Source organism: Bradyrhizobium denitrificans (genome assembly GCF_013179005.1).
Lineage (GTDB): Bacteria > Pseudomonadota > Alphaproteobacteria > Rhizobiales > Xanthobacteraceae > Bradyrhizobium > Bradyrhizobium denitrificans.
In genome coordinates, this window is sequence record NZ_JABFDP010000002.1 from 228,186 (window position 1) to 315,187 (window position 87,002).

At 65.5% G+C, this 87,002-nt stretch carries 77 protein-coding genes and 1 pseudogene (1 of these 78 only partly in view); 39 read left to right on the forward strand and 39 right to left on the reverse strand.

Going from position 1 to position 87,002, the window contains the following annotated elements:
- Together HL671_RS03090 and upp are read left to right on the forward strand one after the other, a co-directional pair.
- Nucleotides 1-1,067, forward strand: the 3' portion of a protein-coding gene (locus HL671_RS03090; protein ID WP_172235550.1) for a URC4/urg3 family protein. The gene continues 157 nt to the left of window position 1, outside the view; 1,067 of the gene's 1,224 nt are visible here — the last part of the coding sequence; its start codon lies off the left edge, out of view; it ends in the stop codon at nt 1,065-1,067.
- Nucleotides 1,068-1,206: 139 nt separating this feature from the next.
- Entirely contained in the window at nt 1,207-1,836 is a 630-nt protein-coding gene (upp, locus tag HL671_RS03095; protein WP_012042319.1) for a uracil phosphoribosyltransferase, read from the forward strand.
- Nucleotides 1,837-1,842: 6 nt separating this feature from the next.
- On the opposite strand, the gene HL671_RS03100 is transcribed toward upp, so the two are convergent.
- The 7 genes from HL671_RS03100 to HL671_RS03130 are packed head-to-tail and all read right to left on the reverse strand — an operon-like array spanning nt 1,843 to nt 8,336.
- A complete protein-coding gene (locus HL671_RS03100; RefSeq protein ID WP_172235551.1) occupies nt 1,843-3,216 on the reverse strand; it encodes an amidohydrolase family protein in 1,374 nt (457 codons plus the stop codon).
- Nucleotides 3,213-4,106 carry a polysaccharide deacetylase family protein gene (locus HL671_RS03105; protein WP_172235552.1) on the reverse strand — a complete coding sequence of 298 codons (894 nt, stop codon included), beginning with the start codon at nt 4,104-4,106 and terminating at the stop codon, nt 3,213-3,215. The genes HL671_RS03100 and HL671_RS03105 overlap by 4 nt, the downstream gene beginning before the upstream one ends.
- On the reverse strand, nt 4,093-4,893 hold the full coding sequence (locus HL671_RS03110; RefSeq protein ID WP_172235553.1) for an ABC transporter substrate-binding protein: 801 nt from the start codon (nt 4,891-4,893) through the stop codon (nt 4,093-4,095). Before HL671_RS03110 ends, HL671_RS03105 begins: the two co-directional genes overlap by 14 nt.
- 22 nt (nt 4,894-4,915) lie before the next feature.
- Nucleotides 4,916-5,683, reverse strand: coding sequence for an amino acid ABC transporter ATP-binding protein (locus HL671_RS03115; RefSeq protein WP_085972594.1), 768 nt, complete (start codon nt 5,681-5,683; stop codon nt 4,916-4,918).
- Complete coding sequence (locus tag HL671_RS03120; protein ID WP_172235554.1) at nt 5,680-6,537, reverse strand: amino acid ABC transporter permease; 858 nt, start codon at nt 6,535-6,537, stop codon at nt 5,680-5,682. The genes HL671_RS03115 and HL671_RS03120 overlap by 4 nt, the downstream gene beginning before the upstream one ends.
- Nucleotides 6,534-7,355 (reverse strand): ABC transporter substrate-binding protein, encoded by an 822-nt coding sequence (locus tag HL671_RS03125; RefSeq protein ID WP_172235555.1) that lies wholly within the window; start codon nt 7,353-7,355, stop codon nt 6,534-6,536. The genes HL671_RS03120 and HL671_RS03125 overlap by 4 nt, the downstream gene beginning before the upstream one ends.
- A gap of 27 nt (nt 7,356-7,382) precedes the next feature.
- Nucleotides 7,383-8,336 carry an N-carbamoyl-D-amino-acid hydrolase gene (locus HL671_RS03130; RefSeq protein ID WP_172235556.1) on the reverse strand — a complete coding sequence of 318 codons (954 nt, stop codon included), beginning with the start codon at nt 8,334-8,336 and terminating at the stop codon, nt 7,383-7,385.
- Between the two features lie 171 nt (nt 8,337-8,507).
- On the opposite strand from HL671_RS03130, the gene HL671_RS03135 reads away from it, so the two are divergent.
- A complete protein-coding gene (locus tag HL671_RS03135) occupies nt 8,508-9,497 on the forward strand; it encodes a LysR family transcriptional regulator (protein ID WP_012042311.1) in 990 nt (329 codons plus the stop codon).
- 221 nt (nt 9,498-9,718) lie between these two features.
- On the opposite strand, the gene HL671_RS03140 is transcribed toward HL671_RS03135, so the two are convergent.
- On the reverse strand, nt 9,719-9,961 hold the full coding sequence (locus HL671_RS03140; RefSeq protein ID WP_012042310.1) for a hypothetical protein: 243 nt from the start codon (nt 9,959-9,961) through the stop codon (nt 9,719-9,721).
- A gap of 515 nt (nt 9,962-10,476) precedes the next feature.
- Here HL671_RS03140 and HL671_RS03145 point away from each other — a divergent pair.
- Nucleotides 10,477-10,911, forward strand: a complete 435-nt coding sequence (locus tag HL671_RS03145; protein WP_172235557.1) for a DUF2267 domain-containing protein — start codon at nt 10,477-10,479, stop codon at nt 10,909-10,911.
- A 120-nt stretch (nt 10,912-11,031) separates the two neighbouring features.
- Here HL671_RS03145 and HL671_RS03150 read toward each other — a convergent pair whose 3' ends face one another.
- The 6 genes from HL671_RS03150 to HL671_RS03175 form a co-directional block, all read right to left on the reverse strand.
- Nucleotides 11,032-12,945 (reverse strand): nitric oxide reductase activation protein NorD, encoded by a 1,914-nt coding sequence (locus HL671_RS03150; RefSeq protein ID WP_172235558.1) that lies wholly within the window; start codon nt 12,943-12,945, stop codon nt 11,032-11,034.
- Nucleotides 12,946-12,948: 3 nt separating this feature from the next.
- Complete coding sequence (locus tag HL671_RS03155; protein WP_172235559.1) at nt 12,949-13,758, reverse strand: CbbQ/NirQ/NorQ/GpvN family protein; 810 nt, start codon at nt 13,756-13,758, stop codon at nt 12,949-12,951.
- A gap of 63 nt (nt 13,759-13,821) precedes the next feature.
- Nucleotides 13,822-15,168, reverse strand: coding sequence for a cbb3-type cytochrome c oxidase subunit I (locus HL671_RS03160; protein ID WP_012042306.1), 1,347 nt, complete (start codon nt 15,166-15,168; stop codon nt 13,822-13,824).
- A gap of 37 nt (nt 15,169-15,205) precedes the next feature.
- On the reverse strand, nt 15,206-15,658 hold the full coding sequence (locus tag HL671_RS03165; protein WP_172235560.1) for a c-type cytochrome: 453 nt from the start codon (nt 15,656-15,658) through the stop codon (nt 15,206-15,208).
- Between the two features lie 102 nt (nt 15,659-15,760).
- Complete coding sequence (locus HL671_RS03170; protein ID WP_172235561.1) at nt 15,761-16,024, reverse strand: cytochrome C oxidase subunit IV family protein; 264 nt, start codon at nt 16,022-16,024, stop codon at nt 15,761-15,763.
- Between the two features lie 3 nt (nt 16,025-16,027).
- Complete coding sequence (locus HL671_RS03175) at nt 16,028-16,606, reverse strand: cytochrome c oxidase subunit 3 family protein (protein ID WP_172235562.1); 579 nt, start codon at nt 16,604-16,606, stop codon at nt 16,028-16,030.
- Nucleotides 16,607-16,724: 118 nt separating this feature from the next.
- Between HL671_RS03175 and HL671_RS03180 the strand changes: the two genes are divergently transcribed.
- Both HL671_RS03180 and HL671_RS03185 read left to right on the forward strand, forming a co-directional pair.
- Nucleotides 16,725-16,880 (forward strand): hypothetical protein, encoded by a 156-nt coding sequence (locus HL671_RS03180; RefSeq protein ID WP_012042302.1) that lies wholly within the window; start codon nt 16,725-16,727, stop codon nt 16,878-16,880.
- A gap of 51 nt (nt 16,881-16,931) precedes the next feature.
- Entirely contained in the window at nt 16,932-17,120 is a 189-nt protein-coding gene (locus tag HL671_RS03185; protein WP_012042301.1) for a hypothetical protein, read from the forward strand.
- A 6-nt stretch (nt 17,121-17,126) separates the two neighbouring features.
- Here the strand turns inward: HL671_RS03185 and HL671_RS03190 are convergent, their stop codons facing one another.
- Entirely contained in the window at nt 17,127-17,255 is a 129-nt protein-coding gene (locus HL671_RS03190; protein ID WP_371260188.1) for a hypothetical protein, read from the reverse strand.
- Nucleotides 17,256-17,610: 355 nt separating this feature from the next.
- On the opposite strand from HL671_RS03190, the gene HL671_RS03195 reads away from it, so the two are divergent.
- From HL671_RS03195 to HL671_RS03230, 8 genes are all read left to right on the forward strand, one after another.
- Nucleotides 17,611-19,029 (forward strand): M20 family metallopeptidase, encoded by a 1,419-nt coding sequence (locus HL671_RS03195; protein ID WP_012042299.1) that lies wholly within the window; start codon nt 17,611-17,613, stop codon nt 19,027-19,029.
- Between the two features lie 22 nt (nt 19,030-19,051).
- Nucleotides 19,052-20,626 carry an amidase family protein gene (locus HL671_RS03200; RefSeq protein WP_172235563.1) on the forward strand — a complete coding sequence of 525 codons (1,575 nt, stop codon included), beginning with the start codon at nt 19,052-19,054 and terminating at the stop codon, nt 20,624-20,626.
- Between the two features lie 277 nt (nt 20,627-20,903).
- Nucleotides 20,904-21,671 (forward strand): molybdate ABC transporter substrate-binding protein, encoded by a 768-nt coding sequence (gene modA / locus HL671_RS03205; RefSeq protein WP_172235564.1) that lies wholly within the window; start codon nt 20,904-20,906, stop codon nt 21,669-21,671.
- A 26-nt stretch (nt 21,672-21,697) separates the two neighbouring features.
- Nucleotides 21,698-22,387 (forward strand): molybdate ABC transporter permease subunit, encoded by a 690-nt coding sequence (modB, locus tag HL671_RS03210; protein WP_172235565.1) that lies wholly within the window; start codon nt 21,698-21,700, stop codon nt 22,385-22,387.
- Complete coding sequence (modC, locus tag HL671_RS03215; RefSeq protein ID WP_172235566.1) at nt 22,384-23,481, forward strand: molybdenum ABC transporter ATP-binding protein; 1,098 nt, start codon at nt 22,384-22,386, stop codon at nt 23,479-23,481. Before modB ends, modC begins: the two co-directional genes overlap by 4 nt.
- A gap of 203 nt (nt 23,482-23,684) precedes the next feature.
- The gene (locus tag HL671_RS03220) at nt 23,685-24,548 is read left to right on the forward strand and encodes a xanthine dehydrogenase (RefSeq protein WP_172235567.1); all 864 of its coding nucleotides are present in this window, start codon (nt 23,685-23,687) and stop codon (nt 24,546-24,548) included.
- Between the two features lie 11 nt (nt 24,549-24,559).
- On the forward strand, nt 24,560-25,150 hold the full coding sequence (locus tag HL671_RS03225) for a DUF2478 domain-containing protein (RefSeq protein WP_172235568.1): 591 nt from the start codon (nt 24,560-24,562) through the stop codon (nt 25,148-25,150).
- The gene (locus HL671_RS03230; RefSeq protein ID WP_172235569.1) at nt 25,147-25,569 is read left to right on the forward strand and encodes a winged helix-turn-helix domain-containing protein; all 423 of its coding nucleotides are present in this window, start codon (nt 25,147-25,149) and stop codon (nt 25,567-25,569) included. Before HL671_RS03225 ends, HL671_RS03230 begins: the two co-directional genes overlap by 4 nt.
- On the opposite strand, the gene HL671_RS03235 is transcribed toward HL671_RS03230, so the two are convergent.
- Entirely contained in the window at nt 25,478-25,957 is a 480-nt protein-coding gene (locus HL671_RS03235) for a TOBE domain-containing protein (protein WP_172235570.1), read from the reverse strand. The genes HL671_RS03230 and HL671_RS03235 overlap by 92 nt on opposite strands.
- Before the next feature lie 21 nt (nt 25,958-25,978).
- Nucleotides 25,979-27,226 carry a phosphoglycerate dehydrogenase gene (gene serA, locus HL671_RS03240; RefSeq protein ID WP_172235571.1) on the reverse strand — a complete coding sequence of 416 codons (1,248 nt, stop codon included), beginning with the start codon at nt 27,224-27,226 and terminating at the stop codon, nt 25,979-25,981.
- Between the two features lie 287 nt (nt 27,227-27,513).
- Between serA and HL671_RS03245 the strand changes: the two genes are divergently transcribed.
- Nucleotides 27,514-30,168 carry a flavin-containing monooxygenase gene (locus HL671_RS03245; RefSeq protein ID WP_172235572.1) on the forward strand — a complete coding sequence of 885 codons (2,655 nt, stop codon included), beginning with the start codon at nt 27,514-27,516 and terminating at the stop codon, nt 30,166-30,168.
- Here HL671_RS03245 and HL671_RS03250 read toward each other — a convergent pair.
- From HL671_RS03250 to HL671_RS03265, 4 genes are all read right to left on the reverse strand, one after another.
- Nucleotides 30,149-32,065 (reverse strand): FUSC family protein, encoded by a 1,917-nt coding sequence (locus tag HL671_RS03250; protein ID WP_172235573.1) that lies wholly within the window; start codon nt 32,063-32,065, stop codon nt 30,149-30,151. The genes HL671_RS03245 and HL671_RS03250 overlap by 20 nt on opposite strands.
- Nucleotides 32,062-32,517 (reverse strand): MarR family winged helix-turn-helix transcriptional regulator, encoded by a 456-nt coding sequence (locus HL671_RS03255; RefSeq protein WP_172235574.1) that lies wholly within the window; start codon nt 32,515-32,517, stop codon nt 32,062-32,064. The genes HL671_RS03250 and HL671_RS03255 overlap by 4 nt, the downstream gene beginning before the upstream one ends.
- A gap of 113 nt (nt 32,518-32,630) precedes the next feature.
- Nucleotides 32,631-33,272: a 2-dehydro-3-deoxy-6-phosphogalactonate aldolase gene (locus HL671_RS03260; RefSeq protein ID WP_172235575.1), complete on the reverse strand. Its 642-nt coding sequence runs from the start codon at nt 33,270-33,272 to the stop codon at nt 32,631-32,633.
- Between the two features lies 1 nt (nt 33,273).
- Nucleotides 33,274-34,203, reverse strand: a complete 930-nt coding sequence (locus HL671_RS03265; RefSeq protein ID WP_012042285.1) for a 2-dehydro-3-deoxygalactonokinase — start codon at nt 34,201-34,203, stop codon at nt 33,274-33,276.
- Nucleotides 34,204-34,422: 219 nt separating this feature from the next.
- Between HL671_RS03265 and HL671_RS03270 the strand changes: the two genes are divergently transcribed.
- The 3 genes from HL671_RS03270 (at nt 34,423) to HL671_RS03280 (ending at nt 36,589) form a co-directional block, all read left to right on the forward strand.
- A complete protein-coding gene (locus HL671_RS03270; RefSeq protein WP_012042284.1) occupies nt 34,423-35,562 on the forward strand; it encodes an MFS transporter in 1,140 nt (379 codons plus the stop codon).
- A 60-nt stretch (nt 35,563-35,622) separates the two neighbouring features.
- Nucleotides 35,623-35,862 carry a DUF378 domain-containing protein gene (locus HL671_RS03275; protein WP_012042283.1) on the forward strand — a complete coding sequence of 80 codons (240 nt, stop codon included), beginning with the start codon at nt 35,623-35,625 and terminating at the stop codon, nt 35,860-35,862.
- Nucleotides 35,863-36,070: 208 nt separating this feature from the next.
- Nucleotides 36,071-36,589, forward strand: a complete 519-nt coding sequence (locus tag HL671_RS03280; protein WP_172235611.1) for a nucleoside deaminase — start codon at nt 36,071-36,073, stop codon at nt 36,587-36,589.
- Between the two features lie 73 nt (nt 36,590-36,662).
- Here the strand turns inward: HL671_RS03280 and HL671_RS03285 are convergent, their stop codons facing one another.
- Together HL671_RS03285 and HL671_RS03290 are read right to left on the reverse strand one after the other, a co-directional pair.
- On the reverse strand, nt 36,663-37,757 hold the full coding sequence (locus tag HL671_RS03285; protein ID WP_012042281.1) for a hypothetical protein: 1,095 nt from the start codon (nt 37,755-37,757) through the stop codon (nt 36,663-36,665).
- 847 nt (nt 37,758-38,604) lie between these two features.
- On the reverse strand, nt 38,605-39,699 hold the full coding sequence (locus HL671_RS03290; RefSeq protein WP_012042279.1) for a hypothetical protein: 1,095 nt from the start codon (nt 39,697-39,699) through the stop codon (nt 38,605-38,607).
- A gap of 575 nt (nt 39,700-40,274) precedes the next feature.
- Here HL671_RS03290 and HL671_RS39070 point away from each other — a divergent pair.
- A pseudogene (locus HL671_RS39070) lies at nt 40,275-40,474 on the forward strand (nucleoside deaminase); the annotation flags it as partial.
- A 73-nt stretch (nt 40,475-40,547) separates the two neighbouring features.
- Here the strand turns inward: HL671_RS39070 and HL671_RS03295 are convergent.
- Nucleotides 40,548-41,642 carry a hypothetical protein gene (locus HL671_RS03295; protein ID WP_172235576.1) on the reverse strand — a complete coding sequence of 365 codons (1,095 nt, stop codon included), beginning with the start codon at nt 41,640-41,642 and terminating at the stop codon, nt 40,548-40,550.
- A 575-nt stretch (nt 41,643-42,217) separates the two neighbouring features.
- On the opposite strand from HL671_RS03295, the gene HL671_RS03300 reads away from it, so the two are divergent.
- From HL671_RS03300 to HL671_RS03340, 9 genes are all read left to right on the forward strand, one after another.
- Nucleotides 42,218-43,786, forward strand: coding sequence for an ABC transporter ATP-binding protein (locus tag HL671_RS03300; RefSeq protein ID WP_172235577.1), 1,569 nt, complete (start codon nt 42,218-42,220; stop codon nt 43,784-43,786).
- Complete coding sequence (locus HL671_RS03305) at nt 43,770-44,861, forward strand: ABC transporter permease (protein WP_012042276.1); 1,092 nt, start codon at nt 43,770-43,772, stop codon at nt 44,859-44,861. The genes HL671_RS03300 and HL671_RS03305 overlap by 17 nt, the downstream gene beginning before the upstream one ends.
- Nucleotides 44,848-45,765 (forward strand): ABC transporter permease, encoded by a 918-nt coding sequence (locus tag HL671_RS03310; RefSeq protein WP_172235578.1) that lies wholly within the window; start codon nt 44,848-44,850, stop codon nt 45,763-45,765. Before HL671_RS03305 ends, HL671_RS03310 begins: the two co-directional genes overlap by 14 nt.
- A gap of 79 nt (nt 45,766-45,844) precedes the next feature.
- Nucleotides 45,845-46,924, forward strand: a complete 1,080-nt coding sequence (locus tag HL671_RS03315) for a BMP family ABC transporter substrate-binding protein (protein ID WP_012042274.1) — start codon at nt 45,845-45,847, stop codon at nt 46,922-46,924.
- Nucleotides 46,925-47,209: 285 nt separating this feature from the next.
- The gene (locus tag HL671_RS03320) at nt 47,210-48,808 is read left to right on the forward strand and encodes an ABC transporter substrate-binding protein (RefSeq protein WP_172235579.1); all 1,599 of its coding nucleotides are present in this window, start codon (nt 47,210-47,212) and stop codon (nt 48,806-48,808) included.
- A 207-nt stretch (nt 48,809-49,015) separates the two neighbouring features.
- Nucleotides 49,016-50,026, forward strand: a complete 1,011-nt coding sequence (locus HL671_RS03325) for an ABC transporter permease subunit (protein WP_012042272.1) — start codon at nt 49,016-49,018, stop codon at nt 50,024-50,026.
- The gene (locus tag HL671_RS03330) at nt 50,023-50,934 is read left to right on the forward strand and encodes an ABC transporter permease subunit (protein WP_012042271.1); all 912 of its coding nucleotides are present in this window, start codon (nt 50,023-50,025) and stop codon (nt 50,932-50,934) included. The genes HL671_RS03325 and HL671_RS03330 overlap by 4 nt, the downstream gene beginning before the upstream one ends.
- A gap of 27 nt (nt 50,935-50,961) precedes the next feature.
- Nucleotides 50,962-51,993, forward strand: coding sequence for an ABC transporter ATP-binding protein (locus HL671_RS03335; RefSeq protein ID WP_012042270.1), 1,032 nt, complete (start codon nt 50,962-50,964; stop codon nt 51,991-51,993).
- A complete protein-coding gene (locus HL671_RS03340; protein WP_172235580.1) occupies nt 51,990-52,967 on the forward strand; it encodes a peptide ABC transporter ATP-binding protein in 978 nt (325 codons plus the stop codon). The genes HL671_RS03335 and HL671_RS03340 overlap by 4 nt, the downstream gene beginning before the upstream one ends.
- A gap of 9 nt (nt 52,968-52,976) precedes the next feature.
- Here HL671_RS03340 and HL671_RS03345 read toward each other — a convergent pair whose 3' ends face one another.
- Complete coding sequence (locus tag HL671_RS03345; protein WP_012042268.1) at nt 52,977-54,323, reverse strand: 8-oxoguanine deaminase; 1,347 nt, start codon at nt 54,321-54,323, stop codon at nt 52,977-52,979.
- 140 nt (nt 54,324-54,463) lie between these two features.
- On the opposite strand from HL671_RS03345, the gene HL671_RS03350 reads away from it, so the two are divergent.
- From HL671_RS03350 to HL671_RS03360, 3 genes are read left to right on the forward strand one after another with little or no spacing between them, the layout of a single operon-like run.
- A complete protein-coding gene (locus tag HL671_RS03350) occupies nt 54,464-55,291 on the forward strand; it encodes an FAD binding domain-containing protein (protein ID WP_172235581.1) in 828 nt (275 codons plus the stop codon).
- Nucleotides 55,288-58,002 (forward strand): molybdopterin-dependent oxidoreductase, encoded by a 2,715-nt coding sequence (locus HL671_RS03355; protein WP_172235582.1) that lies wholly within the window; start codon nt 55,288-55,290, stop codon nt 58,000-58,002. Before HL671_RS03350 ends, HL671_RS03355 begins: the two co-directional genes overlap by 4 nt.
- 30 nt (nt 58,003-58,032) lie before the next feature.
- Nucleotides 58,033-59,430, forward strand: a complete 1,398-nt coding sequence (locus tag HL671_RS03360) for a nucleobase:cation symporter-2 family protein (protein WP_172235583.1) — start codon at nt 58,033-58,035, stop codon at nt 59,428-59,430.
- A 17-nt stretch (nt 59,431-59,447) separates the two neighbouring features.
- Here HL671_RS03360 and HL671_RS03365 read toward each other — a convergent pair whose 3' ends face one another.
- Complete coding sequence (locus tag HL671_RS03365; RefSeq protein WP_172235584.1) at nt 59,448-59,753, reverse strand: hypothetical protein; 306 nt, start codon at nt 59,751-59,753, stop codon at nt 59,448-59,450.
- Nucleotides 59,754-59,952: 199 nt separating this feature from the next.
- On the opposite strand from HL671_RS03365, the gene HL671_RS03370 reads away from it, so the two are divergent.
- Both HL671_RS03370 and HL671_RS03375 read left to right on the forward strand, forming a co-directional pair.
- The gene (locus HL671_RS03370) at nt 59,953-61,137 is read left to right on the forward strand and encodes a urate hydroxylase PuuD (protein ID WP_172235585.1); all 1,185 of its coding nucleotides are present in this window, start codon (nt 59,953-59,955) and stop codon (nt 61,135-61,137) included.
- An 899-nt stretch (nt 61,138-62,036) separates the two neighbouring features.
- The gene (locus tag HL671_RS03375) at nt 62,037-62,327 is read left to right on the forward strand and encodes a hypothetical protein (RefSeq protein WP_012042262.1); all 291 of its coding nucleotides are present in this window, start codon (nt 62,037-62,039) and stop codon (nt 62,325-62,327) included.
- 60 nt (nt 62,328-62,387) lie between these two features.
- On the opposite strand, the gene HL671_RS03380 is transcribed toward HL671_RS03375, so the two are convergent.
- Nucleotides 62,388-63,044 carry a TetR/AcrR family transcriptional regulator gene (locus HL671_RS03380; RefSeq protein WP_085972592.1) on the reverse strand — a complete coding sequence of 219 codons (657 nt, stop codon included), beginning with the start codon at nt 63,042-63,044 and terminating at the stop codon, nt 62,388-62,390.
- A gap of 301 nt (nt 63,045-63,345) precedes the next feature.
- Here HL671_RS03380 and HL671_RS03385 point away from each other — a divergent pair, with 301 nt between their 5' ends.
- The 5 genes from HL671_RS03385 (at nt 63,346) to HL671_RS03405 (ending at nt 70,361) form a co-directional block, all read left to right on the forward strand.
- Nucleotides 63,346-64,470, forward strand: coding sequence for an efflux RND transporter periplasmic adaptor subunit (locus tag HL671_RS03385; RefSeq protein WP_012042260.1), 1,125 nt, complete (start codon nt 63,346-63,348; stop codon nt 64,468-64,470).
- Complete coding sequence (locus HL671_RS03390) at nt 64,467-65,543, forward strand: efflux RND transporter periplasmic adaptor subunit (RefSeq protein WP_012042259.1); 1,077 nt, start codon at nt 64,467-64,469, stop codon at nt 65,541-65,543. Before HL671_RS03385 ends, HL671_RS03390 begins: the two co-directional genes overlap by 4 nt.
- The gene (locus HL671_RS03395) at nt 65,540-68,617 is read left to right on the forward strand and encodes an efflux RND transporter permease subunit (RefSeq protein ID WP_172235586.1); all 3,078 of its coding nucleotides are present in this window, start codon (nt 65,540-65,542) and stop codon (nt 68,615-68,617) included. Before HL671_RS03390 ends, HL671_RS03395 begins: the two co-directional genes overlap by 4 nt.
- A 107-nt stretch (nt 68,618-68,724) precedes the next feature.
- A complete protein-coding gene (locus HL671_RS03400) occupies nt 68,725-69,999 on the forward strand; it encodes a DUF2130 domain-containing protein (RefSeq protein ID WP_172235587.1) in 1,275 nt (424 codons plus the stop codon).
- A gap of 164 nt (nt 70,000-70,163) precedes the next feature.
- Nucleotides 70,164-70,361: a hypothetical protein gene (locus HL671_RS03405; protein ID WP_148221423.1), complete on the forward strand. Its 198-nt coding sequence runs from the start codon at nt 70,164-70,166 to the stop codon at nt 70,359-70,361.
- 192 nt (nt 70,362-70,553) lie between these two features.
- Here HL671_RS03405 and HL671_RS03410 read toward each other — a convergent pair whose 3' ends face one another.
- The 7 genes from HL671_RS03410 to cyoA are packed head-to-tail and all read right to left on the reverse strand — an operon-like array spanning nt 70,554 to nt 77,518.
- Complete coding sequence (locus tag HL671_RS03410) at nt 70,554-71,087, reverse strand: response regulator transcription factor (RefSeq protein WP_012042256.1); 534 nt, start codon at nt 71,085-71,087, stop codon at nt 70,554-70,556.
- Complete coding sequence (locus HL671_RS03415; protein ID WP_012042255.1) at nt 71,077-72,429, reverse strand: ATP-binding protein; 1,353 nt, start codon at nt 72,427-72,429, stop codon at nt 71,077-71,079. The genes HL671_RS03410 and HL671_RS03415 overlap by 11 nt, the downstream gene beginning before the upstream one ends.
- A 46-nt stretch (nt 72,430-72,475) precedes the next feature.
- Nucleotides 72,476-73,321: an SURF1 family protein gene (locus tag HL671_RS03420; RefSeq protein WP_172235588.1), complete on the reverse strand. Its 846-nt coding sequence runs from the start codon at nt 73,319-73,321 to the stop codon at nt 72,476-72,478.
- The gene (cyoD, locus tag HL671_RS03425; RefSeq protein WP_012042253.1) at nt 73,321-73,686 is read right to left on the reverse strand and encodes a cytochrome o ubiquinol oxidase subunit IV; all 366 of its coding nucleotides are present in this window, start codon (nt 73,684-73,686) and stop codon (nt 73,321-73,323) included. Before cyoD ends, HL671_RS03420 begins: the two co-directional genes overlap by 1 nt.
- The gene (gene cyoC / locus HL671_RS03430; protein WP_172235589.1) at nt 73,683-74,312 is read right to left on the reverse strand and encodes a cytochrome o ubiquinol oxidase subunit III; all 630 of its coding nucleotides are present in this window, start codon (nt 74,310-74,312) and stop codon (nt 73,683-73,685) included. The genes cyoD and cyoC overlap by 4 nt, the downstream gene beginning before the upstream one ends.
- On the reverse strand, nt 74,309-76,318 hold the full coding sequence (cyoB, locus tag HL671_RS03435; RefSeq protein WP_012042251.1) for a cytochrome o ubiquinol oxidase subunit I: 2,010 nt from the start codon (nt 76,316-76,318) through the stop codon (nt 74,309-74,311). Before cyoB ends, cyoC begins: the two co-directional genes overlap by 4 nt.
- A gap of 24 nt (nt 76,319-76,342) precedes the next feature.
- The gene (gene cyoA / locus HL671_RS03440; protein WP_172235590.1) at nt 76,343-77,518 is read right to left on the reverse strand and encodes a ubiquinol oxidase subunit II; all 1,176 of its coding nucleotides are present in this window, start codon (nt 77,516-77,518) and stop codon (nt 76,343-76,345) included.
- Nucleotides 77,519-77,669: 151 nt separating this feature from the next.
- Here cyoA and HL671_RS03445 point away from each other — a divergent pair, with 151 nt between their 5' ends.
- On the forward strand, nt 77,670-78,980 hold the full coding sequence (locus HL671_RS03445; protein WP_172235591.1) for an MFS transporter: 1,311 nt from the start codon (nt 77,670-77,672) through the stop codon (nt 78,978-78,980).
- 182 nt (nt 78,981-79,162) lie between these two features.
- On the opposite strand, the gene HL671_RS03450 is transcribed toward HL671_RS03445, so the two are convergent.
- Genes HL671_RS03450 through HL671_RS03470 form a run of 5 tightly spaced genes read right to left on the reverse strand, consistent with a single transcriptional unit; the run spans nt 79,163 to nt 86,404 of the window.
- The gene (locus HL671_RS03450) at nt 79,163-80,875 is read right to left on the reverse strand and encodes a thiamine pyrophosphate-binding protein (protein ID WP_012042248.1); all 1,713 of its coding nucleotides are present in this window, start codon (nt 80,873-80,875) and stop codon (nt 79,163-79,165) included.
- A gap of 28 nt (nt 80,876-80,903) precedes the next feature.
- Nucleotides 80,904-81,842 (reverse strand): AEC family transporter, encoded by a 939-nt coding sequence (locus HL671_RS03455; protein ID WP_012042247.1) that lies wholly within the window; start codon nt 81,840-81,842, stop codon nt 80,904-80,906.
- A gap of 38 nt (nt 81,843-81,880) precedes the next feature.
- Complete coding sequence (locus HL671_RS03460; protein WP_172235592.1) at nt 81,881-83,434, reverse strand: AMP-binding protein; 1,554 nt, start codon at nt 83,432-83,434, stop codon at nt 81,881-81,883.
- Between the two features lie 39 nt (nt 83,435-83,473).
- Nucleotides 83,474-85,357: a TRAP transporter large permease gene (locus HL671_RS03465; RefSeq protein WP_172235593.1), complete on the reverse strand. Its 1,884-nt coding sequence runs from the start codon at nt 85,355-85,357 to the stop codon at nt 83,474-83,476.
- Between the two features lie 27 nt (nt 85,358-85,384).
- Nucleotides 85,385-86,404, reverse strand: coding sequence for a TRAP transporter substrate-binding protein (locus HL671_RS03470; protein ID WP_172235594.1), 1,020 nt, complete (start codon nt 86,402-86,404; stop codon nt 85,385-85,387).
- Between the last annotated feature and the right edge of the window lie 598 nt (nt 86,405-87,002).

Consider the following 87,002-nt stretch of genomic DNA (forward strand, 5'->3'; position numbering starts at 1 on the left):
CCTATCCCGGCGGCACGGTGCCGTTTCATTCGCGCTGGCGGCACTTCGTGGTCGGCGGCGTCGATCGCTGGACCGACATGGCCGGCAGAGTGAGCTGGCCGGATGCCGCCGCGCGCGCGCGCGCCGAGTTCGATCTCGCCATCACCAGCGTCCTGCTGGACGCCGGCGCCGGCGCGGCCTGGCGCTATCAGGATGCCGTGACCGGCACTCAGATCGGTCGCTCCGAGGGGCTGGCGCTGGCGAGCCTCGACATGTTCGCGAGCGGCGCTTTCTCCGCCGACGCGGGCAATCCCTTGCGCGCCGACGCGACCAAGCTCAAGCAGCTCACGGTCGCTGATCTCGAGCGCGGCTTTCAGGTCGGGCCTGACAATCCTCTGGTCGGACTCGAGGGCCGCGTCGCGCTGCTGCGCCGGCTGGGCGAGGTCGTTGCGGCGAAGCCGGAGATTTTCGGTGCGAAGGACAGCCCGCGTCCCGGCTGCCTGTTCGATCAGTTCGCCGCTGGCGCTGCGAACGCCCGCATCCAGGCCGCCGATATCCTGCAGCAGGTCCTGCTACAGCTCGGCCCGATCTGGCCATCACGCCTCACGCTGCAGGGCATTGCGCTCGGCGATTGCTGGCGGCATGACTCTGTTGTGACCGACGATGCCACCACCGGTCTCGTCCCGCTGCACAAACTGTCGCAATGGCTGAGCTATTCGCTGATCGAACCGCTGCAGCGCGCCGGCTTAGAGGTGGCTGATATCGACGGCCTCACCGGCCTTGCCGAATACCGCAATGGCGGCCTGTTCGTCGACGGCGGCGTGCTGCTGCTACGCGACCCGGCTGATGCCGGGCGAGCCCATGCCGTGGATTCGCCGCTGGTCGTGGAATGGCGAGCCCTGACCGTCGCCCTGCTCGACCGGCTGGCCGAGCTGATCCGCCAGCGCACCGGGCAGGCGCCTGAGCAGCTGCCGCTGGCGCGCATCCTCGAAGGCGGCAGCTGGGCCGCGGGCCGCAAGCTCGCCTTCGCCCGCCGCCCCGACGGCTCGCCGCCCCTGACCATCATCAGCGACGGCACGGTGTTTTAAGAGGTTTTCGGGAACACTCGCCGACTCGCGGGCACGTCATTGCGAGCGAGGCGAAGCAATCCGAGGCCGAAAAGAAAGTCAGGATTGCCTGGTCGCTTCGCTCCTCGCAATGACGGTGCTGGAGAATAGGAGAAAAGCCATGGAAGGCGTCACGGTCGTCGATCATCCGCTGGTGCAGCACAAGCTGACCCTGATCCGCGACAAGTCGATCTCGACCAAGTCGTTCCGTGAGCTCCTCAAGGAGATCGGCATGCTGCTCTGCTACGAGGTCACGCGCGATCTGCCGCTGACCGAGGTCGAGGTCGAGACGCCGCTGGCGCGGATGCAGTCGGCCAAGATTGCCGGCAAGAAGCTGGTGTTTGTGCCGGTGTTGCGCGCCGGCGTCACCTTCGTCGACGGCATGCTCGACCTGGTGCCGACCGCGCGCGTGGCACATATCGGCCTGTATCGCGAGCCGCAGACCTTCACCGCCGTCGAATATTTCTTCAAGGCGCCGTCCGACCTCCAGGAACGCCTCGCCGTCGTGGTGACGCCGGTGCTGGCGACCGGCAACACCGCGGTCGCCGCGGTCGACCGGCTCAAGGAGCGCGGCGCCAAGGATATCCGCATGGTCTGCATGATCGCCGCGCCTGAAGGCGTCGAGCGCGTCCGCGGGCTGCATCCCGACGTCGCGCTGTGGACGGCGGCGATCGACGACGGCCTCGACGACGACGCCTTCATCGTCCCCGGCCTCGGCGACGCCGGCGATCGCGCCTACGGCACGCGGTAGCCGCAGTCAGCCCGCAAACGCCGCCTGCGCCTCCGGCAGCGCCCAGATCTTCGCGATCGCCGTCGCCCCCGCCGCCGTGATCGCGGCCTCGTCGCCGTGGAGATAGTGGCCGTCGTGAATCAGCAGCCGGCCGTCGACCATCACCTGGTCGATATTGGCACGGTTGGCGAGCGCGATCAGACCGCGACGGGGATCGTGCAATGGCTGAAGATGCGGATGCGTCATGTCGACGATGGTGAGATCGGCGGTCGCGCCCGGGGCGATCACGCCGAGATCGTCGCGCTTGATCATGGCGGCCGCGGTTGCAGTGACCGCGTCGATCAGTTCCGGCGCGCTCGCCGTCTCGGCGCTACCCAGCGCGATCTTGGAAATCAACGAGGCCGCATTGAGCTCGCCGAGCAGGTCCATGTTGTAGCCGTCGGTGCCGATGGCGGTACGCACGCCATGCGCGGCGAAGCGGCCGAAGGCGGCGGTGATGCCGGCGCGCGCAAACACGCGCGGGCAGTTCAGCACACCGGCGCCGCGTGCCGCCATCAGCCTGAGATCCGCATCGGTCGAGGCGTGGCAGTGCGCGGCGAGCAGGTCGGGAGCGAGCAGGCCGAGCCAGTCGAGATATTCGGCCGGCGTGCGGCCGCCATGGCGCTGTGCGATGGTCGCCACCTCACCCGCGCTCTGCGCCATGTGGATGGTGATGGGAACGTCGAGCTCGCGCGCCCGCGCGGCGATGGCGCGCATCAGATCGGGACCGCAGGTATCGGTCGCGTGCGGGCTCATCGCCAGCCGGACGCGGCCATCGCCCTGCCCGTGCCAACGCTGATAGAGCGCATTCCAGATCGCGAGGTCGGCCTCGCCGTCATCGCCGGCATAGGTCACGACGCCGGAGGCATCCGCCTTGGCATCCCCGGTCGAGAACAGATAGGGCGCACCGTAGAAGCGCAGCCCCATTTCGCAGGCCGCGTCGAACAACTCGGGGATCGCGTTGCGGAACGGCTCCATGACCGTGGTGGCGCCGCCCTTCAACAGCTGCAGCACGCCCATGCGGCCGATCGCCAGCCGCTCCTCGGCCGTGAGGATCTCGGCGCCGCGCTTGGAGAGCGGCAGCAGCACCGTATAGATGATGCTCTTGTTGTTGCGGCGGCCATTGCCGTCCTCGGTCAAGGTCCGCGCGATCGCCTCGCTAAAGATGTGGTTGTGCAGGTTCAACAGACCCGGCAGCACGAAGCGGCCCGGCCGGTCGAACACCTCGTCGGCCACCGGCCGGCTCGGCGTGATCGCCGCGATGCGCCGGCCCTCGACCAGCACCCAGTGATCGCGCAGGACGTCCTGCGCGCCATCCTTGCGCGTCAGCACATAGCTGCCGAAGATCGCTGTCGTGCTCATGCGCCCTTCGTCTCGGCCGCCTCGTGACGTTGATAGTTCGCCGCAATCTCCGCACCGGTCGTGATCCAGACGTCCTGGCACGACTTGGCGTAGGCCAGGAACTCACGCAGCAGCCGGAAGCGCATCGGCCGTCCGGAGACCTGCGGATGCAGCACCGTGGTCACCATCGCGCCCCAGTCCCGCACCTCGTCGAGCTCGTCCTTCCACATCGAGAGCACATGCTCCTTCGGGAAGATCGAGCGCGGCGAGAACCGCGCCGACAGGCCGTGCATCCAATCGTCATAGCTCGCAGTCACCGGGATCTCGATCGTGCCCGGCTTGCCGTCCGCGAGACGATGACGATAGGGCCGGACGTCGTCGCGAAAGGAGGAGGTGTAGACGATGCCCTGGCGCACGAGCGCCACGCGTAGCTCCTCGCAGAACTCGCCGAACGGCGCGCGGTAGCCGATCGGCCGGACGCCGAGCCGGCGCTGGATCGCCTCGAAACCGCGCTCGATCTCCTCGACGATGAAGGGATCGCCGGGATCGGGCAGCAGATGGTGATAGCCATGATGGCCGATCTCGTGGCCCGCTTTCAGCACGGCCTCCGCCATCGCCGGATGCGCATCGACCGACCAGCCGGTGATGAAGAACGTCGCCTTCAGGTCGAGCTCCGCGAGCAGTTCGAGCAGCTTCGGCGTGCCGACGCGCGCCTCATAGCCGCCGAAGCTCATCGTGACCAGCCGCGCCGCATGCGCCGGATCCTTCGAGGTCCAGGCGCTCTCCGCGTCGATGTCGAACGACAGGAACATCGCCGCCTTATACGGCGTGGGCCATGGATAGTCCGGCGCCGGCGGTGCCGTGTTGGCCGGAACGACCGGGATGCTCGCGAGCGCCTTACTCTCCAGCATTGATCAGCACCTTCTCGATTCCATTGTCGCCAAGCTTCCATTTCGTCAGCAGCGCCTTGTAGCTGCCGTCGGCGATCATCACCTCCAGCGCGCCGCGCAGCGCCTCGCGCAGCTCTTCCGCCTTTACCGGCGTCGCGAGCCCCGTGTATTGGAGCGCGATCGGCGTACCCACGGGAACATAGGTGTTCGGCTCGAGGTCCATGATGTAGGGCAAGGTCTCGTTGCCTTGCACGGCGGCATCGATGCGGCCCTGCTTCAGCTGTGTCCGCGCATCGGCCGAGCCCTCGGTGCCGACGAACGCGATCGGACTCGTGCCGCAGTTCTTCTCGCTCCAGGCTGCGATGTCCTTCGGGAACATCGTGCGCCTGGAGGCGCCGACCTTCTTGCCGCACAGCGCGGCTGGCTCCTTGAACTCGGCCGCGCGCGCGGCCTGCACAAAGAAGCGCGGACCGCTGCGCAGGTAGTCGATGAAGGTCGCGGTTTCCTGCCGGCTCTTGTAGTCGGTCATGCCGGTCAGGATGACGTCGAAGCGCTGCGTGGCGAGGCCTGGCATCAGCTGGTCGAAGCTGGTCTCCTGCCAGACCGCCTTGACGCCGAGCTTCTTCGCCAGCGCCTCACCGAGCTCGACGTCGAATCCGGTCAGGGTCGCGGTGGCCGGATCCTTGAACTCCATCGGTGGATAGTTCGGCACCACGGCGATGCGCAGCCCGTTCTGCCTGATGTCGGCGGGCAGCTCGGCAGCCGCAGCGACGCCGGTCACGACGGCAGTCGCGACAGCGGCCAACATGATCGACTTGAATTCCCTCACCTCACCCAACCTCCGCTGCCAGAAATGCCTTCGTCCTGGCCTCGCGCGGCGCCCGCAGCACCTCGGCGGCCGGACCACTCTCCACGATCACGCCCTGGTCCATATAAACGACACGGTCGGCGACCTCGCGCGCAAAGCCGAGCTCATGCGTCACCACCAGCATGGTCATGCCAGATCTCGCGAGTTCCTTCATGACGCTCAGCACCTCGCCGACCAGTTCCGGATCGAGCGCCGAGGTCGGCTCGTCGAACAGCACGAGCCTCGGCTTCATCGCCAGCGCGCGTGCGATCGCGACGCGCTGCTGTTGTCCGCCGGACAATTGTGACGGATAGGAGCCGGCCTTGTCGGCAAGGCCGACCCGGCGCAACAGCGCCATCGCCTCGTCCTTCGCCTCGGCCACGGCCCGTCTCTGCACCTGGACTGGCCCCTCGATGAGGTTCTCCAGCGCCGTCATGTGCGGAAACAGGTTGAAGCGTTGGAACACCATGCCGCAGGCGAGCCGCTGCCGCGCAATGTCGCGCTCGGACAGCCGGTGCAGCCGGCCGTCGATCTCGCGAAAGCCGAGCAGCTCGCCGTCGAGCCAGATGCCGCCGCTGTCGGCCGTGGCGAGCTGGTTGACGCAGCGGAGCAAGGTGGTCTTGCCGGAGCCGGACTGCCCGATGAGGCAGACCACCTCGCCTTCGAAGACATCGAGCGAGACCTGCTTCAGCGCCTGGAACTCGCCGAAACGCTTGCTGACCTGGCGAATGGCGACCAGCGGCCTCATCAGCGGCCACCTCGCGCAAGGCCGCGCGCAAAGCGGCGCTCCAGCAGCATCTGCAGCGGCGTCAGGATCGACACCACGAGCAGATACCAGAGGCCGGCAACGATCAAGAGCTCGATGACGCGTGAATTGGCGTAGTAGATGTTCTCGGCCGAATGCAGCACTTCCGGATACTGGATCACGCTGGCGAGCGAGGTCGCCTTGACCAGGCCGATGAACTCGTTGCCGAGCGGCGGGGTCACCACCCGCATCGCCTGCGGCAGGATGATCCGGCGCAGCGCCTGCAGCCGGCCCATGCCGATCGCCTGCGCCGCCTCATACTGGCCGATGTCGACCGACAGCAGCCCGGCCCGCATCACCTCCGAGGTATAGGCGCCCTGGTTGATGCCGAGCCCGAGCAGCGCGGCCAGGAACGGCGTCATCACATCGACCGCGCGCGCGCTCCACAGGCCAGGAATCCCGATGGTCGGAAACACCAGCGCCAGGTTGAACCACAGCAGCAATTGCAGAATCAGCGGCGTGCCGCGGAACAGCCAAGTGTATCCCGCGGCGACCGAGCGCAGCACCGGATTGGGCGACAGCCGCATGATCGCGACGACCACGCCGAGCGCAATGCCGAGCGCCATTGCCGCCACCGCCATGATCATGGTGTTGACGATGCCGCGCAGGATCACTGGCGCCGTGAGGAAGCGCTCGACATAGGACCATTCGATCTGGCCGTTGGCAAAGGCGCGGCCGATCGCGCCGAGCATGACGATGATGATGGCAGCGGCGAGCCAGCGGCCCCAATGCGCATGCCGCGCGATCGTGTGCCCGGACAGGTCCGGAAAGCCGTCCGCCAGCGCGTCGCCGTGGCTCATTGCGGCGCCGCGTTGAGCATGGGCTCGCGCACCGCATTGGCGCCGAGGCCCCATTTTTCGAGAATGGCCTTGTAGCTGCCGTCGGCGATCATCGCCTTGAGCTGGTCGGTGATCAGGTCGCGAAAGCCGGCATTATCCTTGCGAAACATGATGCCCTGATAGCCGAAGGCGATGGGCTCGCCGACGATGCGGTACTTGCCGGCCTCCTGCGACTGCGCATAGGGCAAGGTCTCGCTGCCCTGCACGGCCGCGTCGATGCGACCCTGCTTGAGCTGGTTGCGCACGTCGATCGAGTTCTCACCGGGAACGTATTGCGCAGCCGGTTTGCCGGAGGCCTCGCAAGTCGCCTTGCTCCACTTCTCGATCTCGGCGGGGAAGCTGGTCGAGCGCGTAGTGCCGATCTTGCGGCCGCAGAGGTCGATGACGACCTTGGCATCGCTTTCGGCCAGCACGAACAATTGCGGACCGGTGACGAGATAGTCGACGAAATCGGCGGTCTCGCGCCGCGAGGCGCGGTCTGAAATTCCGGAAATGATGAAGTCGGCGCGCTTCGTCTGCAGCGAGGGGATGAGCTCGGCGAACGGCGTCTCGCTCCACGCGATCTTCACGCCAAGGCGCTTCGCCAGCTCGTTGGCGAGATCAATGTCCAGCCCCTTGAGCTCGTTGGTGGCGGGGTCGTGATATTCCATCGGCGCGTAGGTCGAGTTGACCGTGAGCTTGAGCGTGCCCGACTGCTTGATCTCGGCGGGCAGCTCGGCGGCGCCGGCGGAGGCGAGCGACGCGAGGGCGGCGAAACTGATGAACAACGAACGTCGCATCCTGCAGAACTCCCTCGAACGAACCAACTAACCGACCGCGACCGGCTCGACCACGCCCGCGCGCTCGGTGATGACCTTGTATTGATCCGGCCGGCGGTGCGCGGCGAAATTGAACATCTTGTCCTTGCCCTGCCGGCACAGATCGAGATCGATGTCAGCGACGATGACCTCGTCGCCGAGCGTCTTGGCCTGCGCCACGATGCAGCCATTGGGGTCGACGATGCAGGAGCCGCCGATCAGGCCGCTGCCGTCCTCGTCACCGGCCTTGGCCACGGCGATCGCCCAGGTGGCGTTCATATAGGCATTGGCTTGCGCCACCAGCGTCGAGTGGAAGGTGCGCAGCGACGCATCCTCGGTATTGCCGCCATTGGGATCATAGGCCGCCGAATTGTAGCCGACGCAGACGAGCTCGACGCCCTGCAGCCCGAGCACGCGCCAGGATTCCGGCCAGCGCCGGTCGTTGCAGATCATCATGCCCATGATGGCGCCGCCCCAGTCGCTGCCGGCGCGCACCGCCGGGAAGCCGAGATCGCCATAGCCGAAATAGCGCTTCTCGAGCTGCTGATACTTGGCGCCCGGACGCGGCTCGACCGAGCCCGGCAGATGCACCTTGCGATATTTGCTGATGATCTCGCCGTCGGGATCGACCAGGATGGCGCTGTTGAAGCGGCGGCCGTCGGGCGTGAGTTCGGCATAGCCGACATAGAAGCCGACCCCGAGGGTGCGCGCGCGATCGAACAGCGCTGCGACGGACGGGTTGGGCATGCTGCGCTCGAAATAGCTGTCGAGCGCATCGCCCTCCAGGATCCAGCGCGGAAAGAAGGTGGTGAAAGCGAGCTCGGGAAACACGACCAGCTTGGCGCCCTCGGCCGCGGCCTTGTCCAGCAGCCCGATCAGGCGCGCAAGGGTGTGGGCCCGGCTGTCGGCCCGCTGGGTCGGCCCCATCTGGGCAGCGGCGGCGCGAAATAGACGGCTCAACATTGCCTCCGTACTGGGCGCATTGCCTGCCTATCAGGCGACAGGGCCACCTGTTGCAGCGCGCTGAAGAGAGGTTCATTTGGCGAAAGCGGCGCGGGATTTGCAATCGACACCGCACGGCCTGCGCTATGATATTTTGGCCGAGACCATAACCCGGGCTTATAGGGCGTTCACATGAACCTGCGCCAGCTGGAGATCCTGCGGGCCGTCATCCGCCATCACACCACCGTCGCCGCCGCCGAGGAGCTGGCGCTGTCGCAGCCCGCGATCAGCAACGCGCTGAAGGCGATGGAGGCACAGGCCGGCTTCACACTGTTCGAGCGCGTCAACAACCGGCTGTTTCCGACGCCGGAGGCGATGACGCTGTACGAGGAAAGCGAGGCGATCTTCGCCTTGCATGCGCGGCTGGAGAACCGCGTGCGCGATCTGCGCGAACAGAAGACCGGCCATTTGTCGATCGTCGCCACGCCGCCGCTCGCCTACAGCATCATCCCGCCGACCTTGTCGGGGTTCCTGCGGCGCAGGCCGCAGACGCGGATGTTTTTCGACGTCAGGCGTTATGAAGGCGTTGTCGAAGGCGTGCTCGGCAGCGTCGCCGAGCTGGGCTTCGCGCTCGGCCTGTCCGATCATCCCGGCATTGCCCATGAGGTGGTGCACACCGGCGAGATGGTCTGCGTGATGCCGCCGCAACATTCTCTCGCCGAGCGCGACGTGATCTCCGCGCGGGATCTCGCCGGCCTGCCACTGATTGGCCTTGAGCGTGGGACCCGGCTCGGCGAAGCCGTGCGCGACAGCTTTCGCGAGGCCGACGCGGAGTTCCAGCCGACCGTCGAGGTCCGCTATTGCAACACGGCCTGCGTGCTGGCCGCGACCGGTGTCGGCGTCGCCGTGGTCGATCCGTTCTCGCCGCGCCAGGGCGGCCACGATCTCGTGGTGCGGCCGTTCACGCCCAGCACGAAAGTCTCGGCCTATGTGCTGTGGTCGGAGGCAAGGCCGCTGTCAAACCTGGCGAAGACGTTTCGCAATGAAGTGCGGAATGCTGCAAGCCGGACTCTGACTGGACAGGTTGACGCAATCGGCCCCGCAGCAAGGCTGCGCGAGACAGCGCCCTCTCCCCTTGCGGGAAAGGGCATCGCTGTCCCATCCACGCGCTCGGTCGGGTGAGGGGCATCCCTCGGCACGCAACACTCGTAGATGCATCCCCCGCACCCGAGTGAGTTTGTTGATGCAAGCCATCTCCCGCAAGGGGGAGAGGGCGCATCAACGGTCACCGTCTGCACAGCTACAAAGGACGAGACGCGTGCTTTTGCGCCCACTACACGTCAGCAACGATGTCAATCACATGCTGGAGCATTGCGCCCTCGCAGTGCCACGGCCCGCGAATCTCACGCCCGCGCCAGCTCGATATCGTGCGTCTGCCTGGTCTCGGCGTCGTACACCTTGATCTGCAACATCGGGAACCGACGCTTGAGATCATGCGCCCCGTTATGGGCCCCCTCTTTGGTCTTGAACTCGGTCTTGATCTGACCATCGACCACGACGGCATAGCCGGTCAGCGGCAGGTCTTTGCCGGACTTGTCTTGAGCAGGCTTGTTGTGAACAGACTTCTCTTGGGCAGACTTGAGCATTGCGAGCCGACGTCAATTGGTGAGTTGAGGGAGTGCCGAGTGCGCGATCTCTCCGCCTCGTGCGACTCCGATGTAAGGTGAGTCTGTCGCGACGGGCAAGCGAAGACGCGTTCTGCACAAGCAGGACGATTACGGTTCAACCTGACAGCGTATTGATACCCAACGATTACTTGAGGATGTCGCTTCCAATCGCCATTCGAATCAGCGTGGCCCGCCACCCCATTGCCGATCGCGAGCGAATCCTGGCACGATGCCTGTGACAACCCGCGACCTCCGCTGCCGCCGGTATCCCCTGCAGCGGGATGACGACGGCGGCTTCGCCAGCGTCAACGCACGGCTTGGTCATTGACTGTCCGTTTACCCCGCGATCGCGCATTCCACACTGGCGTTGATGCAGATCAATATTCCGCGACAGGAGACGCGCCTACTCGACGCGTGTCCAATCGACTCAAGCATTGCTACGGCCTCGTTCGTTGCCTTGCGGACGATCGGAGACAGCTGTCACGGAGACTGAGATGAGTGAGATCGGCGTCAAAGCGCTGGACCATACCGTCCAGGAAACCAATATCTGGCTCAAGGCCATCGAGCAAAGGCTCGGGATTGCGAGCCGGCAGCACGCCTACAACGCGTTGCGCGCGGTGCTGCATGTGCTGCGCGACCGCGTGCCGTTGGCGACCGCGGTGAACCTGGGTGCCCAGCTGCCGCTGCTCATCCGCGGCATCTATTACGAGGGCTGGCACCACGCGGCCACGCCGACCAAAGACCGCCACCTCGAGGAGTTTGTCGACGGCATCTTTCAACAGCTGCCGCCGCAATTCCCGGTCGATCCGCTCACGGCCGCGCGCGGCATCTTCGAGATCCTCTGGGAGAAGCTCGACCCCGGCGAGTTCGACAAGCTGATGGGCCATCTGCCCGTGCCGCTGCGGAACCTGCGCGAACCTGCAACGTGAGCACTGGCCTGCGGCCACAATCTCCACCCCCATGCTGAGGAGCGCCGTTGTTCGGCGCGCCTCGACCCATGAGGCCCGGGCTGCTTGCATCGGCTTGCATAGGCCGGGGCCCGCTTGCCCTCAATGCGCCAGCTGCCGATACAGCGCCGGCAGCGCGGCGGGCAGCCGGCGGATGTTGCCGACGATGGCATAGCCACCGCGGCCGAACAGCGTCGGAAAGTAGGATTGCGCCGCCGCATCGATGGTTACGCCGAACACGGCGACGCCGGCGCGCCGCGCCTCCTGCACCGCCTTGCGCGTATCCTCGATCGCGAACCGTCCCTCATAATGATCGACATCGTTCGGCTTGCCATCGGTCAGCACCAGCAGCAGGCGCTTGCGCTCCGGACGATCCGCCAGTTCGTGCGCAGCGTGACGCACGGCGGTGCCGATTCGCGTATAATAGCCTGGCCGGAGCGCGCCGATGCGCCGCTCGACCTGCCCGCTCATCGGCTCGCCGAACGCCTTCACTGTCTCGAGGCGGACCCAGGAATTGCGCCGTGACGTGAAGGTGAGAATGCTATGACTGTCGCCACAGGCCGACAGCCCATGCGCGAGCACCAACAGCGCCTCCTTCTCGACATCGAGCACGCGCACGCCGTCAACCCACGCGTCAGTCGATAGGGAGACGTCGACCAGCAAGGTCACCGCGAGATCATGCGCGAGCGGCCGCATCGCGAGATGGACGCGATCGAGCGCACCATGCCCGGCATTGAGGTCGCTGCGCACACGCACCAGCGCGTCGATGTCGAGATCGTGGCCGTCGGTCTGCGCGCGCATCACCTCGTGGCGCGGCCGCAGCGTCTCGAATCTGCGGCGTACGCTGCGGATCCGCCGGCGCATCGCCGCATCCGGCGTCCAGGTGTCGCCGGTCTCGGCAGCATCGCCGGTGACGACCCGACAATGATCGGGCAGATAGGCACCGCTGCGATAGTTCCATTCCGGATAGAGCCGGCCACTGCTTAGCCGCGCCGCGTCGATCGCCTCGGGGGGCAGATCGAGATCGAATTTCAGCTTGCTCGCCGGCCGCCCCTTGCGCCTGGAGATCGCGAGTTCGTCGAGATCGTCAGCCGCCTTGCGCGCATCGTCATCGTCGGTGTCGTCCGAGGGACGATCGACGTTGACCATCTCCGCCATCGCAAGGATCTTCTCGAAGCGGTTGAGGATGAACGGATCACGGCGTGGCGCCTCCTCGCGCTCACGCCGTGCGAAGCGCTTGCGGGTATCGGGCGCGCTGGCCTGCTCTCCCGGCGCTTGCGTCTCCTCGTCATCGCGCCCAGCGGCGACCGCCGCGCGGCTCCAGCAATCGCCCCACAACGGGCATGGCAGCAGCGGCCGATAGCCGGGCGGCGCGGTGTCCGGCAGTTCGCCATCGGCGATCACGGCGTTCCACAGCGCGCCCTGAAGCGGCCCGCTGCCGCCGAGCAGCGCCATGGCCACGTGTTCGACCTGCCGCTCGAGCCGCGGCAATGGCCGCCGCGGCCGGGCGGCAGCCAGCGCCGCGGCAAGCGCCGCATGGGAGCGCGCGAGCCCCGGGAAGCACGCCAGCACCAGGGCGGTCGTCTCGCGGGCACGGCGCAGCACCAGCAGATCGCGCCGCAGCGGATCAGTCTCCGCGATCGGGGCGGCCGGCATGGTCGCAAACCACGCCGCGAGCCAGTGATAGAGCTGCGCATTGAGGGCGCGATCCGGCAGCAGCGCGATGCTCTCGGGCAGGAAGATCGTGGCGCCATCGCGCCCCGCCTGGTCAAGGCACTCGTCGCCGAGCCCGATGCGCTGACGCCAGCCGAGACGGTGGCGTGATTTGCGCGCCTTGGCGCCCGCGATCTGCACACCGCTCTCGCCGCCCAGCGCACGGAACATCACCGCGATGCGGCCGCTGACCTCGGTCAGGGCCACGGCATGATCCGGATGGACCGGATAGCTCGACGTCGTGCCGACGAGGCGATGCCAGGCGCGGCCGACGGTCTCCTCCAGTTCGAGAACATCGAGCATGGCTCACCCGATCACGGCGTGCGCGACCTCGCGCAGGCCCGCTTTGACGTCGGCATCGTCGGTGAGCGGCTCGATCATCGCGGCGAGGACGGCGTCCACGATTGGCGTGCCGGCCGCGACCAGCGTCGCGCAATAGACGAGCAGCCGCGTCGAGACGCCCTCCTCCAGATCATGGCCCTGCAGCGCCCGCAGCCGATGCGCCAGCGCGACCAGCGGCCGCACGCGCTCCGCCGACAGGCCGCTTTCGGCGGCGACCACCGCGGTCTCCTGCTCGGCAGCCAGAAAGCCGAACTCGATGGCGATGAAGCGCTGCCGGGTCGACGGCTTCAGCGCCTTGTGCAGCGACTGGTAGCCGGGATTGTAGGACACCACGAGCATGAAACCGTCAGGCGCAGCCAGCTCCTCGCCGGTGCGCTCCAAGGGGAGAATGCGGCGGTCGTCGGTCAAAGGATGCAGCACGACGGTGACGTCCTTGCGCGCCTCGACCACCTCGTCGAGATAGCAGATGCCGCCTTCGCGCACCGCGCGGGTCAGCGGCCCATCGGTCCACACCGTGTCGCCGCCCTGCAGCAGATAGCGCCCGGTGAGATCGGCGGCGGTGAGATCGTCGTGACAGGCCACCGTGTGCAGCGGCAGGCCGAGCCGCGCCGCCATGTGGGCGACGAAGCGGGTCTTGCCGCAGCCCGTCGGCCCCTTCAGCAGCACCGGCAGGCGGTGCCGGAACGCATGTTCGAACAGCGCGCATTCATTGCCGGTCGGCGTGTACAAGGGAAACGAGGGAACGGTGTCGATCGCGTGCAGCGCAGGTTTCATGATGACTCTCCGAAGATCCGGGGGGAGGCAGGCGGCGGCACCGAGGCCGCCGCCCGCCGGCATTCACTCCGCGGGCTGCAGCGCGCCGGGGATGACGGCCGGCTTGGCGCGCCCGGGCACCAGCACGGCCCAGACGAACATCAGCGCCGAGATCGCAACGAACACGCCGGAGCCGAGGCGGACCCAGTAGAACATCGCGAGCTGGTCCTGCACGTCCATGTAGCTCTGGCCGAGCACGCGCTGCAGATGCACCTGGAGGATGCCGGCGAAGGTCAGCGCGAAAGTCATGACCAGCATGGCCGTGCACATGATCCAGAAGCTCGCGATCGATAGCCACTGGTTGTACGGCGCACGCTGGCGCAGCTGCGGCACGGCATAGGCCATCACCGCGAGGTTGAGCATCACATAGGCGCCGAAGAAGGCGAGATGGCCGTGCGCCGCGGTGACCTGGGTGCCGTGGGTGTAGTAGTTGACCGAGGACAGCGTGTGCAGGAAGCCCCACACGCCGGCGCCGAGGAACGCCATGACCGAGCAGCCGACGGACCACAACAAGGCCGCACGATTCGGGTGACTACGGCCGGCCTTCAAGGTCATCTGCACCGTGAAGATCACCATGGTGAAGAACGGCGCGACCTCGAGGGTGGAGAACAGCGAGCCGATCCACTGCCAGTAGCCGGGGGCGCCGATCCAGTAGAAATGATGACCGGTGCCGAGGATGCCGGAGAACAGCGCGAGGCCAATGATGACGTACAGCCACTTCTCGACCACCTCGCGGTCGATGCCGTTGAGCTTGATCATCAGGAAAGCCAGGATCGAGGCCATGATCAGCTCCCAGACGCCTTCGACCCAGAGGTGGACGATGTACCACCAGTACATCTTGTCGACGGCGAGATTAGCCGGGTTATAGAAGGCGAACAGGAAGAAGATCGCCACGCCCCACAGGCCGAACAGCAGGATGTTGGTCACCGTGGTCTTGCGGCCCTTCAGGGCCGTCATGGTGACGTTGAACAGGAACATCAGGCAGACCACGACGATGCCGACCTTGATGATGAAGGGCTGCTCGAGGAACTCGCGCCCTTCGTGATAGTGGAAGAGATAGCCAACCACGGCGGCCCCCGCCGCGCCGAAGAACATCCAGAACTGGATCTTGGCGAGCAGCGGACTGTAGAGCTCGGTCTCGGTCTCCTCGGGCAGCAGGAAATAGGTCGCGCCCATGAAGCCGATCAGCGACCATACGATCAGCGCGTTGGTGTGGATCATGCGCACGATGTTGAAGGGCAGCAGAACCGACAGCGTGTTCGGCAGCACGTAGATGGTGCCGGCGAGCAGGCCGAACAGCACCTGGGCGAGGAAGAGCGTCAGCGCGCCGTAGAAATACAGCATCGCGACCTTCTGGGTCTCATATCTCATCGAGGATCTCTCTCATGATGGAGGGCGGGAAGCGGGCTCAGCCTGCCTTGTTCGGCGGCCAGTCCTGACGCTTGATCGCGTCGGCCCATTGCAGGAAGTCGGCGAGGTCGTTGAGCTCCTGGTCGGTCAGGTTGAACTGCGGCATCTGCCGCCGGCCCGGTGCGCCGGAGGGCTGCGACTGCATCCAGGATTTCAGCATCTCGCGGGCCGCGGCGGGGTCCTCTCTGCCGCCCCAACGGTCCCAGACATTGCCGACCTCCGGCGCGAAATAGGCGCCCTCGCCGAGCAGGGTGTGGCAGTTGATGCAGGAGTTCCTCTCCCAGACATGCTTGCCGCGCGCCACCGAGTCCGACAGCGTCGCGGCATTGGTCGAGGTCGTGACCATGTAGTAGTGGCTGTGCGCGGTCAGCCCGAGGAAGATCGCAAAGAAGAATGCCGAACCGCCATAGAAGACGTTCCGCGCGGCCGACTTGGTCAGGCGTTCCGCCATGACACGTCCTTTCCGTGTGGTGAAGGTTGATGATGTGAGATCAGTCTATCGATTGCGCCCGGTGGCTCTTTGTCGGGGCGCAACGAACGCGGCGATGGCCGCTCAGACCATGGCGCGGAGCGCGACCGCAAGCCCGGCGAGCATGGTGAGGCCCGCGAGCCATGTCGTGAGCAGGCCGCGCCACAGCGCAGGCGCGTGACGGAGGCCGAGAAATTCGAGGACGATCACCCTTCCCTTGGCCATCGCGAGCGAGAGGACGACCGCATCGATCAGCCACCGGCTCGGCAGCAGCGAGGCGGCTGCGAGCGTGGCGATGGCGAGGGCCAGCAGCTGGAGCCAGGCGACATTGAGCCGATCACGAACCATGGCTCAGCGCACCAGATAGACGATCGGGAACATCACGATCCAGACGAGATCGACCATGTGCCAGAACGTCGTCCCGGTCTCGACGCCGCTCGCGGTGGCATGGCGGCCGACGATCGCGAGGATGACGATGCCGAGCGCCACGTGCAGCAGATGAAACCCGGTGAGCAAGAAGTAGAGCGTGAAGAAAGGCGAGGTCTCAAAGCCGGCGCCGGCAGCGATCTCGCCGCCATATTCAGTCAGCTTGACGGCGATGAACGCGGCGCCGAGCAGCATGGCCAGCGCGATCCAGCGCCGCGCGGCTGCCGAGGATGCGCCGTGCGCCGCGGCAGCAGCGCGAGCCGCCGCCCAGCCGCTGGTGATCAGCACGATCGTGTTCAATGCAGCGAGATGTCCGTCGAGCATCGACTGCCCGGCCGAGAACACGGCCGGATTGATCGCCCGCGCCACGACAAAGCCGCCAAGCAGCAGGCCGAAGGCAACGAGTTCGCTGAGGATCAGAACCCACATCATGGGATCGCCGGGCAGGCCGTCGAACACGTCCCCACGTTCCTCGTCTTCCGGTTCGCATGTGACCGCCGACATCGCCATCTCCGCCTGGGATAGCGGAAAGCTAGTCGCGACAGCAGGACCGCTCTTTGTCGCCGCACAAACACTGCGCCGGCGGTTTGGGTTAGGGATCAGCACCGTCAGGAGCAGATTCATGACCGAAGCACAGCTCGGCCTGGTCACGGCCACGCCGATCATCATCGTGTTTGCCGTGGCGCTGCGACGCATCGGCGTGCTGTCAACCACAGCGGCGGCTTTCGCCGTCGCCGCCTCGGTCGCGATTGCGGTGGTGCTGTTCACCACGCAATAGCCGGCTGGAACCTTTGTCGCTCTCGGACGTCAGATCGTCCGGAGGTGCCTCATGGACGACAACCGGTTCGCAGAGCTGCTCGGCAACGCCGCCATCAGCGTATGGGGAGACATGCCGCGTGACATCCAGGAGGCCTTGTTCGAGACCGCGATGCGCGGTCGCGACGACCTGCGGCACCAGCTCGCGAAGCTTCTGCACGACCGTCATCCGCGAACCCAGCATCCGCCGCGGCCGGTCTGAGCACGCTCATTCGGGACGATCGTCAGCGCGAAATTGCGACGGATCATCGTAGCCCTTGCGGCTGCTGTAGAACAGCAACGCCATCAGACCGACGCCGACGATCAGCGAGAAGACCACCCCGAGGACCAGCGCCATCCAGCCTTCCGTGGGCATGGGATCGCCGGACGCAACGCAACGATGATCGTGATCGGTCCGGCAAGCATGACGATGGCGCTCCTGGCACGGAAAACCGAACTTGCCGGCGATCGCTCCTGGACGTCGCGGTAACGGCGCACAGGCCAGTTCCGAAATGCGAGAACATCACCTCTCAGCTGGCGCTCGGGAAAGCGCCGCATTGCCACCGACCGCAGCAACATCTGCTCAAGGACGGCGCGCTCGCACACAGCGTCGAGCGCGCCGCATGGCTGCTCCCGCCGGGGGTCGCTAGGCGTCGGGGAACTTAGCTGATATCGATAGCGCTTCCGATGGCAGCAGAGGACGAAGACCCGAGATGGACAACCGCAGCGAGATCTGGCGCGGCGTCGACGCAATCAAGACCCGTTTCATCGAACTCAGCGACCGGGTGTGGGGCATGCCCGAAGTCTGCTACACTGAAGCCCGCTCCTGCGCCGAACATCTCGCCGAGCTGAAGCATCAGGGTTTTCGCATCACCGAGAAGGTCGGAGGCATCCCGACGGCGCTGATGGGCGAATGGGGCGAAGGCGGCCCGGTCATCGCCTTCATGGGCGAATATGATGCCCTGCCCGGTCTCAGCCAGGAAGCCGGCGTCGCCGAGCATCGGCCGGTCGAAACCGGCGGTCATGGCCACGGCTGCGGCCACAATCTGCTGGGCTCGGCGGCCCTGCTCGCGGCCACCGCGGTCAAGGACTGGCTCGCGGCCAACAAGGTGCCGGGCCGGGTGCGCTATTACGGCTGCCCCGCGGAAGAAGGCGGTGCCGCGAAAGCCTTCATGGTGCGCTCGGGGGCGTTCGAGGACGCCGACATCGCCATCACCTGGCACCCGTCGAGCTTCTGGGAAGTGGTGATGACGCCGTCGCTGGCCAACACCCGCGCCGATTTCATCTTCACCGGCCGCACCTCACATGCCGCAGCGTCGCCGCATCTCGGCCGCAGCGCGCTCGATGCCGTCGAGCTGATGAATGTCGGCGTCAACTACATGCGCGAGCATATGCCGAGCGACGCCCGCGTGCACTACGCGCTGCTCGACACTGGCGGCATCGCGCCGAACGTCGTCCAGGCCCATGCGCGCGTCCGCTACTCGATCCGCGCCCGCGACCTGCCCGGCATGAACGAGCTGGTCGAGCGCGTGCGCAAGATCGCACAAGGCGCGGCGATGATGACCGAGACCAAGGTCGAGATGAAGATCATCTCGGCGGTGTCGAACATCCTGCCCAACACGCCGCTCGAGGAAGCGCTGTACGGGATCATGGAGGAGCTCGGGCCACCGCATTTCGACGAGAACGACCGGGACTTCGCCGGTCAGATCCAGGCGACGCTGACCGAGAAGGATATCGAGTCCGTCTACTACAGCATCGGCATGGAGCCGACCGACAAGCCGCTCGCCGATTTCCTGGTGCCGTTGAACACCAAGCGCAATCCGCAGATCGGCTCGACCGATGTCGGCGACGTCAGCTGGGTCGTGCCCACGGTCCAGGTTCACGCCCCGACGGTGGCCATCGGCACGCCGTTCCACACCTGGCAGGTCGTCGCCCAAGGCAAATCACCGGCCGCCCACAAGGCGATGGTGCAGGCCGCCAAGGCGATGGCGGGCCTCGGCATCAAGGCGCTCAACGAGCCGGCTTTGATCGCGGCTGCCAAGGCCGACCTGAACAAACGGACCTTGCGCACGCCCTATGTCAGCCCGCTGCCCGCCGACGTGGAACCGCCGCTGACAATGTCGGTGGCCTGAGACAATCACTGGGGGGACGACAATGGCGAAGACAGCGAAGAAGCCGGCAAAAGTGAAGAAAGCGGCAAAGACGGCGAAGCCGGCGCCGAAGCGCGCGGCCGCGAGCGCCGCGGTGAAGAAGCCGGCGCCCAAGGCCAAGCCGCACCCCACATTGTCGGCGAAGGCGGCTGCGGCAAAGCCGCGCCTGCCGAAGGGACCGGTCTGGCAATGGTCGGCGGTCGACACCGCGGCTGCGATCCGCTCCGGCGCGGTCTCTTCCGTCGAGGTGACCGAGGCGCATATCGCGCGCATGGCGGAGGTCAATCCGAAGCTCAATGCCGTCGTCGTCGATCTCTCCGAGGACGCCCTGAAGGCCGCGCGTGCGGCCGACAAGTCACGCAACAAGACCGGCCTTCTGCATGGCGTGCCCGTCACCATCAAGGAGAACGTCGACTATCAGGGACGGCCGAATCCCAACGGTGTTCCGGCCCAGATGGGCATCATTGCGCCCTCCGACGCGCCCGTGGTGCGCAACCTCAAGAATGCCGGCGCGATCGTGCTCGGCCTGACCAACACGCCGGAATTCTCGTTCCGCGGCTTCACCGACAACCCGCTGCATGGACTGACCTTGAACCCGTGGGATGCGGAGATCACCTGCGGCGGGTCGTCCGGCGGCGCCGGCGCAGCGGTCGCGGCCGGCATCGGCACCATTGCCCATGGCAACGACATCGGCGGCTCGTTGCGCTGGCCGGCGCATTGCAACGGCGTCGTGACGATCAAGCCGACGCAGGGCCGCATCCCCGCCTACAATGAAAGCGCCGCGGCCGAGCGGCCGCTGCTGGCGCATCTGATGTCATCGCAGGGCCCGCTGGCGCGCAGCGTCGCCGACGTGAGGCTGGCCCTCGAGGTCATGAGCCGGCGAGATCCGCGCGACCCCTGGTGGGTGCCGGCGCCGCTCGAGGGCGACAAGCCGAGGCGTCCGATCAAGGTCGCGCTCGCCAAGATCCCTGATGACATGGAGGTCGATCCCGCGGTTGAGGCCGCGCTTCGGCAGGCCGCGGATCATCTGGAGCGCTCGGGCTACCGGGTCAGCGAGGTCGAGGTTCCCGACATCTCCGGCGTCTGGCAGACTTGGTGCGACATCATCACCAACGAGGTGGTGGTGATGCAGGAGGCCAAGATGCTGGCCGTCACCTCCGAGGACTTCCACAAGGCTTGGGGCGGCATGCGCGCCAAGGCCGAGATGCTCGATCTCGCCGGGTGGATGAATGCGACGGCGCAGCGCTCGACGCATATTCGCGCCTGGCAGCTGTTCTTCGAGGACTACCCCGTCGTGCTGGCGCCAACGACGGTCAAGCCGACGCCGGGTCCGCGCGACGACACCGTGAGTGCGGAGCGCGTTCGCGAGATCTTCTTCAACGAGATCCGCTTCATCTCGGCCATCAACGTGCTCGGCCTGCCCGGTGCGGTGGTGCCGGTCACGGTTCATCATAACCAGCCGATCGGCGTCCAGCTGATCGCAGGCCGCTATCGCGAGGATCTCGCGCTCGATGCCGCAGCCGCGATCGAGAAGCGCGCGGGCATGCTGGTGCGGCAGCTCTGGGACCGGATGTCCTGATCCTGCAACGGCCCGAAGATCCTGCAACGGCCCGGGGATCGCGATCCTCGGGCCGTCGTGTTTGCGACACGGCGCCGCATCGATTGTCGAAAGTCGAACACTAACAACCATCGCGTTGGCCGACGCAGCCCTCGTGTTGACGGGAACCGGCCGAGCTGTCTATTCTGATATATACGAATGAATATAGCACGGCATCGGTTCCGGCCGATGTGACGGAATGGGACTTGCAGTTCACCGCAACGAGCCCGTGTTGGTGGATAAAACAAGGACAATGTTGATGAGATCGATGCGTTTCGCCACCGCCGCCCTCGGCGCGGCCATTGCTCTGCTGACGGGCGCCAACGCCTTCGCGGGCAGCGCCAATGTCGCGGTCGCCGCCAACTTCACCGAGCCGGCCAAGGAGATCGCAGGCCTGTTCAAGGCCAAGACGGGACATGACATCGTGCTGAGCTTCGGGGCGTCCGGGCAGTTCTACACCCAGATCAAGGAGAACGCGCCGTTCGCGATCCTGCTCTCCGCCGACGACGAGCGACCGAAGAAGCTGGTGTCCGAGGGCCTCGGCGTCGCCGAAAGCCGCTTTACCTATGCCATCGGCAAGCTCGTGCTGTGGAGCAGGGACCCGGCCACGGTGAAGGGCGAGGAGACCCTGAAGGCGAACGCGTTCAACAAGCTGTCGATCGCCAATCCGACGGCCGCGCCCTACGGGGCCGCAGCCGTCGAGACATTGAAGGCGCTCAACCTCTATGACACGATCCAACCGAAGATCGTGCAGGGCAACACGATCTCGCAGGCGTTCCAGTTCGTCGATACCGGCAATGCCGAACTCGGTTTCGTGGCGCTCTCGCAATTGATGCCGAATGCCGGCGGGTCGCGCTGGCTGGTGCCGCAGAACCTCTACACCGAGATCCGCCAGGACGCCGTGCTCCTCAAGGCCTCCGCCGGCAATGAGGCGGCGACAGCCTTCCTGGCATTCCTCAAGACTCCGGAAGCCCGTGCTGTCATCGAGAAGTTCGGCTATGCTCTGGATCCGAAGTCTGGCACCTGAACCCGCGCATCGATGATGCTTGAAGGATGAACCTCCACGTTTCGGCCGACATCTGGCAACCGATCCGGCTGACTCTCGAGCTCGCCGCCCTCACGACCGTCATCCTGATGGTCGTGGGGACGCCGATCGCGTGGTGGCTGGCACGGTCGCGGGCGTGGTGGAAGGAGGCTGTCGCGGCGCTTGTGGCCATTCCGCTGGTGCTTCCTCCCACCGTTCTCGGCTTCTACCTGCTGGTGGCGCTGGGGCCGAGTGGTCCGGGCGGCGCGCTGGCCTCGTTGTGGGGCGCACGCACCCTGGCCTTCACCTTTCCGGGCCTCGTCATCGGCTCGGTGTTGTTCTCGATGCCCTTTGTGGTGCAGCCGATCCGCAACGCGTTTGAGGCGATGGGTGACAGGCCGATGGAGGCTGCGGCGACATTGCGCGCCTCGCCTTGGCGGGCGTTCTGGACCATCGCCGTGCCGCTGGCGAGCCCCGGTTTCCTCACCGGCGCGATCCTCGGTTTTGCGCACACGGTCGGCGAGTTCGGCGTCGTGCTGATGATCGGCGGCAATATCCCCGGCAAGACCAAGGTGCTGTCGGTCGCGATCTACGACTATGTCGAGACGTCGCAATGGGCCGAAGCCTCGGTTCTCGCGCTGGGCATGGTCGTGTTCTCGTTCTGCGTCATCCTGACGATGATGCTGATCGAGAAGAAGATGACGAAAAGCGCGTCATGAGCACGGTCAAGGTCGATTTCCGCGGCACGCTCGGGCGCTTCGAGCTGAACGCGCGGTTCGAGGTGCCGGCCCGCGGCGTGACCGCGATCTTCGGTCCCTCCGGCTGCGGCAAGACCGCGGTGATGCGCTGCATTGCCGGGCTCAACCGGCTCGCTGACGGACTCTGCTCGGTGGCCGGCGACGTCTGGCAGGACGAGAAGACGTTCCGTCCCGTGCACCAGCGCCCGATCGGCTATGTGTTCCAGGAAGCCAATCTGTTCCCGCATCTCTCGGTCCGCCGCAACCTGATGTACGGCCATCCCGCCACGACTGGCGCCGCTGCGATCGGCTTCGACGAGGTCGTATCGCTGCTCGGCATCGCCAAGCTGCTGGAGCGCTCGCCGAGGCATCTGTCCGGCGGCGAGCGCCAGCGCGTCGCGATCGGCCGCGCGTTGCTCAGCCAACCCAAGCTGTTGCTGATGGACGAGCCGCTGTCGGCGCTCGACCAGATGACCAAGGACGAGATCCTGCCTTATCTGGAGCGGCTGCATGCCGCGCTCGACCTGCCGATCCTCTATATCAGCCACGACATCGCCGAGGTCGAGCGGCTCGCCGATCAGCTGGTGCTGATGCGGAGCGGCACTGTCCTCGCCTCCGGGCCGCTGTCCAAGCTCCAGGCCGATCTGTCGCTGCCGCTCGCGCTATCGCGCGATGCGGCCGTGAGTTTCGATGCAGAGGTCGTGGGCCAGGACGCCGCCGACGGAATGGCGACCCTCGTCGTGCCCGGCGGCCAATTCCTGTTGCCGGCCGAGCCACTGCCGCCGGGCACGCGCCGCCGGCTGCGCGTGCTGGCCGACGACGTCAGCCTGGCGCTGGAAGCCCCGAGCCGCAGCACCATCGTCAATGTACTTCGGGCGAGGATTCTGGAGATCCGCAGGCAGGCGGATCATCGCGTCACCGCGCTGCTTGGGCTCGGCGACGATGGCGAGGGGGCGCGGCTGCTCTCGCGCGTCACCCAGCGTTCGTGGAACGAGCTCGGCCTGCAAACGGGGCTTGCCGTCTACGCCCAGGTCAAGGGCGTCGCCCTGGTTCGCCGCGAAGACCCGGCCGCCTGAGCCAGCCGTCCGTCACGATCCATCGCCTGCAATGTTGTATAAGTGACAATATAGCATCCGATGTTATATCATTGACAATATAGCTTCGGATCACACCAACGCCGAACATCTTACGTTTCATCAACGTCATCAGGGAGTTGACCGACGATCGGCCGAATGGCCCGGGGCTTGCTAGTTCGGCCTTGCAACATGAGGTCATCAGCATGAAAGCCGCCGCCGTCACCTGGCATCCGAACGCGCCCGAGCCGCTCGCGCTGCTGCTGGGCACCAACGAGATCGCCTCCGCCGTCGCGGCAAGGCTGAACCACGCCCGCTTTGCGGTCGTGCTCTGCCACGACGCGTTTCCGCCGGTGATCCGACGCGGCATGGCCTTCCACGACGTGCTGTTCGGCGAAGCGCGCGACCTCGGCGGCGTGATCGGTTGCCGCGCCGAAAGCATCGCAGACGTCGTGCGGATTCACCGCGCGCCCAGCCAGGTCGCCGTGACCGCGATGCATCTCACCGACATCATCGCCTTCCGCTATCCAGCCGTCATCGTCGACGCGCGCATGCAGAAGCATCTGGTCACGCCGGATCTGCGCGGCGTCGCCGGCATCGCCGTCGGCATCGGCCCGCGCTTTGCTGTCGGGCACAATTGCGACGTCGCGATCGAGACGCATCCGTGCGAGACCGGGGCGATCGTCGCGCAGGGCACCACACGCAACGCCGACGGCAAGGCGCGCGATCTCGGCGGCGCCGGGAGCGAGCGCTTCGTCTATTCGGACCAGGAGGCGGTCTGGCACACGCCGCTCGACATTGGCACCCGCGTCTACAAGGGGCTGCAGCTCGGCTCGCTCGGCGGCGCGCCGGTGCTCGCGCCGCTCGACGGCGCGCTGCGCGGCATCGCGCGTGACGGCGTGCGTGTGCCGGCCAACGTCAAGCTGCTGGAGATCGATCCGCGCGGCCGTCACGCCGCCTGGACCGGCATGGACGAGCGCGGCCAGGCGATCGCCGCGAGCGTCGTGTCGGCCGTTCACCAGATCATGCAAACCGGTCGGAAGGCGGGCCGCGTCTCCGCCATCGTGTGAGGAGGACTGCCATGGATGTCGCAGAAGCCGGGACGTGTCAGATCGTGGCATTGCAGGGCGCCGCATCCGCCGTGATCCAGGATCTGCTGGGTGAGTTCGCGTTGCGCCTTGCGGACTCGGGTTTGCGCGTCTCCGGCGTGATCGAGAGCAGTGCGGACAAGGCCAAGCCCTGCAAGGCCATGGTGCTGCGCAATCTCGATGACGAACGCCTGTTCTCGATCTCGCAGGATCTCGGTCCGGGGTCGCAGGCCTGCAATCTCGATCCCGAAGGATTGGTGCTCGCCTGCGCCGCCGTGCAGCAGTCGATCGCGCGGGGCACCGATGTCGTGATCCTCAGCAAGTTCGGCAAGCAGGAAGCCGCCGGCGGCGGCCTCGCCGACGCCTTCGGCTCGGCCATCGCCGCCGGGCTTCCGATCATCACCGCGGTGTCGCCGGCGATGATGGTGGCATGGAGCAATTTCGCCGGCCCCTTCGCCGCATGCGTTCCGGCCGAGATCGCGCGCGGGCCAGGATGGATCGAGGCGTGGTCCGGCCGCATGGTGACAGCGCGGAGCGCGCGTGACATGATCGGCTCACCACGCGAGCGGATCGGATTGGGATGAAGCGCGAAGCTCAGATCGCATTGACCATCACCTTCGGCAATGGCGGCAGCCTCGCCCCCGAGGATCTGCAGCTGATCGAATTCATCCGCAAGGAGCGCTCGATTCTCGGTGCGGCGCGGGCCAGCGGCATCTCCTATCGCAAGTGCTGGCTGATGGTCGATGCGCTCAACCGCACCTTCGAGACGCCGGTTTTCGAGACCCATCCCGGCCGCCGCGGCGGCGGCGCCGAGATCACACTGTTCGGCGAGCGTCTGATCGCGCTGTATCGCTCGATGGAGCGGCGCACGCGCACGGCCACGGCCGCGGCGCTGGGCGAGCTACAGAAGGCTACGGACCCTCATTATCAGAAGCGGGCCAGCGGCGCGGCCGAGGCAGCTCCGAAGGCCGAACCGCGCCGGGTCCGATCGCGACGCTCTTGATCATCGCCCAGGCCGACAGATCCGGCTCCAGCGCCAGCCGCTCGACCGATTCGAGCGTCACCAAGGCGTGCAGCTTCGTCGCGCCGAGATCGAATGTGACGCGCACATAGGGCGGATCCAGCGGCAGGATCGCCTCGATGCGGCCCGGCAGCCGATTGGTGATCGACACGTCCATCGGCCGCGACAATGCGATCGACACGTCACGCGCCTCGATGATCACGGAGACGCCGGCATCGATCGCGGCATCGACCATCGGCACCCGCAGCTCGCCATCGGCGAAAAACAGCGTCGACATGCCATATTTCGGATCGTGCCGCAGCACCCGCGCAGGCACCGTGGTGCTGAGCACCACGGCGGAGGCTGGAGACGAGGGAGCCTCGGCAGTCATCGCGCAAGCGCCTCCATCACGTCACGGCCGATCGTGATCGTACAGCACGCGGACGCGGATCGTGCCCTCCACGGCGCGCAGCTCCGACAGCAGCTCCTCGCCCTCGCCGCCGACCACGTCGGTTTCCAGCACGACATAGCCGACCTCGGGATCGGTCTGCAGATATTGCGCGAGGATGTTGATGTTGTGCCGCGAGACCGCCTCGTTGACCTGGCGCAGCACGCCTGGGACGTTGCGGTGGACGTGGATGAAGCGTGTGCCGGTCGGACGCGCCGGCAACTGCACCTGCGGAAAGTTGACCGCGCCGAAGGTCGAGCCGACGTCGGAATAGTCGATCAGCTTGCGCGCGACCTCGCCACCGATCCGGTCCTGCGCCTCCTCCGTGGAGCCGCCGACATGCGGGGTCAGGATCACGTTCGGCAGGCCCTGCAGCGGAGACACAAAGGGATCGGCGTTCGAGGCCGGCTCGACGGGGAAGACGTCGACCGCCGCGCCAGCGAGCTTGCCGTCGCGTAGCGCGCTGGCCAGCGCCTCGATATCGACGACCGTGCCGCGCGAATTGTTGATCAGATAGGCGCCGTCCTTCATGTGCCGGATCTGGCGCTCGCCGATCATGTTGGCGGTTGCCGGCGTCTCCGGCACATGCAGCGAGACGACGTCGCTCATCGCCAGCAGCTCATCGAGGCTCTCGACCGGCTCGGTGTTGCCATGGCGCAGCTTGTCGGTGAGATCGAAGAAGATCACACGCATGCCCATGGCTTCGGCCAGGTTCGACAGCTGCGAGCCGATATTGCCGTAGCCGATGATGCCGAGCGTCTTGCCGCGCACCTCGCGGCTGCCATTGGCGGACTTGTCCCAGCCACCGGCATGCGCCGCCACCGAGCGCGGGAAGATGCGCCGCTTCAGCATCACGACTTCGGCAATGGTCAATTCGGCGACACTGCGCGTGTTCGAGTACGGCGCGTTGAACACGGGAATGCCGAGCCGCTTGGCGGCGTCGAGATCGACCTGGTTGGTGCCGACCGAGAAGCAGCCGACCACCATCAGCCGGTCTGCGGCCTGCAGGACGTCCTCGGTCAGATGCGTGCGCGAGCGAATGCCGAGCATATGCACGCCGGACAGCATGCGCTTCAGTTCAGCCGAGCCGAGCGCCTTGGGCAGCCGTTCGATCTCGGTGTAGCCGTTGGCCTCGAACATGCGGACGGCCGAGTCGTTCACGCCCTCCAGGAGCAGAACGCGGATCTTTTGCTTGGGCAGCGATAGCGGCATGGGCCTGGCCTGATCAATCGTGGGTGTGGCGTAGTGTAGCGCTTGTTACAGTCGCGATGCGTTGAAACTTGGTGAATGCAGCGCGGCAGCGTCGCTTTCTGTCGCTTTCTCAGGGCCTTGTCCACTCCATTGGCGTTTTTTGACAGGCAATGCAAAATCAGCGCCTGACCGGTGGAACGCCCGGCAACGCCCGCACTGCAGCAACCGCAGATCGTTGTTTTGGCTGCTGACAAACCACGCGAGCGGCGCTAGCCTTCCGGCAATCACAAAATCATCGGGAGGTCAGCATGTCAGACGGAATGGTCGAGGCACGCGCGTCGGAATCCGCTCAGGGTGAAACCCAGACGGTCGACGTCGCCGTCGTGGGCGCCGGATTTGCGGGATTGTACCTGCTTTACCGCCTGCGCAAGGCGGGCTTCTCGACCGTGGCGCTGGATACCGCAACCGATGTCGGCGGCACCTGGTTTTGGAACCGCTATCCGGGCGCGCGCTGCGACATCCAGACCGTCGACTACAGCTACACGTTCGATCCCGAACTCGAGACCGCCTGGCAGTGGTCCGAGAAATATGCCACCCAGCCGGAGATCCTGCGCTATCTCGGCTTCGTCGCCGATCGTTACGATCTGCGCCGGGACATTCGCTTCGGCACCCGCGTGCTCGGCGCCTCCTGGGATGAGTCGAAGGAGCGTTGGCTGCTCACGACGGACAACGGCCCGGCCGTCTCCTGCCGCCACTACATCATGGCGACCGGCTGCCTGTCGCAGCCCAAGCCGCCGGAATTCGACGGCGTGCACGACTTCAAGGGCGCGATCTACTTCACCAGCCGCTGGCCGCATGACGGCGTCGACCTCAAGGGCAAGCGCGTCGCGGTGATCGGCACCGGCTCGTCCGCCATCCAGTCGATCCCGATCATCGCCGAGCAAGCGGCGCAGCTGACCGTGTTCCAGCGCACGCCGAACTTCGCTCTCCCGGCGCATAACGGCCCGTTGCCGGCCGATCGTGCCGCCCAGCTGGCGCAGGATCGCAACGGCCTGCGCGAGCAGGCGCGCTGGTCGCTGACGGGCGTGCCGATTCCGCCGGCCACCGAATTCAGCTGGCAGATGAGCGAGAGTGAGCGCCGCGCGCGCTTCGAGAAGCTATGGGCTGCGGGCGACCTCGTCGGCATGCTGACGCAGCTCTGGGCCGACCAGGGGGTCGACGCCGACGGCAACGCGCTGCTCGCGGATCTCATCCGCGAGAAGATCCGCGAGATCGTCAAGGATCCCGAGACGGCCGAGGCGCTCACGCCGCATGATCATCCGTTCGGCGCGAAGCGTCCGTGTCTGGACACCAACTACTACGCGACGTTCAACCGGCCGAACGTCACCCTGGTCAACCTGCGCAAGGAGCCGATCACGTCGATCACGGCAAACGGCATCAAGACCGACAAGCGCAGCTTCGACATCGACGTGATCGTGTTCGCCACCGGCTTCGATGCCATGACCGGCGCGATCCGCGCCGTGCATCCGATCAAGGGCCGCGGCGGCCAATCGCTCGATGAGACCTGGGCGAACGGCCCGGAGACCTATCTCGGCCTGACCGTCGCCGGCTTCCCCAATCTGTTCCTGATCACCGGGCCCGGCAGCCCATCGGTGCTCTCGAACATGGCGGTGTCGATCGAACAGCATGTCGACTTCGTGGTGGACCGCCTGGCCGAGATGCGCGAGGCCGGCTTCACGACGATCGAGCCGACGGACACCGCGCAGGCCGGCTGGATGCGCCACATGGCGGACTGCGCGACGGTGACGCTGCATCGGCTCGCCAACACCTGGTACACGGGCGCCAACGTGCCAGGCAAGCCGCAGACATTGATGCCCTATACCGGCGGCGTCGGGCCCTATCGCGGCATCTGCAACGAGATCGTGAAGCGCGGCATGCTCGGCTTCAAGCTGGCTGGTCCGAACGGCGCGGCCCAATGCAATGACGGAGAGATCGTGCAGCTGCAGCCGGATGTGCGGCTGGTGCTGAACATGCTCGCCGAGATGAACCTGCCGCCGATCGAATCGATGGGCGCGCAGGGCGCCCGCGACTTCATCACCGAGTTCAACAAGACCCGGCCGCCGGGACGCCCCGTCGGTGAGGTCAAGGACGGCACGCTCCCAGGCGCGGATGGCCCCCTCGCCTACCGGCTCTATCGCCCGGCGACACCCGGGCCGCATCCGATCGTGGTGTACTTCCATGGTGGCGGCTGGGTGCTCGGCGACGAGCAGTCGGATGATCCGTTCTGCCGCGACATGTGCCGCCGCTCCAACATGATCTTCATCAGCGTGAACTACCGCCACGCTCCCGAGCATCGCTTCCCGGCGGCGGCCGAAGATGGCTACGCCGCCACCCGCTGGGTTGCGGAGCACGCCGCCGAACTCGGCGGCCGCGAAGGTCCAGTATTGGTCGCGGGCTGGAGCGCGGGCGGCAATATCGCCGCCGTGACATGCCAGCTGGCGCGCGATCGCGGCGGTCCCGTTATCGGTGGCCAGCTGCTGGTGTGCCCGGTCACCGATTGCAGCTTCGATCGTCCGTCGTACACCGAGAATGCCGCCGGCTACTTCCTGACGCGCGGCCTGATGTTCTGGTTCTGGGACATCTACTGCTCGCCGGCCGATCGCACCGATCCGCGCGTGTCGCCGCTGCGCGGCCAGCTGAAAGGACTGCCGCCGGCCTATATCGTGACCTGCGAGTTCGACCCGCTGCGCGACGAAGGCGTGGCCTATGCGGAGGCATTGGCAACGGCGGGCGTCCCCGTCGGACAGCTCAAGGCCCGCGGCCATTTCCACTCATCGTTCACGATGGTCGATATCGTCATTACCGGTGTCGGTGGTCGCGTGCAGATGGCGGAGGCGCTGCAGGCGTTCACCCAGCCTGCCGAAGACAGCGGCTCGCCGGAGATCAACGCCGCGGCGAGCTAGCACCGGCGTCGGCGGCCATCTTGCGAAAGGCTGCAGGGCGTTCTGCAAGCTGGGCCGCCGCCCGCGTCAGAACGGGTGTGCAGCCGGACATCTCGGCCGGCAGCCGGCCCACGGCATCGAGCAAGGCGCGGGCCGCGCGCAGCGGATCCGTGCCGATGCGGTGCAGCCGCTCCAGCGTCGCCGTGCAGCGCCGTCTGGCGCTCGGCGACGTTGTGCTTGCAGCGAACTCGCCGAGCTGCTCGATCGCCTGTCCGACATACAGCAGCGCAAGGGCATCGTCGGCCAGGCGCGCAGTCGGATACGAGGCCCGCTCGCCCCAATAGGTGGCGAGCAGGACGCGGTGATGCAGCAGCGCGCGCCATCGCTTGCGGCGATCCGATCGCAGGGCGCTGGCCGCGAGATATTCGAGATCGTCGATCATCGAATATCTGACCGCCTCATAGCGACGGCGGCTGTCGACGGGATAGATCAGGCTGAAGGCAATCAGCGCGACCACGGGTCCGGCGACCACGGCAAGGCTAGCCATCAGCGAATGCCCGAAGCTCATGGTCTGCGGCCAGGTCGGCTGCAGCATCAGCAACAGCACCATGTTGACGTCGAACGCCATGCGCTGGGTCAGGCGATGCGCCGACAGCGGCGCACCGAGCAGGATGAAGGGGACCATCGCCAGCACCGCCCCGAGCGATCCACCGACGTATGGCCAGATCAGCCAGCGGCAGATCAGGGCGAGGCCCGTCCCCAGCACCTGCCCTGCGAGCACGTGAGGCAGGATGGCGGCCGGTTTCTCGAAGGTCGAGAAGACCGACAGCATGATCGCCGTGCCGAGCATCATGAAGCCGCCCATCTCCCAGCCGGTTGCGAGCCAGACCAGACCCGTGGCCAGCATCGCGACAAGGGTGCGCAACATCGCGCGGCGCGCCAGCATCCAATCGCGATGCAAGAGCAGTTCGGCAGCAGGGCGTCCGTCGAGATCAGCCAGATTGCTTGTCGCCGCGGCGAGGTCATTCAGGACCGACGCCAATGGTTCATGCGGATTCGCGGCGGCCGCGGCCTCGCCCAACCGCTGCAGCGCCGGCACGGAAACTCCGGTCTCGGACATGTCTGTTCGCGCCAGCGAGTCCGCCATCGCGGCATCGATGGCCCGGCTGTCCTCCGAGCGCAGCCACAGCACGGCCGAGACCTGCGCCGCCAGCAGCGCGCGGATCTTCCGAACCAGCCGTCGTCGCCGGCGTGAGCCAGCACCATGCAGGTCGAGCGTGCCTTCGAGCGCCGAGATGTCCGACAGAATCGAACGCTGCTCATTCTCCGAGACCGGCGCCCCGCGCAGACGCGCGACGATGTCGGCTGCCAGTTGCTCGCTGAGAAGCCGCGCCTTCTCCACAACCGAGATATCGTCGCCGGGCGCGGCGAACAGCCAGCCGACAAGCAGCGCGGCCAGAATGCCGACGGCAACGGTCAGCACGCGATCGGCGCCCAAGGCCAGCACATGCTCCGGATGGGCCGCGTCGAGCAGGGCCACCATGGCCGCCGAATAGCCGGAGAGCATGGCGGCATAGGAGGCGTAGCCACGGACAAGATTGCCGGCAAAGGCGCACAGGCCGATCCAGAGCGAGATGCCGATGACGAGCACCATGGCGTCGCCGTGCGAGACACGCATCAAGGCCAGTCCGAACAACACGCCGATGATGGTGCCGGCGAGCCGGGCCGCGCTCTTCTCCAGAAGATGTCCGCGGAGAGGTTGCGAGGCCGCCCACACCGTCATCCCCGACCATTGCGGATGCTCCAGTCCCGCCAGCCAGGCAAGCAGGAGCGCAAGACATGCGGCGAGCGCGGTCCGAAAGCCGAATGCGAGGCGGGGCCATTCGAAGCCGAACCGCGAAGCGGGTGGCGCATTCATTCCTTGCCGTCTCCTTCGATGAGCCGCTGCTCGATCCGGTCGAACATGTCGAGCGTCGCCTGCAGGCGCGTGTCGTCGATGTCCCGGAGCATCGCGCTCTCGGCCTCGCGCAGCACTCGATAGACCGAGGTGAGCAGCCGCCGGCCCTTCGCGGTGAGAAAGACCAGCCGCGAGCGGCGGTCGGTCGGGGAGACCCGCCGCTCGATCAGTTCACGCTCACCGAGCATGTCGAGCAGGCGCACCAGGCTCGATCCGTCGATGCCGCAGCGGGCCGCAAGCTCATTCTGGGTGATGCCGTCGCCCGATCGATCGAGATGCACCAACGGCGGCCATGCCGCATCCGACAATCCGAGCGCGCCCATCCGTTCGTCCAGCGCGCGGCGCCAGCGGCGGGCGAGGCCAACGAGCGCAAAGCCGAAGCGAAGACGGGCGGTGGATGCCGACGGTGCCATGCCCCATTTACTTGAACCAAAATGATTTGAATTCAATCTATTTTCGGGGCAGCGCGCGCCGGGCTGCTCCGCGTCCGGCGCATGCCGAGCGATCCGGACGCAGCTGCAGCCGGTCAAACCTGCTGTTTCATGGCCTCGTCATAGGCCAGCACGGAGGCACGCGCGGTGTCACGCACATCGCTCGCCGTCATGCCCGGCTTGTACAGGCTCGAGCCGAGGCCGAACGCGCGCACGCCAGCCGCGACATATGTCGCAAGGTTCTTGTCCGAAACGCCACCGACCGCCCCGACGACGACGCCTTTCGGCAGCACGGCCAATTGCGCCGCGATGCCGGCGGGGCCGAGAACCGAAGCAGGAAAATACTTCAACGCCGAAGCGCCGCAGCGCAGGGCAAGAAATGCCTCTGTCGGGGTGAACACCCCGGGCATCGTCACCATGTCGTAAGCCTGCGCCGTTGCCAGCACTTCGGCATCGACGTTCGGGCTGACCATCAAGCGGCCGCCTGCCTCCGCAACCCGCACACAATCCGGTGCATTGGTCACCGTCCCCGCGCCGATCAGGCAGTCCTGGCCGAAGCGCCTGGCCAGCCGTTCGATCGAGACGAACGGCTCGGGCGAGTTGAGCGGGACCTCGATCATCTCGAAACCCGCTTCGACCAGGACAGCCACGATCTCCTCGGCCTCGTCAGGCTTGATGCCGCGCAGGATCGCAACCAGCGACCGCTTCACGTTGGGCCAGTTCACAGACTGTGTCATGTCAGAAACGCGCTCCCCAGATCTGCCGGGCCGCCTTGATCAGGCCTTGGCGCGAGGCCAGCTCAGCATCGCATTCGTTCACGGTGAAACCAGACGCCGTCAAGGCCTCGCGATAGAGCCGGCCGAGCCGGCCTGCTCCGATCAGCCGCAGCGGGAGGTCGCTGCCGAAGCGCATGCGGGCATCCGCGATCTCGCTGCCGATCAACAGTCCCGACAACCGCGCGGCGCCTTCGGAGCGCGGCTCGAATCCGAGCAACTGGGCCGCGCGCAGCCGGAACAGCGCGCTGGTCAGGCTCGCCGGAGACGATAGCGCGGACGCGAGGCCCGCGCGAAACGAAGCGCCGTCCTCGGCTGGCGCGGCGTCCGGCTCGACGGCATGCATCAGGATGCTGTGCTGGGAGATCACCGCGAACAGCTCACCGGTCATGTAGGTTGCAAATGCGACCACGGCGTCGGCCTCGACCCGGATCCATTTGCTGTGGGTGCCGGGGATGCACACGATCCCGGAAAAGCCTGGCTCGGTGACGCCGAACAGCTGCGTCTCCTCGCCGCGCATCACATCCGGCTGATCGGCGCGGGCCTGGGCCAGACCAGGGAGGATCCTGACGTCGCCCTCGGTCTCGACGCAGATCGCGCCGGCATGCAGCGCGTCGAGGCGGGTCGGCGTTTGCAGATATGGCGCTTCGACCCAGCCCTGCCGCGCGCCGGCCATGCCGCAGATCAGCACCGGCAGGTCGGCCGGTCCACCGAGCTTGCGGAGATGATCGCGCAGCACCGGCGCGAACCCCGACGTCGCACATTGCAACATGCCCTCGGGGCCTCGGCTCTCGGCGAGCTCCGTTCCGTCGGCGGCCATCAGCCAGGCGCGGAAGCTCGAAGTTCCCCAGTCGACGGCAACAAAGGCCGCCTTGGACATCTCGATCGAGCTCATCGTTCCTCTGCGGCTGCGCTGCGACACTCTGGAGGCCCAGCTCGGATGACGCCCGCCCTATATGCATGATATGTCGCGGCCGACAAGCTCGGCCAGTGGATCGGCAGGTCCGCCGGCATCGTCCCTTCTTTGTTGCGTTGCAAAGGCGCGGCGCCTGGCTTCCCGATCTCCCGCAGCCGCTGTCAGGCGCGGCTTCATCCGCATTCCGGACCCCCATCCATGACCATTTCAGACCACCGCGCGGCGCAGCTCGCGACACGCCTGGCCTTCTTCGTCGCCGGCTTCGGCATCGCGTGCTGGGCGCCGCTGGTGCCATTCGCCAAGCAGCGGCTCGGCGTCGATGATGCGACGCTCGGACTCCTGCTGCTGTCGCTCGGTGTCGGCTCGGTCGCATCGATGCTGGCGGCCGGCCTGCTCAGCGCGCGCTATGGCAGCAAGCCGGTGGTGATCGTCAGCGGACTTGCCCTCAGCGTTCTGCTGCCTCCGCTCGTCATCGCCACGACGCCGGTCACGCTCGCGCTCGCGCTGTTCGCCTTCGGCGCGGCGCTCGGCTCGCTCGACGTCGCCGTGAACATCCAGGCCATCGAGGTCGAGCGGCTCAGCGCACGGCCATTGATGTCCGGCTTTCACGCCCAATTCAGCATCGGGGGCTTTGCCGGCTCCGGCGTCATGACCGCGCTGCTCGCCTTCGAGGTCGCGCCGCTGCCGGGCACGCTCGCCTGCTGCGCGATCGCATTGGCGGCGATGATCATCGCCGTTCCGCGGCTGATCGCAGGCAAGCCGGCAGAATCGGGCCCGCTGCTGGTGCTGCCGCACGGCGCGGTGCTGTTGCTGGCGGCGCTCGCGGCGATCATGTTCCTGGTCGAAGGCGCGATGCTTGACTGGAGCGCGCTGCTGCTCACGGCCTCCGGCCGTCTGCCGGCCGCGCAGGCCGGGCTCGGCTACATCATGTTCTCGATCACGATGACGATCGGCCGTCTCGCCGGCGATGTCGTCGTCGCGCGGATCGGAGATCGGGCGACATTGCTGTGGGGCAGCGTCATGGCGATCACCGGATTCGTCGTGCTGCTGGCCGTTCCCTCGGTCGTCAGTGCGATGACAGGCTTTGCCCTGGTCGGCCTCGGCGCCTCGAATCTGGTGCCGGTGCTGTTCCGACGAGCCGGAGCACAGACCGTGATGCCGGTCGGCCTGGCCGTCGCGGCCGTCACCACCGCCGGCTACTCCGGCGTGCTGCTCGGGCCCGCCGGCATCGGCTTCGTCGCCGCGGCCACGAGCCTGTCGACCGCATTCTGGCTGCTCGCGGCGCTGCTGGTCGTCGTGCTTGCGAGTGCGCCTTTGGTCGCAACTGCGCCGCGATAGGAACGAGCCGGCCGTCCTCGCCTTGGTCAATATCGAATGCATTGGCCAAGGAGCAGAACCATGCGCGCACTCAATATCCTCACTCTCGTTCTGGTGATCGTCGGCGGACTGAACTGGGGCCTCGTCGGCCTGTTCGATGTCGATCTCGTCACCGCCATCTTCGGCAATGGTGCGGCGGAAACCGCGACATCCTCGCCGATCGCCCGGATCGTCTATATTCTGGTCGCGCTCTCGGCGATCTATCAGATCGGCATGCTGGTGCGGCTGTCGTCCGCACGCAGCGACGTCGTCTACCGCTGACCGCATGCCGGGCGGCGCTGATCTCCCGATAGCGGCGGCCGGTCTGGGGTTTCACGAACAACGTCGCGATCTCGGGATGGCGGGCACGCAGCTCGGTCTCGATCGCGACGACGGCGAGTTCGACGCCATCCCCACGCAGGTTACCCTTGCGCGTTCCGGCATGCCGGCACAGACTCTGCCCAATGCGCAATGGAGCAGTGCGATGGCGATGAATGACGATAGCACGGCGGATGATCAAAGTGCCGCCGGCACGCAGGCGCGTGATGCCCATTTCCTGCGTCACAGCTTTGCCGTCGCCCGGCGCTCGATGTCGCACGGCAACCATCCGTTCGCAGCCGTTCTCGTCGACGCCGGCGGTCGCGTGCTGATCGAGGCGGAGAATGGCTACATGCCGGCGCGCGACGCCACGGCGCATGCAGAGCGGCTCGTGGCGACGCAGGCCTGCACCTCGATCGCCGCCGACATTCGAGCGACGGCCACGCTGTATTCGTCGGCCGAGCCGTGCGCGATGTGCGCGGGCGCGATCTACTGGGCCGGCATCGGACGGGTGGTCTACGGCCTGAGCGAACGGCGACTGCGCGACTTCACCGGCAACCATCCGGAGAATCCGACGCTCGACCTGCCCTGTCGCAACGTCTTCGCGAGCGGCCAGCGTACCACGGAGGTCGTCGGGCCACTGCTGGAGGACGAAGCCGCCGCGCTGCATATTGGCGTCTGGGACAGATGATTATCGGGGACACATCATAGCCGACAAGGGCGCCGCGGCCGAACTGCGGCGCCCCTCCTCCGGTCACGTCCAATCAGAACTTGACGGTCACGCCGGCATAGAGCGTTTCCTCGGTACACGTCGAATTGCCTCTGCAAACCGCGCTGACCTTGCGATCAAGGCCAAACTTGTTCTGCCAGTAGTGATAGGCAACCCAGACGTCGACAAAGTGGGAATACTTGTCGCCCATGAAGGCCTTCGAAGCGTCGAAGGTCAGACGGATCGGCTCGGAGTTGAACTCGATCGCGGTCTTGGTCCCGGGCAGCGGGTTGTTCTCGTTGCCCTTCTCACCGTACCAGCCAGCGCGTCCGCTGATCGACCAGAACTGCATGTTCGGCGGCAGGAAGCCGAGGTCCATGTAATAGTTCAGCTCGAGTGCCCAGGTCGGATTGAAGCTGCGATTGCCATCCGCAAGGCAGTTCACGCCCGGGACGGCCGCAGCCGGCAGTTGCCAGCCCGCTCCGCACTGCGTGAAGGCGTTACGGTTGTAGAATTCGTAATACAGCAACGGCGCGGCGTTGAAATAGCCCTTGTAGGGCAGATCGAACTCGAATTGCACACCGGCGACCACGGAGCGCTTTGCCGGCGACACATAGGTGTTCTGGCTATTCGCATCCATGCCCACCTCGAACGAGATGTTGCGCAGCGGCCCCATCGTGAAGGCGTTGGTGTTGAAGATCTGATTCCAGCCCAACGTCGAGCGGAACACACCGTAGATCTCGGTGGCGCCTTCACACGTTGCGGGGGTGGCGACGCCGGTGCCGGGATTGAAGATCACCCCGGCATTGGTACAGGGATTGGCCGGATCGTTGTGATCCGACTTGAACAACGAAATGGTGAAGAAGTTGGTGCCGTACTGCCAGATGTCGAAGTGAGTGAACGAATAGCCCTGCTGGGCGGTGGTGCCTTTGATGCTGCCATCCGGCCGCACCGAGAACACGCCGGGATCGGTGCCCTTGGGCATCCAGGAGAAGGTGACGCGGTTGTCGACGAGCAGAAAGAACGGCAGTTCAGCCGGGGCCTTCTTCGCGATCTTGGCCGGCAGATCCGCAGCGCCAGCCTGCCCGAGCGCCGCGGTCGCGCCAGCACCAAGCACAAACGCAGTAGTGATAAACTTCCGAAAGGACATTTAAACCCCCAAGCAACAAGAGTCGATGCAGCCCCGGCACGCACAGTTGCCCCAAAGCTTCGTCAGGAGAAGCCTTAAGATTCTCCATGCCTTGCTCGCAGCTTGATCGAGGTTCGATCCCAAACGGTGGCGCGCGCCCCCTGTTTGGGGGCCAGAATATGAAACGATCGGCAGCAGCAGATAGACCCGCACCACCGAGCTTTCGACTTCACATCGCTGGAGTTTTCTTGATCCGACAGAGGCCGCTTCATCGTCCTCTGAGGACCCGGCAAGAGACTGACAAGCGATCATTTGGCCGCTTTGAATGACGCTGATCATCCAACGAGCAGGCGAATGCGCGAGATCGAATCCTAATGACTGTCGCAAAAGCGCCACATGCCGGTTCACGCAAATGAAGCAAATCTAATTACTTACAACTAATCAAATGCCAACAACCAAGCGAACACGAACTAATAGACAACCAATGGAACCAGCGCGAATCACACCAAGAATTTCGTGTATTTTGCCGCTTACACAGCCGGACAAATGTCTCACAATTGAGACAGCTCCATTCGCTATCCAAGACGCAGCACATGATCTACAGGGCCGGCATTGGACAGGAGGTCCACGGCCGAGCGAACGGCGGCGGCGCGACTTCACGGCAAACACCAGGAAACCCGACGCTCGACCTACCCTGCCGCAAGGTTTTCTCGAGTGGCCAGCGTATGACGGAGGTCGTGGACCGCTGCTGGACGACGAAGCCGCCGCGCTGCATGACGGCGTCAGGGGCCTATGATCATCTGGGACACATGACAAACAACAAGGGCGCCGCAGCCTGGCTGCAGCGCCCTCCTCTGGTCACGTCAGATCAGAACTTGACGGTCACGCCGCCATAGACCGTTTCCTCGGTGCAGGTCGAATTGCCGACGCAGACCCTGCTCACCTTGTGGTCGAGGCCGAACTTGTTCTGCCAGTAGCGATAGGCAACCCAGACGTCGACAAAGTGGGAATACTTGTCACCCATGAAGGCCTTCGAAGCATCGAAGGTCAGGCGGATCGGCTCGGAGTTGAACTCGATCGCGGTCTTGGTCCCGGGCAGCGGGTTGTTCTCGTTGCCCTTCTCACCGTACCAGGCGGCGCGGCCGCTGATCGACCAGAACTGCATGTTCGGCGGCAGGAAGCCGAGGTCCATGTAATAGTTCAGCTCAAGCGCCCAGGTCGGGTTGAAGCTGCGGTTACCGTCGGTCAAGCAGTTCACGCCGGGGACGGCCGCAGCCGGCAGCTGCCAGCCCGCTCCACACTGCGTGAACGCATTACGGTTGTAGAATTCGTAATACAGCAACGGCGCGGCGTTGAAATAGCCCTTGTAGGGCAGATCGAACGCGAATTGCAGACCGGCAACCACGGAGCGCTTGGCCGGTGCCACATAGGTGTTCTGGGTCCCCGCATCCATGCCCACCTCGAACGAGATGTTGTTCAGCGGCCCCATGGTGAAGGCCTTGGTGTTGAAAATCTGATTCCAGCCGAAGGTCGAGCGGAACAGACCATAGATCTCGGTAGCGCCTTCACACGTTGCGCGGGTACCGATGCCGGTGCCGGGATTGAAGATCACGCCGGCATTGGTGCAGGGATTGGCAGGATCGTTTTGATCCGACTTGAACATCGAAATGGTCAAGAAGTTGGCGCCGTACTGCCAGATATCGAAGTGAGTAAACGAATAGACCTGCTTGGCGGTGGTGCCGTTGATGCTGCCATTCGGCCGCACCGAGAACACGCCGGGATCGGTGCCCTTGGGCATCCAGGAGAAGCTGACGCGGTTGTCGACGACGAGGAAGAACGGCAGATCAGCCGGGGCCTTCTTCGCGGCCTTGCCCGGCAGATCCGCGGCGCCGGCCTGCCCGAGCGCCGCGATCGCGCCTGCGCCCAGCGCGACCGCAGCAATGATGAACTTTCGAAACGACATGTAGATCCCCCAAGCAGCAAGTGCCAATTCAGCACTTGCATGCAAAGTTGCCCGGAAGCTTCGTCGCGAGAAGCCTCAAAATTCTCCATGCCTCGCTCGCGGTTTGAGCAAGCTTCCGCCCCAAGCCGCGCTGGCGCCTCGCCTCGGGATCTCAGAATGTGAGACGATCCGCAGCAGCAGATGGCATCGCAAAACCGAGCTTTCGACTTCACATCGTTGGAGTTTTATGGATCCGACAGAGGCCGATTCATCGTCATCTGAGGCCCCCGGCAAGAGACTGACAAGCGATCGCTTGGCCGCTTTGGATGACGCTGATCATCTAACGAGCAGGCGAATGCGCGAGAGTGAATCCTAATGACTGTCGCAAAAGGGCCACACGTCGCTTCACGCAAATGAATTGACTCAAATTACTTACAACTAATCAAACACCAACAAACAAGTGAATACGAACTAATAGACAACCAATGTAATCAGCGCGAATCGCACCAAGCATTGCGTGTATTTTGTCTCTTACACAGCCGGCAAATGTCTCACAATTGAGACAGCTCCATTCGCCGTCCAAGACGCAGCACATGATCTACCGGGCCGGCATTGGACAGGAGGTCCACGGCCGAGCGATCGGCGGCTGCGCGACTTCACGGCAAACACCAGGAAACCCGACGCTCGACCTACCCTGCCGCAAGGTCTTCTTGAGTGGCCAGCGTATGGCGGAGGTCGTGGACCGCTGCTGGACGACGAAGCCGCCGCGCTGCATGACGGCGTCAGGGGCCTATGATCATCTGAGACATATGATCAAACGAGAAGGGCGCCGCAGCCTGGCTGCAGCGCCCTCCTCTGGTCACGCCAGATCAGAACTTGACGGTCACGCCGCCATAGACCGTCTCCTCGGTGCAGCTGGCATTGCCGACGCAGGCCCCGCTGGTCTTGTGGTCGAGGCCGAACTTGTTCTGCCAGTAGCGATAGGCAACCCAGACGTCGACGAAGTGCGAATACTTGTCGCCCATGAAGGCCTTGGAAGCGTCGAAGGTCAGGCGGATCGGCTCGGAGTTGAACTCGATCGCGGTCTTGGTCCCCGGCAGCGGGCTGTTCTCGTTGCCCTTCTCACCGTACCAGCCGGCGCGGCCGCTGATCGACCAGAATTGCATGTTTGGCGGCAGGAAGCCGAGATCCATGTAGTAATTCAGCTCGAGCGCCCAGGTCGGGTTGAAGCTGCGATTGCCGTCGGTCAAGCAGTTCACGCCCGGAACAGCCGCTGCCGGCAGCTGCCAGCCCGCTCCGCACTGGGTGAACGCATTACGGTTGTAGAATTCGTAATACAGCAGCGGCGCGGCGTTGAAGTAGCCCTTGTAGGGCAGATCGAACGCGAATTGCAGACCGGCGACCATGGAGCGCTTGGCCGGCGACAGATAGTTGTTCTCGGTGTTGGCATCCATGCCCACCTCGAACGAGATGTTGTGCAGCGGCCCCATCGTGAAAGCGTTGGTGTTGAAGATCTGATTCCAGCCGAAGGTCGAGCGGAACAGGCCATAGATCTCGGTGGCGCCTTCGCACGTTGCGGGGGTGGCGATCCCGGTGCCGGGATTGAAGATCACGCCGGCATTGGTGCAGGGATTGGCCGGGTCGTTATGATCCGACTTGAACATCGAAATGGTGAAGAAGTTGGTGCCGTACTGCCAGACGTCGAAGTGGCTGAACGAATAGACCTGCTTGGCGGTGGTGCTGTTGATGCTGCCATTCGGCCGCACCGAGAACACGCCGGGATCGGTGCCCTTGGGCATCCAGGAGAAGCTGACGCGGTTGTCGACGACGAGGAAGAACGGCAGATCAGCCGGAGCCTTCTTCGCGGCCTTGGCCGGCAGATCCGCAGCGCCGGCCTGCCCCAGCGCCGCGATCGCGCCTGCGCCCAGCGCAACGGCAGCAGTGATGAAATGACGAAATGACATGTAGACACCCCCAATGAACAAGCGCCGATTCCGCACTTGCCTGCACAGTTGCGCCGAAGCTTCGTCGCGAGAAGCCTCAAGATTCTCCACGTCTTGCCCGCAGTTTGATCAAGGTTCCGCCCCAGGCGGTGACGCGCGCCTCGCGCCGGTGTTCCAGGATGTGAGACGATTGGCCGCGGCAAATGGAACCGCGAAACGGGGCTTTCGACTTCACATCGTTGGAGTTTTCTGGACAGGGCAGAAGCAGCTTCATCGGCCGCTGCGGAACGCTGCAACCACACGACCGAGGTTCGCTCGGCCGTTGAGATGATGCTGCTCATCCAACGGGCACGCTGCTGTCCGAGATTGATTCCCGGCAACTGTCGCAAAAGTGCCACATGTCGCGTCGCGCGGACGGAGGCAATCCAATTGCATTGCCGGGCCGATGCAACTGGCCTTGAAGCGGAAATGGACGGGGGGACGTTTCCAGGGGCTGGGCAAGAGTTGTGCAAACGATGGCGCTTTTCGCCTCTTACGCGGCGAGCTAAATTAGCTCACAATTGAGGCAGTTCCATTCCCTGCCTAAGACGCAGCACATGCCCGATCCCGCGCTGGCTCGCCCAGCCCCCGTACAGCCGCTCCTGCAGACGGTCGGATTGACCAAGCGCTACGGCGATTTCCTCGCCAATGACAGGATCGACATCGAGATCGTCCCGCGCGAAATCCACGCTCTCCTCGGCGAGAACGGCGCGGGCAAGTCGACATTGGTCAAGACCATCTACGGACTGGTGCAGCCGAGTGGCGGGGAATTGCGTTGGCAGGGCCGACCGATCAAGCTCTCCGGGCCCTCCGAGGCCCGATCGCTAGGCATCGGTATGGTGTTTCAGCATTTCTCCCTGTTCGACAATCTGACCGTCGCCGAGAACGTAGCGCTCGGGCTAGATGGCAAGGAGCCGCTCAGGGCGGTGTCGGCCCGGCTGGCCGACGTCGCCCGCGACTACGGACTGCCGCTCGATCCCAAGCGGGAGGTCTGGCAACTCTCCGTGGGCGAGCGGCAGCGCATCGAGATCGTACGGGCCTTGATGCAGAACCCGAAATTCCTGATCCTGGACGAGCCCACGGCGGTGCTGACGCCGCAGGAGGCCGATCAGCTCTTCATCGTGCTTGAGCGGCTGAAGCAAGAGGGGCGCGCGATCCTCTATATCAGCCATAAGCTGGACGAGGTGAAGCGGCTGTGCGACACCGCCACGATCCTGCGCGGCGGCAGGAAGGTTGCTACCTGCAATCCGAAGCTCGAGACGGCCGGATCGCTTGCCCGTATGATGGTGGGGAGCGAGATCAAGGAAGTGAAGCCGTCGGCCGAGCGGCGCACGACGGTGCCGCGCCTGGTCGTGAATGATCTCACGCTGCAACCGGCCGAGTTGCATGGGGTCCGTCTGCAGAATATCTCGTTCGAGTTGAAGGGCGGTGAGATCCTCGGCATCGCCGGGGTCGCAGGCAATGGACAGGACGAACTGTTCGCCGCGCTTTCCGGGGAGCGCCTTGTCAAGGAGCCGGGAACGATCATCATCGACGGCATCGCCTGCGGCAATCTCTCGATCAGCGAGCGCCGCAAGATGGGCGCGGCTTTCGTGCCCGAGGAACGGCTCGGTCACGGCACCGCGCCGCGGATGAGGCTGTCGGAGAATGCGCTGCTGACGGGGCACGCCGCCGGCGACATGGTGCGCCACGGCTTCATCAATGCCGCCGCCACGCTGCGGACGGTGGATCGCACCACCGAGACGTTCGACGTCCGCAAGGCCAAGCGCGATCCCGAAGCCGCCAGCCTGTCCGGCGGCAATCTCCAGAAATTCGTCGTCGGCCGCGAGATCTTGCGGCAACCAGCGGTGCTCGTCGTCAACCAGCCGACCTGGGGCGTCGATGCCGGCGCTGCGGCGATCATCCGTCAGGCGTTGATCGACCTCGCAAGTGCGGGCGCCGCGGTGCTCGTCACCAGCCAGGATCTCGATGAGCTGATCGAAATCGCCGACCGCATTGCCGTGATGTTTCATGGCCGGCTCTCGGCAGCCCTGCCGCGCATGGAAGCCACGCGCGAAAAACTCGGCCTGCTGATGGGCGGCGCCAGTCTCGACCAGAAGGAGGCCGCGCATGCAACTCGTGCTTGAGAAGCGCGCCGAGCGCTCACGCACCATAGCGCTGGTCTCGCCGCTGATCGCCATCGGGCTGACGCTGGTGACCATGAGCGTGCTGTTCGCCCTGCTCGGCAAGAACCCGATCACCGCGCTCGGCGTGTATTTCATCGCCCCTCTCACCGACGGCTATTCGCTGCAGGAAATCGCCGTGAAGGCGACGCCGCTGGTGATGATCGCGATCGGATTATCGCTGTGCTATCTCGCCAATGCCTGGAACATCGGCGCCGAAGGCCAGTTTCTGATCGGCGCCGTCGCCGGCAGCTGGATCGCGGTCAAGACACAGGGCACGGAAGCCGGCCATTGGGTGCTGCCGGCAATGCTGCTCGCCGGCGCTGCCGCGGGCGCGCTTTACGCGCTGATTCCGGCGCTGTGCCGGGTGAAGTTCGGCGCCAGCGAGATCCTCACCAGCCTGATGCTGGTCTATGTCGCCGATCTCCTGCTCGATTATCTCGTTCGCGGCCCGTGGCGTGATCCGGCCGGCTTCAATTTCCCGACCACCGCCGAGTTCGATCCGGTCGCGACCGTGCCGCTGCTGATCGAGGGCGGACGGCTGCATCTCGGCAGCATCATCGCGCTCATTGTCGTCATCTGCGCGTTCGTGCTGCTCGATCGCACCATCAAGGGTTTTGAAATCCGGGTGGTCGGCGTCGCGCCGCGCGCCGCCCGCTTCGGCGGTTTCAACGCCAATCAGCTCGTGCTGGTGACCTTCGCAATCTCCGGTGCTTTGGCCGGACTCGCCGGCATCATCGAGGTGGCGGGTCCGATCGGCCATCTGCAACCGGGCATTTCGCCGGGCTATGGCTTCACGGCGATCATCGTCGCCTTCCTCGGCCGGCTCAATCCCGTTGGAATATTAATTGCAGGACTTTTCCTCGCGCTGACGTTCATCGGCGGAGAGCAGGCCCAGATCACGATGAAGATTCCGCTCGACGTGACCAAGGTATTCCAGGGCATCCTGCTGTTCTACGTGCTCGCCTGCGACTCCCTCATCCTCTACCGGTTCAAGCTCGTCTTCGCCGCCCGACAGGTGCAAAGTGGTGCTGGTTGAAGCAATCATCCTGTCGGTGCTCGCCGCATCGACGCCGCTGCTGCTGGCAGCGACCGGTGAGCTGGTCACCGAGCGCGCCGGCGTGCTCAACCTCGGCGTCGAGGGCATGATGATCGTCGGCGCCGCCTGTGGCTTTGGCGGCGCTTGGCTGTCCGGCTCGATCGTCGTCGGCGCGCTGTGCGGCATCATCGCCGGCATGCTGATGTCGCTGATCTTCGCATTCATGACGCTCGGGCTCGCGGTGAATCAGGTCGCGACCGGCCTGGCATTGACCATTTTCGGCATCGGCCTCTCCGGCCTGATCGGGGCGCGCTTTGTCGGCGAGCGCATCAACACCGCCCCGCACCTCTCGGTTCCCGGCCTGAGTGACATCCCGCTGGTCGGCCGCATCCTGTTCGGCGAGGACGCCTTTGTCTATCTGTCGCTGGCCTTGATTGTCGCCGTCTGGTGGTTCCTCTATCGCACCCGCGCCGGTCTCGTCCTGCGTGCCTGCGGCGACAACCACATCTCCGCGCATGCGCTCGGCTGTCCCGTGCTGCGCATCCGCATGCTGGCCGTGCTGTTCGGCGGCGCCTGCGCCGGGCTCGCCGGAGCCTATCTGCCGCTGGCCTACACGCCATTCTTCATTCCCGGCATGACGGCGGGACGCGGCTGGATCGCGCTCGCGCTCGTCGTGTTTGCATCCTGGCGACCGGGCCGTCTCGTCATCGGCGCCTATCTCTTCGGTGCGGTGACGATCCTGCAGCTGCATGCGCAAGGCGCCGGTGTCGGCATCCCCTCGCAATTCATGTCGGCGCTGCCCTATCTCGCCACCGTGATCGTGCTGGTGCTGCTGTCGCGCGCCCGGACCGGCGGCTCGACGGCGCCGGCTGCATTGGGAACGGTGTTCGTCCCGGACCGCTGATCGTTTCATCCGGAGCGCCTGCGATGGGGCGCGACGCTCTGGAAATAGGCTTTCCCCTGACAATTTGGAGATATTGACGATGATGAAAAGGCTTCTGGGGGCTGCCGCCGCGCTGTTGCTGGCGGGGAGCATCGCCGGCGTCGCGCACGCCGCCGACAAGCTGAAGGTCGGCTTCATCTACCTTGGACCGATCGGCGATCTCGGCTGGACCTATCAGCACGAGTTGGCGCGCCAGGCGCTCGTGAAGGAGTTCGGCGACAAGATCGAGACGACCTATCTCGAGAACGTGCCGGAAGGCCCCGACTCCGAGCGCGCCATCGAGCAGCTCGTCCGCGCCGGCAACAAGCTGATCTTCACGACCTCGTTCGGCTACATGGACCCGACCCTGAAGGTCGCCAAAAAATATCCCAACGTGCATTTCGAGCACGCCACCGGCTACAAGCGCGACAAGAACATGTCGACCTATTCGGCGCGCTGGTACCAGGGCCGCTATATCCAGGGCCAGATCGCGGCCAAGATGTCGAAGGCCGGCGTGCTTGGCTATATCGGCTCGTTCCCGATTCCCGAGGTCGTCTCGGGCATCAACGCGACGATGCTCGGCGCGCAATCGATCAATCCCAACATCAAGGTCAAGATCATCTGGGTCAACACCTGGTTCGATCCTGGCAAGGAGGCCGACGCCGCCAAGGCGCTGCTCGATCAGGGCGCCGACATCATCATGCAGCATACCGACAGCCCGGCGCCGATGCAGGTCGCGGCCGAGCGCGGCAAGCTCGCCTTCGGCCAGGACTCCGAGATGATCAAGTTCGGCCCCAAGGCGCAGCTGACTTCGATCCTCGACACCTGGGCGCCCTATTACATCTCCCGCGTCAAGGCCGAGCTCGACGGCACCTGGAAGTCGGAGGACACCTGGGGTGGCCTCGACTCCAAGATGTTCGAAATGGCGCCCTACACCAACATGCCTGATGATGTGAAGAAGATGGCCGAGGAGACGCAGGCCGCGATCACCGCAGGCAAGCTGCATCCGTTCAAATGCCCGGTCGTCGGCCAGGACGGCAAGGAGGTGGAGTGCAAGGGCGGCGATCATCTCGCCGACGGCCAGATCCTCGGCATGAACTTCTACGTCAAAGGCGTCGACGACAAGCTTCCCGGCAAGTAATCGCGATCAGCGACCAAGACCCCCTGCCGTTCGCATTGCGGCAGGGGTTCGCAGGTGAAGCGGTCCGCCATGAGGGGCAAAAGCCGAGGCACTGCACACCGGACCATGAACACGCCGAGAGGCGTGTTCATGGAGAGCGGCGGACAAGCGCCTGCATAGAGAGCTACCTGCGCTCTACCTTACGATGCATTGACAGCAGCAATACACAATAGCAAGGTTGAGGCAGGCGCGACGATGCGGCGCATCCCCTCTTTGCATCGCCAGTTTCTACCTGGAGTTCCATCCGTGAACAAATGTAACCTGCTTGTTGCCGTCTGCGCTTCGGCGTTGCTGGCCTCTCCCGCCGCTTTCGCGAAGACTCTCGTATTCTGCTCAGAAGGCAGCCCTGAAAATTTCTATCCCGGCATCAACACGACCGGGACCTCGTTCGACGGCAATGAGCCGATCTACAACCGCATTGTCGAGTTCGATCGCGGCAGCACGCAAGTGGTGCCAGGCTTGGCCGAAACATGGACGATCTCGCCCGACGGCACCACCTATACGTTCAATCTGCGGAAGGGCGTGAAGTGGCATACGGCCTCCAAATCGTTCAAGCCCACGCGCGACTTCAATGCCGACGACATTCTGTTCTCGATCGAGCGGCAGTGGAAAGAGGATCATCCTTATTTCAAGGTGACGAGCCCGAACCATTCCTATTTCGGAGACATGGCGCTGCCGAAACTGTTGAAGTCGGTCGAGAAGATCGATGACTACACGATCAAGATCACCCTCAATCAGCCGGAAGCTCCGTTCCTTGCGGATCTCGCGATGCCGTTCGCCGCGATCCAGTCGAAGGAATATGCCGATGCGATGCTGAAGGCGGGGACGCCCGAGAAGATCGACCAGGATCCGATCGGCACGGGTCCGTTCTATCTGGTGCAGTATCAAAAGGACGCGGTGATCCGCTACAAGGCCTTCCCGCAATATTGGGGCGGCAAGGCCAAGATCGACGACCTCGTCTATTCGATCACGCCGGATTCGTCCGTTCGCTGGGCCAAGCTGCAAAAGGGCGAATGCGACGTGATGCCCTATCCGAACCCGGCCGACATCGACGCGATCAGGAAGGACCCGAACGTCACGGTCCTCGAACAACCCGGCCTCAATGTCGGCTATCTGGCGTTCAACACGCAGAAGAAGCCGTTCGATGATGTCCGCGTGCGCAAAGCCCTGAGCATGGCGATCAACAAGAAGGCGATCATCGACGCCGTCTATCTGTCGACCGGCATTGCGGCAAAGAACCCGATCCCGCCGTCGATGTGGTCCTACAATGACGACGTCAAGGACGATCCCTATGATCCGGAGGCCGCCAAGAAGCTGCTCGCCGAAGCCGGATTTCCCAACGGGCTGGACACGGACCTGTGGGCCATGCCGGTGCAGCGTCCCTACAATCCGAACGCCAAGCGGATCGCCGAATTGATGCAGGCCGACCTCGCCAAGATCGGGGTCAAGGCCGAGATCAAGTCGTTCGAATGGGGTGAATATCGCAAGCGATTGCAGGCCGGCGAGCATCAGATGGGCATGTATGGCTGGACCGGCGACAATGGCGATCCAGACAATTTCCTGCACACTTTGCTCGGTTGCGCCTCGGCCTCGGGCTCGGGCTCGAACATCGCGAAGTTCTGCTACAAGCCGTTCGACGATCTGGTCGTGAAGGCCAAAACGGTCAGCGATCAGGCCGAGCGTGCCAAGCTCTACGCGGAGGCCCAGGTCGTCTTCAAGGAGCAGGCGCCGTGGTACACCATCGCGCATGCCGTGCAGTTGAAGCCTGTCAGCAAGCGCGTCATCGACTTCAAACTGTCGCCGTTCGGACGGCACAGCTTCTACGGTGTCGACGTCAAGGACTGACGGACTCCGCTGTCGTACGAGGGCAGCCGTCGGGGGCTGCCCTCCATGATCCCTGAACTTCGTGATCCCTGTACTTGCCAGCATGGCACGCGGAAGCATGGTTCGACGCCAGCAGATCCGGCCAGGGCGAGTTGAGCGGGGCCATCCTCGATCTCGCGGTTGAATTCGATTAATCTGTCCTCGCGGCCGGGGACGACAGAGCCAGGCATGCTTCGATTCGCGCTGACCAGATTGAGCCTCGTGGTTCCGACGTTCATCGGAATCACCTTGCTCGTGTTCGTGTTGATCCGTCTGATCCCCGGGGATCCGATCGAGACCATGGCCGGCGAGCGCGGCATCGATCCCGCCCGCCTCGCGCAGCTTCGCAAAGATTACGGCTTCGATCAGCCGGTGCTGGTCCAATATGGATTCTATTTGTCGCGGCTGGTGCATGGCGACTTCGGCCGCTCGATCGTCACGCATGAGCCGGTCATCGCCGAATTCCAGAGCCTGTTTCCGGCCACGGTCGAATTGTCGATCTGCGCCATCCTGTTTGCGCTCTGTATCGGGCTGCCGGCCGGCATTATCGCGGCGGTGCGGCGCAACTCGATCTTCGATCACGGCGTGATGGGGATCTCGCTCACCGGCTATTCGATGCCGATCTTCTGGTGGGGATTGCTGCTGATCCTGCTGTTCTCGGTACAGCTTGGGTGGACGCCGGTGTCGGGCCGGATCGCAGTGCAGTACTTCATCGAGCCGGTCACAGGCTTTCTGCTGGTCGATACGCTGCTTGCCGGCGACGTCGGCGCGTTCCGGTCCGCCCTGTCGCATCTCGTGCTGCCGACGATCGTGCTCGGCACCGTGCCGCTTGCAGTGATCGCGCGCATGACGCGCTCGGCGATGCTGGAGGTTCTGGGCGAGGATTACATCCGCACCGCCCGCGCCAAGGGCCTGCCGCGCTTCCGCGTGATCGCGATCCATGCCTTACGCAATGCCCTGATCCCGGTGGTGACGGTGATCGGCCTGCAGGTCGGCGTGCTGTTCACCGGGGCCATCCTCACCGAGACGATCTTTTCCTGGCCGGGCGTCGGCAAATGGCTGATCGAGGGCATCAACCGCCGGGACTATCCCGTGTTGCAGGGCGGCACGTTGATGATTGGCGCGGTCGTCATGACTGTCAATCTCCTGGTTGATCTCGCCTATGGGCTGATCAATCCGCGCATCCGGTACACGCGATGACCGCACACCCCCTTCCGACCCCCGCCGTGACAGCGCCGGCAGCCGCACCGCCGTCTCCCGTGTTGGAGTTCTGGCTCGACTTCCGGAAGAATTCAGGCGCGGTCGCAGGCCTCGTCCTGATCACGGTCCTCATCCTGCTGGCGCTGTCAGCCCATCTCGTCGCGCCGCATTCGCCGGTTCTCACCAATGATACGGCGTTCCTGAGACCTCCATTCTGGCAGCAAGGCGGATCGCTCACCTATCCGCTCGGCACCGACGCGATCGGACGCGATATTCTGTCCCGTTTGATCCACGGCGCCCGGCTGTCTCTGCTGATCGGCATCGCGGTGGTCAGCCTGTCCGTGATCGCGGGGACAATCCTGGGTCTCGTCGCGGGCTTCTTCCGCGGCGTGACCGAGGTCGCGATCATGCGGCTGATGGACATCACCTTGACGCTGCCGAGCCTTCTGCTCGCGATCGTGATCGTTGCGATTCTCGGGCCGGGCCTGATGAATGCCATGCTGGCCGTCGCCATCGTGCTGCTGCCGCATTACGTGCGGATCGCGCGTGCCGCCGTGATCAGCGAGGTGTCCAAGGACTATGTCACCGCAGCCAAGGTCGCAGGCGCCGGCCGGCTCCGGCTGATGTTCAAGGAGGTGCTGCCGAATTGCGCGGCGCCTCTGATCGTGCAGGCGACGCTCGGCATCTCCACCGCGATCCTGGACGCGGCCGCACTCGGCTTCCTCGGTCTTGGTGCGCAACCGCCCTCGCCGGAATGGGGAACCATGCTGGCGGACGCGCGCGAATTCGTGCTGCGGGCCTGGTGGGTCGTCACACTGCCGGGCTTGGCGATCCTGCTGACCGTGCTGGCCTTCAATCTGCTGGGCGACGGGCTGCGCGATGCGCTCGATCCCAAGCTCAAACGATGACGCAGGCAACGCAGTAAAGGCTCCCCGATGCCGCTTCTCGAGATCGAAAACTTGTCGGTCGCCTTCCCGTCGCGCAACGGCATGCTGCGCGCCGTGGACGGCGTCAGCATGACGCTCGACAAGGGCGAGGTGCTCGGAATCGTCGGCGAATCCGGCTCCGGCAAGAGCGTCGGCATGCTGGCGCTGATGGGGCTGGTCCCTCACCCAGGGCGCGTCGAGGCCGACAGGTTGCGGTTCGAGGGCAAGGATCTGCAACGCTTGTCCGAGCGCGAGCGGCGGGCCCTCACCGGCAAGGACGTCGCGATGATCTTTCAGGAGCCGACGACATCGCTGAACCCGTCCTTCACGATCGGCTATCAACTGGCCGAGACATTGCGTATCCATGAGGGGATGGACCGCAAGGCCGCGCGGCGGCGGGTGATCGAACTGCTCGAACAGGTTGGCATTCCCGCCGCGGAGAGCCGGCTGTCGGCCTACCCGCACCAGCTTTCGGGCGGCATGAACCAGCGCGTCATGATAGCGATGGCGATCGCCTGCAATCCGAAGCTCCTGATCGCTGACGAGCCGACCACCGCGCTCGACGTCACCATCCAGGCTCAGATCCTCGATCTGCTGCTGTCGCTGCAGCGCGACCGCGGCATGGCGCTGATCCTGATCACGCACAATATGGGCGTGGTCTCGGACACGACCGAACGGGTCGCGGTGATGTATGCCGGGCAGATCATGGAGATGCGGCCGACGCAGAGCCTGCTCGAATCGCCACAGCATCCCTATACGGCCGCGCTGCTGGCAGCGCGCCCCGAGGCGAGCGATGGCGGGCGGCTCGCCACCATTCCGGGCGTAGTGCCCGGTGCCTATGATCGGCCGCGCGGATGCTTGTTCAGTCCGCGCTGCGCCTACGCGACGCCGTTGAGCGACGAGCTCCGCCCCGATCTGCGCCCCTGGCGCGATGGCCTGATCCGCTGCCATTATCCGCTCGGAGATTCAACGCGCGAGGCGCGACGTGCCGCTGACGGCGGTGACAGCGCTGCCGCCAACCGCCGCGAGGCCGTGTCATGACGGCGCTTGTCACTGCAAATGATCTCAAGCGCAGCTACGACATCAGGCGTGGCCTGTTCCGCGCCCCGGCGCAGTTGCAGGCCGTCGGCGGCATATCCTTTGCGATCGACGCCGGCAAGACGCTGGCGATCGTTGGCGAATCCGGTTGCGGCAAGTCGACGCTCGCGCGGCTCGTCACTCTGATCGAGAAGCCCAGCGCCGGCACGCTCTCGCTCGACGGGCTCGACGCCGTGCATCCGCCGGCCGGCGCCGCGAAAGCCTTGCGGCGAACGGTGCAGATCGTGTTCCAGAACCCCTATGGTTCGCTCAATCCGCGCAAGCGGATCGGCGCCATCCTGGAAGAGCCGCTGATCATCAACACCAACCTCGGCAAACAGGAGCGTCGGGCGCAGGCGCTCGACATGATGGCGAAGGTCGGGCTTCGCCCGGAGCAATATGGCCGCTATCCGCACATGTTCTCCGGAGGGCAGCGGCAGCGTATCGCGATCGCGCGGGCCTTGATGCTGCGGCCGAAACTGCTGGTCGCCGACGAGCCGGTCTCCGCCCTCGACATGTCGGTGCAGGCGCAGGTGCTCAATTTGCTGGCCGACCTGCAGCGCGAGCTCGGTCTCGCTTATCTCTTCATCTCGCATGACCTCGGCGTGGTCAGGCATATCGCCGACGACGTGCTGATCATGTATCTCGGCCTGGTCATGGAGCATGGGCCGAAGGAGCGCATCTTTGCGCGGCCGCTGCATCCTTACGCACAGGCGCTGGTCGACGCCACCCCGGGGCTTGGCCGCAAGGGACGGCGCATCGTGCCCAAGGGCGAGTTGCCCTCGCCGCTCGAACCGCCCGCCGGCTGCGTGTTCTCGACCCGCTGCCCGCATGTGACGGAGCTCTGCCGCGCACAGCGCCCGCCGCTGCGTCCGCTCGATGGCCGCCTCGTCGCCTGCCATGACGCCGAGCGCTTCCTGGACACACAGCCGGCCTGACGATCGCCGTCAGCCGGCCCGCATCCGTTCTGCCGCCGCGCTGTGGCGCCGGATCAGCGCGGCGACGTCGAGGCCCGGAATTGCGCCGTCGATCACCGTCCAGCGGCCGCCGACCATGACGCGGTCGGCGCGGTGCGCGCCGCACAGCACCAGCGCCGCGATCGGATCGCTGGCGCCGGAGAAGCGCAGCTCGTCGAGCTTGAACAGCGCGAGATCGGCGGCGTTGCCGACCGCGATCTCGCCGAGCTCGGGACGGCCGACGCAGGCTGCCGAGCCCTTCGTCGCCCAGCGCAGCGCGTCCTTGTGGCTGAGCCGGCTGACGCCGTAGCGGGCGCGCTGCATCAGGAACGCGGCCCGCAGCTCCTGCATCAGATTGGAGCCGTCATTGGAGGCAGAGCCGTCGACGCCGATACCGATGCCGACACCGGCATCTTCCATCTCGCACACCGGGCAAGCTCCGGAGGCAAGCAGCTGGTTCGAGCAGGCGCAATGGCTGATCGTCGTCTTGGCCTTGCCGAGGCGCTTCATTTCGTCGGCGTTGAAGAAGATGCCGTGCGCGAGCCAGGTCCGCGGGCCGAGCCAGCCATGTTTCTCGAGATAATCGAGCGGACGACAACCGAACATGGCTTCGCAGAATCGGTTCTCGTCCTCGGTCTCCGCCAGATGCGTGTGCAGGCGCACGTCGAGCTTCTCCGCCAAGGCAGCCGTCTGCTGCATCAAGGATCCCGTGACGGAGAAGGGCGAGCACGGCGCCAGCGCGATCTGCACCATCGCATCCGGCCCGCGCTGGTGAAACTGCGCGACCACGCGCTCGCTATCGGCGAGGATCGTATCCTCGTCCTGCACCACACTGTCCGGAGGCAATCCGCCGTCGCGCTCGGACAGATTCATCGAGCCTCGGGTCAACAGCACCCGGATGCCGAGCCGCTTCGCGGCCTCGACTTCGATCCCGACAGCGTCATCGAGACCGGCAGGGAACACGTAATGATGATCCGTCGTCGTGGTGCAGCCCGACAGCATCAGCTCGGCCATCGCGACCGTGACCGCCGCGTCGAGCGCCTCCGGCGTCAGTTTCGCCCAGATCGGATACAGCGCCTTCAGCCACGGGAACAGCTCGCGGTCCATCGCCGCCGGCAGCGCACGCGTCAGCGTCTGGTAGAAATGGTGGTGCGTGTTGATCAGCCCGGGGATCACGACATGTCCACTGGCATCGTATGCAACCGCGCCCGCGGTCGCGGGCTCGGCGCCGGCCGGCACCAGCTCGACGATGCGGCCGTCCTTGACGACGAGGCCGCGGCCGGCACCCTCGGCCAGAATGGCGAGTGGGTCCTTGATCCAGATCGGCATGGTGCTCATGGCTGTCTCGTCTCGCTATGTGGGCGCTCGCGTGTACCGGTGCTTTGCAAACGAAAGGCCAACCTCATCCTATTGCCAGTTGGCGCTGGTCTTGCAAGGATTTCACCCCCGATACCGTGCGCCAATGAGCTTGCGTTACCATGGATCTGAACACTGTCACCGAGATCGTGCGTCCTAGAACGCGGGCAGAGCTGCCCAGCTGGAAGGCAGGCGACGCTTGGCTGGCCGGCGGCACCTGGCTGTTCTCCGAGCCGCAGGCGCAACTGTCGCGGCTGATCGACCTCGGCGATTTCGCCTGGCCATCCCTCACGATCGGCGATCAGGGGCTGAGCATCGCGGCGACCTGCAGTGTCGCTGAGCTCGACGCGCTGCCATGCCCGTCCGATTGGATCGCGGCGCCGCTGATCGATCAATGCTGCCGCGCGTTCCTGGCGTCCTTCAAGATCTGGAAAACGGCGACGGTCGGTGGCAATCTCTGCATGTCGCTCCCGGCGGGGCCGATGATCTCGCTGCTCGCAGCCCTCGAAGGCATCTGCACGATCTGGAAGAATGACGGCAGCGAGCAGCGCGTCGCGGTCACCGACTTCGTCACCGGCAACAACAGCAACCTCCTTGCCCCCGGTGACCTGCTGCGCCAGATCGACGTCCCCCTCGCCGCCTTGAAGCGCCGCACCGCATTTCGTCAGATCGCCCTGACGCCCGTCGGACGCTCCGGCGCGCTGCTGATCGGCACGGCCGGCCGTGACGGCGACCTGGTGCTCACGATCACCGCATCGACGGTCAGACCATTGCAGCTGCGCTTTGCGGCCATGCCGGACGCGGCCACGCTGCGCGCCAGCATTCTCGACGGCGTGTCCGACGCGCTCTATCACGACGATGTCCACGGCAAGCCGACCTGGCGCAAGGCCATGACGTTACGCCTCGCGGACGAGATCCGCGGCCAGCTCGCAAGCGGCGCACGATCATGAGCGTCGTCGTCAACGGCAAGGCTGTCGATGCCGCCCCGCGCCCTGGGCAATGCCTGCGCACTTTTCTGCGCGACACCGGCCATTTCAGCGTGAAGAAAGGTTGCGATGCCGGCGACTGCGGCGCCTGCACCGTGCTGCTCGACGGCGAGCCGGTGCACAGCTGCCTGATCCCGGCCTTTCGCGCCGATGGCCGCGAGGTCACGACGGTCGAAGGTCTCGCCACCGCCGACGGCCTGCATCCGATGCAGCAGGCCTTCCTCGACGCCCAGGCGTTCCAATGCGGCTTCTGCACCGCCGGCATGATCGTCACCTGCGCCTCGCTCAACCAGGCCCAGAAGAAGGACCTGGGCGCCGCGCTGAAAGGCAATCTGTGCCGCTGCACCGGCTACCGGGCCATCGAGGACGCCCTGCTCGGCCGCAGCCATGTCGAGGATGTCGCCGCCGGCGAAGCCTTCGGCCGCAGCCTGCCCGCGCCCGCCGGGCCCGACGTGGTGCGCGGAAAGGCGCGCTACACCTTCGATACCGCCATCGAAGGCCTGCTGCATGTCAAGCTCGCGCGCTCCCCGCATGCGCATGCGCGCATCACCGGCATCGACAAAGCGACGGCGCTCGCCGTGCCGGGCGTGCACGCCGTGCTGACGCATGAGGATGCGCCGGCGACGCTGTTCTCCACCGCGCGCCACGAGCAGGCATGGATGGATCCCGCCGACACCCGCGTGCTCGACGATACCGTCCGCTTCATCGGCCAGAAGGTCGCGGCCGTGGTCGCCGACAGCGAAGCTGCAGCCGAGGAAGGCTGCCGGCGCCTGCGCGTCGACTACGAGGTGCTGCCCGCGGTCGTCGATCCCGCACAAGCGATCGCGCCCGGCGCCCCTCGCATCCACGCCGGCCGCAGCCGGGAGCATCGCATCGCCGACGTCAGCCGCAACATCGTCGCCGAGACCCATGGCGAATTCGGCGACGTCGCGACGGCGCTTGCCGCCGCCGCGGCGACCTATGAAGGCACCTTCACGACACAGCGCGTCCAGCATGCCGCGCTGGAAACGCATGGCGGCCTTGCCTGGCTCGACGACGACGGCACCCTCAATGTCCGCTCCAGCACACAGGTGCCATTCCTGACGCGGCGGGCGCTGAGCGAGATCTTTGCACTCGCCCCCGACAAGGTCCGGGTGTTCTGCGAACGCGTCGGCGGCGGCTTCGGCGGCAAGCAGGAGATGTTCGTCGAGGATATTCTGGCGCTCGCGGCGCTGAAGACGAAGCGGCCGGTGAAGCTCGAATTCACCCGCGAGGAGCAGTTCATCGCGACCTCGACCCGGCATCCGATGCGCGTCACCGTCAAGGCGGGTGCGGACAAGGACGGCAAGCTCACCGCGCTGCAGCTCGACGTGCTGTCCAATACCGGCGCGTACGGCAATCACGCCGGGCCGGTGCTGTTCCATGCCTGCGGCGAGTCGATCGCGGTCTACAATTGTCCGAACAAGAAGGTCGACGCGGCCGCCGTCTACACCAACACGGTGCCTGCCGGCGCCTATCGCGGCTACGGCCTGCCGCAGACGACCCTGGCGGTCGAAGCCGCGATCGACGAGCTCGCGCTGCAGCTCGGCATCGACCCGTTTGAGATGCGCCGCCGCAACATCGTGCGGCCCGGCGATCCCATGCTGTCGCCGCCGGGCGCCGAGCACAGCGACGTTCTGTACGGCTCCTACGGGCTCGACCAATGCCTCGATCTGGTGGAGCGCGCGATGGCCGAGGCGACGCCGACGCCGGAACTCTCCGACGAATGGCTGACCGGCGACGGCATCGCACTGACGATGATCGACACCGTGCCGCCCGACGGCCACATCGCCGATGCCGCGATCAGCCTGGGCGCCGATGGCGGCTTCACGCTCACCGTCGGCACCGCCGAGTTCGGCAACGGCACCAGCACGGTACACCGGCAGATCGCCGCAACGATCCTCGGAACCACCGTCGAACGCATCACGCTCAAGCAATCCGACACGGCCCATGGCGGCCACGACACCGGCGCCTACGGCTCGACCGGCACCTTCGTGGCGGGGCGGGCGACACAGGCCGCAGCCGAGGCGCTCGCCGAGACGATCAAGCGCGTCGCCGCGGATCACTGGAACGTCGATCCGAGCGAGTGCCGGCTCGCGGATGACGCGGTCAGTTGCGGCGCTCGCCGTCTTCCCTTCACTGACCTCATCAAGGCCGGTGGGCCACCATTGACCGCGCAGGGTAATTCCCAGGGCACGCCGCGATCGGTCGCATTCAACGTCCAAGGTTTCCGTGTCGCCGTGAACAAGTACACCGGCGTGGTCAGGATCCTCAAAAGCGTGCAGGCGGCCGATGCCGGCCGGGTCGCCAATCCGATGCAATGCCGCGGCCAGATCGAAGGCGGCGTCGCGCAATCGCTCGGCGCCGCGCTCTACGAGGAGATCGTCATCGACGAGACGGGCCGCGTCATCAATCCGCGCTTCCGCGACTATCATCTGCCGTCCTATGCCGACGTGCCGCGCACCGAGGTGTTGTTCGCGGAAACGACCGACACGATCGGGCCGCTGGGAGCGAAGTCGATGAGCGAGAGCCCGTACAACCCGGTCTCCGCGGCGCTCGGCAATGCGCTGCGCGCGGCAACCGGCATCCGCTTCACGGCCACGCCTTTCAAGCCGGACCGGCTGTTTCCGCTGTTGCAGGAGAAGTTCGGCGCCTGACACGACCAAGGGGACGATCTGGGGGGACACATGAGCAAGACGATTGATCCGGTCGACGAGATGCTGCCCGTGCCGAAGCTGCTTGCGCTGGGGCTGCAGCATGTGCTGGTGATGTATGCCGGCGCCGTCGCCGTGCCTCTGATCATCGGCCGCGCCCTGAAGCTGCCGCCAGAGGACGTCGCCTTCCTGATCAGCGCCGATCTGTTCGCCTGCGGGCTTGCCACGCTCGTGCAGTGCATCGGCTTTCCCGGCGTCGGCATCCGCCTGCCGGTCATGATGGGCGTCACTTTCGCGTCCGTCGGGCCGATGTTGTCGATGGCCGCCTCGCCCGACATCGGATTGCTGGGCATCTACGGCTCGGTGATCGCCGCCGGCCTGTTCGGCATCATCATTGCGCCGTTCATCAGCCGGCTGCTGCCGCTGTTTCCCCCGGTCGTGACGGGCACCATCATCCTCATCATCGGCGTCTCGCTGATGCGGGTCGGCATCAACTGGGCCGGCGGCGGCCAGCCGACCATCATCAAGGTCGTCGACGGCGTCAGGGGCAATTTTCCCAATCCGGACTATGGTCAGTTGCAGGGCTTGGGCATCGCGCTGTTCGTGCTGCTGGTCATCCTCGGCCTGATCAAATGGGGCACCGGCTTCGTCGCCAATGTGTCGGTGCTGCTCGGCATCGTCGCGGGCGCGGTGCTCGCCAGCGCGCTGGGTGTGATGCATTTCGACAAGGTCGCGGCCGCCCCCTGGGGCGCATTGGTGGTGCCGTTCAAGTTCGGCGTTCCGCAATTCAAGCCGGTGCCGATCGTAACGATGTGCATCGTCATGATCGTGGTGATGATCGAATCGCTCGGCATGTTCCTGGCGCTCGGCGAGATGACCGGCAAGAAGGTCGATCGCGAGGCGCTGGCGCGCGGCCTGCGCGCCGACGGCGTCGGCACCCTGCTCGGCGGCCTCTTCAACACCTTCCCCTATACGTCCTTCTCGCAGAATGTCGGGCTGGTGTCGGTCACCGGCGTGCGCACGCGCTGGGTCACGGTGACCGGCGGCGTCATCATGCTGCTGCTCGGATTGCTGCCGAAAATGGCGGCGCTGGTCGAGGCCGTGCCGCAGGTGGTGCTCGGCGGCGCCGGCCTGGTGATGTTCGGGATGGTGGCGGCGACCGGCGCGCGCATCCTCGCCGCTGTGGATTTCAAGACCAACCGCTTCAATCTGTTCATTGTCGCGATCTCGGTCGGGTTCGGGCTGATCCCGCTCGCCGCACCCGGGTTCTTTCACAACCTGCCCAAGGACCTGCAGCCGCTACTGGAATCCGGCATCCTGCTGTGCACCCTGGTCGCCGTGCTGCTGAATGCCTTCTTCAACGGACTCGGCAGCAGCAAGGCCGCGGAAACCGACGCCGCAGCCGCGGCCTCGTCCGCCCAGCACGTCTGAGGCGAAGGATGACTGCGCTACTGCTTGGGACGGCGATCGAACGACATGCCGAACAGACCGCTGCGCTCCGTCTCGGGCTCCGGCTCGGCGGCCGCAGCCGGCGCGCTCGGCTGAGCGGCCGCCTGCGGCGGCGTCACCGGTTTGGGAAGGGTCTCGCACTTCATCGAATACACCAACTTGCCGTCCTCGGTGCGTCCGATCGGCGCGCAGGCATCGGCACGCTTGGCCACACCGGGCTTTGGCGCAGGCGCCATCTGTGCCAGCACGGCTTGCGACATTGCGGTCTGCGCCGCCACCAGCATGACCAGGATCAGTCTCTTCATCGCATCCGCCCCGCTTCGCTATCCGGCGCATTGAACGCAATCGCAGCGCCGAAGTCCACCACATCGCGCGTGCAGGCCGGCCTGTCTGCTGTGCAGGGGCCGCCGCCGCGATGCGCTGGAAATCACTCCCGATCGATGCGACAGATGACAGCCAGGCGCCCAGCTTCCGCGGCGCCCCGCATGAGGAGATGAGCGCACGATGTGGGCTTCGATCATTTCGGAATGGCTGAGCCTGATCTTCCGCTGGCTGCACGTGATCGCCGCCATCGCCTGGATCGGCAGCTCGTTCTATTTCATCGCGCTCGATCTGAGCCTGAAGCCGCGCGCGGGGCTGCCGAACGGCGTGATGGGCGAGGCCTGGCAGGTCCATGGCGGCGGCTTCTACCACATCGTCAAATATCTCGTGGCGCCGGCCCAGATGCCGAGCGAACTGACCTGGTTCAAATGGGAGGCCTACACCACCTGGCTGTCCGGCTTCGTGCTGATGATCGTGGTGTACTATCTCAATGCCGACCTGTTCCTGGTCGACAAGTCGATCCTCGATCTGACGCCCGTCCAGGCCGGCCTGTTCAGCTTCGGCTCGCTGGCGCTGGCCTGGTTGCTCTATGAGGCCGCCTGCCGCAGCGGACTTGCGAAGCATGAGCTGCCGTTCGCCATCGGCGGCTATATCTTCCTGGTCGCGCTCACCTATGCGTTCACGCATGTGCTGAGCGGACGCGGCGCCTTCAACCAGATCGGCGCCATCATCGGCACCATCATGGTCGCCAATGTATTCGCGGTCATCATCCCCAACCAGAAGAAGATCGTCGCCGCCCTGCTGGCGGGCGAGGCGCCCGACCCCAAGCTGGGCAAGGCCGGCAAGGAGCGCTCGGTCCACAACAACTACCTGACCCTGCCGGTCGTCGTGCTGATGATCAGCAACCATTATCCGCTGTTGTTCGGCACCCGCTACAATTGGGCGATCGTCGCCATCGTGCTGGCGCTCGGTCCGGTGATCCGCCATTTCTTCAACGAGCGCCACAAGGGCCATCCCTCGCCCTGGTGGGTGTGGGGCGTTGCCGCTGCCGGCATGATCGCGATCCTGCTGCTGTCGGCGGCCGGTCCCCGCGACGCGAAGGCGGCAGCGGTGGCGCCGCCGAGCTTCGCTGAGGTCGCGGACATCGTGACCTCTCGCTGCAGCATGTGTCATGCTACCGAGCCGGTGTGGGAGGGCATCGTTGCCGCGCCCAAGGGCGTGCTGCTCGACACTGCCGAGAATATCCAGCGCAATGCGCGGCTGATCGCGCGCAATGCGGCGTGGTCAAGCGCCATGCCGCCCGGCAACATCACCGAGATCACCGGTGAGGAGCGCGCCGTCCTCGCGGCCTGGGCCGGCGCGCAATAGCGCACCTCCGTGCTCCTGCGCCACATGTCGAATCACCGACTTCACCGGAAGCATCGTCGCGTCGACCTCAGGTCTTTCGGTCGCATCCCTCTCACTCACATCGCGCTTGCACCGACAGGACGCACCGCGACATTCCCGCAGCGCGATCGGCTCGGGTGATGCGGCTTGTTTCACCCCCTACGAGATGAGAGGGCGCAGGGAAGGCCGGACCTCGGCTGAGGCCCGTGGCCCCCGTGCGTGAAAAAAATGCACGGGGCAGGAACCACAGGTACAGCCGGTCATCCGGCCTTCCCTGCGCGATGGGTTTCACGCTTATGTCGCGCTCTCCTCGGTGTCCGGCCTTTAGCCACCGTCGTCCTCGGGTTCATCATCCCCACGGACTTGGCACCAGCATCGGGGCGCCAGGACCACACGATTTTGCGTCCGTGCCCGACAGCGCTCGTCCTGCACCGCCATTCACGGCCACCGCGACCCACCCCAACGTATCGTGACGACGCGCACGTCCCTCTGCATGAGGCGGGATGACGCTAGAGAACCGCATTTTCTGATAAAACGNACGCTAGAGAACCGCATTTTCTGATAAAACGAAAGAGTTTTTTTCGGCGAGGAACGGGCCGGCCTCATCAGACGGGAAGCTTCGCGAAATTGGTGTCCTGGCGCCATCGCTTCCAACCATCACCCGCGAATCGTGCGAGGAATGCGGGAGACGAGCGCGGGGACAACCCGACAAGCGCAACGCGCGGTTGAGCTCAGGCGTCACAAAATACGATTCAGTTCGAGCACGCGTGATTCTCGCCATGAGCTTTGCAGTACTGTTTACCACCCTCAGCCACGCGACTTGGCTGCGGAGGAGATGACGCTACAGTGCGGCAACAACCAGTCGCAGCGAAACGCCCACAATGTCGACCTCCGTCAAAAGCCTGTTGGCCATTGTTGTCGCGCTCATCGCGATCGCCTGTTTCGCGAGTTCGGTGCTGAAGCTTTATCTCGGACTTCTGGTGATCTCGCTGCTCGTCAGCTTTGCGGTCGTCGGCTTTGTCGCGTGGCTGATCGAAGCGCTTGTCAGGCAACGCGATGCGAGCATCAAACGGCGCATCGCGTCGGTTCGCTCGGTCCTCACCGAGGACGCAGCGCCGCTGTCGATGACGAGCGTCGATCAGGCCGCGCCGCCGACACCGAGAGGCGGCTGAGATGCATGTCCGCATGAGCTTCGAGCCGCCGGCGAACTGCACATCGAGCGCGAAGCCGCGTCACCGTTTCATTCGCTTCGCTTTCGACTCCAGCGCGATCAGATAGGACGCCAACATGTCTGGCAGCACGGCGACCACGAGATCGCGGCTGCTTGGGTCCTGCTCGCGCGTGAACAGCAAGGTGCCGAGCATGACCGCGTCGATGGTTGTGGCCGCCGGCGGCCCCAGCTCCTCACCGAGCCTGGCACGCAGGATCCGGTCGATGACCGCCTTGAATTCGCCATGCATGGCCTTGTCATGCAGATCGAGCGTCGCCAGCGCATCAGGATGACGGACGAAGTAGCGGATCGCCCAGCCGATCAGCTGTTCGATGATCTCGGCTGGCGACAGCGCCGCCCACTCCGCATCGGTTCTCTGCAGCACACGATCGAATGCCGACCGCAGCTCGGCATCGTGCCGCTCCGCCAGCGCATCGAGCATCTGGTCCTTGTCGCGGAAGAAGTGATACGCGGAGCCAATCGAGGCACCTGCCCGCTGGGCCGCGGCATGCATGCTGACCGCAGCGAGGCCGGACTCGGCGATAAGCGCTGCCGCCGCATCAAGGAGCTGTTCGCGGCGCTCACGCCCTCGCGCCTGGCGGGGCGCGCGGGCCGCGGTCCGCGTCGAAGGCTCCGGTTTCGTTACATCCTTCCGCCGCACGTCTGGTCGCGTCCTCATTTCCGCCCCCCCAAGGCCTCGATGTCCTCGCCCCAGGGACGGCCCTTCTGAGTTCTAAACCGCCCAACAGGAATGTTACTAGACAATTATTTCTAGACATGATTGTCTAATTCACGCACTGTCAAGGGGATGATGCTCAGCATGGTTCCCGAAGCCGTGATCCCTCCCGACGGGAAACCGCTGGTTGGGGTTCTTCGGCCTGCTGCGCCACCCGTTTCATCGTCCGGATGCCATGCGACCGACGGTCCGCTCGGTCGGATGGAAACTGTCAACCCTTCGCTTTGGGCCTGAACGTGCAACCATGATCTCATTCATGCGATCTCCCCCTCCCGCTTGGTCATCAAGCCCTCGCCTTGTGATCATGGCTGGTTGTGCCGCGGCAGGGCTGCTGCTGACGGGCTGCGACCGCAAGGCGGACGTCGCCAAGCAACCGGCCCGGCTGGTGCAGATCGAGACGGTGAAGCTGTCGGAGCGGCGGCAATCGATCACGCTGACGGGCGATGTCCAGCCGCGCGTGCTCGCGGACCTGTCGTTCCGGGTCAGCGGCCGTGTCACCGAGCGGCTCGTCGAGGTTGGCGCACATGTCACGGCTGGCCAGGTGCTGGCCAGGATCGATCCCGCCGAACAGCAGGCCGACCTGGATTCCGCCGAAGCGGCGGTCAGCGCCGCGGAATCGCAGGTCAAGGTCGCGACCTCCAATTTCAATCGCCAGCAGACCTTGTTGTCGAGCGGCTTCACGACCAGGGCGACGTTCGATCAGGCCCAGGAGACGCTGCGGACCGCGGAAGGATCGCTGGAAGCCGCCAAGGCGCAGCGCGACACCGCGAAGGATGCGCTCACCTACACCGAGCTGCGCGCCGACGCCGATGGCACGATCACCGCGCGCAACATCGAGGCCGGCCAGGTCGCGCAGGCCGCACAGCCGGTGTTCACGCTCGCCCGTGACGGCGACCGCGATGCCGTCATCGATGTCTACGAAGCAGCGCTGTCGCTGAAATTCGACGACACCAAGGTCGCGCTGGCACTGCTCTCGGATCCTTCCGTGACCGCCAAGGGCCGCGTGCGCGAGGTCTCGCCGACCATCGATTCCAAATCCGGAACGGTTCGCGTCAAGATCGCGATCGAGAATCCGCCGCCCGAGATGATCCTGGGCAGCGCCGTGTCCGCCACCGGCTTCATCAAGCCCGAGCAGCGCATCGTGCTGCCGTGGAGCGCGCTGACCGCGACCGGCAAGACGCCGGCTGTCTGGCTGGTCGATGACAGCGACAAATCGGTGTCGCTCAAGCCGATCACGATCGAGGACTACGAGACCGGCGCCATCGTCGTCTCCTCCGGACTGAAGCCGGGCGATCGCGTCGTGACCGAGGGCGGCAAGCTGCTCAGCGTCGGACAGAAGGTCACATTCAACGAGGAGACGCGGTCGTGATGACGCCGATGCGTTCTGTGTTTCCGGTTCTCGCGCTCGCCGTGCTCGCCGGCTGCAACGAGAAGAACGAGGCGCCCGAGCCGATCCGGCCGGTGCTGTCGATGAAGGTCGAGCCGCAGGCTGCCAATGCCTCGGCGGTCACCGGCACGGTCGAGCCGCGCTACAAGGCCGATCTCAGCTTCCGTGTGCTGGGACGACTGATCGCCCGGCCGGTCTATGTCGGCGACATCGTGAAGAAGGATCAGGTCGTCGCGGCGATCGATCCCGCCGCGCTCGAGTTGGCGGTTCGCGCCTCGGTCGCCGACGTGTCCCGCAGCCAGGCGCAGCTGACCAATGCCACCGGCACCGAAGGCCGGCAGCGCACCTTGCTGGAAACCGATGCAACCACGAAGGCGACGCTGGAGAGTGCCGAGCAGTCAAGGGCGGCGGCGCAGGCCTCGGTGATCAAGGCGCAGGCCAATCTTGCCAAGGCGCGCGAGCAGCTCGGCTACGCCCAGCTGAAGGCGGATTTCGCCGGCATCGTCACCGCCGTCAGCGCAGAGGTCGGCCAGGTCGTCTCGCCCGGCGTGAGCGTCGTGACCGTGGCGCGGCCCGACATCCGCGAGGCGGTCATCGACGTCGGCGACGACCTCGCAAGCGGATTGCAGGCCGGCACGCCATTCACGGTGCGTCTCCAGGTCGATCCCAGCGTCAGCGCCTCGGGCAAAGTGCGCGAGATTGCGCCACGCGCCGACGCGACGACGCGCACCCGCCGTGTCCGCATCGCGCTCGACAATCCGCCTGAGATCATGCGTCTCGGTACCACGGTCACCGCCAGTCTCGATGCGGAGCAGAAGATGGTCATCCGGCTGCCGCGCTCGGCCGTGCTGGAGCAAAACGACAAGCGCTTCGTCTGGCTGATCGACACCGCCAGCAAGACGGTGAAGCGGCAGGAAGTCACGATCGCCACCAATGAGGATGGCAGCCTCCGGGTCACCGGCGGCCTCGAAGCCGGCCAGCGCGTCGTCACCGCCGGCGTGAACAGTCTCAAGGATGGCCAGTCCATCCGCATCGATCAGGAAACTCAGCCGTGAAGTCCTTCAATCTCTCCGACTGGGCCCTCGAGCACCGTTCGCTCGTCTGGTACTTCATGATCGCCTTCATGGCGGCCGGCCTCTACTCCTATCTGCATCTGGGACGCGAGGAGGATCCGTCCTTCACCATCAAGACGATGCTGATCCAGGCCAAATGGCCCGGCGCCTCGGCCGAGGAGATGACGCGGCAGGTCACCGAGCGGATCGAGAAGAAGCTCGAGGAGCTGCCGGCGCTCGACTACACCAAGAGCCTGACCGTGCCGGGCCAGACCACCGTGTTCGTCAATCTGCGCGACACGACCAAGGCGCGCGACGTGGTGCCGACCTGGCTGCAGGTCCGCAACCTGATCAATGACATCAAGGGCGACTTCCCGTCGGGCGTGGTCGGGCCCGGCTTCAACGACCGCTTCGGCGACGTGTTCGGCAACATCTACGCCTTCACCAGCGACGGCTTGAGCCAGCGCCAGCTGCGCGACCGCGTCGAGGAGGTCCGCGCCAAGGTGCTGACGGTGCCGAATGTCGGCCGCGTCGACATCGTCGGCGCGCAGAACGAGGTGATCTATCTCGAATTCTCGCCGCGCAAGGTGGCCGCGCTCGGCATCGACCAGCGCACCATCCTCAACGCGCTGCAGGCCCAGAACGCGGTGTCGCCGTCCGGCGTGCTCCAGGCGGGCCCCGAGCGCGTTGCGGTGCGCGTCTCCGGCCAGTTCACCTCGGAGGAGAGCCTCAAGGCGATCAACCTGCGCATCAACGACCGCTTCTTCCCGCTCACCGACGTCGCCACCATCAGCCGCGGCTACGAGGATCCGCCGACCTCGCTGTTCCGCTTCAACGGCCAGCCGGCCATCGGCCTGGCCATCGGCATGAAGGCCGGCGCCAATCTGCTCGATTTCGGCGAGGCGCTGAAGGAGGAGATGACCAAGGTCGTTGCCGACCTGCCGGTCGGCGTCGGCGTGCATCTCGTCTCGGACCAGCCCAAGATCGTCGAGGAAGCGGTTGGCGGCTTCACCAAGGCGCTGTACGAGGCCGTCATCATCGTGCTCGCGATCAGCTTCGTCAGCCTCGGCGTGCGCGCCGGCCTGGTCGTCGCGATCTCGATCCCGCTGGTGCTCGCGATCACCTTCCTGGTCATGGCCTATACCGGCATCTCGCTGCAGCGCATCTCGCTGGGCGCGCTGATCATCGCGCTCGGCCTCCTCGTCGACGACGCCATGATCGCGGTCGAGATGATGGTGGCGCGGCTCGAGGTCGGCGATTCGCTGAAGAAGGCGGCGACCTATGTGTACACGTCCACGGCGTTTCCGATGCTGACGGGAACGCTGGTCACGGTCGCCGGTTTCATCCCGATCGGGCTGAACAACAGCGCCGCCGGCGAATTCACCTTCACGCTGTTCGTCGTGATCGCGGTCTCGCTGATCGTATCGTGGATCGTGGCCGTGCTGTTCACGCCGCTGCTCGGCGTCACCATCCTGCCGGCGAGCCTGCCGAGCCACCATGCCGAGGCGGGCCGGCTGACGCGGATGTTCCGCGCCATGCTCGACGCCTGCATGCGGTATCGCTGGACCACGATCATCGTGACCGTCCTGATCTTCGCTCTCTCGGTGTTCGGGATGCGCTTCGTGCAGCAGCAGTTCTTCCCCTCCTCGGACCGCAACGAGCTGGTGATCGACTTCAACCTGCCGCAGAATTCCTCGATCGCCGAGACCAATGCGCAGATGGCGAAGTTCGAGCAGGAGGCGCTCAAGGGCGATCCTGATATCGACCACTGGTCGACCTATGTCGGCTCCGGTGCGCAGCGCTTCGTCCTGTCGTTCGACGTGCAGCCGGCCGACGTGTCGTTCGGCCAGATCATCGTCGTGACCAAGAGCCTGGAGGCGCGCGACCGCGCCCGCGCCAAGCTGCAGACCTATCTCACCAAGACCTTCCCCGGCACCGACGCCTATGTGCATCTGCTCGACATCGGGCCGCCGGTCGGCCGCCCGGTGCAATATCGTGTCAGCGGGCCCGATGTCGCCAAGGTGCGCGAAATCGCCCAGCAGCTCGCCGGCGTGATGCGGGCCAACAGCCATCTCGGCGCCGTCATCTTCGACTGGATGGAGCCCGCCCGCGTCGTGAAGGTCGACGTGCTGCAGGACAAGGCGCGCCAGCTCGGCGTGACCTCATCCGACATCGCCAACGCGCTCAACAGCGTGCTCGACGGCTCCTCGATCACCCAGGTGCGCGACGACATCTATCTCATCGATGTGCGCGGCCGCGCCCAGGCCAAGGAACGGCAATCGCTGGAGACGCTGCGCGACCTGCAGCTGTCGGGCTCGAACGGCCAGTCGATCCCGCTCGCCGCGCTCGCGACGCTGCGCTACGAGATCGAGCAGCCCGAGATCTGGCGGCGCTCGCGGCAGCCGACGCTGACCCTGAAGGCCAGCGTGATCGATCAGGTCCAGCCGAACACGGTGGTCGATCAGCTCAAGCCCGCGATCACGGCCTTCAACGCCAAGCTTCCGGCCGGCTTCAAGGTCGTCACCGGCGGCGCGGTCGAGGAAAGCGCCAAGAGCCAGGCGCCGATCATTGCCGTCGTTCCGATCATGCTGTTCACGATGGCCACCATCCTGATGCTGCAGCTGCAGAGCTTCCAGCGCCTGTTCCTGGTGTTCGCAGTGGCGCCACTGGCGCTGATCGGCGTTGTCGCGGCGCTGCTGCCGAGCGGCGCGCCGCTCGGCTTCGTCGCCATCCTCGGCGTGCTCGCACTGATCGGCATCCTGATCCGCAACTCGGTGATCCTGATCGTGCAGATCGAGCATCTGCGCGACGAGGGCCGGCCGCCCTGGGAGGCGGTGATGGAGGCGACCGAGCACCGCATGCGGCCGATCATGCTGACCGCCGCCGCAGCCTCGCTGGCGCTGATTCCGATCGCCCGCGAGGTGTTCTGGGGCCCCATGGCCTATGCGATGATGGGCGGCATCATCGTCGGCACCGTGCTGACGCTCCTGTTCCTGCCGGCGCTCTACGTCGCCTGGTTCCGCATCAAGACGCCGGAGAACAGCGCAGCGGCCGATGCCGCTCCGCATGGAGCCTAAGTCGGGGCTTCCGGAATCGCAGATAATTGCATGGGATAAGCCGTTCGCGTGGGTTAAACGCCACGCGGCGGCCGGTTAGGTTCGGCTTCCATGGAAGGATGCGAATCATGACCGATCCACAGATCGTCTGCCCCTCCTGCCGCACCGAGATCAAGCTCACCGAGCAGCTCGCCGCGCCCTTGATCGCGGAGACCCGCCGGCAGTTCGAGAAGCAGCTTGCCGCCAAGGAGGCCGATTTTGGCCGCCGCGAGGCGCAGCTCAAAGCGGCGCAGGAGCAGATCGCGCAGGCCAAGGCCGCGATCGACCAGCAGGTCGCCGCCAAGCTGAAGGCGGAGCGCGCCGCGATCGCCGAGGCCGAGGCGGCGAAGGCACGCCAGGCCGTCGCGGATGAGATGGGCAATCGCGACCGCCAGCTCGCCGAACTGCACGAGGCCATCCTCAGCAAGGACGCCAAGCTCGCCGACGCCCAGAAGGCGCAGGCCGAGATGATGCGCAAGCAGCGCGAACTCGACGAGGCCCGCCGCGAGCTCGATCTCACCGTCGAGAAGAAGGTCCAGGAGTCGCTCGTCGCCGTGCGCGACAAGGCGCGGCTCGAGGCCGAAGAAGGGCTGAAAGCCAAGGTCGCCGAGAAGGAGACCCAGATCGCCGGCATGCAGCGCCAGATCGAGGAGCTGCGCCGCAAGGCCGAGCAGGGCTCGCAGCAGCTGCAGGGCGAAGCGCTGGAGATCGAGCTGGAATCGCAGTTGCGCGCGCGCTTCCCGCGCGATCTGGTCGAGCCGGTACCGAAGGGCGAGTTCGGCGGCGACGTGATCCATCGGGTGGTGGCCCCGAGCGGCCAGGTCTGCGGCGCGATCCTGTGGGAATCCAAGCGCACCAAGAACTGGAGCGATGGCTGGCTTGTCAAGCTGCGCGACGACCTGCGCGCGGCCAAGGCCGACATCGCGCTGATCGTGTCGACCGCGCTGCCCAAGGGCGTCGACGGCTTCGACCTGATCGACGGCGTCTGGGTCGCCGAGCCGCGGTTCGCGCTGCCGCTCTCGCTGGCGCTGCGCCAGTCGCTGATCGACGTCGCCGGCAGCAAGCTCGCCCAGGAGGGCCAGCAGACCAAGATGGAGATGGTCTACGCCTATCTCACAGGTCCCCGTTTTCGTCACCGCATCGACGCCATCGTCGAACGCTTCACCGAGATGCAGTCGGATCTCGATCGCGAGCGCAAGACCATGATGCGTGTGTGGGCCAAGCGCGAGGAGCAACTGCGCGGCGTGCTGGATTCCACCGCGGGCCTCTACGGCGACCTGCAGGGCATCGCCGGACGAGCGATGCAGGAGATCGAAAGCCTCGACGTGCTGCTGATCGAGGGCAAGAGCCAGGCGGCGGAGTAGGCGCGTCGCCCGCGCGCATTCGGCCGTAGCTCTGCACCACTATACTACTTTTATGATTTTCCTATGCGGCCGCACGCGGCCGCATCTCGCATTCCTATGACATGCGGAGGCATATCCATCCGAGCGAAGGTCGGCTTGGCCGACCGGACATATGGATGGATCAGATGTCCCTTCTCACGTCTCACCACCAGCAGCTGCATCGTGCGGCATGGTCAAAACCTCAGGCGCGCGCGAACGACAGGGCCCGCGCCCTGCTCGGTCAGTTCGCTCGCTTCGCGCTGGTGCTGACCGGCGCCTGCGGCCTGCTGACCTTGATGGTGATCCTCAAGACGACAGCCTACCTGTCGCATCATCCGATGTGATGATGAGGGCGAATTCGCCCAAGGAGATGGATGAGCTGCTGATGTGGCGCTGATGCCGTGCCTCTTGCGCGGTTTACCTCACCCCTCCCCTCTCAGCGCGAGCGAAGCTCGTCGCGCCCCCGTGTACAACGGGGAGCGGGAGCGCCCCGTCGGTGCCGAGGCAGCTGACTACGACCAGGCAAGGCGAGCCGCCTACTTCACTGGCCGCTTTTCGAGCTTGCGGGCCAAGGTGCGGCGATGCATGCCGAGCCGTCGTGCCGCCTCGGAGATGTTGAAGTCGGTCTCGATCAGGGTCTGGTGGATGCGTTCCCATTCCAGGGTCTTGATCGAGGTGGAGCGCTCGGGGAGCGCGATCTGCGCATTGCCCTCGGCCTTGCGGAAGGCTTCCTCGATGTCGTCGGTGTTCGACGGCTTGGCGAGATAATGGCAGGCGCCGAGCTTGATCGCCTCGACCGCGGTGGCGATGCTGGCAAAGCCGGTGAGCACCACGATCAGCATCTCCGGATCATGCGCATGCAGCTTCTCGACGCAGACGAGACCCGAAGCGCCGCCGAGCTTCAGATCGACCACCGCATAGCCGAACGTCTTCTCTTTCAGGGCCTCGTCGACTTCCTCGAGCGAGGCGGCGACCACGGCCTCATAGCCACGCCGCTCGAACGACCGCTTCAGGGTGCGCGCGAAGCCGTCGTCATCCTCGACAATCAGAAGAGAGCGTTCAATCTCCACTGGGCTCTCCAATCGCAAGCATCGACAGCGGCAGAGACAGCCGCACGGTTGCCCCGCGTCCCCGGTGGTTCCAGGCAGAAACGCCGCCGCCAAGCTTGCGGATCACATTGACCACCAGGAACAGGCCTAGGCCGCGGCCGGGGCGCCCCTTGCTCGACTGATAGGGACGGCCGAGCTGCGCCAGCATCGCAGGATCGAAGCCGGGTCCGCGATCGCTGACGCTGAGCAGCAGCTGATCACCGTCGCGCTCAGCGACGAACTCGACCCACTCGCGCGACACCTCAAACGCGTTGTCGAGCACATTGACGATCGCCTGCTTCAGCGCGACGTCGGAGACAATCGCGGGGTCCGAGCCGAACTCATTGCGGAACATCAGGTTGCGCGCCGAGCGCGCGGCGCTCCACTCGGCAACGAGATTGCTCAGGAACGCCTTCAAGGTCGTCGGCGCCGAGCCTTCGCCGCGCGCCTGCCCGGCTGACACGAGAATGTCGGTCACGATTGACTTGCAGCGCTGCACCGCCGCTTCCATCTCGGTGAAGTCTTCCGCCAGCGCCGGGTCGGCCGAGATGGCCGTCATTCGCCGCCAATCGTTGAGGATCACCGAGATCGACGCCAGCGGCGTGCCGAGCTCATGCGCCGCGCCGGAGGCGAGCAGGCCCATGCGGATGATGTGATCCTGCTCGGCGGCGTGCTGCCGCAGATCGGCAAGCTTGGCATCGCGTTCGCGCAGGTTCCGGTTGATGCGCGTGACGAACACGACGAGCAGCACCGCGTCGAGTACGAAGCCGACGAACATGCCTGTGACGTGCAGGCTGAAAGGATCGCTGACGTGACGGTGCGGCAGCTCCAGCGGCCGGTACTCGATGGTGAGCCAGATGAAGCTGAGCACGGTCAGCGCAACCAGCGACCAGGACGAGCGCGCGTCGAGCAGCACCGCGCCGAGCGTCACCTGCAGCAGATAGAGGCAGGTGAACGGATTCGACGCGCCGCCGGTGAGATAGAGCTCCGACGTCAGCGCGACGACGTCGAGCATCAGCGCGATCAGGAGATCGCGATTGCCGACATCATCGCGCGTGCGCAGCCAGACATGGCTGGCGATGTTGAGCGCCACGAGGGCGCAGATGATCGCGGCCATCGGCACCACCGGCAGCGCGATCCCGAACCAGGAGGTGACGAAGGCGATGGTCACGATCTGACCGACCACGGCGATCCAGCGCAGCTGGATCAGGAGCACCATGTTCTTGCGGTTGGTGGCGTCCTTGGTCGGCAGCGGCGCGTGGATCTCGGGCGTGGCGAGCGCGGCCACCGCCCCGATCGGCAGGTTTGGCGCCTCATTCCTCATGCGGCGGCGTCCAACATCAGCGTCGAGGTCGGCAAGGTGCGTCCGCTCACAATGGCGACGCCTCGTGTCCACGCCTGCTCTGCCGCCGATGATCCCATTCCGCATCCCGCGCTGCCGCTGCGCCGGCCTCGCCGCGCCCGCGGCGCAGCCGCTGCAGCCCGGCCCCGGCCAGCATCAGAGCCAATGTAAACCACGTCAGCGCGTAAACCAGATGGTTGTTCGGAAACGCGATGACGGTCAGTCCGCCGACCGGGTACCCGCCTGGATTGGGCGTCGCATCCGCATCGATGAAAAACGGCGCAACACCGGGCAGGCCGCGCGCCGCCGCAATGGCCGCGACGTCACGCGAATACCAGCGGTTGGCCGCGGGATCGTTGTGGCGCAGGAAGCCGCCGCCCGGTTCCGAGATCCGCAGCAATCCCGCCACGGCGGCCGGACCGTCCGGATTCCCGGCAGCACGGCTCGCGGCGTCGCGGCGCTCCGACGGCACGAAGCCGCGGTTGATCAACAGGACGCCGTCAGCGGTCTGCAGCGGCGTCACCACCCAATAGCCCGGCCCCTCGACCGTCAGGGCCTGGACCAGCGTCTCGCGATCATGCAGGAAGCGGCCGCTGGCGGTGACACGCCGGTATTCGTCATCGGCGCGATTGATGGCCGGCCACGCCGCGGGGCCAGGCGCCGGCACCGCATCGGCATGCACCCGTTGCTCGACCCGATCGATCAGATCGAGCTTCCAGGCGCGGCGCTCGACTTGCCAGACGCCCAGCGCCAGCAGGACTCCCACACATGCGACCCAGGCTGCGCCGATCGCGAGCGTCGCCGGCCGCAGCGCTCGGCGCCGCCGGCGCCCGGGCGCGTCTGTCACCCCTGCCCTGTCGGCAGGAGCTGACATCACGGCGTCTGGCCCATCTCGTGCACCGGCATCATGTTGGTGGTCAGATGATGCATGACCCAGAGCGAGCCGCTGAGCGCGATCACCACCATGATGATGGTGAAGATCAGCGCCATCATGGTCCAGCCGCCCTCGGCCTTGGTGTTCATGTGCAGGAAGAAGATCATGTGGACGACGACCTGCACGGCCGCGAAAGCCATGATGATCAGCGCGGTCGCCTGCTTGTCGAGCGTGCCGTGCATGACCAGCAGGAACGGGATCGCCGTCAGGACGACGGAGGCGCCGAAGCCGATCAGCTGTCCCTGCCGGGTGCCGGCATGGGCATCGGCCGAGTCATGAGCGTGGGCGTGGGCATCAGAGCTCATCGAAGCATCCCCATCAGATAGACGAACGTGAAGACACCGATCCAGATCACGTCGAGGAAGTGCCAGAACATGCTGAGGCAGACCAGGCGCCGCCGGTTGGCCTCGATCAGGCCGTAGGTCTTCACCTGCACCATCAAGGTGACCAGCCAGATCAGACCGAACGTCACGTGCAGGCCGTGGGTTCCCACCAGGGTGAAGAACGACGACAGGAACGCGCTGCGCTGCGGCGTCGCGCCCTCATGGATCATGTGTGCGAACTCGGTCAGCTCGATGCCGAGGAAGGCCAGGCCGAACAGGCCGGTGACTGCCAGCCAGGCCTGCATGGCGCCCACTCGGTTCTGCTGCATGGACAGCATCGCGAAGCCATAGGTGAGCGAGGACAGCAGCAGGAATGACGTGTTCACCGCGACCAGCGACAGGTCGAACAGATCCTTCGGCGCCGGGCCGGCGGCATATTTGGCCCCGAGCACGCCATAGACGGCGAACAGGATCGCAAAGATAAGACAGTCGCTCATCAGATAGATCCAGAAGCCGAGCATCGTGCTGCTCCCCTCGGGGTGCTCGTGCTCGTCGACGACGTAGAACACCGGCTCGCCGGCCTTCATGGAGCCCATCGCAACGGTCATGACTTGGCTCCTGCGGCGAGCAGCTCGGTCCGCGCGCGCTCGACGCTGACCACCTCATCGGCCGGAATGTGGAAGCTGCGGTGATAGTTGAAGGTGTGGCCGATCGCGACCGCCAGCAGCGCAACGAAACTGCCGGCCGCCATCCACCACATGTACCAGATCAGGCCGAACGCCATGGTGGTGCTGAGGCCCGCCAGGATCACGCCGGTGCCGGTGTTGCTCGGCATGTGGATCGCCTTGAAGCCGGCGAGCGGACGCACGTAGCCGCGGCGCTTCATGTCCCACCAGGCGTCGTTGTCGTGCACCACGGGCGTGAAGGCGAAATTGTAGGCCGGCGGCGGCGACGACGTCGCCCATTCCAGCGTGCGCGCATCCCAGGGATCGCCGCTGACATCGGCGAGCTGTTCGCGGCGGAGGATGCTGACCGCGATCTGGATCAGGAAGCTCGCGATTCCCAGCAGGATCAGAAACGCGCCGATGCCGGCGATGACGAACCAGATCTGCAGGCTCGGATCGTCGAAGGTGCGCAGCCGCCGGGTCACCCCCATCAGGCCGAGCACGTAGAGCGGCATGAAGGCGAAATAGAAGCCCACGGTCCAGAACCAGAACGACATCTTGCCCCAGAACACGTCGAGCTTGAAGCCGAACGCCTTCGGGAACCAGTAGGCGATGCCGGCGAACAGGCCGAACAGCACACCGCCGATGATGACGTTGTGGAAATGCGCGACCAGGAACAGGCTGTTGTGCAGCACGAAGTCGGCCGGCGGCACCGCCAGCAGCACGCCGGTCATGCCGCCGATCACGAAGGTCAGCATGAAGGCCACCGTCCACATCATCGGCAGCTCGAAGCGGATGCGGCCGCGATACATCGTGAACAGCCAATTGAACATCTTCGCGCCCGTCGGGATCGAGATGATCATCGTGGTGATGCCGAAGAACGAGTTCACGCTGGCGCCCGAGCCCATCGTGAAGAAATGATGCAGCCAGACGAGGTACGACAGAATGGTGATGACGACGGTGGCATAGACCATCGAGGTGTAGCCGAACAGCCGCTTGCCCGAGAAGGTCGAGGTCACCTCGGAGAAGATGCCGAACGCCGGCAGGATCAGGATGTAGACCTCCGGATGCCCCCAGATCCAGATGAGGTTCACATACATCATCGGATCGCCGCCGAAATCATTGGTGAAGAAGTTGGTGCCGACATAGCGGTCGAGCGACAGCAGCGCGAGCACCGCCGTCAGCACCGGGAAGGAGGCGACGATCAGCACGTTGGTGCAGAGCGAGGTCCAGGTGAAGACCGGCATCTTCATCATGGTCATGCCGGGCGCCCGCATCTTCACGATGGTGCAGATCAAGTTGACGCCGGATAACAGCGTGCCCACGCCGGCGACCTGCAGCGCCCAGATGTAATAATCGACACCGACGTCCGGACTGTAGGACAGGTTCGACAGCGGCGGATAAGCGAGCCAGCCGGTGCGGGCGAACTCGCCGACGAACAGCGAGCACATCACCAGCACGGCGCCGGCCGTGGTCATCCAGAAGCTGAAATTGTTGAGGAACGGAAACGAGACGTCGCGGGCGCCGATCTGCAGCGGCACGACATAGTTCATCAGGCCGGTGACCAGCGGCATCGCCACGAAGAAGATCATGATCACGCCATGCGCCGTGAACACCTGATCATAGTGGTGCGAATTGAGATAGCCTTCCGAGCCGTTGAAGGCGATCGCCTGCTGCAGCCGCATCATCAGCGCGTCCGCGAAGCCGCGCAGCAGCATGACGATGCCAAGCACCATGTACATGATGCCGATGCGCTTGTGATCGACGGTGGTGAACCATTCCCTCCAGAGGTAGCCCCAGAGCCGGAAATAGGTGATGGCGCCGAACAGCGCGAGGCCGCCGAGCGCGACCATCGCGAAAGTGCCGACGATGATCGGCTCGTGCAGCGGCAGCGACTCCAGGGTCAGCCGGCCGAAGATGAGCTTGGTGAGATCTGCTGTATCAAACATGATGGACCCTCACGAATCCGACTTTCAAGAATTTGACTTGGAGGTTGGCCCCGTGATGAAGGACGCCTTGGACGGCCGCATCAGGCTGGGCCGTTCCAGACCGCGTCCCTGCAGCGGCGTCCAGTCGAGCGGCGCCAGGACAGTCGGCGAGGAGTCCTCGGACATGCGCGTGACCTGGTCGCCGGGCAGGCAGACGCCGCCGGCGACGAAGCTCGGCTCGGCGCCGAATACCGCGCCGCGCCCAGCGAACTTGTCATAGGCCAGCGGCAGCGTGTTGCGCACGCCGGCCATGCCCATGCCGCCGCGGGCGTCGATCGCCATCATCTCGCTCATGCACATCTTGCCGGTCTCGACGCACATGTTGAGGATCGTGCGGAACAGGTCACTGTCGACCGAGGCATAATAGCGAACCGGCTCGTTGGCGCTGGGACGCTCGAGCACGAGATAATCCGGCTTGGTGAGCTGCTGCCCGCTCGCTTTCGCCTTGTCGACCCACCCGGCGAACTCCGCATCCGACAGGCCGTGGAAGGCGAAGCGCATGCCCGAGAAGCCGGCGCCGCTGTAGTTCGCCGAGAAGCCGCGATAGACGCCCGGCTTGTTGATGACCGCGTGCAGCCGGCTCTGCATGCCCGGCATCGCATAGATCTGGCCGGCGAGTGCCGGAATATAGAACGAGTTCATCACCGAGGACGAGGTGATCCTGAAATCGAGCGGACGATTGACCGGCGCTGCGAGCTCGTTGACGGAGGCGACGCCATATTCGGGATAGATGAACAGCCACTTCCAATCGAGCGCGACGACATTGACCTCGAGCGGCTTGTCCTGCGGCGTCACCGGCCGGTCGGCGGCGATGCGGCCGAGCGTGCGATAGGGATCGAGCAGATGCGTGCCCATCCAGGTCACCGCACCCAGGCAGATGATGATGAGCAGCGGCGCCGCCCAGATCAAAAGCTCGAGCTGGGTCGAGTGATCCCAATCCGGCGTGTAGGTCGCCGCCTCATTCGACTGCCGGTAGCGCCAGGCCACGATCGCTGTAGCAGCCATCACCGGCACCACGATCAGCAGCATCAAGACGGTGGCGATGATCACGAGATCGCGCTGCTGGGCGGCGACGTCACCGGAGGGCGCAAGCACCACCAGATTGCAGCCGCCGAGCGCGAGCCCGAGCGGTAGCAGGGCCAACGATTTCCAGTAACGCACGATTAACCTCGTCAAAAGGCGGATCTCTGAACGAGGCCTGACGTAGCGACCGGACGCCGTGCCCAACATTGGACAATTTGTCCAATACCGGAGCCGCGTCCGGGCAGACAATTACGGGCACAGATAGAGTGCGAGAGGACTGCAGGCAGCGATGACACAGGCAGCAGCGACAGCCGACGGCGAGACCAATCTCTCCCGCAGGCATGAAGCGAATCCCGGCGAGATCGCGATCGGGGTCATCATCGGCCGCACGTCGGAGTTCTTCGACTTCTTCGTCTACGCCATCGCCTCGGTGATCGTGTTTCCACGCCTGGTTTTCCCGTTCGCCGACGAGCTGACGCAGACGCTGTATTCCTTCGCGCTGTTCGCGCTCGCCTTCATCGCGCGCCCGTTCGGCAGCGTGATCTTCATGGCGGTCGACCGCCGCTACGGCAAGAGCGCCAAGCTGATCATGGCGCTGTTCCTGCTCGGCACCTCCACCGTCGCCATCGCCTTCCTGCCAAGCTATTACACCGTCGGCGCTTCGGCGATCTGGCTGCTGGCGCTGGCCCGAATCGGCCAGGGCCTCGCTTGGGGTGGCGCCTGGGACGGCCTGGCGTCCCTGCTCGCGATGAACGCGCCGGAACATCAGCGCGGCTGGTATGCGATGATTCCGCAACTCGGCGCGCCGCTCGGCCTGATTGTCGCCAGCACCCTGTTTGCGTTCTTCGTCGGCCATCTCTCGGCGGCCGACTTCTTCGACTGGGGCTGGCGCTATCCGTTCTTCGTCGCCTTCGCCATCAACGTCGTGGCGCTGTTCGCCCGGCTGCGCATGGTCGTGACGCCGGAATATGACGAGCTGTTCCAGTCGCGCGAGCTGCAGCCGGCCAGCGTCAGCAACACGATCCGGCACGAGGGCCGCAACATCGTGATCGGCGCCTTCGCGCCGCTGGCGAGCTTTGCGCTGTTCCACATGGTGACGGTGTTTCCGCTGTCCTGGGTGTTCCTGTTCACCAAGGAGACGCCGGCGCGATTCCTGATCATCGAGGCGGTCGGCGCCGTGTTCGGCGTGGTCGCGATCGTCGCGTCCGGCATGCTGGCCGACCGCATCGGGCGAAAATCGCTGCTGATCGGCTCGGCGATCGCCATCGCGGTGTTCTCGGGCTTTGCGCCGCAGCTGCTCGACGCCGGTCCGGTCGGCGAGACGATCTATATGGTGCTCGGCTTCATCCTGCTCGGCCTGTCGTTCGGCCAGTCCTCCGGGGCGATCGCCGCGAACTTCGCCCGCACCTATCGCTACACGGCCTCGGCGCTGACCGCCGACCTCGCCTGGCTGTTCGGTGCGGGCTTCGCGCCGCTCGCCGCGCTGCTGCTGGCGGCTTATCTTGGGCTGATCTCAGCGGGTGGCTATCTGCTGTCAGGCGCGGTGTGCACCCTGCTCGCGCTGTGGCTCAGCACGCCGCGGCAGCTGGAACAGAAATAAGCGAAGCGTCGCATTTCGCTGGAGATTGACCTCATGGTTCGAGACGCGCCGTCGGCGCTCCTCACCATGAGGGTTGATACCTCGCCCCGAACTCACCCTCGTCCTGAGGAGCCCGCCGAAGGCGGGCGTCTCGAAGGACGCTGAGAGCCGCACTCCTCGCCAGGAGTGCTGCTGACCGGACATCACGTACCACGCCACTTCCGCTCCGCCTCGTCCCAGGCGGCGAGCGGCTGCAGGTCCGGCACCCAGGCGAGTCCTGTCTTGGCGTCCGACGACACCGCCTCCGGTGTCACGACCATGTCGAGCAGCGCCGGCCGGTTGGCGAGCGCGCGCTTGATCGCGGGCCCCAGTTGCTCCGCAGTTTCGACGCGCTCGGCGTGCATGCCGAAAGCGCGCGCCATCGCGGCGTGATCGGCGAATTGCAGCTTCGTGCCGACGACCTTGCCATGCGTCACGGTCTGGTCGTGCACCTCGATCTGCCAGGCGCCGTTATTGGCGACGACGATCAGCACCGGCGCCTTGTGGCGGACTGCGGTGTCGACCTCGATCGCGTTGAATCCGAAAGCGCCGTCGCCGGTCGCGACCACCACGGGTCTGTCGGGAAAAGCGAGGCTGGCGGCGATGCCGTAGGGCACGCCGATGCCGATACAGCCGAACGGGCCGGGATCGAGCATCAACGGCGCGCTGAGGCCGACGCGGGCAAAGGACAGGAAATCGCCGCCATCGGTGATGACCACGGCGTCGTTGCCGATCGCGTCCTGCAGCGCCGACAGCACGCGATTCGGATGCAGCCGGCCGTCGGAGCCGGCCGGCGCCGCCGCCATGCTCTGCTTCAGCTTGGCCGCGCGTTCCTGATGGCCGGCGCGCAGCTTTGCGGCCCACTGACGATCGACAGCGGATTCACGATTGCCCGCCAGCGCCACCATCGCCCGCAACGTTTCCGCCGGTGACGCCAGGATCTCGGCAGCACCGCGGCGGTTGTCGCGCAGCTCGCTCGCGCTGTCGCTGATGCGCACGAATTTGGCGTCCTTGAACACGGCGGGCGAACCATAAGCGAGCTGGAAGTCGAGCTTTCGGCCGACCGTCAGCACAACATCCGCATCGCCCATCACCGCGCCGCGCATCGCGCCGACGACCGAGGGATGATCATCGGGCACGAGCCCCCTGCTCTCGCCGGTGTCGAGATAGACCGCGCCGAGACGATCGAGGAGACCGATCAGCTCGGGACCCGCCCCGCGCGCGCCGCGGCCGGAGATGACGAGTACGCGGCGCGCCGACCACAGCAGCTCGACCGCCTTCTCCACCTCAGCCGGATCAGGCCGCGGCGCCGCGCGCGGCTTCGGCGCGAGATGCTCCTCGAGTTGCAAGGCCTCGGGCACGATCCCGCGCAAGGTGTCGACCGGAAAATCGATGAAGACGGGCCCCGGCTCACCGCCATCGCCAAAGGCGCGCGAGATCGCCTCGTCGAGCTCCTGCAGTACCAGCGACGGCTCGCGCACGGTGCGGGCATAACGCGTGATCGAACGCACCAGCTGGGTGTGATCCATGTCCTGCAGGCCGCCGCGATTCTCCTGCGGCCGCGGATTGCCGCCGGAGATCACCAGCACCGGCGCGCGCGACACATGCGCGTTGGCGATGCCGGTGATCGCATTGGTCATGCCGGGCCCGGCCGTGACCAGCGCGACGCCAAGCTCACCCGTCAATTCGGCATGGGCCTGCGCCATGTGCACGGCGGCGCGCTCGTCGCGCACGTCGATGATGCGGATGCCCTCGGCGTCGAGCCGCATCCAGATCGGCATGATGTGGCCGCCGCACAGCGCGAACACGCGGCTCACGCCGCGGCGCTTGAGCAGGCGGGCAATCAGGGCGGCGGCACTGTCGGGGGAGATTTTCATCTGACGACTCCGGCGGACGATGGTGGGGTCAGCCCGGCGCGAGCCAGGCCACCAGCAGCGAGACGGTGAGGACGGCGAAGATGTGCGAGACGAGGATCGCGCCCGATGTGACGCCGGCCTCGAGGCCATAGAGCTTGGCGATCGTAAACGGCCCCGAGCCGATCGGCAGCGCGCTCAGGATCACGGCCGAATGCGACCACAGCGGCGGCATCGCGAACACATGAAAGGCGAGCAGCGCGGTCACCGCCGGCTGCATCACGAGCTTCAGCGACACGAGAATGGCGATCGAGTTGGCATCGTGCGTCACCACCCGCTCCTGGGCGAGAAAGAGACCGATGCAGACCAGCGCCGCCGGCGACGCCGCGCCGCCCAGCAAGGTCGTGAAGCTCATGAACGGCGCCGGCAGCGCGAAGCCGCTCAAGCCCACCGCGAGCCCGGCGACGGGCGCGATGAACAACGGGCTGGTCAGGAGCGAGCGCGCGACCTTGGCGATGGTCGCCCCGAGCGTGGCGCCCTTCTGCAGATCCATCTCGACGACGACGATCGCGAACAGAAACAGCACGCAGGCCGTGAACAAAGTGGCGATGATCGAGGCCGGCGCGCTGTCCGGGCCGAACACCAACAAGCACATCGGAATACCCATGAAGCCGACATTGCTGTAGCCGGCGTCCAGCCCCTCGATGCTGGCATTGGCGACGCGACGGCCGCGCAGCCGGCTGATCGCAAAGCCGGTCGCAAAGGTCGCGGCGATGCCGCCGCAGAACGCGCCGATGAAGCCGAACTGGCTGACCTGCTCGACGCCGATCCTGGACATCGCCGTGAAGATCAGCGCCGGCAATGCCAGATACACGGCAAAGCGGTTGAGGTTGTCGGTCGCGGTGCGATCGAACACATTGAACCGTCCGCACAGGAAGCCGGTGAGGATCAGCGCGAAAATCGGAAGAGCGGAATTGAGAACGGCCTGCATCGCAGTTCCATATCAGACCGCGGCCCATCGCAACCACCTCACGGCGCAAATCTCTTCTTCAACTCGCGATGCAGGATCTTGCCGGTGGCATTGCGCGGCATCTCGGCGTCGGTGATGAAGGCATAGGTCCGCGGCCGCTTGAAGCCGGCGAGACGATCCTTCGCCCATTCAGCCAGCTCGCATTCCTTGATCGCCATGCCGTCGCGCGGCACGATCACGGCGTGGACGCGCTCGCCCCATTTGTCGTCGGGCAGGCCGATCACGGCGATGTCCTTCACGCTCGGATGCGCGCCGACCAGCGCCTCGACCTCTGACGGATAGATGTTCTCGCCGCCCGAGATGATCATGTTGCTCTTGCGGTCGGCGAGGTGGATGTAGCCGTCCGCATCGCGGCGGGCCATGTCGCCGACCGAGCAATAGTCGCCACGAAACGCCTCAGCGGTCTTGTCGGGCAGGCGCCAGTAGCAGTCGAAGGTATGTGCGTTGGAGGAATAGAGCTCGCCCGCCTGCCCGTCCGGCACTTCGTTGCCGGCTTCATCAAGGATGCGGATCGGCGCGGCGCCGACGCATTCGCGCCCCACGGAGCCGAGCTTGGTGAATTGCTCATGCGGGTGCAGCATCGTCACCCAGCCGGTCTCGGTCGCGCCATAGAGCTCGTAGAGGCCGGACTTCGGAAACATCTCCATCACCTCGCGCTTGGTCTCCGGGCGGGCCGGCGCCGAGGAGATCATCAGCTTGGTCACCGCGCTGAAATCATGCTGCGCGCGGATCGCGCGCGGCAGGTCCAGCATCATAATGTAGTGCGTCGGCACCAGCGAGGTGAAGGTCGAGCCGCCGTCTGCGAGCGTCGTCACCGCGTGCTCGGGATCGAAACTCTTGCGCGAATAGATCGAATTGACGCCGCCAATATAGCCGAAGGCTCCGAAGAAGTTCAGCGAGTTGGCGTGGCACATCGGCATCACCAGCAACGCGCCGTCATTGCGGCTGAGCTTCAGCTCGATCTCGGTGACCATCGAGAGCAGCACCGCGCTGCGATGGCTGCGCAGCACGCCCTTCGGCTTGCCGGTCGTGCCCGACGTATACATCAGGGTCCAGGGGTCCGATAGCGCGACCTGCTGGGTCGGCTCGCGATCGGCAGCCGCCGCGATGATGTCCTCATAGTCGCGATAGCCGGCCGGACGCGGCCCGGTGCCGAAATGGATGAAGCGATCATCGGCGATGCCGAGATCCTGGCGTGCCTCCTCGACCAGGCCGACGAGTTCGTCCTGCACGATGACAGCGGACGCTTCGGCATTCTGGACGATGAACTGCACCTCGGGCGCGGTGAGGCGGAAATTGATCGGCAACGCCACCAGTCCGGCTTTGGCCGTGGCTGCATAGATCTCGCACCACTCCACGCAATTATAGGCGAGAATGGCCACCCGATCGCCCTTGGCCAGCCCGAGCCCGAGCAGCGCATTGGCGAGCCGGCAGGCGCGCGCGTTCCAGAGCCTGAAGCTCATCGACCGTTCGAGATCGCGGGCGCCGGTGCGCTCCGGCGACATCCGGGCGTGGGCCGCCAGCATCTGGCCGAAATTCAAGAGGTCCTTCATCGTCGTTCCCCCTTCATCTCTTCATGTGCGGTCGATGGATCATCGCAGCAGCCCGATCGAGAACCACGGCACGGCCGCGATCACGATCGTGCCGATCAGGAGCGCCAGCGTGTAGCCCAGCATCGGCCTGATCCCGAGGTCCGGATGAATCCGGCTGATGGCGCAGGCGGCGTAGTAGCCGACGCCGAATGGCGGCGCGAACAGGCCGATCCCCATCGCCAGGATCACCACCATCGCATAGTGCACCTCGTGGATGCCGATCTGCTTGGCGATCGGAAACAGCAGCGGGCCGAACAGCACGATCGCGGGAATGCCTTCGAGCACGCTGCCGAGCACGATGAAGGCCACGATGGTGACCGCCAGGAACATCGGGGCGCCGCCGGGCAGATTGGTCATGAAGCGCGCCAGCGCGGTGGAGAAGCCGGACTGGGTCAGCGCCCAGGCCATGCCGGTGGCGGCGCCGATGATCAGCAGGATGGCGCCGGACAGCGCCGCGGTCTCGATCAGCATCGGCGACAGCCGCCGCCAGTCGAAGCGGCGGTAGAGCAGCAGACCGCACAGTACCGAATAGACGATGCCGATGGTGGAGACTTCGGTCGCGGTCGCGACGCCGCCGACCACGGCGGCGCGGATGATGAAAGGCAGCGCCACCGCCGGCAGAGCGATGACAAAGCTCTTGGCGATAACGGTCAGGCTCGCCTTGCTGACATGCGACAGATCCTCGCCGCGATAGCGCTGCCAGACCACGATGCAGAGCATGGCGGCGAGCACCAGGCCGGGCAGCAGGCCGCCGGTGAACAGCGCCGCGATCGACACGCCGGTGACCGAGCCGATGGTGATCAGCACCAGGCTCGGCGGGATCGTCTCGGTCTGCGCGCCGGTGGCGGACAAGAGGGCCACGAGATCGCCGGGCCTGGCGCCGCGCTTCACCATTTCGGGAAACAGCACCGGCGCGACCGCCGCCATGTCGGCGGCCTTGGAGCCGGAGATGCCGGAGACGAGATACATCGCCGCGACCAGCACATATTGCAGGCCGCCACGGACGTGCCCCAGCAGGCTGGCAAGAAAGCCGACCATCGCCCGCGCCATCCCGGTCATCTCGATCAGCAGGCCGAGGAACACGAACAGCGGCACCGACAGCAGGATCAGATGGCTCATGCCCTCGTCCATGCGACCGATCACGACGGTGGACGGCGTTGTCGTCGTCAAGGTGATGTAGGCGAAGGTGGCGAGGCCGAAGGCGAAGGCGATCGGCACCGCGGCGAACACCAGGATCGCAACGAGGCCGACGAAGAAGATCAGCAGATTGAGGTTGCCGAGCGGGATCAGCGCCGGGCCGATCAGATGAAGCCCCATGCCGGTCGCGCCAATCAGCACAGCGGCGGCACCGACCAGCTTCCATTCGCCGAGCGTGCACAGCCGCAGTACGGCCATGACCAGCATGACGCCGAGGCCGGTCGGCAGCGCGGCGGCGCGCCACAGATTGGACAGCTCCAGCGCCGGCGTGGTGATGATCGCCTCGTCGGCAGCGAACTCATAGGCGGGATCGATGACGAGGATCAGGAAGGCGAGCGGCGCGGCGATGGCGAGCACGTCGAGGAACGATTGCATCCGCTTCGACAAGCGCCCCACCGCGGCGGTCATGCGCATGTGCTCGCCGCGCTGGAAGGCGACGGCGGCGCCGAGCATGGCAAGCCACAGGAAGAGAATGCCGGCCAGCTCGTCCGACCAGATCAGCGGCCTGTGGAAGACGTAGCGGGCACAAACGCCCGCGAACAGCACGCCGATCTCGGCGACGACGAGCAGCGCCGCCGCAGCCGAAACGATGGCGCCGAGCCCCCGCTCGAGCGCGCGCGTGATGGAGACCAATCCGGTTGCGGGCAGGAGGGACGCACTGGATTGTTCGGCGAGCTGCACGGCCATGGCCCGACATCCGCGCTAGTGTGAAGATCAGCTGATATTGCCGGCGTAGCGCTGCAGCAGCGCCCAGGCCTCGTCGCCGAACTTCGTCTTGGCGTCCTTGTAGAAACTGGTTTTGGCCAGGGTCGCCTGGAACAGCTCGGCATCGGTCTTGTTGAAGGTCAGGCCCTTGCCTTCCAAGCTCTTCTGCAGATCGGCGTTGGCCTGGACGATATCGTTGCGCTGCTTCCTGGCGGCCGCGTTGAACGTCGTCTGCAGCAGCTTCTGGACGTCCTGCGGGATCGTCTTCCAGATCTTGCCGCTGGACAGCAGCCAGAAGCCGTCCCAGCTGTGATTGGTCAGCGAGCAGAATTTCTGCACCTCGTAGAACTTGGCGGAATCGATCAGCGCCAGCGGGTTCTCCTGGCCGTCGGCGATCCTGGTCTGCAGCGCCGAATAGGCCTCGCTCAAGGGCACGCTGATCGGCGAGGCGCCGAACGCCGAGAACATCGCGACCCACAGCGGCACGACGGGCACACGGATCTTGAAGTTGGCGAGATCGGCCGGCGCGGTGATCGGCTTGGTGCTGGTCGTGATCTGGCGGAAGCCATTGTCCCAGACGCTCTCGAACGGAAACAGCCCCACCTTCTCGATGTTGCGGCGGATGAAGCCACCGACCTCGCCGTCCATCGCGGCCCACACCTTATCGTAGCTGGTGAAGGCGAAGCCGACGCCGGTCAGCGACGCCGTCGGGATCAACGTCGACAGCACGGTGCCCGGCATGGTCGCGAGCTCGAGCGCGCCGGAACGCAGCTGGGTGATCATGTCGCTGTCGCTGCCGAGCTGGTTGTTCGGAAACAGGCTGATCTCGACCTGCCCCTTGGTCTCCGCGGTGATCGCCTCGACGGCCTCGCGCAGCCGCACGTTGACCGAGTGCGTGGCCGGCAGATCGTTGCCAAATTTCAGCTTGAGCGGCGCAGCCTGGGCCAGCACGGCCGGGCTCTGCACGAGACAGCCAGCGGCGGCGCCGGCTGCAGTGGTCAACAACGCACGACGGCTCACCTTGAGCATGGCCTCTCTCCCACGAGGGTCGCATTTTCGCGACTTCTGAGGAATTCGTATTCCGAATTCGAATTCAAAGCAAGTGAATTTGATCGGAGCTGCTCGGCTGAAATTGCTCCGGGAGACGGATCTGAATACCTCTCCCCGGCCCACACCTCCCGTTTCGTCTCGGGCAAGTCCGATAACGCGTCAGCGCTGGCGGGCGCGGACCCGGGACACCATCACTCCGCGGCGGTCGTGGCTTGGGCGAGATCGGTCGACCATCGTTCCCTCCACATTTTCTGGGGTGATGGGGTCACGGATCGGCGCGCCCTTTGCGCGCTTGTCCGGGACGACAGCTGGGGAGACATCGGGAGATCACCAATCTCCTTGCCTCCTGATTGTCGCGCAAAACATGCACTGCGAACATGCGGAGCAATCAACGAGCTAAGGCTCGTCCGACAAACAAGCTGAAATTCAAGCCGGCTAACTCATGGACAGAAGCCGCGCGGAAACGATGGCCGCTGGGTGAACGAAAAACATGAAATATAGAGGGTGGAGCGGACCGCCCCACCCTGCTTGTTCGTGCTACGCCTTCATGTTGGCCTTCACCGCTTCCGCGGTGATC

Bases quoted from the DNA above. Each gene is read 5' to 3' on its own strand.
- upp (WP_012042319.1), top strand. From the start codon at position 1,207: ATGGAAGGCGTCACGGTCGTCGATCATCCGCTGGTGCAGCACAAGCTG.
- HL671_RS03100 (WP_172235551.1), bottom strand. From the start codon at position 3,216: ATGAGCACGACAGCGATCTTCGGCAGCTATGTGCTGACGCGCAAGGAT.
- HL671_RS03105 (WP_172235552.1), bottom strand. From the start codon at position 4,106: ATGCTGGAGAGTAAGGCGCTCGCGAGCATCCCGGTCGTTCCGGCCAAC.
- HL671_RS03110 (WP_172235553.1), bottom strand. From the start codon at position 4,893: ATGTTGGCCGCTGTCGCGACTGCCGTCGTGACCGGCGTCGCTGCGGCT.
- HL671_RS03120 (WP_172235554.1), bottom strand. From the start codon at position 6,537: ATGAGCCACGGCGACGCGCTGGCGGACGGCTTTCCGGACCTGTCCGGG.
- HL671_RS03125 (WP_172235555.1), bottom strand. From the start codon at position 7,355: ATGCGACGTTCGTTGTTCATCAGTTTCGCCGCCCTCGCGTCGCTCGCC.
- HL671_RS03130 (WP_172235556.1), bottom strand. From the start codon at position 8,336: ATGTTGAGCCGTCTATTTCGCGCCGCCGCTGCCCAGATGGGGCCGACC.
- HL671_RS03135 (WP_012042311.1), top strand. From the start codon at position 8,508: ATGAACCTGCGCCAGCTGGAGATCCTGCGGGCCGTCATCCGCCATCAC.
- HL671_RS03140 (WP_012042310.1), bottom strand. From the start codon at position 9,961: ATGCTCAAGTCTGCCCAAGAGAAGTCTGTTCACAACAAGCCTGCTCAA.
- HL671_RS03145 (WP_172235557.1), top strand. From the start codon at position 10,477: ATGAGTGAGATCGGCGTCAAAGCGCTGGACCATACCGTCCAGGAAACC.
- HL671_RS03150 (WP_172235558.1), bottom strand. From the start codon at position 12,945: ATGCTCGATGTTCTCGAACTGGAGGAGACCGTCGGCCGCGCCTGGCAT.
- HL671_RS03155 (WP_172235559.1), bottom strand. From the start codon at position 13,758: ATGAAACCTGCGCTGCACGCGATCGACACCGTTCCCTCGTTTCCCTTG.
- HL671_RS03160 (WP_012042306.1), bottom strand. From the start codon at position 15,168: ATGAGATATGAGACCCAGAAGGTCGCGATGCTGTATTTCTACGGCGCG.
- HL671_RS03165 (WP_172235560.1), bottom strand. From the start codon at position 15,658: ATGGCGGAACGCCTGACCAAGTCGGCCGCGCGGAACGTCTTCTATGGC.
- HL671_RS03170 (WP_172235561.1), bottom strand. From the start codon at position 16,024: ATGGTTCGTGATCGGCTCAATGTCGCCTGGCTCCAGCTGCTGGCCCTC.
- HL671_RS03175 (WP_172235562.1), bottom strand. From the start codon at position 16,606: ATGTCGGCGGTCACATGCGAACCGGAAGACGAGGAACGTGGGGACGTG.
- HL671_RS03180 (WP_012042302.1), top strand. From the start codon at position 16,725: ATGACCGAAGCACAGCTCGGCCTGGTCACGGCCACGCCGATCATCATC.
- HL671_RS03185 (WP_012042301.1), top strand. From the start codon at position 16,932: ATGGACGACAACCGGTTCGCAGAGCTGCTCGGCAACGCCGCCATCAGC.
- HL671_RS03190 (WP_371260188.1), bottom strand. From the start codon at position 17,255: ATGGCGCTGGTCCTCGGGGTGGTCTTCTCGCTGATCGTCGGCGTCGGT.
- HL671_RS03195 (WP_012042299.1), top strand. From the start codon at position 17,611: ATGGACAACCGCAGCGAGATCTGGCGCGGCGTCGACGCAATCAAGACC.
- HL671_RS03200 (WP_172235563.1), top strand. From the start codon at position 19,052: ATGGCGAAGACAGCGAAGAAGCCGGCAAAAGTGAAGAAAGCGGCAAAG.
- modA (WP_172235564.1), top strand. From the start codon at position 20,904: ATGAGATCGATGCGTTTCGCCACCGCCGCCCTCGGCGCGGCCATTGCT.
- modB (WP_172235565.1), top strand. From the start codon at position 21,698: ATGAACCTCCACGTTTCGGCCGACATCTGGCAACCGATCCGGCTGACT.
- modC (WP_172235566.1), top strand. From the start codon at position 22,384: ATGAGCACGGTCAAGGTCGATTTCCGCGGCACGCTCGGGCGCTTCGAG.
- HL671_RS03220 (WP_172235567.1), top strand. From the start codon at position 23,685: ATGAAAGCCGCCGCCGTCACCTGGCATCCGAACGCGCCCGAGCCGCTC.
- HL671_RS03225 (WP_172235568.1), top strand. From the start codon at position 24,560: ATGGATGTCGCAGAAGCCGGGACGTGTCAGATCGTGGCATTGCAGGGC.
- HL671_RS03230 (WP_172235569.1), top strand. From the start codon at position 25,147: ATGAAGCGCGAAGCTCAGATCGCATTGACCATCACCTTCGGCAATGGC.
- HL671_RS03235 (WP_172235570.1), bottom strand. From the start codon at position 25,957: ATGACTGCCGAGGCTCCCTCGTCTCCAGCCTCCGCCGTGGTGCTCAGC.
- serA (WP_172235571.1), bottom strand. From the start codon at position 27,226: ATGCCGCTATCGCTGCCCAAGCAAAAGATCCGCGTTCTGCTCCTGGAG.
- HL671_RS03245 (WP_172235572.1), top strand. From the start codon at position 27,514: ATGTCAGACGGAATGGTCGAGGCACGCGCGTCGGAATCCGCTCAGGGT.
- HL671_RS03250 (WP_172235573.1), bottom strand. From the start codon at position 32,065: ATGAATGCGCCACCCGCTTCGCGGTTCGGCTTCGAATGGCCCCGCCTC.
- HL671_RS03255 (WP_172235574.1), bottom strand. From the start codon at position 32,517: ATGGCACCGTCGGCATCCACCGCCCGTCTTCGCTTCGGCTTTGCGCTC.
- HL671_RS03260 (WP_172235575.1), bottom strand. From the start codon at position 33,272: ATGACACAGTCTGTGAACTGGCCCAACGTGAAGCGGTCGCTGGTTGCG.
- HL671_RS03265 (WP_012042285.1), bottom strand. From the start codon at position 34,203: ATGAGCTCGATCGAGATGTCCAAGGCGGCCTTTGTTGCCGTCGACTGG.
- HL671_RS03270 (WP_012042284.1), top strand. From the start codon at position 34,423: ATGACCATTTCAGACCACCGCGCGGCGCAGCTCGCGACACGCCTGGCC.
- HL671_RS03275 (WP_012042283.1), top strand. From the start codon at position 35,623: ATGCGCGCACTCAATATCCTCACTCTCGTTCTGGTGATCGTCGGCGGA.
- HL671_RS03280 (WP_172235611.1), top strand. From the start codon at position 36,071: ATGAATGACGATAGCACGGCGGATGATCAAAGTGCCGCCGGCACGCAG.
- HL671_RS03285 (WP_012042281.1), bottom strand. From the start codon at position 37,757: ATGTCCTTTCGGAAGTTTATCACTACTGCGTTTGTGCTTGGTGCTGGC.
- HL671_RS03290 (WP_012042279.1), bottom strand. From the start codon at position 39,699: ATGTCGTTTCGAAAGTTCATCATTGCTGCGGTCGCGCTGGGCGCAGGC.
- HL671_RS03295 (WP_172235576.1), bottom strand. From the start codon at position 41,642: ATGTCATTTCGTCATTTCATCACTGCTGCCGTTGCGCTGGGCGCAGGC.
- HL671_RS03300 (WP_172235577.1), top strand. From the start codon at position 42,218: ATGCCCGATCCCGCGCTGGCTCGCCCAGCCCCCGTACAGCCGCTCCTG.
- HL671_RS03305 (WP_012042276.1), top strand. From the start codon at position 43,770: ATGCAACTCGTGCTTGAGAAGCGCGCCGAGCGCTCACGCACCATAGCG.
- HL671_RS03315 (WP_012042274.1), top strand. From the start codon at position 45,845: ATGATGAAAAGGCTTCTGGGGGCTGCCGCCGCGCTGTTGCTGGCGGGG.
- HL671_RS03325 (WP_012042272.1), top strand. From the start codon at position 49,016: ATGCTTCGATTCGCGCTGACCAGATTGAGCCTCGTGGTTCCGACGTTC.
- HL671_RS03330 (WP_012042271.1), top strand. From the start codon at position 50,023: ATGACCGCACACCCCCTTCCGACCCCCGCCGTGACAGCGCCGGCAGCC.
- HL671_RS03335 (WP_012042270.1), top strand. From the start codon at position 50,962: ATGCCGCTTCTCGAGATCGAAAACTTGTCGGTCGCCTTCCCGTCGCGC.
- HL671_RS03340 (WP_172235580.1), top strand. From the start codon at position 51,990: ATGACGGCGCTTGTCACTGCAAATGATCTCAAGCGCAGCTACGACATC.
- HL671_RS03345 (WP_012042268.1), bottom strand. From the start codon at position 54,323: ATGAGCACCATGCCGATCTGGATCAAGGACCCACTCGCCATTCTGGCC.
- HL671_RS03350 (WP_172235581.1), top strand. From the start codon at position 54,464: ATGGATCTGAACACTGTCACCGAGATCGTGCGTCCTAGAACGCGGGCA.
- HL671_RS03355 (WP_172235582.1), top strand. From the start codon at position 55,288: ATGAGCGTCGTCGTCAACGGCAAGGCTGTCGATGCCGCCCCGCGCCCT.
- HL671_RS03360 (WP_172235583.1), top strand. From the start codon at position 58,033: ATGAGCAAGACGATTGATCCGGTCGACGAGATGCTGCCCGTGCCGAAG.
- HL671_RS03365 (WP_172235584.1), bottom strand. From the start codon at position 59,753: ATGAAGAGACTGATCCTGGTCATGCTGGTGGCGGCGCAGACCGCAATG.
- HL671_RS03370 (WP_172235585.1), top strand. From the start codon at position 59,953: ATGTGGGCTTCGATCATTTCGGAATGGCTGAGCCTGATCTTCCGCTGG.
- HL671_RS03375 (WP_012042262.1), top strand. From the start codon at position 62,037: ATGTCGACCTCCGTCAAAAGCCTGTTGGCCATTGTTGTCGCGCTCATC.
- HL671_RS03380 (WP_085972592.1), bottom strand. From the start codon at position 63,044: ATGAGGACGCGACCAGACGTGCGGCGGAAGGATGTAACGAAACCGGAG.
- HL671_RS03385 (WP_012042260.1), top strand. From the start codon at position 63,346: ATGATCTCATTCATGCGATCTCCCCCTCCCGCTTGGTCATCAAGCCCT.
- HL671_RS03400 (WP_172235587.1), top strand. From the start codon at position 68,725: ATGACCGATCCACAGATCGTCTGCCCCTCCTGCCGCACCGAGATCAAG.
- HL671_RS03405 (WP_148221423.1), top strand. From the start codon at position 70,164: ATGTCCCTTCTCACGTCTCACCACCAGCAGCTGCATCGTGCGGCATGG.
- HL671_RS03415 (WP_012042255.1), bottom strand. From the start codon at position 72,429: ATGAGGAATGAGGCGCCAAACCTGCCGATCGGGGCGGTGGCCGCGCTC.
- HL671_RS03420 (WP_172235588.1), bottom strand. From the start codon at position 73,321: ATGTCAGCTCCTGCCGACAGGGCAGGGGTGACAGACGCGCCCGGGCGC.
- cyoD (WP_012042253.1), bottom strand. From the start codon at position 73,686: ATGAGCTCTGATGCCCACGCCCACGCTCATGACTCGGCCGATGCCCAT.
- cyoC (WP_172235589.1), bottom strand. From the start codon at position 74,312: ATGACCGTTGCGATGGGCTCCATGAAGGCCGGCGAGCCGGTGTTCTAC.
- cyoB (WP_012042251.1), bottom strand. From the start codon at position 76,318: ATGTTTGATACAGCAGATCTCACCAAGCTCATCTTCGGCCGGCTGACC.
- HL671_RS03445 (WP_172235591.1), top strand. From the start codon at position 77,670: ATGACACAGGCAGCAGCGACAGCCGACGGCGAGACCAATCTCTCCCGC.
- HL671_RS03450 (WP_012042248.1), bottom strand. From the start codon at position 80,875: ATGAAAATCTCCCCCGACAGTGCCGCCGCCCTGATTGCCCGCCTGCTC.
- HL671_RS03455 (WP_012042247.1), bottom strand. From the start codon at position 81,842: ATGCAGGCCGTTCTCAATTCCGCTCTTCCGATTTTCGCGCTGATCCTC.
- HL671_RS03460 (WP_172235592.1), bottom strand. From the start codon at position 83,434: ATGAAGGACCTCTTGAATTTCGGCCAGATGCTGGCGGCCCACGCCCGG.
- HL671_RS03465 (WP_172235593.1), bottom strand. From the start codon at position 85,357: ATGGCCGTGCAGCTCGCCGAACAATCCAGTGCGTCCCTCCTGCCCGCA.
- HL671_RS03470 (WP_172235594.1), bottom strand. From the start codon at position 86,404: ATGCTCAAGGTGAGCCGTCGTGCGTTGTTGACCACTGCAGCCGGCGCC.